This window comes from Georgenia wangjunii, from assembly GCF_036421975.1.
Classification (GTDB): Bacteria; Actinomycetota; Actinomycetes; order Actinomycetales; family Actinomycetaceae; genus Georgenia_A; species Georgenia_A wangjunii.
On sequence record NZ_JAZGON010000001.1, the window covers coordinates 229,528 to 343,980 of the forward strand.

94 protein-coding genes, 4 tRNA genes, 1 pseudogene and 1 riboswitch (2 of these 100 cut by a window edge) are annotated in these 114,453 nt (G+C 73.9%); of the genes and pseudogenes, 39 read left to right on the top strand and 60 right to left on the bottom strand.

The genetic code is table 11. From position 1 onward, the window contains the following. A protein-coding gene (locus V2J63_RS01020) for a zinc-dependent metalloprotease (RefSeq protein WP_331229116.1) crosses the window boundary here: on the bottom strand, positions 1-650 show its 5' portion. 430 nt of this gene lie to the left of the window's left edge; 650 of the gene's 1,080 nt are visible here — the first part of the coding sequence; its start codon is at positions 648-650; its stop codon lies beyond the left edge, outside the window. Positions 651-759: 109 nt separating this feature from the next. Next, positions 760-2,139: a D-alanyl-D-alanine carboxypeptidase/D-alanyl-D-alanine endopeptidase gene (gene dacB / locus V2J63_RS01025; protein WP_331229117.1), complete on the bottom strand. Its 1,380-nt coding sequence runs from the start codon at positions 2,137-2,139 to the stop codon at positions 760-762. 144 nt (positions 2,140-2,283) lie between these two features. Between dacB and V2J63_RS01030 the strand changes: the two are divergent. After that, positions 2,284-2,772: pseudogene (locus tag V2J63_RS01030) on the top strand (inorganic diphosphatase); the annotation flags it as partial. 291 nt (positions 2,773-3,063) lie between these two features. Here the strand turns inward: V2J63_RS01030 and V2J63_RS01035 are convergent. Continuing rightward, entirely contained in the window at positions 3,064-4,509 is a 1,446-nt protein-coding gene (locus tag V2J63_RS01035) for a C40 family peptidase (RefSeq protein ID WP_331229119.1), read from the bottom strand. A 535-nt stretch (positions 4,510-5,044) separates the two neighbouring features. Here V2J63_RS01035 and V2J63_RS01040 point away from each other — a divergent pair. The 3 genes from V2J63_RS01040 (at position 5,045) to V2J63_RS01050 (ending at position 9,269) form a co-directional block, all read left to right on the top strand. After that, positions 5,045-6,382: a bifunctional o-acetylhomoserine/o-acetylserine sulfhydrylase gene (locus tag V2J63_RS01040; protein ID WP_331229120.1), complete on the top strand. Its 1,338-nt coding sequence runs from the start codon at positions 5,045-5,047 to the stop codon at positions 6,380-6,382. Next, a complete protein-coding gene (gene metX, locus V2J63_RS01045; protein WP_434056258.1) occupies positions 6,379-7,602 on the top strand; it encodes a homoserine O-acetyltransferase MetX in 1,224 nt (407 codons plus the stop codon). Before V2J63_RS01040 ends, metX begins: the two co-directional genes overlap by 4 nt. 305 nt (positions 7,603-7,907) lie before the next feature. Beyond that, the gene (locus V2J63_RS01050) at positions 7,908-9,269 is read left to right on the top strand and encodes an alpha/beta hydrolase (protein ID WP_331229121.1); all 1,362 of its coding nucleotides are present in this window, start codon (positions 7,908-7,910) and stop codon (positions 9,267-9,269) included. Here the strand turns inward: V2J63_RS01050 and V2J63_RS01055 are convergent. From V2J63_RS01055 to V2J63_RS01080, 6 genes are all read right to left on the bottom strand, one after another. Next, on the bottom strand, positions 9,229-10,419 hold the full coding sequence (locus V2J63_RS01055) for a restriction system modified-DNA reader domain-containing protein (RefSeq protein WP_331229122.1): 1,191 nt from the start codon (positions 10,417-10,419) through the stop codon (positions 9,229-9,231). The genes V2J63_RS01050 and V2J63_RS01055 overlap by 41 nt on opposite strands. 111 nt (positions 10,420-10,530) lie before the next feature. Next, entirely contained in the window at positions 10,531-13,566 is a 3,036-nt protein-coding gene (locus V2J63_RS01060) for an FAD-binding and (Fe-S)-binding domain-containing protein (protein WP_434056259.1), read from the bottom strand. Positions 13,567-13,633: 67 nt separating this feature from the next. Further along, positions 13,634-16,339: a pyruvate, phosphate dikinase gene (gene ppdK / locus V2J63_RS01065; protein WP_331229123.1), complete on the bottom strand. Its 2,706-nt coding sequence runs from the start codon at positions 16,337-16,339 to the stop codon at positions 13,634-13,636. Positions 16,340-16,542: 203 nt separating this feature from the next. After that, on the bottom strand, positions 16,543-18,069 hold the full coding sequence (locus V2J63_RS01070; RefSeq protein ID WP_331229124.1) for a hypothetical protein: 1,527 nt from the start codon (positions 18,067-18,069) through the stop codon (positions 16,543-16,545). Between the two features lie 268 nt (positions 18,070-18,337). Next, positions 18,338-18,811, bottom strand: a complete 474-nt coding sequence (locus tag V2J63_RS01075) for an RNA polymerase sigma factor (RefSeq protein WP_331229125.1) — start codon at positions 18,809-18,811, stop codon at positions 18,338-18,340. Between the two features lie 214 nt (positions 18,812-19,025). Then, positions 19,026-19,196 carry a CsbD family protein gene (locus tag V2J63_RS01080; protein ID WP_331229126.1) on the bottom strand — a complete coding sequence of 57 codons (171 nt, stop codon included), beginning with the start codon at positions 19,194-19,196 and terminating at the stop codon, positions 19,026-19,028. A 97-nt stretch (positions 19,197-19,293) separates the two neighbouring features. Here V2J63_RS01080 and V2J63_RS01085 point away from each other — a divergent pair, with 97 nt between their 5' ends. Together V2J63_RS01085 and V2J63_RS01090 are read left to right on the top strand one after the other, a co-directional pair. After that, on the top strand, positions 19,294-20,028 hold the full coding sequence (locus tag V2J63_RS01085; RefSeq protein WP_331229127.1) for a glutamine amidotransferase: 735 nt from the start codon (positions 19,294-19,296) through the stop codon (positions 20,026-20,028). A 57-nt stretch (positions 20,029-20,085) separates the two neighbouring features. Beyond that, positions 20,086-20,871, top strand: coding sequence for a TspO-related membrane protein (locus V2J63_RS01090; RefSeq protein ID WP_331229128.1), 786 nt, complete (start codon positions 20,086-20,088; stop codon positions 20,869-20,871). Positions 20,872-20,992: 121 nt separating this feature from the next. On the opposite strand, the gene V2J63_RS01095 is transcribed toward V2J63_RS01090, so the two are convergent. The 9 genes from V2J63_RS01095 to V2J63_RS01135 all read right to left on the bottom strand — a co-directional run bounded on the left by V2J63_RS01095 (position 20,993) and on the right by V2J63_RS01135 (position 30,529). Continuing rightward, on the bottom strand, positions 20,993-23,569 hold the full coding sequence (locus V2J63_RS01095) for an ATP-dependent Clp protease ATP-binding subunit (protein WP_331229129.1): 2,577 nt from the start codon (positions 23,567-23,569) through the stop codon (positions 20,993-20,995). A gap of 110 nt (positions 23,570-23,679) precedes the next feature. Further along, complete coding sequence (locus V2J63_RS01100; protein WP_331229130.1) at positions 23,680-24,216, bottom strand: O-acetyl-ADP-ribose deacetylase; 537 nt, start codon at positions 24,214-24,216, stop codon at positions 23,680-23,682. Positions 24,217-24,379: 163 nt separating this feature from the next. Further along, on the bottom strand, positions 24,380-24,808 hold the full coding sequence (gene dtd, locus V2J63_RS01105; RefSeq protein ID WP_331229131.1) for a D-aminoacyl-tRNA deacylase: 429 nt from the start codon (positions 24,806-24,808) through the stop codon (positions 24,380-24,382). A gap of 148 nt (positions 24,809-24,956) precedes the next feature. Next, the gene (locus V2J63_RS01110) at positions 24,957-25,955 is read right to left on the bottom strand and encodes an asparaginase (RefSeq protein ID WP_434056279.1); all 999 of its coding nucleotides are present in this window, start codon (positions 25,953-25,955) and stop codon (positions 24,957-24,959) included. A gap of 83 nt (positions 25,956-26,038) precedes the next feature. Beyond that, the gene (locus V2J63_RS01115) at positions 26,039-26,368 is read right to left on the bottom strand and encodes a DUF2516 family protein (protein WP_331229132.1); all 330 of its coding nucleotides are present in this window, start codon (positions 26,366-26,368) and stop codon (positions 26,039-26,041) included. A 174-nt stretch (positions 26,369-26,542) separates the two neighbouring features. Beyond that, positions 26,543-27,922 (bottom strand): FUSC family protein, encoded by a 1,380-nt coding sequence (locus tag V2J63_RS01120; protein ID WP_331229133.1) that lies wholly within the window; start codon positions 27,920-27,922, stop codon positions 26,543-26,545. Further along, positions 27,919-29,034 (bottom strand): CAF17-like 4Fe-4S cluster assembly/insertion protein YgfZ, encoded by a 1,116-nt coding sequence (gene ygfZ, locus V2J63_RS01125; protein ID WP_331229134.1) that lies wholly within the window; start codon positions 29,032-29,034, stop codon positions 27,919-27,921. The genes V2J63_RS01120 and ygfZ overlap by 4 nt, the downstream gene beginning before the upstream one ends. After that, positions 29,031-29,627, bottom strand: coding sequence for a heme-binding beta-barrel domain-containing protein (locus V2J63_RS01130; protein ID WP_331229135.1), 597 nt, complete (start codon positions 29,625-29,627; stop codon positions 29,031-29,033). The genes ygfZ and V2J63_RS01130 overlap by 4 nt, the downstream gene beginning before the upstream one ends. Positions 29,628-29,803: 176 nt before the next feature. Beyond that, on the bottom strand, positions 29,804-30,529 hold the full coding sequence (locus V2J63_RS01135; RefSeq protein WP_331229136.1) for a hypothetical protein: 726 nt from the start codon (positions 30,527-30,529) through the stop codon (positions 29,804-29,806). A 158-nt stretch (positions 30,530-30,687) separates the two neighbouring features. On the opposite strand from V2J63_RS01135, the gene V2J63_RS01140 reads away from it, so the two are divergent. Together V2J63_RS01140 and V2J63_RS01145 are read left to right on the top strand one after the other, a co-directional pair. Further along, on the top strand, positions 30,688-31,374 hold the full coding sequence (locus V2J63_RS01140) for a response regulator transcription factor (RefSeq protein ID WP_331229137.1): 687 nt from the start codon (positions 30,688-30,690) through the stop codon (positions 31,372-31,374). Positions 31,375-31,641: 267 nt separating this feature from the next. Next, on the top strand, positions 31,642-32,076 hold the full coding sequence (locus V2J63_RS01145; protein ID WP_331229138.1) for a septum formation family protein: 435 nt from the start codon (positions 31,642-31,644) through the stop codon (positions 32,074-32,076). A gap of 51 nt (positions 32,077-32,127) precedes the next feature. Here V2J63_RS01145 and pstB read toward each other — a convergent pair whose 3' ends face one another. The 8 genes from pstB to V2J63_RS01185 all read right to left on the bottom strand — a co-directional run bounded on the left by pstB (position 32,128) and on the right by V2J63_RS01185 (position 41,523). Next, positions 32,128-32,907: a phosphate ABC transporter ATP-binding protein PstB gene (gene pstB, locus V2J63_RS01150; RefSeq protein ID WP_331229139.1), complete on the bottom strand. Its 780-nt coding sequence runs from the start codon at positions 32,905-32,907 to the stop codon at positions 32,128-32,130. A 51-nt stretch (positions 32,908-32,958) separates the two neighbouring features. Next, positions 32,959-34,005 (bottom strand): phosphate ABC transporter permease PstA, encoded by a 1,047-nt coding sequence (pstA, locus tag V2J63_RS01155; RefSeq protein ID WP_331229140.1) that lies wholly within the window; start codon positions 34,003-34,005, stop codon positions 32,959-32,961. After that, positions 34,005-35,006, bottom strand: coding sequence for a phosphate ABC transporter permease subunit PstC (gene pstC, locus V2J63_RS01160; RefSeq protein WP_434056260.1), 1,002 nt, complete (start codon positions 35,004-35,006; stop codon positions 34,005-34,007). The genes pstA and pstC overlap by 1 nt, the downstream gene beginning before the upstream one ends. An 83-nt stretch (positions 35,007-35,089) precedes the next feature. Continuing rightward, complete coding sequence (gene pstS, locus V2J63_RS01165) at positions 35,090-36,184, bottom strand: phosphate ABC transporter substrate-binding protein PstS (RefSeq protein WP_331229141.1); 1,095 nt, start codon at positions 36,182-36,184, stop codon at positions 35,090-35,092. 386 nt (positions 36,185-36,570) lie between these two features. Continuing rightward, entirely contained in the window at positions 36,571-37,578 is a 1,008-nt protein-coding gene (locus V2J63_RS01170; RefSeq protein WP_331229142.1) for an NUDIX hydrolase, read from the bottom strand. Then, positions 37,575-39,983, bottom strand: a complete 2,409-nt coding sequence (locus V2J63_RS01175) for an RNA degradosome polyphosphate kinase (protein ID WP_331229143.1) — start codon at positions 39,981-39,983, stop codon at positions 37,575-37,577. Before V2J63_RS01175 ends, V2J63_RS01170 begins: the two co-directional genes overlap by 4 nt. Before the next feature lie 47 nt (positions 39,984-40,030). Next, complete coding sequence (gene mshD / locus V2J63_RS01180) at positions 40,031-40,894, bottom strand: mycothiol synthase (protein WP_331229144.1); 864 nt, start codon at positions 40,892-40,894, stop codon at positions 40,031-40,033. Then, the gene (locus tag V2J63_RS01185; protein ID WP_331229145.1) at positions 40,894-41,523 is read right to left on the bottom strand and encodes a hypothetical protein; all 630 of its coding nucleotides are present in this window, start codon (positions 41,521-41,523) and stop codon (positions 40,894-40,896) included. Before V2J63_RS01185 ends, mshD begins: the two co-directional genes overlap by 1 nt. A gap of 151 nt (positions 41,524-41,674) precedes the next feature. On the opposite strand from V2J63_RS01185, the gene V2J63_RS01190 reads away from it, so the two are divergent. Beyond that, positions 41,675-42,070 carry a hypothetical protein gene (locus tag V2J63_RS01190; protein WP_331229146.1) on the top strand — a complete coding sequence of 132 codons (396 nt, stop codon included), beginning with the start codon at positions 41,675-41,677 and terminating at the stop codon, positions 42,068-42,070. 58 nt (positions 42,071-42,128) lie between these two features. Here the strand turns inward: V2J63_RS01190 and V2J63_RS01195 are convergent, their stop codons facing one another. Continuing rightward, positions 42,129-42,758: a hypothetical protein gene (locus V2J63_RS01195; protein WP_331229147.1), complete on the bottom strand. Its 630-nt coding sequence runs from the start codon at positions 42,756-42,758 to the stop codon at positions 42,129-42,131. A gap of 131 nt (positions 42,759-42,889) precedes the next feature. On the opposite strand from V2J63_RS01195, the gene V2J63_RS01200 reads away from it, so the two are divergent. After that, positions 42,890-43,711, top strand: coding sequence for a transglutaminase-like domain-containing protein (locus V2J63_RS01200; protein ID WP_331229148.1), 822 nt, complete (start codon positions 42,890-42,892; stop codon positions 43,709-43,711). 97 nt (positions 43,712-43,808) lie between these two features. Here V2J63_RS01200 and V2J63_RS01205 read toward each other — a convergent pair whose 3' ends face one another. The 5 genes from V2J63_RS01205 to glsA form a co-directional block, all read right to left on the bottom strand. Next, a complete protein-coding gene (locus V2J63_RS01205) occupies positions 43,809-44,087 on the bottom strand; it encodes an adhesin (protein ID WP_331229149.1) in 279 nt (92 codons plus the stop codon). 164 nt (positions 44,088-44,251) lie between these two features. After that, entirely contained in the window at positions 44,252-46,231 is a 1,980-nt protein-coding gene (locus V2J63_RS01210; RefSeq protein ID WP_331229150.1) for a PAS domain S-box protein, read from the bottom strand. Between the two features lie 70 nt (positions 46,232-46,301). Next, complete coding sequence (locus V2J63_RS01215; RefSeq protein WP_331229151.1) at positions 46,302-47,075, bottom strand: response regulator; 774 nt, start codon at positions 47,073-47,075, stop codon at positions 46,302-46,304. A 61-nt stretch (positions 47,076-47,136) separates the two neighbouring features. Then, positions 47,137-47,865 (bottom strand): AIM24 family protein, encoded by a 729-nt coding sequence (locus V2J63_RS01220; RefSeq protein ID WP_331229152.1) that lies wholly within the window; start codon positions 47,863-47,865, stop codon positions 47,137-47,139. Positions 47,866-48,584: 719 nt separating this feature from the next. Beyond that, positions 48,585-49,523 (bottom strand): glutaminase A, encoded by a 939-nt coding sequence (gene glsA / locus V2J63_RS01225; RefSeq protein ID WP_331229153.1) that lies wholly within the window; start codon positions 49,521-49,523, stop codon positions 48,585-48,587. Positions 49,524-49,735: 212 nt separating this feature from the next. On the opposite strand from glsA, the gene V2J63_RS01230 reads away from it, so the two are divergent. Next, positions 49,736-49,808: transfer RNA gene (locus V2J63_RS01230), tRNA-Lys, on the top strand. Positions 49,809-49,870: 62 nt separating this feature from the next. On the opposite strand, the gene V2J63_RS01235 is transcribed toward V2J63_RS01230, so the two are convergent. Both V2J63_RS01235 and V2J63_RS01240 read right to left on the bottom strand, forming a co-directional pair. Next, positions 49,871-50,086 (bottom strand): hypervirulence associated TUDOR domain-containing protein, encoded by a 216-nt coding sequence (locus V2J63_RS01235; RefSeq protein ID WP_331229154.1) that lies wholly within the window; start codon positions 50,084-50,086, stop codon positions 49,871-49,873. Between the two features lie 79 nt (positions 50,087-50,165). Further along, positions 50,166-50,480, bottom strand: a complete 315-nt coding sequence (locus V2J63_RS01240) for a DMT family transporter (protein WP_331229155.1) — start codon at positions 50,478-50,480, stop codon at positions 50,166-50,168. Between the two features lie 10 nt (positions 50,481-50,490). After that, positions 50,491-50,553, bottom strand: a riboswitch (guanidine-III (ykkC-III) riboswitch). A 171-nt stretch (positions 50,554-50,724) separates the two neighbouring features. Between V2J63_RS01240 and V2J63_RS01245 the strand changes: the two genes are divergently transcribed. Continuing rightward, positions 50,725-50,874 (top strand): hypothetical protein, encoded by a 150-nt coding sequence (locus V2J63_RS01245; RefSeq protein WP_331229156.1) that lies wholly within the window; start codon positions 50,725-50,727, stop codon positions 50,872-50,874. A gap of 99 nt (positions 50,875-50,973) precedes the next feature. Here the strand turns inward: V2J63_RS01245 and V2J63_RS01250 are convergent, their stop codons facing one another. Continuing rightward, on the bottom strand, positions 50,974-51,381 hold the full coding sequence (locus V2J63_RS01250; protein ID WP_331229157.1) for a VOC family protein: 408 nt from the start codon (positions 51,379-51,381) through the stop codon (positions 50,974-50,976). A 234-nt stretch (positions 51,382-51,615) separates the two neighbouring features. Continuing rightward, on the bottom strand, positions 51,616-53,181 hold the full coding sequence (locus V2J63_RS01255; protein ID WP_331229158.1) for a DEAD/DEAH box helicase: 1,566 nt from the start codon (positions 53,179-53,181) through the stop codon (positions 51,616-51,618). A gap of 197 nt (positions 53,182-53,378) precedes the next feature. Here V2J63_RS01255 and V2J63_RS01260 point away from each other — a divergent pair, with 197 nt between their 5' ends. Together V2J63_RS01260 and V2J63_RS01265 are read left to right on the top strand one after the other, a co-directional pair. Beyond that, positions 53,379-55,352 carry a DUF2207 domain-containing protein gene (locus V2J63_RS01260; RefSeq protein ID WP_331229159.1) on the top strand — a complete coding sequence of 658 codons (1,974 nt, stop codon included), beginning with the start codon at positions 53,379-53,381 and terminating at the stop codon, positions 55,350-55,352. Positions 55,353-55,495: 143 nt separating this feature from the next. Then, positions 55,496-56,563 carry an NAD(P)/FAD-dependent oxidoreductase gene (locus tag V2J63_RS01265; protein ID WP_331229160.1) on the top strand — a complete coding sequence of 356 codons (1,068 nt, stop codon included), beginning with the start codon at positions 55,496-55,498 and terminating at the stop codon, positions 56,561-56,563. 185 nt (positions 56,564-56,748) lie between these two features. On the opposite strand, the gene V2J63_RS01270 is transcribed toward V2J63_RS01265, so the two are convergent. From V2J63_RS01270 to V2J63_RS01290, 5 genes are all read right to left on the bottom strand, one after another. Next, positions 56,749-57,027, bottom strand: a complete 279-nt coding sequence (locus tag V2J63_RS01270; RefSeq protein WP_331229161.1) for a GlsB/YeaQ/YmgE family stress response membrane protein — start codon at positions 57,025-57,027, stop codon at positions 56,749-56,751. A 239-nt stretch (positions 57,028-57,266) separates the two neighbouring features. Continuing rightward, the gene (locus tag V2J63_RS01275) at positions 57,267-58,058 is read right to left on the bottom strand and encodes an endonuclease/exonuclease/phosphatase family protein (protein WP_331229162.1); all 792 of its coding nucleotides are present in this window, start codon (positions 58,056-58,058) and stop codon (positions 57,267-57,269) included. 3 nt (positions 58,059-58,061) lie between these two features. Continuing rightward, entirely contained in the window at positions 58,062-58,505 is a 444-nt protein-coding gene (gene msrB / locus V2J63_RS01280; RefSeq protein WP_331229163.1) for a peptide-methionine (R)-S-oxide reductase MsrB, read from the bottom strand. A gap of 114 nt (positions 58,506-58,619) precedes the next feature. Continuing rightward, positions 58,620-60,149 (bottom strand): mechanosensitive ion channel family protein, encoded by a 1,530-nt coding sequence (locus V2J63_RS01285; protein WP_331229164.1) that lies wholly within the window; start codon positions 60,147-60,149, stop codon positions 58,620-58,622. Between the two features lie 75 nt (positions 60,150-60,224). Beyond that, positions 60,225-60,746 carry a GNAT family N-acetyltransferase gene (locus tag V2J63_RS01290; protein ID WP_331229165.1) on the bottom strand — a complete coding sequence of 174 codons (522 nt, stop codon included), beginning with the start codon at positions 60,744-60,746 and terminating at the stop codon, positions 60,225-60,227. Between the two features lie 46 nt (positions 60,747-60,792). On the opposite strand from V2J63_RS01290, the gene V2J63_RS01295 reads away from it, so the two are divergent. Both V2J63_RS01295 and surE read left to right on the top strand, forming a co-directional pair. Then, complete coding sequence (locus V2J63_RS01295; RefSeq protein ID WP_331229166.1) at positions 60,793-61,761, top strand: 1-phosphofructokinase family hexose kinase; 969 nt, start codon at positions 60,793-60,795, stop codon at positions 61,759-61,761. Between the two features lies 1 nt (position 61,762). Then, positions 61,763-62,644 (top strand): 5'/3'-nucleotidase SurE, encoded by an 882-nt coding sequence (surE, locus tag V2J63_RS01300; RefSeq protein WP_331229167.1) that lies wholly within the window; start codon positions 61,763-61,765, stop codon positions 62,642-62,644. A 54-nt stretch (positions 62,645-62,698) separates the two neighbouring features. On the opposite strand, the gene V2J63_RS01305 is transcribed toward surE, so the two are convergent. The 4 genes from V2J63_RS01305 to V2J63_RS01320 all read right to left on the bottom strand — a co-directional run bounded on the left by V2J63_RS01305 (position 62,699) and on the right by V2J63_RS01320 (position 64,888). Continuing rightward, on the bottom strand, positions 62,699-63,271 hold the full coding sequence (locus V2J63_RS01305) for a hypothetical protein (RefSeq protein WP_331229168.1): 573 nt from the start codon (positions 63,269-63,271) through the stop codon (positions 62,699-62,701). Continuing rightward, positions 63,268-63,531, bottom strand: a complete 264-nt coding sequence (locus V2J63_RS01310; protein ID WP_331229169.1) for a helix-turn-helix transcriptional regulator — start codon at positions 63,529-63,531, stop codon at positions 63,268-63,270. Before V2J63_RS01310 ends, V2J63_RS01305 begins: the two co-directional genes overlap by 4 nt. Before the next feature lie 86 nt (positions 63,532-63,617). Further along, complete coding sequence (locus tag V2J63_RS01315) at positions 63,618-64,532, bottom strand: cation diffusion facilitator family transporter (RefSeq protein WP_331229170.1); 915 nt, start codon at positions 64,530-64,532, stop codon at positions 63,618-63,620. Then, a complete protein-coding gene (locus V2J63_RS01320) occupies positions 64,529-64,888 on the bottom strand; it encodes a metallopeptidase family protein (protein ID WP_331229171.1) in 360 nt (119 codons plus the stop codon). The genes V2J63_RS01315 and V2J63_RS01320 overlap by 4 nt, the downstream gene beginning before the upstream one ends. A gap of 210 nt (positions 64,889-65,098) precedes the next feature. Here V2J63_RS01320 and V2J63_RS01325 point away from each other — a divergent pair. The 10 genes from V2J63_RS01325 (at position 65,099) to V2J63_RS01370 (ending at position 72,916) form a co-directional block, all read left to right on the top strand. Then, a tRNA-Glu gene (locus V2J63_RS01325) sits at positions 65,099-65,171 on the top strand. A gap of 26 nt (positions 65,172-65,197) precedes the next feature. Then, positions 65,198-65,271 (top strand) — tRNA-Asp (locus tag V2J63_RS01330). Between the two features lie 39 nt (positions 65,272-65,310). After that, positions 65,311-65,383 (top strand) — tRNA-Phe (locus tag V2J63_RS01335). A gap of 345 nt (positions 65,384-65,728) precedes the next feature. Then, positions 65,729-67,084, top strand: coding sequence for an adenylosuccinate lyase (gene purB / locus V2J63_RS01340; RefSeq protein WP_331229172.1), 1,356 nt, complete (start codon positions 65,729-65,731; stop codon positions 67,082-67,084). Further along, positions 67,085-67,630: a GNAT family N-acetyltransferase gene (locus V2J63_RS01345; RefSeq protein WP_331229173.1), complete on the top strand. Its 546-nt coding sequence runs from the start codon at positions 67,085-67,087 to the stop codon at positions 67,628-67,630. Then, positions 67,627-68,472, top strand: a complete 846-nt coding sequence (locus V2J63_RS01350; RefSeq protein WP_331229174.1) for a transporter substrate-binding domain-containing protein — start codon at positions 67,627-67,629, stop codon at positions 68,470-68,472. The genes V2J63_RS01345 and V2J63_RS01350 overlap by 4 nt, the downstream gene beginning before the upstream one ends. Positions 68,473-68,588: 116 nt before the next feature. Beyond that, the gene (locus V2J63_RS01355) at positions 68,589-69,260 is read left to right on the top strand and encodes an amino acid ABC transporter permease (RefSeq protein WP_331229175.1); all 672 of its coding nucleotides are present in this window, start codon (positions 68,589-68,591) and stop codon (positions 69,258-69,260) included. Positions 69,261-69,268: 8 nt separating this feature from the next. Beyond that, complete coding sequence (locus V2J63_RS01360) at positions 69,269-70,093, top strand: amino acid ABC transporter ATP-binding protein (protein WP_491062053.1); 825 nt, start codon at positions 69,269-69,271, stop codon at positions 70,091-70,093. After that, entirely contained in the window at positions 70,074-71,534 is a 1,461-nt protein-coding gene (locus tag V2J63_RS01365) for an MmgE/PrpD family protein (RefSeq protein WP_331229177.1), read from the top strand. Before V2J63_RS01360 ends, V2J63_RS01365 begins: the two co-directional genes overlap by 20 nt. A 41-nt stretch (positions 71,535-71,575) precedes the next feature. Then, positions 71,576-72,916 (top strand): M20/M25/M40 family metallo-hydrolase, encoded by a 1,341-nt coding sequence (locus V2J63_RS01370; RefSeq protein WP_331229178.1) that lies wholly within the window; start codon positions 71,576-71,578, stop codon positions 72,914-72,916. Between the two features lie 112 nt (positions 72,917-73,028). On the opposite strand, the gene V2J63_RS01375 is transcribed toward V2J63_RS01370, so the two are convergent. Both V2J63_RS01375 and V2J63_RS01380 read right to left on the bottom strand, forming a co-directional pair. Further along, positions 73,029-76,553 carry a family 78 glycoside hydrolase catalytic domain gene (locus tag V2J63_RS01375; protein WP_331229179.1) on the bottom strand — a complete coding sequence of 1,175 codons (3,525 nt, stop codon included), beginning with the start codon at positions 76,551-76,553 and terminating at the stop codon, positions 73,029-73,031. A gap of 128 nt (positions 76,554-76,681) precedes the next feature. Further along, a complete protein-coding gene (locus V2J63_RS01380) occupies positions 76,682-78,541 on the bottom strand; it encodes a BNR repeat-containing protein (protein ID WP_331229180.1) in 1,860 nt (619 codons plus the stop codon). Between the two features lie 443 nt (positions 78,542-78,984). Between V2J63_RS01380 and V2J63_RS01385 the strand changes: the two genes are divergently transcribed. The 4 genes from V2J63_RS01385 (at position 78,985) to V2J63_RS01400 (ending at position 84,223) form a co-directional block, all read left to right on the top strand. Further along, positions 78,985-79,842 (top strand): PRC and DUF2382 domain-containing protein, encoded by an 858-nt coding sequence (locus V2J63_RS01385; protein ID WP_331229181.1) that lies wholly within the window; start codon positions 78,985-78,987, stop codon positions 79,840-79,842. A gap of 205 nt (positions 79,843-80,047) precedes the next feature. Beyond that, positions 80,048-80,695 carry a hypothetical protein gene (locus V2J63_RS01390; RefSeq protein ID WP_331229182.1) on the top strand — a complete coding sequence of 216 codons (648 nt, stop codon included), beginning with the start codon at positions 80,048-80,050 and terminating at the stop codon, positions 80,693-80,695. A 70-nt stretch (positions 80,696-80,765) separates the two neighbouring features. Beyond that, positions 80,766-81,647, top strand: coding sequence for an ABC transporter ATP-binding protein (locus tag V2J63_RS01395; protein ID WP_331229183.1), 882 nt, complete (start codon positions 80,766-80,768; stop codon positions 81,645-81,647). Then, complete coding sequence (locus tag V2J63_RS01400; protein ID WP_331229184.1) at positions 81,647-84,223, top strand: ABC transporter permease; 2,577 nt, start codon at positions 81,647-81,649, stop codon at positions 84,221-84,223. The genes V2J63_RS01395 and V2J63_RS01400 overlap by 1 nt, the downstream gene beginning before the upstream one ends. 200 nt (positions 84,224-84,423) lie before the next feature. On the opposite strand, the gene V2J63_RS01405 is transcribed toward V2J63_RS01400, so the two are convergent. Beyond that, on the bottom strand, positions 84,424-88,968 hold the full coding sequence (locus V2J63_RS01405; protein WP_331229185.1) for an ExeM/NucH family extracellular endonuclease: 4,545 nt from the start codon (positions 88,966-88,968) through the stop codon (positions 84,424-84,426). Positions 88,969-89,290: 322 nt separating this feature from the next. Between V2J63_RS01405 and V2J63_RS01410 the strand changes: the two genes are divergently transcribed. Both V2J63_RS01410 and V2J63_RS01415 read left to right on the top strand, forming a co-directional pair. Next, positions 89,291-89,734, top strand: coding sequence for a phage holin family protein (locus tag V2J63_RS01410; protein ID WP_331229186.1), 444 nt, complete (start codon positions 89,291-89,293; stop codon positions 89,732-89,734). Beyond that, a complete protein-coding gene (locus tag V2J63_RS01415) occupies positions 89,731-90,066 on the top strand; it encodes a DUF3618 domain-containing protein (protein WP_331229187.1) in 336 nt (111 codons plus the stop codon). Before V2J63_RS01410 ends, V2J63_RS01415 begins: the two co-directional genes overlap by 4 nt. A 138-nt stretch (positions 90,067-90,204) precedes the next feature. On the opposite strand, the gene V2J63_RS01420 is transcribed toward V2J63_RS01415, so the two are convergent. Then, positions 90,205-90,417 (bottom strand): BldC family transcriptional regulator, encoded by a 213-nt coding sequence (locus V2J63_RS01420; protein ID WP_331229188.1) that lies wholly within the window; start codon positions 90,415-90,417, stop codon positions 90,205-90,207. 308 nt (positions 90,418-90,725) lie between these two features. Between V2J63_RS01420 and V2J63_RS01425 the strand changes: the two genes are divergently transcribed. Beyond that, on the top strand, positions 90,726-90,920 hold the full coding sequence (locus V2J63_RS01425) for a DUF3073 domain-containing protein (protein WP_331229665.1): 195 nt from the start codon (positions 90,726-90,728) through the stop codon (positions 90,918-90,920). A 332-nt stretch (positions 90,921-91,252) separates the two neighbouring features. On the opposite strand, the gene purM is transcribed toward V2J63_RS01425, so the two are convergent. The 6 genes from purM to V2J63_RS01455 form a co-directional block, all read right to left on the bottom strand. After that, entirely contained in the window at positions 91,253-92,371 is a 1,119-nt protein-coding gene (purM, locus tag V2J63_RS01430; protein ID WP_331229189.1) for a phosphoribosylformylglycinamidine cyclo-ligase, read from the bottom strand. Then, positions 92,368-93,921, bottom strand: coding sequence for an amidophosphoribosyltransferase (gene purF, locus V2J63_RS01435; RefSeq protein WP_331229190.1), 1,554 nt, complete (start codon positions 93,919-93,921; stop codon positions 92,368-92,370). The genes purM and purF overlap by 4 nt, the downstream gene beginning before the upstream one ends. A gap of 69 nt (positions 93,922-93,990) precedes the next feature. After that, positions 93,991-95,538, bottom strand: coding sequence for an RNB domain-containing ribonuclease (locus V2J63_RS01440; protein WP_331229191.1), 1,548 nt, complete (start codon positions 95,536-95,538; stop codon positions 93,991-93,993). A 9-nt stretch (positions 95,539-95,547) separates the two neighbouring features. Beyond that, entirely contained in the window at positions 95,548-96,003 is a 456-nt protein-coding gene (locus V2J63_RS01445) for a hypothetical protein (RefSeq protein WP_331229192.1), read from the bottom strand. A gap of 9 nt (positions 96,004-96,012) precedes the next feature. After that, positions 96,013-96,408, bottom strand: a complete 396-nt coding sequence (locus V2J63_RS01450) for a sterol carrier family protein (RefSeq protein ID WP_331229193.1) — start codon at positions 96,406-96,408, stop codon at positions 96,013-96,015. 104 nt (positions 96,409-96,512) lie between these two features. Beyond that, entirely contained in the window at positions 96,513-98,711 is a 2,199-nt protein-coding gene (locus V2J63_RS01455; protein WP_331229194.1) for a 5'-nucleotidase C-terminal domain-containing protein, read from the bottom strand. 188 nt (positions 98,712-98,899) lie between these two features. Here V2J63_RS01455 and V2J63_RS01460 point away from each other — a divergent pair, with 188 nt between their 5' ends. After that, entirely contained in the window at positions 98,900-100,345 is a 1,446-nt protein-coding gene (locus V2J63_RS01460; protein WP_331229195.1) for an MFS transporter, read from the top strand. A gap of 127 nt (positions 100,346-100,472) precedes the next feature. Here V2J63_RS01460 and V2J63_RS01465 read toward each other — a convergent pair whose 3' ends face one another. The 3 genes from V2J63_RS01465 to purL all read right to left on the bottom strand — a co-directional run bounded on the left by V2J63_RS01465 (position 100,473) and on the right by purL (position 104,921). Continuing rightward, on the bottom strand, positions 100,473-101,180 hold the full coding sequence (locus tag V2J63_RS01465) for a copper homeostasis protein CutC (protein ID WP_331229196.1): 708 nt from the start codon (positions 101,178-101,180) through the stop codon (positions 100,473-100,475). Then, positions 101,180-102,517, bottom strand: a complete 1,338-nt coding sequence (gene gdhA / locus V2J63_RS01470) for an NADP-specific glutamate dehydrogenase (protein WP_331229197.1) — start codon at positions 102,515-102,517, stop codon at positions 101,180-101,182. The genes V2J63_RS01465 and gdhA overlap by 1 nt, the downstream gene beginning before the upstream one ends. A 79-nt stretch (positions 102,518-102,596) precedes the next feature. Beyond that, positions 102,597-104,921 (bottom strand): phosphoribosylformylglycinamidine synthase subunit PurL, encoded by a 2,325-nt coding sequence (purL, locus tag V2J63_RS01475; protein ID WP_331229198.1) that lies wholly within the window; start codon positions 104,919-104,921, stop codon positions 102,597-102,599. Between the two features lie 169 nt (positions 104,922-105,090). Between purL and V2J63_RS01480 the strand changes: the two genes are divergently transcribed. Then, positions 105,091-106,137 (top strand): DUF2804 domain-containing protein, encoded by a 1,047-nt coding sequence (locus V2J63_RS01480; protein WP_331229199.1) that lies wholly within the window; start codon positions 105,091-105,093, stop codon positions 106,135-106,137. Here V2J63_RS01480 and V2J63_RS01485 read toward each other — a convergent pair. Together V2J63_RS01485 and V2J63_RS01490 are read right to left on the bottom strand one after the other, a co-directional pair. Continuing rightward, positions 106,124-108,340 (bottom strand): acyl-CoA dehydrogenase family protein, encoded by a 2,217-nt coding sequence (locus V2J63_RS01485; protein WP_331229200.1) that lies wholly within the window; start codon positions 108,338-108,340, stop codon positions 106,124-106,126. The genes V2J63_RS01480 and V2J63_RS01485 overlap by 14 nt on opposite strands. A gap of 2 nt (positions 108,341-108,342) precedes the next feature. Beyond that, positions 108,343-109,128, bottom strand: coding sequence for a TetR/AcrR family transcriptional regulator (locus V2J63_RS01490; RefSeq protein ID WP_331229201.1), 786 nt, complete (start codon positions 109,126-109,128; stop codon positions 108,343-108,345). A gap of 92 nt (positions 109,129-109,220) precedes the next feature. Between V2J63_RS01490 and V2J63_RS01495 the strand changes: the two genes are divergently transcribed. The 4 genes from V2J63_RS01495 to V2J63_RS01510 form a co-directional block, all read left to right on the top strand. Further along, positions 109,221-110,531 (top strand): acetyl-CoA C-acetyltransferase, encoded by a 1,311-nt coding sequence (locus V2J63_RS01495; protein ID WP_331229202.1) that lies wholly within the window; start codon positions 109,221-109,223, stop codon positions 110,529-110,531. Then, positions 110,528-111,892 (top strand): 3-oxoacyl-ACP reductase, encoded by a 1,365-nt coding sequence (locus tag V2J63_RS01500; RefSeq protein WP_331229203.1) that lies wholly within the window; start codon positions 110,528-110,530, stop codon positions 111,890-111,892. Before V2J63_RS01495 ends, V2J63_RS01500 begins: the two co-directional genes overlap by 4 nt. After that, positions 111,892-112,827, top strand: coding sequence for a MaoC/PaaZ C-terminal domain-containing protein (locus V2J63_RS01505; RefSeq protein ID WP_331229204.1), 936 nt, complete (start codon positions 111,892-111,894; stop codon positions 112,825-112,827). Before V2J63_RS01500 ends, V2J63_RS01505 begins: the two co-directional genes overlap by 1 nt. 236 nt (positions 112,828-113,063) lie before the next feature. Then, a protein-coding gene (locus V2J63_RS01510; RefSeq protein ID WP_331229205.1) for an ABC-F family ATP-binding cassette domain-containing protein crosses the window boundary here: on the top strand, positions 113,064-114,453 show its 5' portion. Its footprint extends 278 nt past the window's final position; only the first 1,390 of its 1,668 coding nucleotides appear in the window; it begins with the start codon at positions 113,064-113,066; the stop codon falls past the right edge of the window.

A 114,453-nucleotide genomic window follows, 5' to 3' on the forward strand; every position in this document is an offset into this window, starting at 1 on the left:
TCGGTGATGGCCCGCAGTGCCCGGGTCAGGCGCTCGCGCCCGCCCTCCGGCTCGCTCACGGTCGTGATGAGCGAGCGCATGCGCGAGGACAGGTGGTCCGCGAGCCACGGCGCCGCCGCGAACTGCACGGCATGCGTCTGCTCGTGCAGGCAGACCCACATCCGGAAGTCCATCGCGTCGAGGTTGAGCTCGCGCTCGACGTGCAGGACGTTCGGGGCGACGAGGAGGAGCCGGCCGGCGGGGTCCGCCACCCCGTCCCCGGCCGTGGGGGCGTGCGGCGTGAACGGGTCGTACTGCCCGAGGACCTTCGTCGAGAGCAACGAGAGCATGATGCCGAGCTCCTCGCCCCCGATCCGCGCGGCGCCGGGGAGCGAGGGCTCCGGCAGGAGCCCGTCGGTGAGCGAGGCGAACATCGCGATGTTCGCCTGCGCCCAGCGCGGGCGGTCGACGACGTAGACGGGGCGGCGGGCCGCCTCCTCCGCCGCCGCACCGAGGCCGGTGATCGCCGCGACGTGCCCGGGCGCCTCGGCGGCGGACGAGCGCAGCACAGTGACGAGCGCGCGCAGCTCCGGGCGGGAGGCGCGAGGCCCTGGCGGGGCGAGGGATGCCGCCCGGCGCTCGGCCGCGCGCCAGCTGATGGGTGTGCTCATCCGGACACGGTATCCCCGCGACGGCGCCCGGCTCAGCCGCAGCGGCCGTCCCGGTTCAGCCGCGGCCATCACCGCCCCCGGAGCAACGGCCGTGGACCGCTGCGACCCCCTACCCGCAGCCGCAGGCCGCGAGCGCGTCCGCCCACGCGTCGACCGCTGCGCGCGCGCCCCCCACGCCGCCGAGGGGCACGGCGTCGGCGAGGACGGCGAAGACGAGGAGGCGCCCGTCGGCGTCGAGGACGAGGCCGGTCAGGCTCACGGCGGTGGTGAGCGTGCCGGTCTTCGCACGGAGCACGCCCGCCGCGGGCCCCTCGAGCCGCCCGGCGAGGGTGCCGCCGAGCGCGGCGACGGGGAGGTGCGCGACCGCCCCGCGCAGGTCCGGCAGCTCCGGGTCGAGCGCGGTGGTGACGACGTCGGCGAGGACGGCCGGCGGCACGACGTTCTCGATGAGCAGGCCGGAGGTGTCCTCGAGGTGGACGTCGGCGGTGTCGATGCCGAGCCCTGCCAGACGCTCGAGGACGGCGGCGACCGCGCCCGGGAACGACGGCTCGTGCGCGCCCTCGACGGCGACGAGACGCGCGAGGACCTCGGCGACGGAGTTGTCCGAGACGGACATGGTGTGCCCGACGACCTGGGCGAGGGGCGCCGAGTGCACCTGCGCGAGGACCGCGCCTCCGGTCAGGGCGGCACCCCGCTCCACCTCGCCGTCGACCGTGACGCCCTCCGCCGTGAGCGCCGCCGCGAAGGTCTGCGCGGCCGCGAGCGCCGGGTCGGCGACGAAGCCGCCGGCCGGGTCCTCGCCCGCCTCGACGGCGATCGGCTGGACCGGCATGACGAAGTCGAGGTCGATACCGCCCCAGCCGGGCGCGTGGACCGGGCCGGTGAAGAGGGTGTCGTCGAGGCGGACGCGCGCGCTCGAGGCACCGGCCGCGGCCAGCGCGTCGGCCGTCTCGGCGGCGAGGTCCGCCAGGCCGGCGCGGCCGACGACGGCGTCGGGGTCGCCGGCGCCCGCGGCGAGGAGGATGTCGCCCCCACCGACGAGGACGACCCCGCCGGCGCCGTCGTCGACGACGCTCGTCGTCAGGACGTGGTCCGGCCCGAGCGCGTCGAGCACGGCGACGGCGCCGAGGAGCTTGACGGACGACGCCGGGGTGCGCGGGACGTCACCCTCGACGTCGGCGAGGACCGCGCCGGTGAGGGCGTCCTGGACGACGACGCCGACCGAGGTGCCTGCCCGCGGGTCCGCGAGGAGGTCCGCCGTCAAGGAGGCGACGGCGACCGGGTCGGGCAGCGGGGCGGCGGCGTCGAGAGCACCGACGAGGGGCGCGGCGACGGCGTACGTCGGCGCCGGGAAGGGCGCGGGGTCGGGCACGGGAGGGGCCGTCGTCAGCACGCCCGGGACGACGTCGAGGGCGTCCGCCGCGGCGTACGCACCCCCGAGGGCGACGACGACGGCGCTCGCCACGACGGCGCGCACCAGCCTGCCCATCGCCGCTCCTGCCCCGCCGCCGTCCGCCATGGGCGCAGAACGCCCGTTCGTGGGCCAGACTAGTGCCGGGTCATGCCGTCGCCCCCGCGACGGGGCACGCGCACGCCGTCGGCCCGGGTGCTGACGGTCAACGGGAAGGGAAGCATGGACTTCGACGTCACGATCGAGATCCCCAAGGGTCAGCGGAACAAGTACGAGGTCGATCACGAGACCGGGCGGATCCGCCTGGACCGGATGCTGTTCACCTCGACGCGTTACCCGGACGACTACGGCTTCATCGAGAACACCCTCGGCGAGGACGGCGACCCCCTGGACGCGCTCGTCCTGCTCGAGGAGCCCACCTTCCCGGGCTGCCTCATCCGCTGCCGCGCGCTCGGGATGTTCCGCATGCGCGACGAGGCCGGCGGCGACGACAAGGTGCTGTGCGTCCCCACGGGCGACCAGCGCGCGTCGTGGCGCACGGACATCGAGGACGTGAGCGAGTTCCACCGCCTCGAGATCCAGCACTTCTTCGAGGTCTACAAGGACCTCGAGCCGGGCAAGTCCGTCGAGGGCGCCCACTGGGTCGGCCGCGAGGAGGCGGAGGAGGAGATCCGCCGCTCCTACCAGCGCGCCAAGGACACCGGGTACCACCACGCCGGCGCCAACACCGGCGAGCGCTCCCCCGACGGTGACGAGGGGCACGCCGCCCCGCGCGGCCCGGGCGACGCCGGCCAGCGCTGAGCGTCACTGCCTGAGCAGCACGACCCGGGCAGGACGGCGATCGCGACGGCGACCGCCCGACCCGGCTGACGAGATCGTCATCGCGCACCTCGATCGTCACCAGACGGTCCCGGTGCGCGATGACGATCTTGTCGTTGATGGGTGCGACAGCGCGGGCGCGGCGCGAGAAGCAGCCGCGTCGAGGCCGCGCGCACCGCAGCGTCAGATGCGGCCCCCGAAGGGGAGGACGTTCGGCCAGTACATCGGTACGTGCTCGACGTTCTTGCCCGGCGACGGCGCGTGGACGCGCATCCCGTTCCCGGCGTAGAACGCGACGTGGTAGATGCCTGAGGCGGCGCCGTTGTTCGAGTAGAAGATGAGGTCGCCCGGCTGGAGCTGGTCGACCGGCACCCGCGTCGTCGCGGCGTACTGCGCCTTCGTCGTCCGCGGGATGCTCACACCCGCCCGCGCGAAGGCGGTCTGCGTCAGCCCGGAGCAGTCGTAGCCGTTGGGCCCGGCAGCGCCCCAGACGTACGGCTTGCCCACCTGGGTGCGCGCCCAGGCGAGAGCCTCCTGTGCCGCGTTCGTCACGGGCGCGGGGGCCGGCGCGGGCGCCGGGGCGGGCGCGGGGGCCGGAGCCGGTGCAGGAGCCGGCGCTGGCGCTGGCGCCGGGGCGGGCGCGGGGGCCGGCGCTGGAGCCGGGGCGGGCGCTGGAGCCGGCGCGGGAACCGGAGCCGGGGCCGGCGCCGGTGCGGGTGCTGGTGCGGGCGCCGTGCCTGGCGCCGGCGCGGGGGCGGGTGCGCTCGGGGTGGGACGCGCGGGGGCACCCGGCTCGGGGCTCGTCGTCGCGGCACTCGGCACGGTCGTCGGCGTCGGGCGGGTCGACCGGGATGCGGCCTCCGCCTCGCGCGCGGCGTCGAGCGCGGCCTGCCGGGCGGCCCGGTCCTGACGCTCGCGGCGCTCGGCGTCGAGGGCCTCCTGACGCGCACGCTCGAGCTCGACCGTCGTCTCGCGGTGCCGGGCGAGCTCGCCGATGAGGGCCTCCCGCTGGTCGGTCGAGAGGGCGAGCTGGGTCTGTGCGCTCTCGGCAGCACCCTCGGCGTCGCGCGCGGCGTCGGCGAGCGCCGTCGTCGCGGCCTCCTCGGCGGCGAGAGCGTCGTCGGCACGACGCTCGAGCGTGGCTCCCACCTGCTCGGCGGCCTGGAACCGCTGGAGGGCGTCGTCCGCCTGGCGACCCATCCGGTTGATCGTCGTCGTGCGGTCCATCGCGTCGGCGAACGAGTCGGCGGACAGGAGCGGCTCGATCGGGCCCAGTGCCCCCGGACCGGAACGGTAGGCAGCCGTGGCGATCCGCCCGATCTCCGCCCGCTGGCGCTCCACCTCGGCGAGCGCCGCGTCAGCCTCCGCGCGCGCCGCCTCGGCGGCGACCTCGGCCTCGGCGAGGCCCTCGGTCGCCTCGAGGTACGCCTCGTTGGCCTGGGAGGCACGGACGCTGGCGTCGTCCACCTGGGCGCCGAGGCGCGCGAGGTCGACCTCGAGCGCGGTGATCTGCTGGCGGGTGGAGGCCTCTGCCTGGCGCGACCCGGCGATCTCGTCCTCATCCGGCACGGCGGAGGCGGTGGAGACGAAGGAGCCACCGGTGAGGGCGAGCACGGCCACGAGCACCATGGCGCCGCTCCGCCGAGGACGAACCGTCACGTGTCTCCAACCATCGCGATGAGCAGGACGAGCCACCCGTGCGGCGTCGTGCCGCTGGGACCCGGGTCGACGCTAGCGCTCAACCGCCATTTTGGGAACACTGGTCACTTCAGTCACATGAGTAACACCTGTCGGTCAGTCATGCGCAACCGACGCGGTTGGCCGACATCGGCGCCCCGACTCCGGACGGCATCGGCTCGACCCGTGGCACCTGCCGACCGCCTCGACGCGCACGCTGGCCATGCGACGAGGCGAGACTGTGGTCCCACCCGATGAGACGCGGCTTCTCACGCCGTCGGGCCGTCCCTAGGCTCGCGTCATGACCTGTCGAATGTGCCGCTGAGTCCGCGCACATCGGCATGCCCGGCACCAGGCCCTCGACGGATCGCCCTCCGGCGGCGTCCTCGGACCAGCGGTACCCGCCAGCAGTGCGCATCCCCACCCTCCGCGGGACGGGCGTGGCGCAAGCGGCCCGCTCTCCCGCTCCATCGAACTGGAGCACGCCATGAGCACCGAGAACCCCTGGTCCTTCGAGACCCTGCAGATCCACGCCGGCCAGGCCCCGGACTCCGCGACCGGAGCCCGCGCCCTGCCGATCTACCAGACGACGTCGTTCGTCTTCGCCGACGCCGAGCAGGCGGCGAACCGCTTCTCCCTCGCCGAGATGGGTCCGATCTACACGCGGATCACGAACCCCACCCAGGACGCCGTCGAGACCCGCATCGCGGCCCTCGAGGGGGGCGTCGGCGGCCTCCTCGTCGCCTCCGGCCAGGCGGCCGAGACGCTCGCCATCCTCAACATCGCCGAGGCCGGTGACCACGTCGTGGCCAGCCCGAGCCTCTACGGCGGCACGTACAACCTCCTGCGCCACACGCTGCCGAAGTTCGGCATCACGACGACGTTCGTCACCGACCCCGACGACCCGCAGGCGTGGCGCGACGCGGTCCAGCCCAGCACGAAGCTGTTCTTCGCCGAGACGATCCCCAACCCCAAGCAGGACATCCTCGACATCGCAGCCGTCGCCGCCGTCGCCCACGAGGCCGGCGTGCCGCTCGTCGTCGACAACACCGTCGCGACCCCGTACCTCATCCGCCCGCTCGAGCACGGCGCGGACGTCGTCGTCCACTCCGCGACGAAGTACCTCGGCGGTCACGGCAGCTCCATCGCGGGCGCCATCGTCGACGGCGGGACGTTCGACTGGTCCGCGGACCCCGAGAAGTTCCCGAACTACAACACCCCCGACCCGAGCTACAACGGCCTCGTCTTCAAGGACCTCGGCGCCCCCGCGTTCATCCTCAAGGCGCGCGTCCAGCTCCTGCGCGACATCGGCGCGGCCGTCTCCCCGTTCAACGCCTTCCTCATCGGCCAGGGCATCGAGACGCTGTCGCTGCGGATGGAGCGCCACGTCGCGAACGCCCAGCGCGTCGCCGAGTTCCTCGAGGCGCAGGAGCAGGTCGTCCGTGTCGGGTACGCCGGGCTCCCCTCCTCCCCGTGGCACGAGCGCGCGAAGAAGTACGCCCCCAAGGGTGCGGGCGCGGTCATCACGTTCGAGCTCGCCGGTGGCTACGAGGCCGGGATCGCGTTCGTCGACGCGCTCGAGCTCCACTCGCACGTGGCGAACATCGGGGACGTCCGCTCCCTCGTCATCCACCCCGCCTCGACGACGCACTCCCAGCTCGACGAGGCCGCCCTCACCGGCGCGGGCGTGAGCCCCGGGCTCGTGCGCCTCGCCGTCGGCCTCGAGCACATCGACGACATCCTCGCGGACATCGAGAAGGGCCTGCGTGCGGCCGACGCCGTCGCCTCGGCCGTGACGGCAGTGGCGGGAGACAGCCAGGCGTGACCCAGGACGACGAGACGAGCGTCGCGGCGGCGGGCACGGACAGCCGCCGCCGCGGCCGGTCGCGCCTGCCCACGGAGCCGATCCCGGCATCGGGGGCGTGGCGCGAAGGGGACGAGCCCGGCCGGCGGATCTTCGCCGACCTCGGCGCGCTCACCCTCGAGGCGGGCGGGCGCCTGCCGCACGTGCGGCTGGCCTACCAGACGTGGGGCCGCCTCAACGCGACCCGCGACAACGCCGTCCTCGTCCTCCACGCCCTCACGGGCGACTCCCACGTCACGGGGCCGGCCGGGCCGGGGCACCCGGGCGCCGGCTGGTGGTCCCAGATCGTCGGGCCCGGCCGAGCGATCGACACCGACCGCTGGTTCGTCGTCGCGCCCAACGTCCTCGGTGGCTGCCAGGGCTCGACCGGCCCCTCCTCCGCCGCGCCGGACGGCACCCCGTGGGGGAGCCGCTTCCCGACGATCACGGTGCGCGACCAGGTCGCGGCGGAGATCGAGCTCATGGACCGCCTCGGGCTCGAGCGGTGGGCGCACGTCATCGGCGCCTCCATCGGCGGGCACCGGGTGCTCGAGTGGGCCGTGACGGCGGGCGAGCGCGTGCGCTCGATCGCCGTGCTCGCCTCCGCCGCGCAGACGTCCGCGGACCAGATCGCCTGGGCCCACCCCCAGCTCGCCGCCATCCACCTCGACCCGCGGTTCCGGGGCGGGGACTACTACGACGCGGCCGACGGCGAGGGCCCGCACGCGGGGCTGGCGCTCGCCCGGCAGGTGGCGCACACGACGTACCGGACGTCCGCGGAGCTCGAGACCCGGTTCGGCCGTCTCCCCCAGCACGCCGAGGACCCCATGCTCGGCGGCCGGTTCGCGGTCCAGTCCTACCTCGACCACCACGGGACCAAGCTCGCGCTGCGGTTCGACGCCAACAGCTACGTCCGCCTCACCGAGACGATGCTCACCCACGACCTCGGCCGTGACCGTGGCGGCGTCGAGGCGGCCCTGAGCCAGGTGACGGCGGACGCGCTTGTCCTCGCCGTCGACAGCGACCGGCTCTTCCTGCCCGAGCAGTCCGAGCGGGTCGCCGCCGGGATCCCGGGCGCAGGTCCGGTGCGCTACGTCCGCTCCCCTCACGGGCACGACGGGTTCCTCGTCGAGCACGAGCAGGTGGGCCGCCACCTCGGCCGGTTCCTCGCCCAGGTCGCCAAGGGCAGCCTCGGGCGCTGAGTCGGCGGCGCTCCTGCCCGGCCGGGTCCGGCGCCGATGACGACACCGCCTGCGGCGGCACGGCCTACCGCGGGCGTGCTGCGGCCCTTGCGCGGTGCTGCACGCGACGCCCCGCCTGCCGGAGCGCGTGGCTCGCACGCACGGCTCCCCCGCACGCGCTGCCAGTGCCGGGCCGTGGGCCCGCACGCCTGGCCCGGCACCGCCGTCCGGCTGCTGATCGCCTCTCCCCTCGAGGGGAGCGCGCCACGTCGCGCGGGACGCCGGGCCGTTGTGCGCCGCGGGACGGCGAGCGCGAGGATGGGCGGGTGCCCATCCTTCCCCGGCTCCCCCGTCGGTCCGGCGACGCCGCGCTCCCGCCCACGGACGCCGAGCTCGGTCCGGCAGCGGGCGCCGCCGACGACGGAGCCGCCGACGGCGCCCCGGCTCACGCCGACGACGGTGCCCGCGCCGGTGCCCGGGTCGGGGCCGCGAGCAGGGCTGGGGACGGCGCCGCGGGCGGGGGCCGGCGGGTGGTGAGTGGCGTCGCCCTGGTCGCAGACGTCGACGCCCCAGCCGCGGTGGAGGGCGCGACCGGACCCGACCCCGGCCTCGACCCCGACCCCGCGCCCGTCGTCCCGGAGCTCCCCGAGCCGCCTCCCGCGGACCGCTGGGCCGCGGACGTCCTCGGGGCGGGGTTCGTGGCGCGCACCCTCCCTCTTCACGAGGACGACGAGGGCGACGTCGTCGCCACCCTCGTCCGGCACGTGCCGGCGGAGGACCCCCGCTCCGACCCGGCGCCGACGCCGACGTTCACGGTCCTCTACCTCCACGGCTGGAACGACTACTTCAACCAGCGCGAGCTCGCCCGGGAGTGGTCCGCCCTCGGCGGTGCCTTCTACGGCCTCGACCTGCGCAAGTACGGTCGCAGCCTGCGGGTCCACCACACCCGCGGCTACGTCGACAGCCTGTCGGTCTACGACGAGGACATCCACGCCGCGCTCGCCGTCATCCGGGCGGAGCACGGCGCCGACCAGCCGCTCGTCCTCATGGGCCACTCGACCGGAGGGCTCACCGCGGCGCTGTGGGCGCACCGGCACCCCGGCGCCCTACGGGCGCTCGTCCTCAACTCGCCGTGGCTCGAGCTCCAGGGCTCCTCGCTCATGCGCACGCTCTCCCAGCCCGTCGTCGACCGGCTGGCGCGGTACCAGCCGAAGGCCGTCCTGCCGCTCATCGACCTCGGCCACTACGCACGGACCCTCGCCGGCATGGCGACGGACTCCGACAGCGACGTGCCCCCCGCCGACGCCGACGACCCGTTCGTCGTCGGGTGGGGCCTCGAGCCGGCGTGGCGGCTGCCGTCGGCGTCGGTGCGCCCCGGATGGCTCTCGGCCGTCATGGCGGGGCACCAGCAGGTGGCGGCCGGGCTGAGCATCACGGCGCCGGTGCTCCTCCTCACCTCCGACAAGACCATCATCGGGACGCGGTGGTCCGAGGACATGCGCGCCGCCGACGTCGTGCTCGACGTCGACCTCATGACCCGGCGCGCCCTGCAGCTCGGTGAGGTCGTGACCGTCGTGCGCGTCCCGGGCGCCATCCACGACGTCACGCTCTCGGCGGCACCGGCTCGCGCGCGCGCCTACGCCGAGCTCAGGCGGTGGACCCGCGCCTACGTCGCTCCCGGCGCGTGAGCCGTCCGCCGTCCTCGGGCGACGGCGCGCTCGGAACGGGCTCACGGTCGTGGGCAGGCCCAGCGGCGAGCCGTGCCGAGACCTCGGCCCGGGCCTCGGCGAGGGAAGGCCCCTCGTCCCCGAAGCGCCACACCTCCCAGCCGTCCACGCGGTCGTGGCCGGACACCGCGACGGCCGCCGCCTCCGGGGTCGGGAACGGAGCGCCGCCGGCGAGGATCCGACCGTCGAGCAGGAGGGTGGCCTCGTAACGGGTGCCCGACGCCCCAGCCCAGACGAGACCGGCGGGACCGTCGAGCGCGCCGGCGATCGCGCGCAGCTCGGGCACCGCCCGGGCGAGACCGCTCCCAGCGTCCTCCGCGGTCGGCGTCGCGCGCGCGTCAGCCACGGGGGCGCCCCGACCGTGGGTCTCGGCCGAGGCCGTCGCCGCGCCCGCTGCGGTCGAACCCGCCGGGACGTCATCCGACCCGCGGCGCACAGCCGCCACACCTGTCTCCCGCGCCGTGCCCGCGTGGCTCGTCACGAGGCCCGCCAGCGGCCCTTCCCCGGGGATGGGCTGGGAGAGCTCGGGACGGCGCGCGGCGCGTCCCGGCAGGATGGCGGGGTGCGCGGCCAGGCCGCCCCTGACCTCGGTCACGTCGAGGAACCGGCGCCCGTTCGACATCTGCCGCACGGACATCTCGTGGACGAGCACGCCGGAGCCCGCGAGGCTCCCGAGCGCCGGGCGGATCTCGTCGTCGATCATGGCCGCGACGACGACGAGACGCGGCCCCGGCGTCGGACGGGGCGGCATCGACTCACGGAAGGCGTTCCAGTCACGCCGGAAGGCCGCGACTCCTCGGGGATAGGTCTCGGCGAGGTCGAGCCACCCGCGCTCGGCCGTGCGGCCGGCGCGGCTGAGCGCGGCGACGAGGGACACGGCGTCGAGCCGCTCGGCCACCTCGACCGTGACGACCTGACCGGAGGAGTCCATGGCGGTGAGCCGCGGCCGCGCGTCGTCGTCGTGCCACGTCACCGGGAAGAGCGGCTCCGCGACCACCTCGAGGACCTGCTCGCGGACGGCCTGGAGGACCTCGGGCTCGACCGGCTCGGCGACTGGACGGCCGAACTGGGCCGGGACCAGACGTCCCTCGTCGAGCTCGAACAGTGGCATACGACGTCGACCTACCTGCACTGACGCGGGCGAAAAAAGGGGAGGCCCCATTCTCTCACGTCGCCGGGGCCGGCCCCGGACCGGTGCGGCCTACCGCTCGCCTCGTCCGGCCTACCGCTCGCCCGCGAGGAGCTGCGCGAGGTGCACGCCGTGGCGCCCCGCCAGCTGCTCCGCCTGGGTCCGGCACGAGTATCCGTCCGCGAGGTAGACGCTGCGTGGACCGGCCTCGCGCAGCGCCGGCAGCAGCGCGTTCTCGGCGACCTGGACCGACACGTCGTAGTGGCCCTTCTCCATGCCCCAGTTCCCGGCGAGGCCGCAGCACCCCGCGAGCGCCTTGACCTCGGCCCCGGCCCGGGTGAGGAGCGCGGAGTCCGCCTCCCAGCCCATGACGGAGTGGTGGTGGCAGTGGGGCTGCGCGACGACCTCGACGCCGTCGAGCGCCGGGGGCTGCCACCGCTCCCCCGGGCCCACGGGCGCCGGGGCGGTGAGGAGCTCGGCGAGCGTGTACGTGCCGGCGGCGAGCGCCGCGGCGCGCGGGTCGTCGGGGAAGAGCTCGACGAGGTCCGAGCGCAGCACGGCCGTGCACGACGGCTCCACCCCGACGACTGGGATCCCGTTGACGGCGTACGGCGCGAGGACGGACATCGTGCGCTCGAGCTGGCGCCGGGCGCCGTCGAGCTGGCCCGTCGAGATCCACGAGAGCCCGCAGCACGCCGACTCCTCCGGGACGACGACGGTGTACCCGGCGTCTGTCAGGACGCCCACCATGGCGCGGGCGCCGGCGCCGTCGAGGGTCTCGGAGAACGAGTCGGCCCACAGGAGGACGTAGCGCGGCCCGTCCTCCCCCGGCACGTCTGCATGATCACCAGCGGTGGAAGGGAGCCCGCCCTGTCCCGGCACCTCCGCATGATCACCAGCGGTGGGAGGGAGCCCGCCCTGTCCCCCGCGCTCGTGATCATGCGGAAGTGCCGGTCCTCCGCGCCGGACGGCCGGCTGCTTCTTCGACCACGCCGAGAAGGTCTGCTCGGCGAAGGTGACCATCTCGCGCCGCGGGTCCATGCCGCCGAGGCGCAGCACCGTCCGGGCGAGCGGCCGGGCGCGCAGGACCGTGTTGACGAGGCGGGCGAGACCGGGCACCGAGGTGACGATCCTCGTCCAGCGCGGGAGCCAGCCGAGCGCGTAGTGCGTGAGGGGCCGGATCCGGCCGCGGTACGCGCGGTGGAGCACCTCGGACTTGTACTTCGCGACGTCGACGCCGGCCGGGCAGTCGCTCGAGCACGCCTTGCAGGACAGGCACAGGTCGAGGGAGTCGTGCACCTCCTTCGAGCGGAAGTCGTGGACGAGCGAGCCGTTCGTCAGCTCCTGGAGGATGCGGGCACGACCCCGCGTCACGTCCTTCTCGTCCCCGGTCGCGCGGTAGGAGGGGCACATGAACCCGCCGGAGGCCGACGTGTCCGCGCGGCACTTGCCCACCCCGACGCACCGGTGCACGGCGCGCGTCATGTCCCCGCCGTCCTCGGCGAAGGAGAAGCCGCCGCTGACGATCGGCAGGGGGCGGGCGTGCGGGCGGCGCAGGTCCGCGTCGATGGGGCGCGGGCGCACGAGGACGCCGGGGTTGAGCACGTCGTCGGGGTCGAGCAGGTGCTTGAACGAGGCGAAGAGGTCGAGCGCCGCGGGGCTGTACATCTCCCCGAGGAGCGCCGAGCGCGCGCGGCCGTCACCGTGCTCGCCCGAGAGGGAGCCACCGTAGGAGGCGACGAGCCGGGCCGAGGCGGTGAGGAAGTCCCGCGATGGCCCGATGCCCTCCGGGGTCTCGAGCGGGAGGTCGAGGCGGACGTGGAGGCAGCCGTCGCCGAAGTGGCCGTAGACGAGCCCGTCGATCCCGTGCCCGGCCATGAGCGCCTCGAAGTCACGCAGGTAGGCGCCGAGCTTCTCCGGCGGCACGGCGGCGTCCTCCCAGCCCGGCCAGCCCTGCGCGCCGGAGGGGGTGCGGCCACCGAGGCCCGCGCCGTCGGCCCGGATCCGCCACAGCGCGTCCGCCTGGGCGCCCGCGGGGACCACCTTGGCGGCGTCGGTGCCCGCGTCGCGGGCGAGGGCGCGGGCCCGGCCGAGCGCCTCGTCCGCGTCCGCGCCGCCGACCTCGACGAGCAGCCAGCCGGCGCCGGGCGGGAGCTCGGGCACGGAGGCCGGTCCGTGGTGGCGCCGGACGACGTCGACGAGGCGGGCGTCGATCCCCTCGATCGCGAGCGGGTCGTGCGCGAGGAGCGCGGGCACGGCGTCGGCCGCGCTCGCCATGTCCGGGTAGCCGAGCGCGACGAGCACCGGGGCGCTGGGGACGGGGACGAGGCGCAGGGTGGCGCCGAGCGTCGTCGTCACGGTGCCCTCGGTGCCGACGAGCGCCTTCGCGAGGTCGTGACCGTTCTCGGGCAGGAGGTGCTCGAGGCTGTAGCCGGAGACCTGCCGCCCGAAGCGCCCCAGCTCGGTGCGCACGAGCGCGAGGTTCGCGTCGACGAGCCCTTTGAGGCCTGCGACGGCGTCGAGCGCGCCGGTGCCCGCCCCCGCCGTGAAGGAACGGCCGCGCCCGTCGACGACGTCGAGCTCGACGACGTTGTCCGCCGTGCGCCCGTACGCCACGGCGTGGGGGCCGCACGCGTTGTTACCGATCATCCCGCCGAGCGTGGCCCGGTTCTGGGTGGAGGGGTCGGGCCCGAAGCGCAGGCCGTGCGGGGCCGCGGCCCGCTGGAGGTCGGACATGATGACGCCCGGCTCGACGCGCGCGGTCGCCGCCTCCGGGTCGATGTCGAGGATGCGGTTGACGTGCCGGGAGAAGTCGACGACGACGCCGGGGCCGATCGAGTTGCCCGCCACGGACGTGCCGCCCCCGCGGGACGTGAGCGGTGCGCCGTGCTCGCGGGCGACGTCGAGGGCCGCCCGCGCGTCGTCGACGTCGCGGGGGAAGACGACGACGTCGGGGACGACCCGGTAGTTCGACGCGTCGGTGGAGTACTCCCCGCGCCGGCGGTCGCTGTCGTCCACCTCGCCGTCGACGGCGCGCCGCAGGGCCGCGACGAGCGCCGCCCGGTCCGAGGAGGACGCCGGACGTGCGGGCTGGTCGGCGGGACCGGGGCGGGCAGTCGTGAGCGTCACCCTCCGATCCTGCCACCGCTGGGGGCGTGCGCGCGCAGGTCGCCGCGCCTCGAGCGCCGGGGCGCGCTCAGCGCGCCGCCGTGCGGGCGGCGACGGCGGCGCGGCCCGCCTCGAGCCGGGCGACCGGTACCCGGAACGGGGAGCACGAGACGTAGTCGAGCCCGGCCTCGTGGAAGAACTGGATCGACTCCGGGTCCCCGCCGTGCTCGCCGCACACGCCCATGTGGAGGGACGGCTTCGTCGCCCGGCCACCGGTGACGCCCACCCGGACGAGGGCGCCCACGCCGTCGGCGTCGATCGTCTCGAACGGGGAGATCGTCAGGACGCCGTTGTCGAGGTAGTCGGCGAAGAACGCCGCCTCGACGTCGTCGCGGGAGAACCCCCACGTCGTCTGCGTGAGGTCGTTCGTCCCGAAGGAGAAGAAGTCCGCCTCCTCGGCGATGCGGTGCGCGGTGAGCGCCGCCCGGGGCAGCTCGATCATGCAGCCGATCGGCAGGTCGAGGAGCTCGCCCGCTTCCCTGCCCGCCGCGGCGAGGATCCGCACCGCCTCCTCGCGCACGATCTGGAGCTCCCGGACGGAGCCGACGAGCGGCACCATGATCTCGGGACGCGGGTCGCCGCCGGCCGCCCGGCGCTCGAGGGTCGCCTCGGCGATCGCCCGGATCTGGAGCGCGAACAGCCCGGGCACGACGAGCCCGAGGCGCACGCCCCGCAGCCCGAGCATCGGGTTGGCCTCGTGCATGCGCCGCACCGCCGCGAGGAGGGCGACGTCGTGCTCGCTCGCCCCGCCCCGCTCCTCGTCGAGCGCGACGGCGACGGCGAGCTCGGTGAGGTCGGGCAGGAACTCGTGCAGCGGCGGGTCGATGAGCCGGATGGTCGTGGGGAGGCCGTCCATCGCGGCGAGGACGTCGACGAAGTCGGCGCGCTGGAGCGGCAGGAGGGCCGCGAGCGCGGCCTCGCGCTCGTCGTCGGAGTCGGCGAGGACGATCCGTTCGATGAGCTCGCGGCGCTCGCCGAGGAACATGTGCTCGGTGCGGCACAACCCGATGCCCTCGGCGCCGCGCTCGCGGGCCCGGCGGGCGTCGTCGGCGGTGTCCGCGTTCGCGCGGACGCCGAGCGTGCGGACTCCGTCGGCGTGGGTGAGGACCCGGTGCACCGCCCGGACGAGCTCGCGGGTCTCCTCGTCCGGCGCGGCCGCCAGCCCGGCGTCGAGCCCGTCGGCGATGAACGTCATGACCGGGGAGTCGACGACGGGGACCTCCCCGAGGAAGACCTCCCCGCTCGTCCCGTCGATGGCGATGACGTCCCCGGCGTGCAGCACCCGCCCCGCGACCCGGACCTCTCGGCGGGCGGCGTCGACCTCGAGCGCGTCGGCACCGACGACGGCGCACGTGCCCATGCCGCGGGCGACGACGGCGGCGTGGGAGGTCTTCCCGCCGCGGGCGGTGAGGATCCCCGCGGCGACCATCATCCCGGCGAGGTCGTCGGGGTTCGTCTCGCGCCGGACGAGGACGACGCTCGCGCCGGCAGCCGTCCGCTCGAGCGCCTGCGCGTTGTCGAAGACGGCCTCCCCGACGGCCGCGCCCGGTGAGGCGGCCATCGCCCGCGTGAGGAGCTCCTTGGGTGCCTCGGCGTCGAACTGCGGGAAGAGGAGCTTGGAGAGCTGCTCGCCGGTGACCCGGGTGATCGCCTCGTCCATCGTGATGAGGTGCTCGTCGACGAGCTGGGTCGCCACCCGGAACGCCGCGCCGGCCGTCCGCTTACCCACCCGGGTCTGGAGGAACCACAGCTTGCCGCGCTCGATGGTGAACTCGATGTCGCACAGGTCCCGGTAGTGGGTCTCGAGGCGCCGCATCCCTTGGCGCAGCTCGGTGTAGGAGGCGGGGTCGAGCCGCTCGAGGTCGGCCAGGGTGAGGGTGTTGCGGATCCCGGCGACGACGTCCTCCCCCTGGGCGTTGGACAGGTAGTCGCCGTAGACGCCGGCGTGGCCGGTCGAGGGGTCGCGGGTGAAGCACACGCCCGTGCCCGACGTCTCCCCGAGGTTGCCGAACACCATCGCGACGACGTTGACGGCGGTCCCGAGGTCGTTCGGGATCCGCTCGCGGCGCCGGTAGAGCCGGGCCCGGTCGGTGTCCCACGACCCGAAGACCGCCTCGATCGCCTGGTCGAGCTGCTGGCGCGGGTCCTGCGGGAAGTCCCGCCCGGACTCCTCGCGGACGATGCCCTTGAACGTCTCGACGAGCCCCCGCAGGTCCGTCGCGCTCAGCTCGACGTCCGTGCGTGCCCCCCGCTGGGCCTTGAGGGCGTCGAGGGCACCGGCGAAGAGGTCGCCGTCGATGTCGAGGACGGTCTTGCCGAACATCTGGATGAGCCGGCGGTAGGAGTCCCACGCGAACCTCTCGTCGCCGGAGAAGGCCGACAGACCGTCGACGGAGGCGTCGTTGAGCCCGACGTTGAGGACCGTCTCCATCATCCCCGGCATGGAGAACTTCGCGCCCGAGCGCACGGAGACGAGGAGCGGCTCGCGGGCGTCCCCGAGCCGGCGCCCGAGGGCGTCCTCGATCTCGCGCAGCGCGAGGGTGACCTCGACCCGCAGCTCGGGCGGCACGTGGCCGCTCGCCATGTAGGCGCGGCACGCCTCGGTCGTGATCGTGAAGCCCGGCGGCACCGGCAGCCCGAGCCGGGTCATCTCGGCGAGGTTCGCACCCTTGCCGCCGAGGAGGTCCTTCTGGTCCTTGCCGCCCTCGCTGAAGCGGTAGACGTACGTCGCCATGACAGCCCCCAGCACCCGACGGGCTCGGCGGTGAGCCCGCGACACCCCCCAGCGTAGCGAGCGGGGCCGCCCCGGAACAGGGAAGCGTCGTCCCGGGCGGGCCCTCCACCGGCCCGGGACGACGCTGGTCTTGAGCCCCCGGGCGCAGGTCCCGGCGGCGGTCTCGTGCCGCCGGACGCAGGGCCCGGCGGCGGTCTATCGGCTCAGAAGGCGAGCTCGTGGTCGGCGAGCGCGATGACGATCCACTCCCCGCCGTCGGCGCTGGTCAGCGTGTAGGCCGGGACGAGGAGCGTGGCGCCGCCGTCGGTCGTGTGCGGCATGAGCGTCGCCTCGGCGCCGGCGATCGTCACCTCGGTGACCCGCCACGGGAGCGCGGCACCGGCCGCAGGGGGCGCCTCGGGCGGGTCGCCCCACGTCCACCCCTCGCGCACGGCCGGCATCTCCGCGATGCCGAAGCCGGTGCTCATGGCACCGAACCGCGGGTCGTTGAGGCGTGCGACGGCCTGCGCGGGGCTGACGACGTCGTACTCCCCGAGCTCGACGACGGGCGCGAGCGGCCCGTGGAAGCTGAGGACGTCGCCCTCGACGACGTCGGCGTTCCACGTCAGCCCCGTGCGCATGCCGCCGAGGACCTGGTGGGCGACGACGGACGTCACGGCGGACCCCTCCCACGGGGTCAGCGTCTCGTACTCGGCGGCGGCGTCGTCGAGCCCGAGCTCGGCCAAGACCGCGCGGAGGGCGCCGACGGCGTCCCCCGCCTCAGGCCCGGCGGGCGCGGGCTCCGCCGGCTCCGGCTCGACCGGCAGCGGCTCGGGGACCGGGCCGGCCGGGTCGACCGGGCCCGACGTCGCCGCGCCGTCGGTGCCGGCGGGGGCCGGGTCCACCGGCGGTACCGGCTCGGGGGACCCGGCCGGCGCAGGAGCGACGCCGCCGCCCTCGTCCGGGGGTGCGGCGGGGAGGTCCGGCGCCGCGTCCGGCACGTCCTGGCCGGGGTCCGCCGCGGCGCCCTGCCGCGCGACCCCCTCCTCAAGGGTCTCGAGCTCGCCGTCGGCCGTGCCCGAGCCATCCGAGACGCCCATGTCGAGGTGGGGGTAGAGCGCCGGGTCCGAGAAGCCGACGCCGAGTGAGCCGTCAGCGCTGAGCGTGAGGTTGGGGGCGCTGCCGTCGAGCGGGCCCACCCGCCACATGCCCTGCTCCTCGACGGGCTCCCCCTCGGCACCGAGGACGGCGGCGGCGCGCGCCGCGGTCTCGGCAGTGAAGCCGCCCGCGGCGTCGAGCGCCCACGCGGGCGCCGTGCCGCTGGCGTCCGAGAGCCCGTCCGCGGAGAAGACCGTCCGGCCCCCGAAGGCCGGTGCGATGGCCATGTCCGCGGCCGCGAGCGACTCGGTGGTGCGGGCCTGCTGCTCGAGCGCGCCGGTGCCGGTCGCCGGGGTGCCGATCGCCGGGGCGCTGCCCTCGGCCAGGGTGTCCCCCGGTGTCGTCGCCCGCCCGAGGCCGAACCCGGCGCCGCCGAGGACGAGCGCCCCCGCTGCGACGGCGGCGACCGCCGCCCACGGCCGCCGGCGCGCGGCGCGTCGCTGCGCGAGCTCGTCCCCGTCACCGGCGCGCAGCTCGGACGTGCGGGCCGCGAGGCGCGCGTCGTCGGGCTCGGCGCCGGCGGCCGGGTCGGCGGCCCGCAGGCGGGCCAGCGCCTCGTCCTCGCCACCGGGGCGTGGGGTGGTGCCGTCCATGACGACCTCCTTGCTCGGTGCGCCGCGACGCGACGCGCATGTGCCCTCTCTGTGTCCACGCCGGGCGGGTTCTTGCACGACGGCGGGTCGGACGGCTCACGAGCGCCGAGAACCGCCCGGGTCGAGGCGTGCCCGCCCTGGTCGGGCTCCTGCGCCCCGGCACGCGCCGCGCACATGGCCCGCCACAGGCACGGCGCGTGCCGAGGCGCCCGGCCGTCCGGCTCGGCGGCTCACCCTTGCGCAGCCTCGCCGGCCGGGCGCACGGTCCTCAGGGCGCCCAGGCTGCGCCCAGGCGTGCGCGCGCCCGGGAGAGCGCCGCGTCCGCGCCGCCGCGCGAGATGCCGAGGACGTCGGCCAGCCCGGCGCCGGTCAGTCCCTCCCACGCGTGGAGGACGAGGATCTGGCGGTCGCGCTCGCTCAGCGCCGCGAGCGCGCGGCGGACCTCGTCGTCGGTGACGGCGGCCAGCGCAGGGTCGTCGTCACCGGCCGCGGACTCGGGCACCTCGGCCACGAGGACCGGACGGCGCTTGCGGCGGTGGTTCGCGAGGACGAAGCCGGCCGTGCGGTAGAGCCACGGCAGCTCGGCGCCCTCCGGGACGTCGTCGCGGCGGCGCCACGCGGTGGCGAGGACCTCGGCGGCGAGGTCCTCGGCGTCCTCCGCAGCGGCCCGGCGCACGAAGTAGCGGTACACGGCGGTGGAGTGCTCCCGGTACAGGTCGGAGAACCACCCGTCGTCGCGCACACCGTCTCCTCCCGCTGGATGCGGGGGCCGGCAGACCTCCGCACCGTGCCTGTGTCGCCCGCCACGATGATCTTGCACCGGAAGTGAGAGAGTCCTCGACCGGCACGTCGCGAAGGTGCGACGAGGACGACGACGCGGTCACAGTCGAGGTCCCGACAAGCGAAGGGCCCCGCGGGATCGCTCCCGCGGGGCCCTGCTCGATGTGGTGGCGCCTCTACTTGAAGGCGTCCTTGACGTTCTCGCCTGCCTGCTTGAGGTTCGCGCCGGCCTGGTCCTTGTGCCCATCGGCCTGGAGGTCACGGTCGTCCGTGGCCTCGCCGGTGGTCGACTTGACCTTGCCCTTCGCTTCCTGGGCGGCGTTGCTGATCTTGTCTCCGAGACCCATACAACCTCCAGTGTTCGACTCGCTGATCCCCAGGCGGGATCCCTTTCTTTACACTAAGCGGGCCTTGGTGGAGCCGCATGTTGAGAAGGGACGGCACGTGAGACCGTTCGTCCTGCTCGCCTCCCGCAGCGAGGACGTCGCGGCCGAGGACGAGTACGCCTCGATCCTTCGCCACTCCGGGCTCACCGAGGACCAGCTCGTGCGGGTGCGCATGGAGGCGGGACCGTTCACACCGATGGACCTGGAGAGCTTCTCCGGCATCATCCTCGGCGGCAGCCCGTTCACGGCGTCAGTACCGTCCGCGCACAAGAGCGACGTCCAGCTGCGGGTCGAGACGGCACTGGCGGAGGTGCTCGACGGCGTCCTCGCCGACGACGTCCCGTTCCTCGGGCTCTGCTACGGGATCGGGACGCTCGCCCAGCACGCCGGTGGCGTCGTCGACGGCACGTACGCCGAGGACACGGCCGCCGTGACGATCGAGCTGACCCCCGAGGGTATGAGCGACCCCGTACTCGCCGGGGTCCCGGACCGTTTCGAGGCGTACGTCGGCCACAAGGAGGCCTGCGCGGTCCTGCCCCCGGGCGCCGTCCTGCTCGCCTCCTCCGCGGCCTGCCCCGTCCAGATGCTCCGCCTCGGCACCAACCAGTACGTCACGCAGTTCCACCCGGAGATGGACTGCGACGCGATCAGCACCCGGATCCGCACCTATCGCCACGCCGGGTACTTCCCGGCCGAGGACGTCGAGCGTGTCCTCGCGCGCGTGGCCGCGGCGGACGTGAGCGCCTCCCACGACGTGCTCCGCGGCTTCGTCCGGCACTACGCCCGCGGCTGAGCCCCGCGCGCTCGCGCGAAGATGCTCAACCTGCTGAGGGATGCCAGCATCGACGGCATGGCCACCTCGACGTCATCCGCCCACCGCAGCGACGTCGCACGCCAGGTCGGCGTCCTCGTCAGCGCCGTCCTGGCCATCGGTGGGGCGTTCCTCGGGTCCGGCGCGTTCGTCGGCACGCCGATCGCCGAGGCGGCCGGAGGCGTCCTCTCGGCCGACGCCACGCCGCTGGCGCCCGCGGCCCCGGCGTTCTCCATCTGGTCCGTCATCTACCTCGGGCTCATCGTCCTGTCCGTGTGGCAGGTCCTCCCCGGCCGGCGGACGGACCCACGCCAGCGGGCGACAGGCTGGTGGATCGCCATCTCGATGATCCTCAACGCGATCTGGGTCCTCGCCGTCCAGGCGGAGCTCGTCGGCCTCACCGTCGTCGTCATCCTCGCCCTCCTCGCGGCGCTCTGCCTCGTCATCGTGCGCCTCGGGCGCGAGCGCCCGCGCAACGCGGTCGACGCCGTCGTCGTCGACGGCACGATGGGCCTCTACCTCGGCTGGGTGAGCGTGGCCACGGCGGCCAACATCGCCGCCGTCCTCGCCGACGCGGGCGTGGACCTCCCCGTCGACCCGACCGGCGTCGCCGTCATCACCGTCCTCGCCCTCGTCGGCGCCGCCCTCGCGTGGTGGAGCCGCGGGCGCCTCGCCATCGCGGCCGCTCAGGCGTGGGGCCTGTCATGGATCGTCGCCGGCCGCCTCAACGGCGAGCCGCCCTCGACGCCCGTCGCGATCGCCGCCGTCGCCGCTGCGGTCGTCATCGTCACGACCGCCGCGATCGCCCGGATCCGGCGCCGTTAGGCCGGGCTGGCCCAGCCCCCGGCACCCGGCACCCGGCACCCGGCACCCGGCACAGAAGCAGGAGGGCCCGGCGGCCTCTCGGCTGCCGGGCCCTCCCCCGTGCTGGTGCTGCGCCCGCGGATCAGGCTCCGGGCTGGAGCTGACCGCCTCCGCCGCCGCCGCCACCCGTGGGTGCGGTCGGCATCTGGCGCTGCTCGACGCTCGTCGAGCCGCCCACCGCCACCGGCTCGCGCGGGAGGATCTCGCCCTCGTCGAGGCCGGCGAACGTGAACTCACCGAGCAGGCCCTCGCCCTGGGCGTCGACCAGGATGGTCTGCCCGGCGCGGATGTCGCCGTAGAGGATCTTCTCGGAGAGCTGGTCCTCGATCTCCCGCTGGATCGCCCGGCGCAGCGGCCGCGCGCCGAGGACCGGGTCGTACCCGCGCTCGGCGAGGAGGTTCTTCGCCGCGTCCGTGAGCCGGATCGCCATGCCCTGGTCGCGCATGCGCGAGTCGAGGCGGGCGATCATGAGGTCGACGATCTTGACGATCTCGTCCTGCGAGAGCTGCGGGAAGACGATCGTGTCGTCCACGCGGTTGAGGAACTCGGGGCGGAAGTGCTGCTTGAGCTCCTCGTTGACCTTGTTCTTCATCCGCTCGTAGCTCGTGGACAGGTCCCCACCGGCCTGGAAGCCCGTCATGACGCCCTTGGCGATGTCCCGCGTGCCGAGGTTCGTCGTCATGATGATGACGGTGTTCTTGAAGTCCACCGTGCGTCCCTGGGCGTCCGTGAGGCGGCCGTCCTCAAGGATCTGGAGCAGCGAGTTGAAGATGTCCGCGTGCGCCTTCTCGACCTCGTCGAAGAGGACGACGGAGAACGGACGCCGGCGCACCTTCTCGGTGAGCTGGCCACCCTCCTCGTAGCCCACGTACCCGGGGGGGGAGCCGAAGAGCCGGGAGACGGTGTGCTTCTCGGAGTACTCGCTCATGTCGAGCTGGATGAGTGCGTCCTCGTCACCGAAGAGGAACTCGGCGAGCGCCTTGGCCAGCTCCGTCTTACCGACGCCCGTGGGGCCGGCGAAGATGAAGGAGCCACCGGGACGCTTGGGGTCCTTGAGGCCCGCACGCGTGCGGCGGATCGCCTGGGAGAGCGCCTTGATGGCGGTCTCCTGGCCGACGATGCGCTTGTGGAGCTCGTCCTCCATGTGGAGGAGCTTGGAGGACTCCTCCTCGGTGAGCTTGAAGACCGGAATGCCCGTGGACATCGCCAGCACCTCGGCGATGAGCTCCTCGTCCACCTCGGAGACGGTGTCCATGTCCCCGGCCTTCCAGGACTTCTCCCGGTCGGTGCGGCGGGTGGCGAGCTGCTTCTCGTCGTCGCGCAGCCGCGCGGCCTTCTCGAAGTCCTGGTCGTCGATCGCGGACTCCTTGTCCCGGCGGACCTCGGCGATGCGCTCGTCGAGCTCACGCAGCTCGGGCGGGGCGGTCATGCGGCGGATCCGCAGGCGCGCCCCGGCCTCGTCGATGAGGTCGATGGCCTTGTCCGGGAGGAAACGGTCGTTGACGTAGCGGTCCGCGAGGGTCGCGGCCGCGACGAGGGCGGCGTCGTTGATCGAGACGCGGTGGTGCGCCTCGTACCGGTCACGCAGCCCCTTGAGGATCTCGATCGTGTGCGGCAGGGAGGGCTCGTTGACCTGGATCGGCTGGAAGCGCCGCTCGAGGGCCGCGTCCTTCTCGATGTGCTTGCGGTACTCCTCGAGCGTCGTCGCGCCGATCGTCTGGAGCTCGCCCCGGGCGAGCATCGGCTTGAGGATGCTCGCCGCGTCGATGGCGCCCTCGGCGGCCCCGGCCCCGACGAGCGTGTGGATCTCGTCGATGAACAGGATGATGTCGCCGCGGGTGCGGATCTCCTTGAGGACCTTCTTCAGGCGCTCCTCGAAGTCACCGCGGTAGCGGGAACCGGCCACGAGCGAGCCGAGGTCGAGGGTGTAGAGCTGCTTGTCGCGCAGGGTCTCCGGCACGTCGCCGCGCACGATCCCCTGGGCGAGGCCCTCGACGACGGCGGTCTTGCCGACGCCCGGCTCACCGATGAGGACGGGGTTGTTCTTCGTGCGGCGCGAGAGCACCTGCATGACCCGCTCGATCTCCTTCTCGCGCCCGATGACCGGGTCGAGCTTGCCCTCGCGCGCCGCCTGCGTGAGGTTGCGCCCGAACTGGTCGAGCACGGCGGAGCCGGAGGGCTGGCCCTCGGCGGGGCCTCCGGCCGCGATGGGCTCCTTGCCCTGGTAGCCGGAGAGGAGCTGGATGACCTGCTGGCGCACCCGGTTGAGGTCTGCGCCGAGCTTGTTGAGCACCTGGGCGGCCACGCCCTCGCCCTCGCGGATGAGGCCGAGGAGGATGTGCTCGGTACCGATGTAGTTGTGGCCGAGCTGCAGCGCCTCGCGCAGGGACAGCTCGAGCACCTTCTTGGCGCGCGGGGTGAAGGGGATGTGCCCGCTGGGGGCCTGCTGGCCCTCACCGATGATCTCGGTGACCTGCTGGCGGACGGCCTCCAGGGAGATGCCGAGGGACTCCATGGCCTTGGCGGCCACGCCCTCACCCTCGTGGATCAGTCCGAGCAGGATGTGCTCGGTGCCGATGTAGTTGTGGTTGAGCATCCTCGCCTCTTCCTGGGCGAGGACGACCACGCGTCGGGCACGGTCGGTGAATCTCTCGAACATGTGGAACTCCTCCGCAGGCGGCGCGGCCGGGGAGTCCCGGCCTGGCAGCGTTCATCGATGCTAACGGCGTAGGGGTCACCTGCCCTCCCGTGTTCGCCAGGGGCGTGACGCTACGACGACGGCGCCTGCGGCGCCTGGCGAGCCAGCTCGGTCTCGAACGCCGCGAGGGCGGGGGCGCTGAAGAGGACGAAACGGACGAGCTCGACGCCTGGGCGCGTCCACGTGGTCACCGCTCGGACGGCGATCCGCGCGACGTCGGCCACGTCCCAGCCGAAGATCCCGGCGCTGACGGCGGGGAGGGCGACGGTGCGCGCGCCGACCTCCGTCGCCACGGCCAGAGCGCTCGTGAAGCACGACGCGAGGAGCTCGGGGTCGGTCTCGCCCCGGCGCGCGTTCGGGCCGACCGTGTGGATGACCCAGCGGGCAGGGAGGTCGTATCCGGCCGTGGGGACCGCCTGGCCCACGGGCAGGCCGTCGACGAGCTCGGTCCGCCGCAGCTCCATGCACTCGGCGAGGAGCGCCGAGCCGGCGGCGCGGTGGATGGCACCGTCGACACCGCCCCCGCCGAGGAGGGAGGAGTTCGCGGCATTGACGACGGCGTCGACCCGCTGCTCCGTGATGTCCCCGAGCGTCACCTCGATGCGCATGCGTCGATGATGCCCGACGGCACCCCGCGCCGTCGTCCTCTCTCCACAGGTCCCGGTGCCGCGGACCCGGTCGGCGGCGGCGATCGACGCCAGCCGCCGCCGATGGACCCCGGTCGCCTCCGCCGCCGATCGACGCCGGTCGCGGCAGCCGCCGCCACACGACTCAGTCGACGTCGAGGACGATCGTCACCGGGCCGTCGTTCGTCAGCTCGACCTCCATGTCCGCACCGAACCGTCCCGTCTCGACCTGCACCCCGCGCTCACGCAGGGCGGCGACGACGGCGTCGACGAGCGGCTCGGCCACCGGACCGGGCGCGGCGGCGCTCCACGAGGGTCGCCGGCCCTTCCGGACGTCGGCGTAGAGGGTGAACTGGGAGACGACGAGGACGGGCGCGCCCGCCTCCAGCACCGAGCGCTCGTCGCGAAGGATCCGCAGCTCGGCGATCTTGCGCGCCGTGCGTTCGACCTGCGCGGCGCCGTCGCTGTGGGTGACGCCGACGAGCGCGACGAGGCCGGGGCCCGTCAGCTCCCCGACGACCTCGCCGTCCACCCGGACGGCGGCCCGGCTGGCGCGTTGCAGCACCGTCCTCACGACGCGTCCCCGGCGTAGGTTCGGCTCATGCGTCGCGGCACCGTCGTCACGACGCGTCGCGCGGCGCGGGCCGGGCAGACGAGTCCCCACATCGTCGTCACGGCGCGTCCCGCGAGCGTGGGCCCGGCTGACGCGTCCCGCACCGCCGTCATGACGCGTCCTGCGCCGGGCTGCTCCACGGACGGACCTCGCCGACCGGGTGGCCGTGCCCGAGCACGGGCACCTCGGACCAACCGGCCACCTGGCTGGCAGGCACCCCGGCGAGCCGGAGCGCGGCACCGAGGACGGGCGGGCGGGCGCGGCCCGAGCCGTCGGAGACCTTGAACGCGAGCGCCGCGCCGTCGGGCAGCGCGGCCGCGTAGACCCCCTCGGCGCCGTCCTTCGCGACGAGACCCGGGACCGCCTCCATCGCGAGGGTGACGTCGCGGCCGGTTCCGCCGACGAGGCCCGGGTGGGCGCGCATCGCCGCCGCGACCCGTCCCTCGGGCGAGGCGGGCGGGGCGGTCGCGATGCGGGCGAAGGCCCGCGCGAGCCCCGTGAGGGAGCACGAGAAGAGCGGCGCGCCGCACCCGTCGACGCTCACGACGGCGACCCGCTCGCCGGTGAGGTCCTCGACCGCCGCGCGGACGGCGCGCTGGAGCGGGTGCTCGGGGTCGAGGTAGGTCTCGGTCGGCCACCTGGCCGCCACGCAGGTGGCGAGCATGGCGGCGTGCTTGCCGGAGCAGTTCTGGGTCACGGCGGCCGCGGTGCCGCCGGCTCGCTGCCACGCGAGCGAGGCGGCCGGGCCGAGCGGCAGGTCGGGGGTGTTGCGCAGCGACGCCTCGTCGAGGCCCGCGCCGGCGAGGACGGCCCGTGCGACCTCGACGTGCCGCGGCTCGCCCGAGTGGCTCGCGCACGCGAGGGCGAGCTCGCCGTCCCTGAGGTCGAGGCCGGCGCGGAGCATGCCCACCGCCTGGAGCGGCTTGAGGCTGGAGCGGGCGAAGAAGGTCCCGTCGGGGCGGCCGCGCCTCAGGAGCTCGGTGCCGTCGCCGTCGAGCAGGACGAGGTGCCCGAGGTGGACCGACTCGACGAACCCGCCCCGCACGACCTCGGCGAGGGGCTCGCCCGGGCCCGGCAGGTCGCCACGGTGCGCCGCCGAGGCGGGCACGGTGGCAGCGGCGGGCGCGGTGGCAGCGGCGTGGTCGACGGCCGGGGCGCTGTCCCGCCCAGCCGTTCCCCGCTCGCGAGCGGTCACCAACCGCCCCCGCCGGGCGGCCGCCGACGGCCGTACCCGCCGACAGCAGGCTTGACGTCGGCGAGATAGATCGCGGCCGGGATGATGAAGAAGAACGGCAGGAACCCGCTGAAGAGGCCGATGCCGATCGGCGGCGGGATCGCGATGAAGCCGAGCACCGCGCCCGCACCGAGCAGGATGAGCCAGAAGTTCTTCGTCCGCTTGCCCGCGTAGGTGAAGGCGGCGGCCGGCTGGCGTGCAGCATGGACGAGCGCCCACACCTCGAGCGCGAACGCGCCGAGGGAGATGGCGAGGAAGAGGAAGACCTGCACGTTGCCGATGAGCACCCGCCGAGCCTAACGACTCGCCGCACGCGCGCCCGCCGCCGTCGCGCCGGGGGTCCGGTGCCCGCCCAGCTGCGCGTCGCCGGCGGCGGAGACCCGCGGGTCCGTCCCGGACGTGGGCGGGTTCACCACAGCACCGAGGCGACGACGGACGTGGCGACGACTCGGATGAGTTCTCTACCCCCGCGGGTCCACCGGGGCGGACGGGTCCACCGGGGCGGAAGGGCCCGTCCCGCCAGCGGGTGGGGCCCCAGGTGCAGCGGACGGGGCCTCGCCGCTGCCCGCGGTCACCGGCACGGTCGTTGCGGCCGCCTCCGCCGCGGTCGTCGGCCTCGGCGTCGTCGTCGGCGTCGGCGTCGGCCTCGGCGTCGTCGTCGGCGTCGGCGTCGGCGTCGGTCCAGCGAGGACGGCGGGTGTCGCCGGGACCACGGGGGCCGCGGGGTCGGCCGCAAGCTCACCCGTCGCCTCCGACGCCGAGAGACCGGTCGCCTGGAGCAGGTCGACCGTGAGCGAGCGCAGGAGGATGACGATGGTCTGCAGCCGCCAGCCGCCCACCCGGAAGCTCTCGGGCGCGAGGACGTGCGCGACGGCGGCGAGCTCGGCCCGCGCCGGCTGCGTGTCGCCGTCGGACCGGAGCGCCGCGCCGAGCAGCTCCGCGCCGTGGGCGACACGGTCGAGGTCGTCGGCGATGGCGCGGTCGTAGCCGCCCTCCTCCACCGCGACGAGCCCGCGCCGGGCCACGACGCGGGCGTTGCGCATGGCCCGGTCGGCGAGGAGGCTCGCCCGGTGCAGCCGGTTGAGCTCGGGGAGGAAGGTCCGCGCTCCCGGCGAGAACCGCGCGGCCTGGCGGGCGTTGCGGGCGGCCTCGCTCCAGTCGTCGAGGATCGCCTGTGTCCCGCGCCCCTGCATGAGCGCGTCGCGGACGAGCTCGCGGTCGCCCGTGCGCACGCCCTGCGCGAGCGTGTGGAGCATGGCTCCGAGCTCGGCCATGCTCGCCTGCGCGAGGGACCGCGTGCGCCGTCGGGCGTCGCGCGGCGTGGCGAGCGCGACGACGAGGGCGAACGCCCCGCCGATGAGGGCGTCGACCCAGCGGCCGGCCGGCCCTCCCGTGACCGCCACCGGCAGCGCGACGATGACGATTCCCTGCACGCCCGCCTGGACGGTGAGGAGCTGGCCCCGGTCGACGAACCGGGCGACCGTCGCCGCGATGACGATGACGAGGAACACCTGGAACGCGCCGGTCCCGATGAGGTGCGCGATGAGCTCCCCGAGCCCGACGCCGAGGCTGACACCGACGGCGAGCTCGGCCACCCGCCGCACCTGGCGGTCGGCGCTGAAGCCGAGGCACACCCACGCCGCGACCGGGGCGAAGAACGGGTACTCGTGGCCGAGCCACACGTGTGCGACGGCCCACGCGAGCGCGGCCGCGAGCGCGGCCGTAACGATGGGTAGGAGGCCGACCCGCACCCGGCGAGCCCCCTGCCGGGCGCGGAGGCGGGCGAGCACGAACCAGCGCCGTAGGTCGGCGCGGCCCGCGCTCGCCTGCCCGGGGCTCATGGCCGCCGTTGGCGGCGCAGCTCCTGGCCGGGACGCGTCGCCGGACGGCCGACCGCCTCGCCCTCGGCGGGCACGATGACCTCCTGCGCTGCGGCGACGCCGCCGACGTCGAGCACGGCGTCGGCCGGCAGCGACCGCTTGACGAGCGCGAGGGCCACGGGCCCGATCTCACCGTGCCGCACGACGCTCGTCACCGTCCCCGCAGGCCGTCCGTCGTGGACGACGGCGGTGCCCGGGTCCGGCACGAGGTGGTCCGAGCCGTCGAGGTGGAGCATGACGAGGCGGCGCGGCGGGCGCCCGAGGTTGAACACGCGCGCGACGGTCTCCTGGCCGCGGTAGCAGCCCTTGTCGAGGTGGACCGCGGTGCGCAGCCAGTCGAGCTCGTGCGGGATGGCGCGCTCGTCGACGTCGCGGCCGATCCGGGGCCGCCACGCCTCCACCCGCAGCGCCTCCCACGCCCACGTCCCCGCCAGGCGCATGCCGGTCGCCTCGGCGGCGTCGACGGCGGGGGCGAGCTGGTCGCGGGCGACGAGGGTGAGGGCGCGGTGGAGGTCGCGCCCGGGGTGCTCGTCGTCGGGCGGGCCGTAGCGGGTGCCGCCCGGCGCGGTGCGCGGCCACGGGTCGCGCCACGTGAGGACGTACCCGGGCAGGTCCCCCAGCGACTCCCACGCCGTGCCGCACGTGCCGAGGACCGCGACGTCGGCGAAGGCGTCGGCGACCTCGACGCGGAGCATGAAGCGCATCCGGTCGAGGAAGGCGACGAGCGGCGCCACGCGGTCCCCCTCGGTGATGAGCCAGACGCGCTCGCCGTCGTCCTGGACGGCGGCGGCGTGCTCGATCCTGCCGTTCGGGTCGAGGAGGAGCAGCTCGCGCGGGTCACCGGGAGCGAGGTCGAGCAGGTACTGGCTGCTCAGCGTGTTGAGCCAGCTGATGCGGTCCACGCCGGCAACCGTGACGACGCCGAGCTGGGAGAGGTCGACGACGCCGGCGCCGCGCTCGAGGGCCCGCTGCTCGTGGGCCGGGTCGCCGTAGTGGAGGGCGACGCCCGCGTCCGGCCCGGACCCCTCGACGGCGCCCTTGCGCGACAGGAGCGGGCTGCGAAGGGTGCTCATGCCTGCTCCACGCGGCTGAGCCGGCCCGAGGCGTAGGGCTGGAGCTCGTGGCCGAAAGCCGCGAGGTCCTGCGCCCACATGAGCTCGCCGTGGACGAGGCCGTACATCCGCGTCGCCGCCGCGACCTCGGCCGCGGTCGCCGTGCGCACGACGGCGTCCGTCGCCAGGTCGATCCGCGCGCTGCGGACGGAGCCGAGGTAGACGCTCAGGTGCCCGGACGGGTCGGCGACGAGAACCTCGAGCTCGGTCGGTGCCGGGCCGGGGCCCTCGTGCTCGGGGGCGTCGGCGGGGGCCGCGACGGGCCGCCAGTACGCGGACTCCGAGGCCCAGACGTGCGCGCGGGCGAGGAGCTCGGCGCCGGCGGCGCCCGGCGTCTCCTGCGCGACGGACTCGGAGCGCTCGGCGTCGACCATCCACATCGTGCTCGTGCACCGCAGGTAGGGCCCGCCGTCGTGCTCGAAGGACATCTCGTGGACGAACGGCTGCTCCGGCACGGTCGGGTACGCGAGCATCCCGTAGCCCCGCCACGAACCGACGAGCCAGGACAGGGGGTAGAGCTCGGGGGCGAGGCCCTCCGGGATCGAGAACGTCATGAGCGCACCGCCAGGTGCGAGGTACGGCGGGGTAGCGGCATGCCCTCGATGCTAACGCCCGGGCCTGGGCGGCGCCCGGACGCGGCACCGCGGAGGCGCAGTCGACAGCACGCGTCGGCGCGGGCACGTGAGCGGCGCCGCGGGCGACGGAGCCGGATGGTCCAGCAGATGGTCCCTCAGACGGTCAGCAGACGCCCGAGGATGTAGACGGGTGCACCGGCCAGGAGCAGCGGGAGCATCGCCGCTGCCACGGCCGGGAGGACCCGCTCGGCCGCCGGGAACCGGCCGAAGAGCGTGTGGACCGCCCACGTGAGGACCCCGGCCACGAGCCCGGCGAGCAGCCCGACGAGCGGGCCGACGTCCGTGAGGAGGTAGCCGGTGGCGAGGCCCGCGATGCTGGCGAGCCCGATCGCGGCGGCGGCGACGGTGCGAGGGCCGAGCGGGATCGCGGTGCACGCGGCCCCGACGGCGACGGCCGCCGCGGCGGTGACGACGACGGCGACCGCGAGCCGCGACTCCCCGATCGCCATCCAGCCGGTGGCCGAGGCGACGATGACGGCACCGGTCACGACTCCCGCCACCGACTCCACCAGGCGCGGGCGGCCGTCGCGGCGGAGCATCTGGTGGACGAACGCGGCGATGACGGAGAGGGCGAGCACGACCGCCACGTCCCGCATGCTCGTCGTCAGCTCGACCACGGCGCAGGCGGCGAGCCCGGAGACCGCGATGACCGCGCTCGAGCCGCGGTACGTCGGGAGCCCCACGAGGCGCGGCCAGCCGGCGGCGAAGCCGAGCACCGCCAGCGCGACGACGACGACGAGCAGCGGGTGCGAGAACGCCGCCGCGAGCGCGAGCACCGCGCTGAGCGCGGCGGTCACCACCCCGCGGGTCGAGCTACCCATCACGGCAGCACGCGGTGGGCGGAGAGGTGGTGGGGCACTGCTCGATTCTCGCAGATGCGTCCCGCGCGCGGGGGACGCCCGGCATCTGTCGCGAACAACTCCGCACAGGGTTCCGGCCTGCCACTAGTGTGACCTCCGTCCCGAGGGGAGATCCACCAATGGCAGGACTGCTCATCCTGACCGCCGAGCAGCACGGCCCCGCCGCCGTGCTTCCTGCGCTTGCGCTCCTCGACCACCACGCGCGCCTGGCACCGATGACCGCCTCGGCCCTCGTCGACCTGCCCGACGTCGACGTCATCGTCGTCGACGGGCGGCGCGACCTCGCCGGCGCGCGCACGCTGTGCCGCCTCGCGGTGACGACGGCGACCGGCATCCCGGTCCTCCTCGTGCTCACCGAGGGCGGCCTCACCGCCGTCACGGCCTCGTGGGGCGTGGACGACGTCATCCTCGAGGCGGCGGGACCCGCCGAGACGGCCGCCCGCCTGCGCCTGCTCACCGACCGGGTCGGCGCCGGGGAGCCCCAGGGCGAGCCGGCCCTGGTCGAGGCCGGCGAGCTGTCGATCGACGCCGGCGGGTACACCGCGCGCGTCCGCGGCCGCATCCTCGACCTCACGTACAAGGAGTTCGAGCTCCTCAAGTACCTCGCGCAGCACCCGGGCCGCGTCTTCACCCGCGCCCAGCTCCTCCAGGAGGTCTGGGGCTACGACTACTACGGGGGCACCCGGACCGTCGACGTCCACGTCCGGCGGCTGCGGGCCAAGCTCGGCTCCGAGCACGACCAGCTCATCGGGACGGTCCGCAACGTCGGCTACCGGTTCGAGCTCGGGCCCCGCTCCGGCGCCTGAGGGCGGCGCGCCTCCGCGCGCCGCACATCCGCGCGACGCGCCGGCCCCACCGTTGTAGGGTGGGTGAGCGACGTCGGGTCGTGGAAGCCCCGGGCTCCAACACAAGCCGCCACGAGCGGCCTTCGCGCCGACTGGCGCTTCGCGGCCCGACGTCGTCTCACACTCATCTTTGCGCTGACGTCCGTCGCGCGGGCCGTCCCCGCGCGGGACGCGCTGGCGGGCGTCGCCGCTCGACAGCCCGGCACAGGCCGGGCCGAAGGAACAGCCATGCTCCGCGCCACCCGTACCGGGATCATCCTCGCCGTCAGCGGCCTCACGCTCGGGCTCGCCGCCTGCGCGACCAACAGCGTCATGGAGCTGGAGGTGGGCGACTGCCTCGACAGCGAGGCGCTGAGCGGGCAGGAGATCACCGAGGTCGAGACGATCGAGTGCAGCGAGGACCACGACGCCGAGGTCTTCGCCGAGCTCGCCTTCGACGACGGCGACTACCCGGGCATGGACGCCGTCCAGACGGACGCCGAGGCGCACTGCCGCACCGAGTTCGAGAAGTTCGTCGGGATCGACTACGAGTCCTCGGAGATGTACTTCACGGCGATGTACCCCACGGAGACGAGCTGGGACCAGGCGGACGACCGCACGGCTCTGTGCGTCCTCCTCGCCCCGGAGACCGTCACCGGCTCCCTCGAGGGCGCGGCCTTCTGATCCTCGCGACGGCCTGAGGGGCGGCTGGGCGACGACGCCCAGCCGCGAACCTCACCCGAAGCGGCCTGAGATGTAGTCCTCGGTCGCCTTGTTCTGCGGGGTGGAGAACATCCGCTCGGTCGAGTCCATCTCGATGAGGTTGCCGGGCTTGCCGGTGCCGGCGATGTTGAAGAAGCCCGTCGTGTCCGACACCCGAGCGGCCTGCTGCATGTTGTGGGTGACGATGACGATCGTGTAGTCCTTCTTCAGCTCCGAGATGAGGTCCTCGATCGCGAGCGTCGAGATCGGGTCGAGCGCCGAGCACGGCTCGTCCATGAGCAGGACCTGCGGCTGCACAGCGATGGCCCGCGCGATGCACAGGCGCTGCTGCTGACCACCGGAGATCGACGACCCCGGCCGCTCGAGGCGGTCCTTGACCTCCTCCCAGAGGTTCGCCCCGCGCAGCGAGCTCTCGACGAGGTCCGCGGCGTCGCTCTTGCTCATCCGGCGGTTGTTGAGCCGCACGCCGGCGAGGACGTTGTCGGCGATCGACATGGTCGGGAACGGGTTGGGCCGCTGGAACACCATGCCCACCTGGCGGCGGACCTCCACCGGGTCCACCTGGGGGGCGTAGAGGTCCTGCCCGTCCATGAGGGCCTCGCCCTCGACCCGCGCGCCGGGGATGACCTCGTGCATACGGTTGAGCGTGCGCAGGAACGTCGACTTGCCGCAGCCCGACGGGCCGATGAGGGCGGTCACCGCTCGCGGCTCGATGACCATGTTGACGTCCTCGACCGCGAGGAACTCCCCGTAGTAGACGTTGAGGTGCTTGACGTCGATGCGCTTAGACATGGGTGTTCCTTCGCGGGCTGGCGAGCGGTCCGGGCTGCTGGGCGGGTGCCATCAGTGCATGCCCTTGGGTGAGAAGTACCTGCTCACCAGGCGGGCGACGAGGTTGAGCAGCATGACGATGATGATGAGGGTGAGGGCACCGGCCCAGGCGCGGTCGGCGCTCGCACCGCCCTGGGCGTACTGACGGTAGACGTAGACGGGCAGGGTGGCGATGCGCCCGTCGAAGGCGTCGTAGTTCGTGTTGTTCGTGATGCCCACGGTGATGAGCAGGGGCGCCGTCTCGCCGATGACCCGGGCGATGGCGATCATGACGCCGGTCGTGATGCCCGCGATGGCGGTGCGCAGGACGACCTTGACGATCGTCAGCCACTTCGGCACGCCGAGCGCGTAGGCGGCCTCGCGCAGCTCGTTGGGAACGAGGCGGAGCATCTCCTCGACCGAGCGGACGACGACGGGCGTCATGAGGACGGCGAGCGCGACGCCGCCGATGAGGGCCGACTTGTACGCCGGGCCGAAGAGCGTGAGGAACACCGAGAACGCGAAGAGGCCGGCGACGATCGAGGGGATGCCCGTCATGACGTCGACGAGCACGGTGATGCCTTTGGCCAGCCGGCCACGGCCGTACTCGACGAGGTAGATCGCGGTGAAGATGCCGAGCGGGATCGAGACGAGGCTGGCGATGCCGGTGACGTAGAGCGTGCCGACGATGGCGTGGTACGCCCCACCCTCGGTCATCTGGCCGAAGACGCCGACCATGTCCGTCGTGAGGAAGTCCCACCCGAACCGCAGCGCGCCGTCACCGACGACGGTCCAGATGAGGGAGACGAGCGGCACCATGGCGAGGATGAACGCCAGGCAGACGAGCGTCGTCGCGAGCCGGTCCTTGGCCCAGCGCGGGCCCTCGACCTGCCACGCGACCGCTGTGATCGCGACCGCGTAGACGAGCGCCCCGATGAAGACGACGCCGGCGAGGGTGGGTCCGTCACCGAGGAGCTGGATCGCCGCGGCCACGACGAGCGAGGCGGCGATGGTGGCCCAGGGGACCCACCGGGGCAGGCGGCGCGTGCCCGTGCCGAGCGTGGCGGAGGTCGTGGTCATCAGTTCGCTCCCGAGAACTCGGCGCGGCGGGCGATGATCCAGCGGGCCAGCAGGTTCACGCCGAAGGTGAGGACGAAGAGGATGAGGCCGGAGGCGATGAGGACGTCCACGCCCATCCCGCTCGCCTCGGGGAACTGGCTCGCGATGTTCGCGGCGATCGACTGGTGCTGGCCGGGCTGGAGGAGGAAGAGGTTGATGGCGAACCCGGGCGAGAGCACCATGAGGACGGCCATCGTCTCGCCGAGCGCGCGGCCCATGCCGAGCATCGCGGCGCTGATGATCCCGGAGCGCCCGAACGGCAGCACGGCCTGGCGGATCATCTCCCAGCGGGTGGCGCCCAGCGCGAGCGAGGCCTCCTCGTGCAGGCGCGGCGTCTGGAGGAAGACCTCCCGGATGGTCGCCGTGATGATCGGCAGGATCATGACGGCGAGGACGAGCCCGGCGGTGAGGATGTTCCGCGCGGGCGCCTGGTACTCGCTGAAGAGCGGGACCCACCCGAGGTTCTCCGCGAGCCACTGGAAGAGCGGGTGCAGGAGCGGCTGGAGCCACTGGATGCCCCACAGGCCGAAGATGACCGAGGGGATCGCCGCGAGGAGGTCGACGAGGTAGCCGAGGCCCTGCGCGAGGCGGCGGGGCGCGTAGTGCGAGATGAAGAGGGCGATCGCGATGCTGAGCGGGACGGCCACGAGGAGCGCGATCGCCGAGGAGAGGATCGTGCCGAACAGGAGCGGGGCGACGTACTCCCACAGGTTGCGGTCCTGCATGAAGCCGACCTGGTCGAACGCGTCCCGGGACGCGACGAGCGCCGGCCAGCTACGGATGAGGAGGAAGCCCGCGACCGCGGCGAGGATGCCGAGGATGAGCAGGCCGGCGCCCGTGGAGATGCCGGAGAAGACGCGGTTGCCGAGCCGCCCCGGCGTGCGGCCCGCACGGATCGTCGGCCGGGCCCCTTCGGGGGCTGCGGGTGGTGCCTCTACGGCCACTGGTCCTCCGGGCGTCATGAGGTCGGTGAGGATGACGTGCGTCAGGCGGGCCGGTGCCCCCGGGTGTCCGGGAGCGCCGACCCGCCCGCCAGGCTAACTGGTCAACCGGCGACGGCGATCTGCTCGATGGCCGCCATGACCCGCTCGCGCAGGTCGTCGGAGATGGGGGCCGAGCCAGCGACGTCCGGGGAGGCCGCACGGTCCTGACCCTCGGCGCTCGCGACGTAGGTGAGGTAGGCGGCCACGTTGGCGGCGTCCTCCTCCGTCTCGTAGAGCGAGCACGCGATGGAGTAGGAGATGAGGACGATCGGGTAGGTCCCGGCCTCGGTCGTGTCACGGGCGAGCTCGATCGTCAGGCGCAGGTCGGTCGCGTCGTCGGTCGCCGGGGAGGCGTCGATGATCGCCGCGGCGGCCTCGGGCGAGAACGGGACGAACTCGTCCCCCACGCCCACCGCGACGGTGCCGAGGTCACCGGCGCGCGAGGCGTCGGCGTAACCGATGGCGCCCTCGGCGCCGGAGACGACGTCGATCATGCCGGACGTCTGCGCACCGGACTGGGTGCCGGAGATCGGCCACGTCTCGACCGGGCCGTGCGTCCAGGCGTCGGGCGCCGCGGCGGCGAGGTACTCGGTGAAGTTCTCCGTCGTGCCGGAGTCGTCCGAGCGGTTGACCGGGATGACGGGCAGGTCGGGCAGCTCGACGTCGGGGTTGGACTCGGTGATGGCCGGGTCGTTCCACGTCGTGATGTCGCCGTTGAAGATGCCGGCGATCGCGTCGGGCGTGAGGTTGATGTGCTCGGCGTCGACCGAGGGAAGGTTGTAGATGACGGCGATCGGGCTGATGTACAGCGGCAGCTCGATGACCTCGCCGCCGTAGCAGCGCTCGGTGCCCGCCTCGAGCTCCTCGGCGTCCATCGCGGCGTCCGAGCCGGCGAACAGGACCGTGCCGTTGAGGAACTGCTCGCGGCCCGTGCCGGAGCCGGTGGGGTCGTAGGTGACCGAGACGCCCTCGTTCTGCTCCTGGAACCCGGCGATCCAGCCCTGGACGGCCGCCTCCTGCGAGCTGGCCCCCGATCCCGCGATGGAGCCCGAGAGCTCCTCGCCCCCGGCGGCCGACGTCTCGTCGGAGCCGGTGCTCTCGTTGTCCGCGTCGGCCGCGGACCCACAAGCCGCGAGGGTGAGCGCGAGCGCGCTCATAGCGGCAACTCCCGCCGTGCGGCGGCTGCGTGCAAGCTTCACGTTGTTTCCATCCTGTCGTCGGTGGGCCGGGATCTCACCGGCCGTCGTCGACGTTAGGCAGCCTGGGTGACGTGCGCGGGGGCACCTGGTGAACGCAGGATGAACGGCTGCTGTCGGTTGGATCACATTCCTGTCACCGGCCCGCCCCCCTCGAGATGCTCGGGGTGTCACTCGAGTTCCACCGGAGCGCGTGGGACCAACGCGCTCCGGCACTTCTGCATGACCACGAGCGGGGGGAGGGCAACAGCCGGGCGGCACTTCTGCACGACCACCAACGAGGGTGGGCACCGACGAGGGCGAGGACGACGGCGGCCGGCGCTTCGGGACGTCACGCGGGCCAGGGGTTACGAGGGCGTGGGCCTGTCGCCCGGCTCGCCGGCGGAAGGGGCCCGGTGCTTCTCGAGCGCGACGACCGAGGCGCTGCGCCCGGGGCGCCGGGCGACGTGGACGATGAGCACCTCCGCGGTGCGGAGCCATGGGTCCGACTCCGGCACCATCGCCATGATCCGGTGCGGGGTGCGCGTGGCGATCTCGTCCATGAGTGTCGGCAGAACGGGGCGGTGGGTGCACAGCGCCATCGGCTCCGCCCGCTCGTTGAGCACTCGTTGGATGATCCGGCGGACGTGCTTGGGCTTGTCCTTGTGCGCGTCCTCGGTGAGCTCCGGCACGGGCTCGATCGGGAGGCCGACCGCCTGGGCGTAGGCGTCGACCGTGCGCAGGCACCGCTCCCAGGGGCTGGAGACCACGCGGGCGGTCCCGAAGGCGGCGAGGATCGGGACGAGCGCGCGCGCCTGGGCCTCGCCGACGCCGGTGAGGGGCCGGGTCAGCTCGCCCCCCTTCCACGCGGAGCGCTTGCGGGCCCGGGCGTGCCGGACGACGACGATGGTCCACGTCCGCAGCCGCTCGTCCTCCCACATGTCGATGAGCGCTCCGAGGGGCTCGGCGTCCTGGGAGCGGGTGAGGAGCTTCTTCGCCTCTCGGGCGTCGACCCAGCGGGTCTCGTCGATCTCCGTCGTGGGCGCCCGCTTGACGGCGGCGCGTGCGGTCAGGGCCGTGGCGCCCGGGTCCGCGACGGTCGCCACCCAGTAGTGGCAGTGCTTGCGCCGGCCGTCCGAGAGCCGGTACTTCACGTCGGGCAGCGGGCGGGCGAGGACGACGTCGAGCCCGGTCTCCTCCGCCGTCTCGCGCACGGCGCACTCGGCGAGGGACTCCCCCGGCTCGAGCTTGCCCTTGGGCCAGGACCAGTCGTCGTACCGGGGCCGGTGCACGAGCAGGACCTGCAACCGCTTGCCCTCGACGCGCCACACCAGGGTGCCTGCGGCATGGACCACCTGGGCGGACGACGCCGTCACCGCGAGGCAGCCACTCGGCGGCGGGCACGAGCCATGAGGATCTCCTGCAGGTCGTCGAGCGGGCGGCCCTCGTCGTCGCGGTGGCGCCGCACCCAGTCTCCGTCCGGGCCCAGGTGCCACGACGCCGTCGTCTCCGCCATCGTGAGGTCGAGCAGGGCGATGAGCGACTCCACCTGCCCCCGCTCGACGATGCGGACGAGGACCTCGACGCGCCGGTCGAGGTTGCGGTGCATGAGGTCGGCGCTGCCGATCCACATCTCCGGCTCCTGACCGCCCCCGGCGAAGGCGAAGACGCGGGCGTGCTCGAGGAAGCGGCCGAGGACGGAGCGGACCCGGATGTTCTCGCTCAGGCCCGGCACGCCCGGACGCAGCGCGCAGATCCCGCGGACCACGAGGTCCACCGGCACGCCCGCCTGGCTCGCGCGGTACAGCGCGTCGATGATCGCCTCGTCGACGATGGAGTTCATCTTGAGCTTGATCCACGCGGGCTCGCCGCGGCGGTGGTTCTCCACCTCCCGCTCGATCCGCTCGATGAGGCCGTCGCGCAGCGACCGCGGCGCGACGAGGAGCCGGCGGAAGCGCGAGCGGGGCGCGTACCCCGAGAGCTGGTTGAACAGGCGGGTGAGGTCCTGCCCGACGTCGGGGTCGCACGTGAGCAGACCGAGGTCCTCGTACCCGCGCGCCGTCTTGGGGTTGTAGTTTCCCGTGCCGATGTGGCAGTAGCGGCGCAGGCCGTCGGTCTCCTGGCGCACGACGAGGGAGAGCTTGCAGTGCGTCTTGAGGCCGACCATGCCGTAGACGACGTGCACGCCGGCCTGCTCGAGCTTGCGGGCCCACGTGATGTTGGCCTGCTCGTCGAAGCGCGCCTTGATCTCGACGATGGCGAGCACCTGCTTGCCCGCCTCCGCCGCGTCGATGAGTGCGTCGACGATCGGGGAGTCCCCGGACGTGCGGTAGAGGGTCTGCTTGATGGCGAGGACCTGCGGGTCCGCCGCCGCCTGCGCGAGGAACTGCTGGACCGACGTCGAGAACGAGTCGTACGGGTGGTGCAGGAGCACGTCCCGCTGCCGGATCGCCGCGAAGAAGTCCGTCGGGGTGGCGCTCTCCACCTCGGCGAGGGCCCGCGGTGTCACGGGGACGAACTTCGGGTACTTCAGGCCCGGGCGGTCGAGCGCATGGATGTCGTTGAGCCCGGTGAGGTCGAGCGGGGCGGGTAGCTCGTAGACCTCCGGCTCGGAGACGCCGAGCTCGCGCACGAGGAGGCGGCGCACGTGCGGGCTGATGCCCTCGGCGAGCTCGAGCCGGACCGCCGGGCCGAACCGCCGACGGACGAGCTCCTTCTCGAGAGCCTTGAGGAGGTTCTCGGCGTCGTCCTCCTCCACCTCGACGTCCTCGTTGCGGGTCACCCGGAAGCTGTGGTGCTCGACGATCTCCATGCCGGGGAAGAGGTTGTCGAGGTGCTCGGCGATGATGTCCTCGATCGGCACGAACGACGTGCGTCCCTCCTCCTCGGCCGGGGCGTCCTCCGGTCGGTGCGGGCGGCCCGACGCGTCGACGGCGATGAACCGGGGCAGCAGCGGCGGCACCTTGACCCGCGCGAAGTGCTCCTTGCCGGTCGAGGGGTTGCGCACGACGACGGCGAGGTTGAGCGAGAGCCCCGAGATGTAGGGGAAGGGGTGCGCGGGGTCGACGGCGAGCGGCGTGAGCACCGGGAAGATCTGCTTGCGGAAGAACTTGTGCAGCCGCTGCTGCTCGCTCTCGGCGAGGTCGTCCCACCGCAGGAGGCGCACCCCCTCGGCCGCGAGCGCGGGCTGGACGTCCTCGGCGAAGGTCCGGGCGTGCTCGGCCTGGAGCTCGTGGGCGCGCACGCTGATGGCCTCGAGGACCTGGCGCGGGGAGAGCCCGGACGCCGCCGTGACGGCCAGGCCCGTGGCGATGCGCCGCTTGAGGCCGGCGACGCGCACCATGAAGAACTCGTCGAGGTTCGAGGCGAAGATGGCGAGGAACCAGGCGCGTTCGAGGAGGGGCTGGCTCGTGTCCTGCGCCTGCTCGAGGACGCGCTCGTTGAACGCGAGCCAGCTGAGCTCACGGTCGGCGAAGCGCCCCTCGGGGAGCTCCGCCTCGAGCGGGTCCGTCCGCGGGTCGCCGAGGGTCTCGCTCTGCTCGGCGAGCTCGGACGCGCTCGCGCTCAGCCCCTCGGTCTGCAGGGCCAGGTCGTCGCTCTCATCGACGTCGACGTCGCTGTCGTCGACATCGAGGTCGAGACTCTCGTCGTCCGTGTCCACCGTCTCCATCGCCTCGTCCGTCATCGTCCTGGCACCCTCCGTCGTCGAGCCCGGCTCACGCCGAGCGAACCGTCCGTCAGGGCGGCGCGGCTGACGCGCCGAGGAACCAGGGTCGCTCATGGTGGCAATGGTGGCACTAGGTGGCGACTATGCCAGCACGGAGCCGTCTACCGCCGGTACTGCACGTCCAGCGTCACCCGGTCGAAGCCCGCGCGCTGGTACGTGCGCACGGCGGCGGTGTTGTCCCCGTCGACGTAGAGATCGACCCGGTCCAGGCCGCGCGCGGCGAGCTCGGCGAGGGCGAGCGCCGTGAGCCAGCGCCCGGTACCGCGCCCCTGGGCGGCCGGGTCGACGCCGAGCGCGTAGATCTCGCCCGCCTCCTCACCCGGGACGACCTTGACCCACATCGAGGCGAGAAGGGTGTCCGGCGAACCCGCCTCGTGGGCGAACCACAGGAGCGACGGGTCGAACCACGGCTCATCCATCCGCGCCCGCAGGTCCGCGACGCCGAGGCGGCCCTGCTCGGGGTGGTCGGCGAACGCGCGCGCGTTGAGGCTCACCCACGCCTCCTCGTCGCGGCCCGGCTCGAACGTCCGCACACCGACGCCGGCCGGAGGCTCCGGCGCCGCGGCGGCCACGCCCGCGAGCGGGCGCGCCATCCGCCACAGCTCACGGGTGACCCGCATCCCGGCGGAGCGGGCCAGACCCTGCGCCCCCGGCAGGTCGCCGTGGGCCCAGACGGCGACGTCGTCCGGGAGCGAGTCGAGGAGTGCGCGCCCGGTCCCCAGACGGCGGTGGCCGGGATGGACGACGAGCTCGGCGCTCCCCGCGTCGTCGACCTGGGCGTAGCCGTGCAGGTCCGTGCCGTCCGCGACCCACAGGTGGCGGACCCCCGCGGCCTGCCGACGGACGGCGAGCACCCCCTGCTCGGAGACCGGGGAGACGCCGTCGGCGTCCTCGGCGGTCGCGAGGAGGGCGAGCACCCGGTCCGGGGCGGCGGGGCCGGCGAGGCCCGTGCTGACGTCGGCCATCAGTCCAGCCGCCCGGCCCGCGCCATCTCGGCGGCCTGCTCGAGCTCCTCCGCGGTCGCGAGCAGCGAGCTCGCCCGGCGGGTCACGCGCACGGCGAGGGCGTCGTCGGTGCCCTCGACCCAGTCCGCGTCGAGCGCCGCGCCCGTCGCCACGACGCGGAAGAACGACGCGGCCCGGTCGAGCGCGACGTCGAGGTCGCCGTGGTAGACCCCGGCGAGCACCGCGTCGGCGGTGCGGCGCACCTCCTCCGGCCCGGGCGGTGACGCGACGCCTGCGATGACGCCGGCGACCTCCGCGCGCTGCAGCCCGAGGTTGTACCGCTCCGCGATCGTGCGCGGGTCACGGCGTACCCACTCGCGCAGGAGGTAGAGCCGCCACAGGGCACCGGGCAGGGTCGCGGGCGGGCTCTGCGACCACAGCGCCGCGATCGTGTCGAGGCCCTCGGTGTCGACGAGCGAGACGAGCCGGTCGACGAGGGCGGGATCCTCGGCGCCGTCGCGGCCACGGTGGACGAGCACGGAGGCCGTCGTGTGCGCCGCCTCGGACCGCAGGGCCGGGTCGACGTCGCCGACGATGCGCTCCGCCGTCTGGGCGTCGAGCATCGCGGGGCGTCGGGGCCGTCGTTCCATGGGTCTCCTCCGTCTGTCCTTGTCGAGCACCACGGACCATTGGACCCGATGGAGCGGCCGATGACGACTCGGGCCTCGCCAGCGTGGTGGCCGCGCGGATACGGTGAGGCCCGAGCCGAACCGGGCTCGCCGTCGCCCCCCGGAGGCAACGATGCACGAGCGGTCCGCAGGCAACGCCGACCTACCGATCGAGGCCGCGCGCGAGGCGCTCACCGTGCGCCGCGTCTTCGGCGAGGCGTACGAGTGCGACGGCACGACCGTCATCCCCGTGGCGAAGGTCATCGGTGGCGCCGGCATGGGCTTCGGCAACGGGGCCCTCGGTGGCGGCGAGGCGGCCGGAGCCGAGGCGCTCACGGGCGGGGAGGGGTCTGGCGGTGGCGGCGGCTTCGCCGTGCGCGCTCGGGCCCTCGGCGCGTACGTCGTGCGGGACGGGAAGGTCACCTGGCACCCCGCGCTCGACCTCAACCGCGTCGTCCTCGGCGGTCAGGCCGTCGGAGCGGTCGTCGCCGTCGTCCTCGCGTGGGCGCTGCGCCGGCGCCGTCGCTGAGGGAGCGCCGGGCGGGACGAGCCGGCACCCGGCTCACGCGACTCCCCAACGGCGCTCGTCAGTCGAGGCGACCGGCGCGCGCCGTCTCGGCGACGAGCTCCAGCTCTTCCGCCGTCGCCACGAGCGACCCCGCGCGGCGCGTGACGACGCTCGCGAGCTCGTCGTCGTGCGTGACCCACTCGGGCTCGGGGACGGCGCCCGCGGCGAGGACGCGGAGGAAGGACGCGACGCGCTCGAAGAGCGTGTCGATCGGCCCGGACCTGCCCGCGAAGAGGTCGTCCGCGACGCGGCTCACCTCGTCGGGGTCCGGCACGAGCTCGAGGTCCTCCTCGGCACCCGAGGCCTCGGTCCGCTCCACGCCGTCCCGGAACCGCTCCGCGATCGTCTCCGGGGCGCGCCTGAGCCACTCCCGCACGAGGTAGACCCGCCACAGGGCCCCGGGCAGCGTCGTCGCCGGGCTGCGGGACCACAGCTCGGCGACGCTGTCGAGGCCCTCGCTGTCGACGAGAGCGACGAGCCGGCCGGCGAGCTCGGCGTCCTCCGCGTCCTCCCCGCCGCCGAAGACGACGACGCGCGCCGTCGAGTGCGCGAGCTCGGACGCGACCGCAGGGTCGACGTCCCCCTCGATGAGCTCCGCGCCGGCGGCGTCGAGCACCGCTGGGCGCCTGGGGTGCTGACGGTCGACCATGGCGACAGGCTCCTCCCCGGGTGCTACCGGCCCGGGCGGGCGCGGTAGTCGTTCGTCCAGAGATTGTCGCCCCGTCCGCCGGTTCCCGCAGCCGGTCGGGCACCCCCGGCCGGCGCACGTACCGTTCTCCCATGCGTACCAACGTCTCGGCCACGATCTCGATGACCACGTCGGCCGGCGCGGCCCAGCTCGCGTTCATGGTGGCTGTCGCCCGCGTGCCGGGCCTCGCCGTGCAGGAGGCGCTCACCGTCACCCTCGACGGGGAGCCGCAGCGTGTCGTCGAGCTCGCCGCGGCCCACCACGGCCGCGTGCACGTCGTCGACCTCCCGCCCGCGACGAGGTACGACCAGACCCTCACGCTCACGTACGACGCGGGGGTCGAGGGCGGGCCCGCGGACGACGTCGAGACCCCCCGGACCGAGCTCCTCACCTACCTGCGTCCCAGCCGCTACGCCGAGTCCGACCGGCTGCTCGCGACGGCCCGCAGCGAGTTCAGGGGCCTCACCGGCCGCGAGCTCCTCGCGGCTGTCGCGGGGTGGGTCGGGCAGCACCTCACCTACGTCACGGGGTCGAGCCGGGGCACGGACGGCGCCGTCGAGACGCTCCTCGACCGCCGCGGCGTGTGCCGGGACTACGCGCACCTCGTCATCGCGCTCCTGCGCTCCCTCGACGTGCCGGCACGCCTCGCGGCCGTGTACGCGCCGGGCCTGACGCCGATGGACTTCCACGCGGTCGCCGAGGCGTGGGTGGACGGCGCGTGGCACGTCGTCGACGCCACCCTGCTCGCGCCCCGCTCCTCGCTCGTGCGGATCGCGACGGGCCGTGACGCCGCCGACACCGCGTTCCTGTCCTCCTACGGCGCCCCGATCCGGATGGGCCGCCTCCTCGTCACCGCCGTCGTCGACGGCGACCTCCCCACCGACGACCTCGCGGAGCTCGTCCGGCTCCCCTGAGGCACCGGCGCACCGCCAGGGAGCGGCGGGCGGCACAGCACTGCCCGGGCCCCGTGGTGGCGGCCCGGGCAGCGCGGAAGGCTGTGCGTGCGCCGGTTCAGTCCTGGGCGACGAGGGCGAAGCCGATGCCCTCGGCGCTCTCTGCAGCGTCGAGCGTGTGGTCGGCGAGCACCGGCGACGCGGCGTCCTGGACGAACACGCGGGCGCCCTCGGCGTCGATGACGTCGTCCCCGGCCTCCGGCTCCGGGACGAGCGAGAGCTCGATCTGGTCGCTCTCCTGGGCCAGGGCGATCCGCACCCCGCCCGTCTCGGGCAGCCCGGCCTGTGCGGTGATGCCGACGATGGCCGACTTGGCGGTCTCGGTCAGGGTGAGCATGTGTCTCCCTCGTGGTACTTCCGGCGCGTCCCTCACGGGAGCGTCGCGCCGCTGACGCCTCTACCGTGCCCTCTTGTCCGAGACCGGTGCAAGCCCGTGCCGGCGGGTGCGCAGACTGCGGGGCGCGCGGGCAGGCCTGCGGTCCGTCGTCGCCTGGCCCCGCGTCAGGCCGGCGGCCCCCCCACCGGGAGCGAGACCCCGAAGCGGGTCGCGCCGTCGGCGCGCTCGTACCAGGCGTCGCCGCCGAGGGATCGGGCGACGCGACGGACGATGTAGAGCCCGAGCCCCGTCCCGCGCGTGCTCGCGCCCTTGAGGAACATCTCCTCGAAGAGCCGGTGCGAGAGCGGCTCCGGCACGCCGGGGCCGGCGTCCTCGACGACGACGCGGAGCTCAGCACCCTCGGAGGAGGCCCGCAGCGTGATCGGCTCGGCGCCGTAGCGCGCGGCGTTGGCGAGGTAGTTGACGAGGACCTGCCCGAGCTGGACCACGTCGGTCGTCACCTCGAGCCCGGGCGGGCAGTCGATCGCGACGGCGGTCTCGGCCAGGGCGCCCCCGTGCTGGGCGACGGCCGCCTCGAGGACGGGCCGGAGCGGGACGGTCGTGACGTCGAGGTCGACCCGCCCGGCCTCGAGCCGCGCGGCGAGGAGGAGCTCGTCGAGCATCCGGCGCATCTGGTCGGCGCTCGTCTGGACGGAGACGAGCAGCTCGTCGCGCTCGCCGTCCTCGAGCGCCGCCCAGTGGCGCCCGAGCAGGGTCGCCGCCCCGGCGACGACGGCGAGCGGGCTGCGCAGCTCGTGCGCGGTGATGGCGAGGAGGTTGGCGCGCTCCCGCGCGGCCGCCCCGAGCCGGACGTTCGCCTGGGACAGGTCCTCGTTCGCCTCCGCGAGCTCGTGGGCCGCGTCGGCGAGGTTCTGGGACGCCCGGCGCTGCTTCGTCACGTCGCGCGTGACCTTCGCGAACCCGATCGTCTGGCCGTCTGCGTCACGCAGGGCGGTGATGACGACGTTGGCCCAGAACAGGGTGCCGTCCTTGCGCAGGCGCCACCCCTCCTCCTGGTAGCGGCCGTCCCGGACAGCGGCCTCGAGCTCGTGCTCGGGGTGGCGGGAGTCCTTGGCGTCCTGGGTGTAGAAGAGGCGGAAGTGCTGGCCGAGGACCTCGTCGGCGCGGTACCCCTTGAGGCGTTCGGCACCGAGGTTCCAGCTCGCGATCCGCCCCTCCCGGTCGAGCATGAAGATCGCGTAGTCGGCGACGCTGTCGACGAGCAGGCGGAAGCGCTCCTCGCTCTCGAGGAGGGCACGCTCGGTGGAGCGCTGAGCGCTCACGTCCTGGCTCTGGAGCAGGAGATACAGCGGACGCCGGGCCGAGTCCCGCACGGCGGCGATCGTCGAGGTGACGACCCGGTCGGTGCCGGCGAGGCGGTGCTCGACGTGCGCAACCCCCTCCCGGACGGCCGTGGTGAGCGCGAACCCCACGAGGTCGCGGTCCGCTCCCGGGACGACGTCGAGCAGCGGCACGCCCACGAGCTCCGTCCGTTCCTCCCGCAGCAGGGCCGCGAGCGCGGGGTTGGCCCGGACGATCTGGCCCGTGAGCGTGAGCGTCCCCATCCCGATGGCCGCCTGGTCGAAGACGGCGCGGAACCGCTCGACGTGCTCGGCGAGGATCCACTCGTCCTCCGCGTCGGGCGTCCCGGCCGAGAGCCCGCGCGCGTCCACCGGTGCGCCGGGGCGGGAGGCGCTCGGCGCCGTCGAGGAGAGCGACGCGGCCGTGGGGCTGACGCCCGCTGCGATCTCCAGGAGGGCGGCGACGACGTCCTCGATCGGGGCCGACTTCTCGATGAAGGCCGCCGCGCCGAGGCCGAGCGCGCGGTCCTCGAGGCCCTCCTCGGAGAAGCCGGAGAACATGACGACCTTCGTCCCGGGCGAGACCTCGCGGACCGGGCCGACGGCGTCGAGCCCGCCGAGCCCGGGCATGGAGACGTCGAGGAGCAGCAGATCGGGCTGTTCCTCGCGGGCGATGCGGATGGCGTCCTCGCCCGTGCCGCCCTCGGCGACGACGGTGAACGCGCCGCCGACGCGCAGCCGCGCACGCAGGAGCGCACGCACCTCCGGGGCGTCGTCGACGATGGCGATGCGGTGGGGGGTCACGAGGGAGCACGCTAGCGCGCGGCCACCGCCTCGGCCCGGCCCGGCCGGGTGAGCGACGGCGTCCGGGGGCTCAGTGCGCGCCCGCGCCGGGCGGCGGCGAGGCCACCGCCGGGTCGGGGGCGAGGCGCGCCCAGACGACCTTCCCGCCGTCGTCCGCGGGGAGCACTCCCCAGCCCTGGGCGAGGAGCGAGATGAAGGTCAGGCCGTGCCAGCTCTCGTGGTGGTCCCGGGCCACGGGGTCCGGAGTGCCCGGTGACCGGTCGGCCACCTCGACGCGCAGGGCGTCCTCGGAGAGCGCAAGACGCATGGAGAACGGCGTCGCGGCGTGCTTGACCGCGTTGCTCACGAGCTCGGCGACGACGAGCTCGGCGTCGTAGAGGTTGCCGCGGTAGCCCCAGCGCTCGGCGTGGAAGCGCATGAACGTGCGCGCGGCGGCGATGCTCGCCCGGCGGGCGGGCAGGTCGAGGACGGCGACCTGGCGCTCCGGGCCGCCGAGGTCCTCGAGGAGGTCGACCAGCGCGTCGACGTCCCGCCCCTTGGGCACGTACCCCTCGACCCAGCCGCGGAGCGAGTCGCCGTCCGTGCCGCCGAGCCCGGTGAAGACGGCGACCTTGGCCTCCGGGGCGACGTCCCGCAGGAGAGAGAGCACGTCCTGCCCCTGGAGGCGCGGCAGGCCGACGTCGAGCACGACGATGTCGGGCCGGCACTCTGCGGCGAGCCGGACGGCGCTCTCGCCGTCACCCGCCTCGCCGACCACCTCGAACCCGCCGCGCAGGCGCAGCGTCGTCGCGACGAGGCGGCGCAGCTCCGGCACGTCGTCGACGAGGAGCACTCGAACGGGCATCCGCCGAGACTAGTGGTCGGCATCAGGAACGGGGCAAACCGGGCCCCTCCTGCGGCTGCGATCAGTTGCCGAGGAACCCGCCGAGGCCGCCACCCCGGCTCCCGCCGTCGGCCTGGCCCTTGCCCTCGACGACGGACTCGCTGGGCTGGACGAGGACGTAGCCCTGCCCGCCGAACGCCATCTGGAGGGTCTCACCGCTGCCGCCCCGGACGAGCGACTTGAGACCGCCGGTGTCGATCCGCACGTCCATCGTCACCCCGGCCGTCCACATGACGACGGCCTGCGCGTCCCCGAACGTCGGTGCGCTCGCGACGTCGAGGGCGACGGGGTCGCCCTTCGTCGTGATGGCGACGTACCCGGTGCCGCGCAGCACGACGTTGTAGAGGCCCCCGGTCATGACGCCGCCGCGTGCCTGGATGCGCTGGATGTCCCAGTCGACGGACGCGGAGAAGGCGAGGACGTTGTTGCCGTTGACGGAGATCGAGTCGTTCTCGAGGTACATGATCTGGACCTCGGCGGCGTCGTTGGCGACGAAGAGCTCACCGCTGCCGGTGCACTGCATCATGTCGACGCCCTCGCCCGTCACCGCGGACTTGAGCATCTTCCCCAGTCCGCCCGAGCCCTTGTTCTCGAAGCGGACGTCGCCCTGGTAGGCGACCATCGACCCGGAGCGTGCCCAGACGGGCCCGTACCCCATCTGGATCTTCAGCAGCTTCTTGCCCTGGAGGGAGAACGGGTCCGGGGAGGTGTTCTCCCGGAACTCCTGGAACAGGCTTCCGTGGACCGCCATGGCATTCCCCTTCGTCCGTGACCGAGGCCCGACCGGCTTCCCCTCGAACCTTAACGACGCGGGGCCACGCTGCGTAGGGTTTGGGAGTACGACGAATCGGTCTCGGACGAGAGCTGGTGGAGGTCACGATGGGGTTCCTCGACAAGGCGCGGGCCGCCGCGAACGACCTGGCGGCGAAGGCGGACACGGCACTGGCCGGCTCCGGCCTCGGCGGGCCGGGCGCGTCCGCCGGGGACGCGGACCGGTACTTCCGCGACCTCGGCGTGCTCGCCTACCTCGAGGCGAGCGGTCGCGAGGCGCCTGCGGGGGACCGGGCGCGCCTTCTGACGACGCTGCAGGAGATGGACGCCCGCGGCGGCATCCGCTCGTTCGCGCTCCAGACCTCGCCGCCGCCGGCGCCGGGGCAGGCCGGGGCCGGGGCCCCTCCGCCACCACCGGGCGCGGGCGGGTCGACTCCGCCTCCCCCGCCGCCCGGCGGCCCCTCGACCCCGCCTCCCCCGCCGGCGCCGGGCGGCCCCTCGACCCCGCCTCCCCCGCCGCCGGGCGGCCCCTCTACGCCCCCACCCCCGCCGCCGGGCGGGCCGTCGGAGCCTCCCTCGTCACCGCCAGGCGGCCCGTCGACGCCGCCGCCACCCTCCGAGAGCGGGACCGGGGCACCCTCGCACGCTGCACCACCGCCACCGCCACCCTCGTGGGCACGCGGCGACGGCTGAGGGGTCCTACGCGGGGGCCGACCCGAAGAGGTGCAGGTCGAGCTCGGCGCTGAGGCGCTCCGACGCGACACGGCCGCGCACGCTGGTGCCCTGGTCGTCGAGGGGCGGGCTGACGACCGCCGCGCCCAGCACCCCGGGAGCGGAGAGCACGATGCCACCGGAGACGCCCGACTTTGCGGGGACACCGACGCTGCGCATCCACCGGCCCGAGCCGTCGTACACACCGCACGTGGCCATGACTGACACGACGTCGCGGGCGACCTCCGGCGGGACGACGCGTTCCCCTGACACGGGGTTGACCCCACCGAAGGCCAGGGTGGCGCCCATGACGGCGAGCGCCCGCGCGTCGACCCGCACGGCGCAAGCGCGCGCGTAGACGGCGACGGCGTCGTCCGCGCTGACGTCCAGGGTGCCCTCGGCCCGCATGAGGTGCGCCAGCGCGTGGTTGCGGTCCCCGAGCAGGTGCTCGCTGTGCGCGATGTCCTCGTCGACGTCGAGGTCCTGGGCCGCGAAGGCAGACAGACCCCGGTGGATCCGCTCGTTCCGGGCGTCTGCGTCCTCGCCGTCGACGAGGGCGGCCGTGAGGAGCGCACCGGCGTTGACCATGGGGTTCGGCGGCCGGCCGGTGCCGGCCTCGAGCTTGATGGCGTCGAACCGTTCGCCGGTCGGCTCGATGCCGATACGGCGCAATGCGTCGCCGCCCGTGTCGAGCAGGGCCAGGGCGAAGAGGAACGGCTTGACGGCCGACTGGACGCTGACGGTCACGTCAGCCTGGGCGGTGGCCCGGACGGTGCCGTCCGGCAGCACGAGCGCGAGCCCGCACAGGTCGGCGTCGGCCTCCGCGAGCTGCGGGATGCTCTCGTCCACTGCGCCGTCGCGCTCGGGAAGCACCCGGTCGCGCAGCCCGTCGAGGTCGTAGGTGCGGGGGTCGGAGGAACGATTCACCCCTCCATGCTGCAGTCGGCGGCGTGGCGGCGCCCGGTGGAGCACGCACGACCCCCGGTAGAGCTCGCCCTGGCCCCGCCGCCGGTGCCGGTCGATGTCCGGCCCGCACCGGCGTATGCCGCGCCCGTCCCCGCGTAGCCTTGACCTCGGCGCGCAGCGGCCGCCAGGTCTCCGGAGGCATGCCCCTCGAAGTCCCCGACGCCCGCTGCCCCGGGCCTCTAGCTCAATCGGCAGAGCAGCGGACTTTTAATCCGCGGGTTGTGGGTTCGATCCCCACGGGGCCCACCGCGACCGGTCAGCCCTTGACCGTGTCGCGCCAGTCGTCCCCGGACGTCGTCCAGCCCCGGTCAGTCCTTCCGCTCGAGCGCCGACGGCTTGTGGACGGCGGTCTTGCCGCTCTTGTCGCTCCGGACGAGGTACTGGGGCTCCTCGTCGGAGGCGCGCACCGTCCGCCCCGCCGCTTCCGTGTCCTCGGTGATCGCGCGCTCGACCTCGCCCTCGGCCGTGCTGCCGTGGCTCTTCCAGGACACGTGGTCGCCCTTGCGGAACGTGTCGTCTGCCATCGCAAGCCTCCTCGCCCCGACGCCACGCGGCGGCGGACGGGACAAGTCTCGTCGGCCGGGCTGGGCGGGCAACCGGGAGCTACTCGACGACCTTGAGCCCGACGACGCACCCGACGATCCCGCCGAGGAGGAGAACCTTGACGAGCGACGCAGGCTCCTCGCCGGTCACCATCGCGTAGGTGACGGTGAGGACGGCGCCGATGCCCACCCAGACGGCGTACGCCGTCCCGACGGGCAGCGACCTCATGGCGTAGGCGAGGCCGACCATGCTCAGGGCAAGCGCGACGAGGAACGTGACCGTGGGCGCGGGCCTCGTGAATCCTTCGGACTTCCCGAGGGCGGTGGCCCACACGGCTTCGAGGACGCCGGAGAGGACGAGGACGAACCAGGACATGACGGACTCCTTCGTGGCCGTCTTGTCGCTCGCCGGGTACAGCTCCCTCGTCCGGTGCCCTCATAGGGGTGCGTTCCCAGCCTCTCAAACCTCGCGGGCCCCGGCAACGGCCCTGCCGGTGACCTTCCCCTCCACGCCCCTCCCGCCACTCGCGCCTGGGCACGGGTGGCGGGAGGGGCGTTGCACTCGTACGGTCGTCGCCAGCGCCTCCCACCGCGGGCGGCCGTGAGACCGAGGAGACGACATGGGCTTCCTGCGCAAGGCGATCCGCGGCGGGATCGCGGTCAAGGCAGCACAGATCATCCGGCGCGAGGCCGCGAAGCCGGAGAACCAGCGCAAGGCGAAGGAGCTCTTCGGCAAGGTCACGAACCGGGGGAAGAAGCCCAAGCGCTGACGCGTCCGGCGCGCCGGCGCCGTCGGGTCGCTCGCGCGGCCACCGCGGCCCGGCGCGTCAGGGTGCCCGGGCGAGCCAGGCGGCTCTGGCAGCCGTCGCTCAGGCGGCCTCGATGTTGACCATCCACGCGACGCCGAACTTGTCGCGGCACTGGCCGAACTCGTCCCCCCACATCTGCTTCTCGAGCGGCACGGACACGCTCGCGCCTGCGGAGAGCTCCTCCCAGTAGCGGCGCAGGGTGCTGGCGTCGTCGCCGCTGATGCTGATCGTGATGTTCCCGCCCGGCTCGTACTCCATGCCGGGCGGGACGTCCGAGATCATGAGTGCGAACCCGTCGTCTCCTTCGAGCATCCCGTGCATGATCTTGTCCGCGAAGGGCGCGTCGGGTGAGCCGAGCTCGCCGTAGGTGTTGAGCGCGACGTCGCCACCGAAGATGCGCTGGTAGAACTCGAGCGCCTCGCGGGCCGTCCCGTCGAGGTGGATGTAGGGGTTGAGACGCGAGCTCATGGTTCCTCCTGCGGACGACGTCGGCGACTGACTCGCTGATCGTCGTCGCGTCCCGGGGCGTCGGTCAACGACCGCGGCCACCGCGTGCCCGATCGGGCAGCACGAGCCCGGCCACCGCCTCCGGGCCGCCACCGCGACGAAGCGCGAGGCGCGACGAACCGCGGCGCCCGGAAACGCACGAGACGCCGGCGGCCCTGAGGCCACCGGCGTCTGCGCGTCTAGAGCTGGGGTCGGTCAGACGCCCGCAGGACGACGCCCGCGGGGGCGCTGACGGCGCCCGCCGGACTCCCCGCCCGCGCCACCGCTGGCGGAGGCGGAGCCGCTCGAGGAGCCGCCGGTCGAGGAGGACCACATGACCGTGGACCCGCCCTGGACCGGGCGCCCCTGGCCGCCACCGGAACGGCCACCCTGGCCCCCGCCGGAACGCCCACCAGCGGCGCCACCGGAGCGGCCACCCGCAGCGCCACCACCGGAGCGTCCACCCTGGCCACCGCCGGAACGGCCACCAGCGGCGCCACCGGAACGGCCGCCCTGGCCGCGACCGGCGTTCCCGCGGGAGCGCCCACCCCCGGCGGAGGCGGGCCCACCGGTGCGTGCACCGACCACCTCGGGCTGCGGGGCAGCCGGCATGACGATCGGGGCGATCTCGCCGACGAGGCGCTGGAGCACCTGGTCGCCGGGGCGGACCGACTGCGGCTTCGCGGTGATCTTCGCCTGGCGGGTGAGGGTCCGGACGTCGCCGGCCTCCTCGGGGAGCATGAGCGTGACGACGTCGCCGCCGGAGCCGGCGCGGGCCGTGCGGCCCGAGCGGTGCAGGTACGCCTTGTGCTCGGCGGGCGGGTCGACGTGGACGACGAGCTCGATGTCGTCGACGTGGATGCCGCGGGCGGCGATGTCGGTCGCGACGAGGACGCGGACGGCGCCGGAGGAGAACGCGGCGAGGTTGCGCTCACGCGCCGGCTGGCTGAGGTTGCCGTGCAGGTCGACGGCGGGGACCCCGCCGGCGGTCAGCTGCTTGGCCAGCTTCTTCGCCTGGTGCTTCGTGCGCGTGAAGAGCAGGCGCTTGGACGTGCCCGAGGCGAGGTGGTGGACGACCCGCTTCTTGTCGTCCGCGCTCGCCAGGGCGAGGACGTGGTGCGTCATCGCGGCGACGGGCGACTCGGCGCTGTCGACCGAGTGGCGCAGCGGGTTGCTCAGGTAGCGCTTGACGAGGATGTCCACCCCGTTGTCGAGCGTGGCCGAGAAGAGCATGCGCTGGCCGCGGGTGGGCGTGCGGTCCATGATCCGCTTGACGCCCGGGAGGAAGCCGAGGTCGGCCATGTGGTCGGCCTCGTCGAGGACGGTGATCGCGACCTCGTCGAGGCTGAGGAGCTTCTGGTTGAGGAGGTCCTCGAGGCGGCCGGGGCACGCGATGAGGATGTCGACGCCGGCGCGCAGCGCGGTCACCTGGCGGGACTGGGCGACGCCGCCGAAGATCGTCGTCGTCGTCAGGCCGAGGGCCTTCGCGAGCGGCTCGATCGTGGCGTTGATCTGGTTGGCGAGCTCACGGGTCGGCGCGAGGACGAGGCCGCGGGGGCGGCTGGGCGTGCGGCGCCCGCCGGACGCGGCGAGGCGCGTGACCATGGGCAGCGAGAACGCGAGCGTCTTGCCGGAGCCGGTGCGGCCGCGGCCGAGCACGTCGCGACCCTGCAGGGTGTCCGGCAGCGTGGCGGCCTGGATGGGGAAGGCCTCGGTGAGGCCGGTGGCCGTCAGGTGCTTGAGGACGGGCGCGGGCAGGTCGAACGAGGAGAATGACGTCAAGGGAGGGCCTCTCGGGCTCAGAAAAGGGTCGGAGTTCGCCGCTCAGGACGACCGGCAGCGCGTGCGCTGCACTCGAACTCGACGACGCTGGGCTCGCTAAGACGCGGTGCCCACGCCTCCACTATGCCCCATCCGAGCGGTTCCGGCGGTGTGACGTCCGTGACGGGCCCGACGGCCGACCGGTTAGCGTGCCAGACATGCCCCCACGATCCACCGGCCGGTGGCGCGTCCTCGCCGCGCTCACCCTCGCCCTCCTCGCCGTCGTCACGGCGCCGCTCGCCGCGTCGGCCGACACCGGCGGCGACGTCGTCCGTTCGCTCGACATCGACATCGACGTACGACCCGACGGCACGCTGGAGATCACCGAGACCTACGAGTGGGACTTCGGGTCGCGCGAGGGGCTGGGGCTCACCCGCGAGCTCGCCGCGCGGTTCCTCCACCCGGAGCGGCCGGGCATGGTCCGCGTATACGAGTACGACGACTTCGCGGTGACGAGCCCCTCAGGCGCCCCCGCTGGTGTGTGGCCGCGCGAGGAGGGCTCCTATGTCGCCGTCGACATCGGGGCGCCGGACGGGAGCAGCGACCGCCGCAGCGGCGTGCAGACCTACGCGTTCTCCTACACCGTGCGCGGGGCCCTCAACGCCATCCGCGGCGAGGCCGGCGTACCGGACCAGGACGAGCTGTACTGGAACGTCACCGGCAACGGCTGGGAGGTCGTCCTCGAGGAGGTCACGACGACGGTGACCGGCCCGGTCGACGTCATCGACCATGCCTGCTTCCAGGGGCGGTCGAGCTCGGACGGGTGCACCGCGCTCGAGGTGGGCGGCCCGCAGGTGACCGCCCGGTCCGACCGCCTCGAGCCGGGCGAGGAGCTCACCGTCATGGCGGCCTTCCCGGCCGGCACGTTCGGCGAGATCGCCCCGATCCTCGAGGTCGCGGACCCCAAGACCGAGTCCGAGCTCGCCGCCGAGCGCCGCCTCGAGACCATCGACGGCGTGACCGGTCCCCCGGCCCGGTTCCTCACCGAGAACATCGCCTGGCTCGCCCCGCTCGCGCTCCTCGGCCCGGTCGGGTGGGCCTTCCTGCGCATCCGGCGCCACCGCGACCTCCACTACGTCGGCCTCACACCCGGGACGCTGCCCGGGCCGGGTACCCCGCCGCCCGTGGCGCAGCTCGCCGGCACCCCCACCGTCGCGGTCCGCTTCGCCCCGCCGGACGGCCTCCGCCCCGCCGAGGTCGCCCTGCTCCGGGACAAGCGCACGACGGCGCAGGCGGTCGCGGTGACGATCGTCGACCTCGCCGCAAGGGGCTACCTCCGCATCGAGGAGAACGAGGCCACGGGGTTGTTCGGCCGGACCCAGGACTGGACGTTCTTCGAGCAGCCCGGGGGCGCGGACCGCAACCACCTGCGCCGCTACGAACGGCGCCTGCTCGAGGCCCTGTTCCGGGGCCGCACCCGGGTGACGCTCTCGGACCTGCGCAACACGTTCGCGTCGACCATGGCGTCGACGCAGAGCTACGTCCGGGACGAGGTCGACGCCCGTGAGCTCTTCGTCGAGAAGCGGAGCGTGTTCAACGTCCGCACGCTGCTCACATGGGCCGTCGTCGTCGTGGTCCTCGTGGCGATCGTCAACCTCGACGTCGTCCTCACGCTCGTGCCCGGCTCCCTGGCGCTGCTCGCACTCGCCGCGCTCGGGCTCCTCGGCGCCTTCGGCGTCGCCCGTCTGGCCACGAGCCGTGCCGTCATCCAGCGCACCGCGCGCGGCCGGGCGCTCTTCGAGCAGGTCCGCGGGTTCGAGCTCTACCTCGAGACCGCCGAGGCCGAACAGCTCCGCTGGGAGGAGGGTGAGGACATCTTCTCGCGGTACCTGCCCTACGCGATGGTCTTCGGCGTGGCCGAGCGGTGGGCCGAGATCTTCGAGCGCCTGGAGGAGGAGGGCCGCACGGTCCGCCGGCCCACGTGGTACTCCAGCAGGAACGGGCTCGTCGACGTGCGGATGTACCGCCACCTCGGCTCGGCCATGTCGAGCTTCACGAGCACGACGAGCTCCGCGCTCAGCTCGACGCCCGGGTCCTCCGGGGGGTCGGGGTCCCGCCGCAGCGGTGGTGGCCGCGGAGGCGGCGGACGCTCCGGGGGCGGTGGTGGCGGAGGCGGCGGGCGCGGCCGCTGAGGACGACCCGGCCCGCAGCGACGCCGGCTCACGACGGCAGGGCCACGCCCGCAGGCGCCGGTGCGCGCGCCGCACCGGCACCTGCCGGTGCCAGGGCAGCGCCCGCGGTTGCCGGTGCCGTCGCCGCGACCGAGGGTTAGCCCATGCCTCCCGCCGAGCCCGCCCCGCGACGCCCCGCCACTGCCCCCACGGACGCCCCGAGCCCCGTCCCGGGCTCGGGCAGCGATGCCGGCAGCACCGCGCTGGAGGACGGCGCGCGGGTGGACGTCGTCGTCGTCGGGGGTGGACCGGCGGGGCTCTCTGCCGCGCTCATCCTCGGGCGCGCCCGCCGGTCCGTCCTTGTTGTCGACTCCGGCGAGCCGCGCAACGCGCCCTCGCCCTCCATGCACGGCTACCTCACCCGGGACGGCGCAGACCCCGCCGAGCTCCGGGCCGCGGGGCGCCGCGAGGCGCAGTCGTACGGGGCGCAGATCCTCGACGCAGAGGTGGCGGAGGTGCGCCGCGAGGGGGAAGACCTCGTCGTCCGGATGACGGACGACCGCTCCGTGCCGGCCCGCCGGGTCATCGTCGCGACCGGCCTGCGGGACCACCTCCCGGCCATCGACGGCGTCGCGGAGCGCTGGGGCCGCGACGTCCTCCACTGCCCGTACTGCCACGGGTACGAGGTGCGCGACGAGGCGCTCGGCAGCATCGCGGAGGACCCCGAGGGCGCCGTCCACCAGGCGCTCCTCCTGCGGCAGTGGAGCGACGACGTCGTCCTCTTCCTCAACTCCGTGGCACCGGACGAGCTCGGGCCCCCCGAGCGGGAGCTCCTCGCCGCCCGCGGCGTCCGCGTCATCACCGGCCCGGTCCGCGCCGTGCAGGTCACCGAGGACCACGTCAGCGGCGTGGAGCTGGCCGACGGTGAGGTGATCCCCCGGTCCGCCGTCTTCGTCGCACCGCAGTTCCGCGTCAACGACGCTCTCCTGCGTCCCCTCGGCGTGGAGATGGAGGACACCGATCTCGGCCGGGGCGTCGTCGTCGACGACGAGGGGCGGACGAGCGCCGAAGGGGTGTGGGCCGTCGGCAACCTCGCGGACCTCGCGGCGCAGGTCATCGGTGCCACCGACTCCGGGGCGCGCGCCGCGATCGGGATCAACGGGGAGCTGTGCCAGGAGGACGCCGAGCGGGCGCTCGCCCGGGCACGTGCGAAGAAGCAGCCGAACGCCTGAGCCCGGCACGGCCGCCACCTCGCACGGCACGTACGCCCGCGACCTCGGAACGATCCCCTGCCCGGCGCGGCTCCCACCTCCAGCGGCGCCCGTCGAGTGGCGGCCGGGACCTCTGACCACGCCGGTCCGGGTACGACGAAGGCCGCCACCGGTGCCGGTGGCGGCCTTCGCACAGGAACGGAGGGTCAGCGACCCACGCGCTTGTTCCCGCCCTTGTTCGTGATGCCCAGGTAGATGCTGATGAACAGGATCGCCATGACGATCGAGATCGCCCAGCGGATCCAGTCGATGCCGTCGGTGTCGTCGACGCCGATCAGCCCGGCGATCCAGGTTCCGACGAGTGCGCCGAGCGCACCGAGGATGATCGTCCAGAGGATGCCGAGGTTCTGGTCGCCCTTCATGAAGAGTCGAGCGAGGGCGCCGATGATGGCGCCCGCGATGATGATGCCGATGATCTCGCCCATGGGCGGGGTCCTCCCTTTCGGAGTGGCCGCGGTTGCGGCACCTTTCGTGGTCGTCCGAGCGTGGCACGGCCGGGAGGCGCGCGCACGCCGAAAGATCATCCACATCTTGGGCGAGGCGCCTGGCCGTGCCCTCGACACGCCCCGTGCTCCGGGTCGGCCACCCGCAGGGAGCGTGTCGGGGAGCAGGGCCGACGGGCCACCTGTCCCCCCACCGCGCACGCGAGAACGCGCCGGCGGGCTCAGCCCAGGTGCAGCCCGACGGCGAGGGCCAGGTGGTCGGAGATGGCGAGTCGGCGCACCTCGGCGGGCCCCGCCGCGCGCACGCCCGGGCCGCCGAGGACGTGATCGATCTGACGCCGGGGGCGCCGGGCGGTGAAGGTGTCGGCGACGGCGAGGCGACTCATCCCCGTCGCGGCCTCGGCGTCCGGCCCCGTGAGGTTGAGGTCGCCGAGGAGCACGTGCGGGCCGGGCAGCGTGCGCAGCGCCCAGGCGCTCTCGGCGAGCTGGCGCCGCGCCGTCGGGACGTCGACGGACAGGTGCGTGACCGCCACGGAGAGGGGGCCGGCCGGCGTCGCGAGCACGGCCGCGAGGCACACGCGCGCCGGGTCGACGCGCACGTAGCGGCCCGCGACGCCCCACCCTGCGCCGGTGCGTCGCGGGACGCGCATGGGTCCGGGGCGCAGCGGGCGCACGTGCCACGACGTGACGGGGTACCGGCTGAGCAGCGCGACGCCGTAGCCGGAGCCGTCCGGCACGTGCGCCGGGCGGGGGCGGCGCCGCAGCCCGCGCTCGTTGCCGGCGAACTCCGCCGCGAAGCGCGCCCACGGCATGCCGAGCGCCTCGGCGACGACGCGGGTCTGGTCGACCCGCGAGCTCCGGGCCTGCCCCTTGTCGACCTCCTGCAGCGCGACGACGTCCGCCTCGAGCCCGGCGAGGGCCGCGGCGAGCGAGGCGGCGTCGGGGGCATGCGCGTCTCGGTCGGCGGACCGCCCGTGCTGGAGGTTGAGGGTGAGCACCCGCAGGGCGCTCACGGCTCAGCGCTCGTCGAAGGTGAGCGAGATCGAGTTCATGCAGTAGCGGTCGCCCGTCGGCGTCTGCGGCGCGTCGTCGAAGAGGTGGCCGAGGTGGGACTCGCAGCGGGCGCAGAGCACCTCGGTGCGGAGCATGCCGAGCGTGCGGTCCTCGCGCAGGACGACGGCGTCGGAGTCCTGGGGGGCGAAGAAGCTCGGCCACCCGCAGTGGGCGTCGAACTTCGTCGCGGAGCGGAACAGCTCGGCCCCGCACGCGCGGCAGCGGTAGACCCCCTCGCGCTCCTCGTGGAGGAGCTCACCGGTGCCCGGCCGCTCCGTGCCGGCCTGACGCAGCACGTGGTACTCCTCCGGGGAGAGCTCGGCGCGCCACTGCGCGTCCGTCTTCGTCACCTTCTGGGCCTGCGTCTCACCGGAGGTGGGGGCGTCTGTCGCGTCGTGTGCAGTCATGCCTCCATGGTGCGCCTTCCCGCGCCGGGCGTCATGTCCGCAGCCGCCGGGGCGGCGACCGGCCGGCGGGACCCGTCTACCGGGCTGCGTGCCCGGCCGGGCGCGGCAGGACAGCTAGCGCCCGCGCTCGTCCTCGTCCGGCGCCTCGACGTCCGTCTCGCGGGCGCGGGCCCGCTGGGCGTTCTGCTCGCGCTCGGCGATGACGTCCTCGCCCGGGCCGGCGAACATCTTCGCCCGGTCGATGCCCTCGACGCTCGTGAAGAAGCGGGCGTCATGCTCGATGTCCGGGCCGCCGCCGCGCGTGTGCAGGGACGTGCGGACCGGTGGGCCCGAGCGCTTCCCGCTCCGAGCCGGCTCCGTCCGTTCCGCGCCCGTCGCACCCTCCCGCCCGGCGTCGACCTTCCCGCCGTCGCCCTTCGCGGCTGCCCCGTCGCGGGCCTCCCGGTCGACCGTGCCGCCCTTCCTGGTCCGACGGTCCGTCCCGTCCACGGCCGCACCGGCGCGGCCGGTGCCCGGCCGGCGGTCACCGGTCGTGCGCTCGTCGTCCGACGGCGTCGCCGCCTCCGTCTCGACGCGGGTGCGCGGCAGGGCGTACGGCGCCTCGCGCTGCACCCAGTCGACAAGCCCCTCGCGGACGTAGCACCGCAGGTCGAACAGCACGCCTGCGTTCTCCGCGCTGACGACGGCGCGGGCACGCACCCAGCCGCCGGTGGCCTCGGTGAGCTGCAGGCCACCCGAGCGCCGGTCCCACATGTCGGTGGCCTCGAGGAGGCGGGTGAACTCCGCGCGCAGGTCCGCCACCGGGACCCGCCAGTCGAGGTCGAGCTCCACGGTGCCGAGGATCTCCGCCGCACGCCGCGTCCAGTTCTCGAACGGCGTGCTGGTGAAGTACGTCGACGGCATGATGAGCCGCCGGTCGTCCCAGAGGTGCACGACGACGTACGTGAGCGTGATCTCCTCGACCCGGCCGAACTCGCCCTCGATGACGACGACGTCGTCCACCCGCATGGCGTCCGTGAACGCGAGCTGCATCCCGGCGAAGACGTTGGCGAGCGCCGTCTGCGCCGCGAGGCCCGCCACGATCGAGATGACACCGGCCGAGGCGAGGACGCTCGCCCCGACGGCCCGGGCACCCGGGAAGGTCATGAGGATCGCCGCGAGACCGCACACCCACAGCACCGCGACGACGACCCGCCGGATCATCTGCGCCTGCGTCTGTACCCGCCGCGCGTGCCGGCTCGCCGACCGGTCGATCCCGTAGCGCTGGTCGACGGCGTCCTCCGCGACGAAGACGATCGACGTCGCGAGCCACGTCGCGGCGAGGATGAGGACGATGATCAGCCCGTGCTGCGTGAGCGAGCGCCACGACGGCTCGATCTCGCCGGGCGCGACGGGCGTGGCGATGACGAAGCCCACCCACGCGCCGATGACGGCGGCCGTGAAGCGGAACGGGCGGCGGCAGCGCTCCGTCACACGCGCGGCGACCGGGTGCCGCCGTCCGAGGCGGCGCACGGCGAGCCCGACGAGCCAGGAGATGACGAGGGCGACGACCATGCCGATGGCCGCGCCGACGACCGGCCCGAGGAACGACCCGACCGCCCGCCCGGCGTCGTCGACGATGGTGGTCTCGCTCGGCTCGTCCATGCCTGCCACCCTACGATCCGCACCCGGTCCGAGGAACGGCAGGCACGACCCTGCCGGCGCTGCGGCGGGCACGCGTCAGGGCAGGAGCTGCTTGCCGAAGAAGTGGTCGGTGTACGGGTTGTTCTCGTACCGCTCGACCGGCTGGTAGCCCTCGGCGACGTACAGCCCGCACGCCTCGACGAGCCGCTCGCTCACGGCGACGAGGACCCTGCGGGCACCGAGCGCGCGCGCCCGGTTCTCGAGGGAGGTGAGGAGGAACCGCCCGAGGCCCTGCCCGCGGACGTCGGGCTTGAGCCACATGCGCTTGATCTCGACGACGCCGGGGCTCATGAGGCGCACCGCGCCGAAGCCGACCACCTCCCCGGTGCCGACCTCGCTCACGAGCATGAAGTCACCGTTGGGGGGCGTGACCTCGTCGGCGTCGACCTCCATGGCGAGCGCGGGGTCGAACCCGGTGTCGAGGCGCTCGTCGAGCTCGGCGACGTACGCCGCCATCGCCCGGGCGGCGGCGTTGCTCCCGGCTTGCCCCTCGAGGATGCGCACGGCCCCCGACCGGTGCCGTCCGCTCGTCCCCGTCTGGCGCGCTGCAGCCTCCATCGCCCCATAGTGCACCGCCGAGCCGGTCCTCGCCTAGGCTCCCGTCATGGAGCACTCCGGCGCCACCGGCCGCACGCGGCCACGCATCTGCGTCCTCACGCCCACCCCGCTGCTCATGGTCGAGGTCGAACCGCCCCACGACGTCGGTGACGCCCCGGCCACGGGCGCGGACATCCACCTCCATCCCGGCGGCCAGGGACTGTGGGTGGCCCGGATGGCCGTCTCGCTGGGGGCCGACGTCACCGTGTGCGGGCCGTTCGGCGGCGAGGTCGGGGCCGTGCTGGCCACGATGATGGCCGCGGAGAGCCTGACGGTCCGCTCGGTCACCTACGGCGCGGGCAACGGCGCCTACCTCCACGACCGGCGCGGCGGTGACCGGGAGACGCTCGCCCACATGGCACCGCCGTCCCTCACCCGCCACGAGCTCGACGACCTCTACGGCACCGTCCTCGTCGAGGCGCTCGAGTCCGACGTCCTCGTCGTCACGGGCGCCGAGCCGGAGCGCGTCGTACCGGCCAGCTTCTTCTCGCGGATAGTCCGTGACGTGCGCAGCGTGGGCAAGCCCGTCGTCGCCGACCTCTCCGGCGCTGCGGCGCGCGCGGCAGCCAGGGAGGGGCCTACCGTGCTCAAGATGAGCCACGAGGAGGTGTGCGCGGCGGGGCTGGCCCCGGACGACTCGATCGCGTCGCTCCGCGCCGCCGCCGAGGCGCTCGTCGCCGACGGCGTCGAGGCGATGGTCCTCTCCCGGGCGGGGGCGCCCGCCCTCCTCGTCCGCGCCGGCTCGGCCCGCCTCGTCGTCGGGCCCGTCGTCACCCCGCTCGACCACCGCGGTGCGGGGGACTCGATGACCGCCGGCATCGCCGTCGCGCTCGGGCGTGGCGCGGACGTCACCGACGCCGTCCGCCTCGGCGCCGCGGCCGGGGCCCTCAACGTCACCCGGCGCGGGCTCGGGACGGGGCGTCGCGAGCAGATCGAGCGTTTCGCGAACCGCATCGAGGTACAGGAGATCGAGTGACGTGCGCGTACTCATCACGAACGACGACGGCATCGACTCCCCCGGGCTGACGGTGCTCGCCAACGTGGCGCTCGCCGCCGGGTGCGAGGTGCTCGTCGCCGCTCCCCACCGCCAGTACTCCGGCGCGAGCGCGGCCCTGACGTCCCAGGAGGTGGACGGGCGGCTCGTCCTCGTCGACCGCCGCCCGCCGGGTGTCCCGGACCACGTCCGGTGCTTCGGTGTCAAGGCCGCGCCCGCCCTCATCGCCTTCGTCGCCTGCTACGGCGCGTTCGGCGAGCGCCCGGACCTCGTCCTCTCCGGCGTCAACCTCGGGGCCAACACCGGCCGCGCCACCCTCCACTCCGGCACGGTGGGCGCCGCGCTCTCCGCGGCGACCCAGGGGGTGCGGGCGATGGCCGTCTCGATCGCCTCCGGCAAGCCGCAGCACTGGCGCACCGCCGAGCTCGTCACCGCCCGCGCGTTCGAGTGGCTCGTGGACCAGCCCGAGGACGACGAGCGGGTGCTCAACATCAACGTGCCCGACATCCCCCCCGAGCAGCTCCGCGGACTGCGGTCGGCCAGGCTCGCGAGCTTCGGCGCCGTCCAGGCGCGGGTCCGGGAGAAGGGCAAGAACTACGTCATGCTCACGTACTCCGGCGTCAACGACCGGGACGAGCCGGGCTCGGACCACGACCTGCTCAGCCGGGGCTGGGCCACCGCGACCTTGCTGACGGCTCCCTACGACGACCCCCAGGGCACCGAGCTGCCGCACTTCACCCATGCCGGTGATGCCGGCGAGGTCGCCGTCGACGTCAGCGCCGGGACGGTCATGAGCACGGGCGACGACCGCCCGAGCGGCGAGATCGTCGACGAGGAGCCGGCCGGCGAGGACTCCCCGGAGTAGGCGCCACGCCCCCGGGCCGGTGCTGCGACCCCACCGCCGGGCGGGCGTCCTCCCTCAGTCCTCGAAGTCGTCGACCTCGTCCTCGAGCGGCTCCGTTGCGCGCGCTCGCTTGCGCGAGCCCCGTACCGAGAGCACCGCGGCGACGAGCCCGCCGCCGATGGCGCCGATGAGCCCGCCCCTGACCATCGACGCCCCGACGCCGTCGCTCCCGCCCGCCCCGAGGTCGATGTCCGGCACCGGGATGACGCCGTGCCCGGCCATGACCGTGTAGAGCATCGCCGCGCCGACGAGCACGATGCCACCGAACGTGACCACCGCGACCGTCACCTTCGTCCGCCGGTCCGCCAGGTCCGCCATGGCGGAGATGTCGACGTCGCGGCGTGAGGCGTACCACATGGCGACCCACGTGGGCGTCGCCATGACGAGGAGGAGGACCACCGGGAGGAGGACCTGGCCGAGGAGCGCCGCGACGAGGGCGGCGGCGAGGCTGACGTAGATCCCGATCGTGTTCCCGAACGTGCTCGCCTCCATGAAGACCGCGCGCTCGCGCTCGTCCCCGTAGGTGGGGCTGTCAGCACCCATGAGCCGGTCTGCCGCGCGGTCGAGCGCGCCCTTCGTGTTCTTCATCGTCCTGTCCCCTCTGCCGCGTCTGCCGTGCCCGTACCGTCCGCCCCGCCGAAGAGCTCCTCCACCGTCGCCCCGAGCGCGCGCGCGATGCGCAGCGCGAGGAAGACGGACGGCGCGTAGTCGCCCTGCTCGATCGCGATGACGGTCTGCCTGCTCACGCCCGCCGTCGCGGCGAGCTCCGCCTGGGTGACCTTCTGCGCCCGACGCCGCAGGCGGATGGGGCTCTGTGCCGCCGCTGTCGTGGCCTGTCGAGGAACCATGGTGCCGATGTTAGTGATCCTTGACATCAAACGTCAAGGAGCTTTGACATCTAGCGTCAAGGCGCCTTGACACCGCCCGGCGCGGCTCAGCGGTGGAGGCGTCGCTCGTCGCCCTCGTGCTCGGCCGGTTCGAGCTGGAGGGTCGAGTGGGTGACGTCGAAGTGTCCGCGCAGGCAGCCCTGGAGCGCATCGAGCACCTCGCAGAAGCGCTCCGGCGCGAGCACCGAGTCCTCGACGACCACGTGGGCGCTGACGACCGGCACGCCGGACGTGATGGTCCAGGCGTGGAAGTCGTGGACGGCTACGACGCCGGGCACCGCGGCCATGTGCTCGCGCACCGTCTCCACGGCCATGTCCTGCGGGGCCGCCTCGAGCAGGACGCGACCGACGTCGCGCAGGAGCATCGCGGCGCGCGGGACGATGAGGACGCCGATGGCGATCGAGGCGACGGCGTCGGCCGTGTGCCACCCGGTCAGGAGGATGACGACGCCCGCGACGATGACGGCGACCGAGCCGATGAGGTCGCCGAGCACCTCGAGGTAGGCGCCCCGCACGTTGAGGCTCGCGTCCCGTCCGGGCAGGAGGAGGCGCAGGCAGACGAGGTTCGCGAGAAGGCCGACGGCGGCCACGGCGAGCATGGCAGGCGCCTCGACGTCGGCGGGCCGGCCAAGGCGCCCGACCCCCTCGATGATGACGACGGCCCCGACGACGGCGAGGATGACGCCGTTGACGAGCGCCGCGAGGATCTCCGCTCGCTGCCAACCGAAGGTCCAGCGACCGCGTGCGGGCCGGGCGGCGAGCCACGTCGCGCCGAGCGCGATGGCGAGGGCTGCCGAGTCGGAGAGCATGTGCCCGGCGTCGGCGAGCAGCGCCAGCGAACCGGTGAGGAGCCCCCCGACCAGCTCGACGACCATGACGCCGGCGGTGATGACAAGCGCGGCGACGAGCCGCGAGCGGTGCACGGCCCCGGCGGTGCCGTGGTGCCCGTGCGTGGCGCTCATGCCCAGCCGAGCTCGTGCAGACGGTCGTCGTCGATGCCGAAGTGATGGGCGATCTCGTGGACGACCGTGATCGCGACCTCCTCGGCGACGTCCTGCGCGTCCTCGCACATCCGCAGCGTCGGGCCCCGGAAGATCGTGATCCGGTCAGGGAGGGAGCCGGCCGCCCACCACGAGTCGCGCTCGGTGAGCGGGGTGCCCTCGTACAGCCCGAGGAGGTCCGGGTCCCCCGCGTCCGCGGGGGGCTCGTCCTCGACGAGGATGACGACGTTGTCCATCTGCGCGGTCAGCTCGGGCGGGACGAGGTCGAGCCCGTCGCTCACCGCCTCGTCGAAGTCCCGCGCGGACATCTCCACCATGCGCCCATCCTCCCCCACCCCGACGGCGGCCCTGGCCCCCTGTCCACGCGCGGCGGGCGGCCGGTCCGACGGCCCCGCGAGACCACCACGGAGGCCGCTCGGAGCCGGACGTGTCGTAGGGCACACGGAGCGACTTTGCCCCGGAGGCCTTCTTGCCCATATGCTTACCGAGGTCTTGGGGCGCCTCGGCGTCACGGGCGTCCTGTACGGGCCCCCATCGTCTAGCGGCCTAGGACCCCGCCCTTTCACGGCGGTAGCACGGGTTCGAATCCCGTTGGGGGTACGAACAGCAGCACGGCTTCACTACGAGGCCCCGTAGCGCAGTTGGTTAGCGCGCCGCCCTGTCACGGCGGAGGTCGCGGGTTCAAGTCCCGTCGGGGTCGCGACGAAGGCCCGGTCATCTGACCGGGCCTTCGCTGCCAGGCTCTGTAGCTCAGTTGGTAGAGCGTTCGACTGAAAATCGAAAGGTCACCGGATCGACGCCGGTCGGAGCCACTCCCAGGAACGCCGCAGGCCACAGGCTTGCGGCGTTCTTCCTTGTCCAGCCGCTGCCGGCCGCAGGCCGAGGCGCCGCCGCCCCGCAGCCCCTGCCACGGGTCCAGCCACCGCCTCCTGCGCCTGCCCGCCCGGCGACGGCCGGCCCAGGCCGAGGCGACCACGAGACTGCCGTCTCACATGGCGAGCGAACCCGCTCCGCGGAATACCGAGGGCAGGAGCCGCCGTTACGCTCCACGAGCCCGGTCGGAGCCCCCGCGTGCCCAGCACGCGGACGGCGCGCTCGCCCACGTCGTAGCAGCCGCAGAGCCGGCCCACGCCCCGCACGCAGCAGAGAGGTCCCCCATGCCTTCGCACGTCGTCGACATGCGCACGATCGGCAACAGCTTCGGCACGCCGGAGATGCGGGCGGTGTGGGACGAGCGCAACCGGCTCCAGAAGCAGCTCGACGTCGAGGGTGCCCTCGCCCGCGCCGAGGCGGCGCTCGGGATCATCCCCGCCGCCGCGGCCGAGTCGATCAGCCACGCCGCCACGGCCGAGACCCTCGACATCGACGCGCTCGCCGCGGAGGGGGCGCGCACCATGCACTCCCTCAACGCCACCGTGAGCGCGCTCCAGCAGGCCGCCGGCGAGGACGGCGAGTGGGTCCACTACGGGGTGACCACCCAGGACGTCGTCGACACGGGCACCATCCTGCAGGTCCGTGAGGGGCTCGACCTCATCCAGCGCGACACGCTCGCCGTGGCCCGCGCCCTCAAGACGCTCGCCGTCGAGCACCGCGACACCCCCATGACCGCGCGCACCCACGCCGTCCAGGCGCTCCCGACGACGTTCGGCTTCAAGGTCGCCGTCTGGCTCGACGAGTTCATCCGCCACACCGAGCGGCTCGGCGCCGTCCGGGAACGGGTGCTCACGGGCAACATCAACGGTGCCGTCGGCACGTACGCCGCCTTCGGCGAGCAGGGTCCTGAGGTGGAGCGCGCGACGCTCGACCTCCTCGGCCTCGCCTCCCCCAACATCTCCTGGCAGTCGGCGCGCGACCGCTTCTCCGAGTACGCCGCCGTCCTCACGCTCGTCTCCGGCAGCCTCGGCAAGATCGCCAACGAGCTGACCAACCTCATGCGCACGGAGATCGGCGAGGTCGAGGAGCCCTTCGCGGCGGGCAAGATCGGCTCGACGACGATGCCCCACAAGCGCAACCCCGCCCTCCTCGAGGGCGTCGCCGCGCTGACGAACCCCATGAAGCACGCCATGGGCCTCACGTTCGACTCCATGCACACGATCCACGAGCGCGACGCGATGAGCTGGCGCGCGGAGTGGATCTCCCTGCCCGAGCTCCACCTCTACCTCTCGGCCCAGCTCGCGACGATGGCGCGGATCCTGCCCGGCCTCGTCGTCAACACCGGCGCGATGGCTCGCAACCTCCACCTCCAGGGCGGCCTGCTCCTGTCGGAGAAGGTCATGTTCGAGATCGGCCGGGTGCTGGGCAAGCAGACCGCCCACCACATCGTCTACGAGGCGTCGATGACCGCCGTCGAGACGGGCCGGCCCCTCCTCGACGTCCTGCGCGAGGACGAGCGCCTCGCCGGCAGGGTCGGCGCCGAGGAGATCGCGAACTGGCTCGACCCGCTGCAGTACCTCGGTGCCGCCCCGGTAACCGTGGACCGGGTCGTCGCCGCTGCCGAGCAGGCGGGCATCTGAGTGGGCCGCCCCTCCGTCCGCACCGCCACGGTGCGCGACCTCGACGCCTACGCCGCGCTCGTCTCGGGCGCGTACGCGGACATCCGTGAGCTCGGGATCAACTTCGCCGCCGCGCACGCCGACCGCAACCAGATCGAGCAGCACCTGAGCGACAACGTCGCCTACGTCCTCGAGGACGACGGCGAGCTCCTCGCCACCGTCTCCGTGCGCTACCCGTGGGGCCCCAACCCCGGCCCGTACGGCCTGCCGCACCTCGGCTGGATCGCGACCGCGCCCGCCCACAAGCGGCAGGGGCACGCCCAGCACCTCATCGACCACGTCGAGCGCGACGTCATGCGCGAGCAGGTGCACGCTCCCGCCGTCAGCCTGGGCACCGCGGAGCACCACCCGTGGCTCACCGCCATGTACGCCCGCCTCGGCTACGTCGAGTCGGGGCGCACCGACCTCGGCCACGGCCACATCACCGTCTACCTCACGAAGGTGCTCGACGCAGCCGCGTACGAGCGTTTCCAGCACCGCACCGCTAGCCCGAAGGACCCCTCATGAAGCGCACCACCCTGCTCACCGCCGTCACGGCGGCCGCCCTCGCCACCGTCCTGGCCGGGTGCTCGGGCTCCTCCCCCGAGACCGAGGAGACGGCCGCCGGCGCCACCGCCACCGCCGACGAGGGCCGCGTGCTCCGCGTCGGCTCGACCGGCCAGAGCTACCCCAACAGCTACCAGGAGGACGGCGAGCTCATCGGGTTCGACGTCGAGGTCATCGAGACCGCCGCCGCGAACCTCGGGTGGGAGGTCGAGTGGACCAACACCGACTTCGCCGGCCTCATGGGCCAGCTCGAGGCGGGCCGTCTCGACACCGTCGCCAACGCCGTGGCCATCACGGCCGAGCGCGCGGAGGTCTACGACTTCACCGACCCCTACGCGTACTACGGCGCGCAGATCGTCACGAACGAGGCCAACGCGGACATCAACACGCTCGACGACGTCGCCGGCCTCACCATCGCCGGGGTCCTCGGCTCGAACAACGTCATCAACCTCGAGAGCTGGGCCGCCGAGACCGGCACCGAGATCGAGGTCCGCACGTACGAGACCCGCGACGGCGCGATGCAGGACATCATCAACAACCGCGTCGAGGGCTACATCAACTCCCGCCCGATCCTCCTCGCCGAGATCGAGCGCACCGATGCCCCGGTGAAGATGGTCGGCGAGCCGATCGCCTGGGAGGGCGTCGGCTTCCCGTTCAGCCCCGAGGGCGAGGGTGCCGAGCTGCTCGCCGCGATCAACGAGCAGGTCACCGTCATGCGCGGGGACGGCACGCTGACCGAGCTGTCCGAGAAGTACTTCGGCGAGGACATCACGGCCGAGCCGGCCGAGCTGGCCGCCCAGTAGGCGCGGGGGCGCCCGTCCGCCACGGGCGGGCGGGCGCACCCGAGGTGTGACGGATGATGGATGGACGAGCGGCGCCGAGCGGGGCCGCGCGCGGAACGTACGAGAAGGGGTGAGCGGTGAACGTCGACATGACGTACATGCTCGAGGTCCTGCCACAGGTCCTCGCCTACCTGCCGATCACCCTCGTCCTGGCCGTCGTGTCGATGGCTTTCGCGCTCGTCATCGCACTCTTCCTGGCGATCCTGCGGTTCACGAGGATCCCGGTGCTCAACCAGATGGCGATGGCGTACATCTCGCTCTTCCGAGGGATCCCGACCCTCGTCCAGCTCTTCATCATCTACTACGGGCTCCCGCAGGTCTTCCCCGTCATGTCGACGATGGACGCGATGACGGCGGCCATCATCGGGTTCAGCCTCAAGAACGCCGCCTACCTGGCGGAGATCTTCCGGGCGGCGCTGACGTCGGTGGACCGCGGGCAGTACGAGGCCGGCCTCGCGGTCGGCATGACGAAGGCGCAGATCTACCGCCGGTTCATCCTCCCGCAGGCCGCGTACAACGCCCTGCCGGCGACGGGCAACATCTTCATCTCCCTCATCAAGGAGACGTCGCTCGCCTTCACCCTCGGGCTCACGGAGATGTTCGCCGAGGCGAAGATCATCGCCTCCGCCTCCTTCCGCTTCTTCGAGACCTACCTCGTCGTCGGCCTCATCTACTGGGCCCTCGTCGTCGTCTACTCCTGGCTGCAGCAGCGCCTGGAGACGTTCCTCGGCCGGGCCTACCGGAGGTGAGCCGCATGATGATCGACGTCCGCGGGCTGCGGAAGAGCTTCGGCACCAACCTCGTCCTCGACGGGGTCGACCTCCAGGTCGAGGAGGGCGAGGTCGTCGCCGTCATCGGCCCCTCGGGCTCGGGCAAGTCCACGCTCCTGCGCTGCCTCAACCTCCTCGAGGAGCCCGACGGCGGCACGATCACGATCAACGACGTCACCGTCAACCCGCCCAGGTTCAGCGCCAAGCAGGCCTACGCCCTGCGCCAGCAGACGGCGATGGTGTTCCAGAACTACAACCTGTTCCGGAACAAGACGGCGCTGCGCAACGTCACCGAGGCGCTCGTCGTCGGGAAGAAGATGTCCCGCGCCGAGGCCGACGTCCAGGGCCGCCGCCTCCTCACCCGCGTGGGCCTGAGCGAGGAGACCATCCAGCAGTACCCCGTCACCCTCTCCGGCGGGCAGCAGCAGCGGGTCTCCATCGCCCGCGCGCTCGCGGTGCGGCCCAAGGCGATCCTCCTCGACGAGCCGACGTCGGCCCTCGACCCCGAGCTCGTCAACGAGGTCCTCGCCGTCATCCGCACGCTGGCGCTCGAGCACACGACGATGGTCATCGTCACCCACGAGATGAGCTTCGCGGCCGAGGTGGCGGACAAGGTCGTCTTCATGGACGAGGGCGTCGTCGTCGAGGCGGGCAGCCCGGAGCAGGTCCTCGCCAACCCCCGCCAGGACCGCACCCGGCGCTTCCTCCGCGAGATCGGCTCCGGCTCCGAGCGGCGGCCCCGGCCCGAACCACCCGCCGACGACGACGACGGCGACGACTCCACGCGCGCCCTTGAGATCCCCCTCGGCTGACTGGCGGGCGCTGACCGCCACCGTCCTCGGCGCCCGTCCGCTCGACGACCCGCGCGTCGCGCCTGCCGCGCAGGCGGCGGTCGAGGACTTCCTCGCGTCCTCGCTCATGGCCCGTCATGACCCCGCGGTCACCCGGCTGCTCGACCATGCCCGCGCCCAGGGAGTGCCGGCCCGGCCGCGCACCGTCGTCGGTCACGGTGACGGCGCGTCCGCAGCCCTCGCCGCGCTCGTCGGAGGGTTCCAGGCGCACCTGCTCGACGTCGACGACACCCACGCCCACGTCCGGGGGCACCCCTCGGCGGTGCTCCTGCCGGCGCTGCTCGCCGTGGCCGAGGACGGCACGGACGGCCGGCGCCTCCTCGCGGCGTACGCCGTCGGCGTCGAGGTCATGGCGCGGCTCGGCCGGCTCCTCGGGCCGGCGCACTACGAGGCCGGCTGGCACACGACCGGCACCGCCGGCCCGCTCGCCGGGGCGTTCGCGTGCAGCCACCTCCTCGGCCTCGACGTCGAGCAGACCGCCACGGCGGTCAGCCTCGCCGCCTCGCAAGCAGGCGGCATCCGCGCCCAGTTCGGCACGCAGGCCAAGCCCCTCCAGGCGGGCCTCGCCTCCCAGTCCGCCGTCCAGGCGACCGGCCTCGCCCGCGCCGGGGTCGAGGCCAACCCGGACTTCCTCGAACCGAGCACGGGGTTCCTCGCCGCCCACGGCGTGGGCGACGACCTCGCCGAGCTCACCGACGGCTGGGGCACGTCGTGGCGCGTCGTCGACCCCGGCCTGTGGATGAAGCGGTACCCGTTCTGCTCCGCCGCCATGTCCGCCTCCGACGCCGCCGCCGAGGTCGCGGCCGCGCTCGCCCGCCAGGTGACGGACAGCGGCGCGCCCGCGCCCGATGGACCGGCCGGCGGCACCCCCGCGAACGGCGCTCCGACCGCGATCGACCGCGGTGCGGGCATCGAGCGCGTCGCCGTGCGCGTGCGCCCCGGCGCGGACACCGCGCTGCGCCACACCCGGCCCCGGACCGGGGAGGAGGGGCGGTTCAGCGCCGAGTACGTCGTCGCCCTCCACCTCGCGGGCTACGAGCCCACCCTCGAGCACTTCACGCCTGCCCCGCCCGCCCCCGAGGTCGCGCGCCTCGTCGAGCGCACCACCCGCGAGCACGTCCCCGCGGGTCCCGAGGACGCCGCCCTCCGCGCCGGGGAGCGGAGCTTCTGGGCCGAGGTCGTCGTCACCCTCGCCGGCGGGCGCGAGGTGCGCGCCGCCGTCGAGCACCCCCTCGGCAGCCCGCGCAACCCCCTCGGCGGTGGCGCGCGTCGTGCCAAGCTCGTCGACGCCACGGGCAGCGAGGTCGCCGCTGCCGCCGTGCGCGCCGCCGTGGCGGCGCTGCCGACCGGGACGGTAGGTAGCCTCGTGGGGACGGTGCGTGACGCCGTCGCCCCCGGCTGATGACCTCAGACCAGACCCGCCCGACACCAGGAGAGCCGCACATGACCCCCGTGAGCCAGGACGCCATCACCCTCATCGAGGACGAGGCGGTCCGCTTCACCCAAGAGCTCATCCGGATCGACTCGACGAACTACGGGGACGGCACGGGCCCGGGTGAGCGCGCGGCCGCGGACTACGTCGTCGGCCTGCTCGAGGAGGTCGGGCTCGAGCCGGTCCTCATCGAGAGCGAGCCCGGCCGGGCCAACGTCATCGTCCGGCTCGAGGGCGCCGACCCCGAGCGTCCCGGCCTCGTCGTCCACGGCCACCTCGACGTCGTGCCCGCGAACGCCGAGGACTGGTCCGTCGACCCGTTCTCGGGCGAGATCCGCGACGGCATGATCTGGGGCCGCGGCGCCGTGGACATGAAGGACATGGACGCCATGGTCCTGGCGAACATCCGCCACCTCGTGCGCACCGGCACGAAGCCCCCGCGCGACATCGTCTTCGCGTTCTTCGCGGACGAGGAGGCGGGCGGCACGTGGGGGGCGCAGTGGCTCGTCACCCACCACCCGGAGCTCTTCGCCGGCTGCACCGAGGCGATCAGCGAGGTCGGTGGCTACTCCATCACCGTGCCGGACAAGGACACCGGGGAGCCGGTGCGCGCCTACCTCCTCCAGACCGCCGAGAAGGGCTTCGCGTGGATCCGCATCCGCGCGACCGGGCGCGCGGGGCACGGGTCGGTCCCCAACGACGAGAACGCCATCGTCCGCCTCGCCCGCGCGATCGACCGGATCGACGCCCACGAGTGGCCGCGCGAGTTCGTCGGGTCCGTGACCAAGCTCTTCGACGGGGTCACCGCCCTCACGGGGATCGCGCGCGACGACGAGCACATCGAGGAGTTCCTCCCGCTCATGGGCGGCGCGCGGGGCTTCGTCTCCGGCACGCTGCAGGACAGCGCGAACCTCACGATGCTGAGCGCCGGCTACAAGAACAACGTCATCCCGCAGTCCGCGGAGGCGGCCATCGACTGCCGCTTCCTCCCGGGCCACCAGGACCTCATGCTCGACACGATCCGCGAGCTCGCCGGGGAGCACGTCGAGCTCATCGTCGACAAGCTCGGCATCGCGCTCGACGCCCCCACGGAGACGGCGTTCGTCGAGAAGATGCGCGCGGCGATCCTCTCCGAGGACCCGGGCGCCCACCTCCTGCCGTACTGCCTCTCGGCCGGGACGGACAACAAGGCGCTCCGGCGCCTCGACATCGACGGCTACGGCTTCGCGCCGCTGCGCCTGCCGGCGGACCTCGACTTCTCGCCGCTCTTCCACGGCATCGACGAGCGCGTACCGGTCGACGGCGTGAAGTTCGGCGCACGGGTCCTGCGGCACCTCATCGAGACCTGCTGACGCCGGCCTCGCCACGCGGCGAGGTGGGACGGGGGCGTGCGCTGCGGCGCACGCCCCCGTCTCACTGCCTACCCGCCGTCCCGCGACCTGCCCGCGGGTGCGCGGTACGCGCTCACCCGCAGGCCCGGGCCGCGTGCGGCGCGGTCACCGCGGTGGCCGTCTCGCCCGTGCCCGTCGTCGCCGTGACCTCGCCCGCCGGCACGGACCCGAGCCGGGAGCTGAACGCGACCGACATCGACCGCTCCGGGGCCACCGTGACCGTCCGTGCGCCGTACGCGCCGGCGACGACGACGTCGGCGGGCTCGTCGGTGGCGTTCGCGACCCGGACCGTCTGGACGACCCGCCCGACGACGCAGCGCGTGTCCGCCTCGACCGTCAGCACCGTGCCGTCGACGACGTCGAACGTCGTCACCCCGGACCCGACCTCGAAGAGGGCGCGACCGTCCTCGACGCCGAGCGAGCGGACGCCGGGCCGGTCGACCGGCCCGTACGTCTCGTCCCCGCTCACCGGGATGGCGACCCGGGCCGTGACGTTGACGGGGATGTCGACCGTGAGGCGCATGCCGCCCTCGCGCCGCTCCCAGTCCACCCCGACCGGCCCGCGCTGGGTCGGCACGGTCCCCGCGGCGTGCTCGAGCGCCGAGTCCGGCGGCACGATGTCGACGACCGCCGCGCCGGGCGCCGCGGTCCGCACACCCAGGAGCGTCTGCTGGACGTCGACGAGCGCCTGCGCGCCCCAGCCGTGCGAGGCGCTGTTGGCTGAGCCGGACAGCTCCCACGACTCCCACGTGAAGGTCCCGCCCTGGGCGAGGATGTTCGCCCAGCCGTAGTCCTCGGCGTCGGTGAGGCGCGCGAGGACGGCGTCGTCGTCGCCCGCGTCGCTGAGGGCCTGGAGCAGCCAGTGGGCCGTCATCGGCCCCTGCCGCATCCCCATCCCGGCGATGTGCTCGGCGAGCGCCGGCAGATCCTCGGCGGGCGCGACGCCGTGCGCGATCGCGTAGGACGTCGAGTGCTGGCCCGCGTGGGTGCTCTGCCTGCCGTCGGCGGCGAGGCCGTCGACGTACACGCCGTCGAGGCGGCGCAGACGCTCGTTCATCGTGGCCGCCAGCGCGTCACCCGCCGCGCCGTAGCCCGCCGCCTCCTCGGTCTCGCCGAGCGCCTCGGCCATGCGTGCGACATCACGGAGGACGTCGACGCCCTGGGCGTTGATCGTCGTGCGCGCGGCGGCCGCCATGTCGTAGCCGAAGCGCCCGTGCTCCGGCCAGTCGACGATGCCGTACTGGTAGGCACCGCTCCCGCCGGTGAGCTGCGTGACGAGCCCGGCGGTCGGCCCCTCGGCGGGGATGTGCCGCAGGACGTAGTCCGCCGTCTGGCGCATGTACGGGTACGCCTCGGCGAGGAGCGCGCGGTCCCCCGTCTCGGTGTAGTAGCGCCACACGCCGTCGACGAACATGAGGGCGTAGTCGGGGATGTCCCGCTTGCCGTCACCGTTGGGGTAGACGGCGTTGTAGCGGCCGAGGTCGGCGCCTGAGCTCCAGAACCGGTCGGCGGAGTTGAGGAACTCCCGGATGCCCTGCTGGGTGTGGGCCCGCTCCCCGAACGCGCCCATCGTCGCGTAGGAGATGTCGACGAAGTCGCCGAGGAACTGGCCCTTCTCGCGGGTGGGGGTGTCGACGAACGCCTCCTGGACCGAGTAGAGCGCCGAGCGGACCATGAGGTCCCACACCTCGTCGAGGGTCTCGTCCGAGCTCGCGAACGTCGCGTGCTCGCGCTCCGGCATCTCGGTGTGGACGACGACGGCGGAGACGTCCTCGAGCGCGATGTCCTCCCCGGCGTCGGGGATCTCGAGGTAGCGGAACCCGAGGTGGGTGAAGGCGCGGAACTCCTGCGCGCCGTCCACCTGGGTGTACGGGAACGTCATGGTCGTGCCCTGCGTCGCGACGCCGGACGTGCTCACCCGCCCGTTGTCGGCGAGCTCGTAGCTGGCGCGCATGGGGACGACGCGCCCCTCGACGCCCTCGTCGAACTGGACGACCGGCCGGGCCGGGATGACGACCCCGAAGTCGGCGACGACGGTGCCGTCGTCGGCGACGAGGAGCTCGGCGGCGGGCACCTCGGTCTCCTCCATCCGCGTCAGCTGCCCCGTCAGCGCCGTGAAGGGGGCCGTCGGGTGCGTCCCGATGACGACGGCGTCGTCCCAGCCGGCGTCGTCGAAGCCGGTCGTCTCCCAGCCCTCGATGACGCGGGTGGCGTCGAGGTGCTCGATCCACTCGCCCTCACCGTTGCGGCGCCCCGCCTGGAGGTAGGGCCCCTCGGCGACCTTCCACGACCCGTCGCTGACGACGACCTGCTCGGTCCCGTCGGCGTACTCGACCTCGATCCGCACGAGGAGGCCCGGCTCGACCGCCGGGCGGCCCTGACCGGAGCCGTACCAGTGGAGGAGGGCGCCGACGGCGACGGTGTCCCTGCCGTCGAGGAGGTCGGTGACGTCTGTCGTCTGGTAGTAGTGCTCGCCCGGGTAGGCGAAGGACTGGCCCCGGTCGGCGCGCTCGCCGTCGATCCACAGCTCGTAGGTGTGGCTGCCCGCGACGTACGCGCGGGCGCGCACGACGTCGGCCGAGGCGAGGTCGACCTCGGTGCGGGCGAGCGTCCACTCGTCGGGCTGGCGGGCGGTGGAGACGTTCTCCCACGCGTCGAGCGTGCCGGAGAAGTCGTCCGTGAGGAGGGTGGTGCCGTCCGGTGCCTCGACGCGGACGTCGTCGAACTCCCCCACCTCGTTCGACGCCTCACGGAAGCCGACGGTGCCCGCGGCGAAGCGGGTGTCCGTCCGCTCGTCGACGAGCACGTCGTCGACGAAGGTGCGGATGAGCGACCCCTCGACCTCGATCCGGAGCCGGTAGTCCTGCCCGTTGGCGACGGTGAGCGGGACCGTCGCCAACGCGGTGAAGCTGCCGTCGACGAGCACGTGCGGCCGCAGCCCGGAGCCGGCGGTCAGCTGCCACATGTAACCGTTGCGGCGGTCGGGGCTGCGGAACATGACGCCCGCTCCGCGGGTCGTCGGGCGGACGGTCACCTCGTAGGTGTAGTCGGTCCAGTCGCGGCCGGTGCGGGCGAGCGTGACGTCGCCCCCGGTGACGCGGGCCCGGCCGGCAGTGACGCTCATCGGCCCGGGGCCGCCCGGCGCGCGGCGGATCCACTGCGCGGGCGCCCATGCCTCGTCCGGGAGGCCCGTGTCGAAGGCGCCCGTGGCCAGCGGAGAGGCCTGGTCCGTCCTGTCCCACGTCCGCACCGACCACTCGTACGTCGTGCCCGGCGCGAGGTCGGGGCCGTCGTAGCCGACGAACGCCTGCTCGGCGGAGGCGACCTTGCCGCTGTCCCAGACAGCCTCGTCGGCCCCCGCCTCGCGGACCTCTATCCGGTAGGCGGTCTGGACCTCGTCGAGGTCCTCGTCCTGAGGGAGCCACGCGAAGAACGGGTCCCCCTCGACGCCGCGCGGGTGCTCGCGGCTGTTGACGGTGAGGCCCGTGGGGGCGTCGGGCGCGTGCTCCTCGTCGGCGGCCGCGCCGGGTACGACGCTCGCGCTCAGCGCGAGCGTCGCTGCGGCCGCCACGCTCACGCGGCGGGTTCTCGTGCTCATGTCACTCCTCCGGGTCGTGGATAACAGGACGGAACTGCGTCGTCGTGCGGTGGCGACCACCGCGAGGTTGCCCGCCCCGCGGGGACGCGCCGTGAGCGCTCCCCCGCGGGTGGCCCGCCGAGGCGGCGTCAGCTGCAGGCGTGGGCGGCGTGGCCGGCCGTCACCGACGTGGCCCCGGCGCCCGTGCCGGTCGTCGCCGTGACCTCCCCCTCGGGCACGGAGCCGAGGCGGGAGCTGAAGGCGACGGAGGCCGCGCGGCCCGGCGCCACGGTCATCGTCCGCGTGCCGTAGGCGCCGGAGACGACGACCTCGACCGGCTCGTCGGCGGAGCTTGCCACCCGCACCGCCTGGACGGCTCTGCCGACGACGCACCGGGTCGCGGCCTCCACCGCGAGCACGGGCGGCTCCTCGATGGGCTCCTGGCCCGTCTCGGTGCGGACGTGGTTGACGCACTCGAGCTCACCGGTGAAGTCGAAGCTCTCCCAGCCGCCGTCCCGGCACGCGTCCTCGGTGCCGAGGACGACGACCTCGAGCGGCTGCGCCCCGGGCCACGTCGCGCGCGAGCGGTCCTGGTTCTCCCCGAGGCTCTCCCAGCGCAGGAGGTAGCGCAGGTCCTCGTCAGGGTCCGGAAGGAGCCGGCGGGCGTGGAACGAGCCGGCCGCGCCGGAGTCGTCGTTGAGGTTGACCTGCATGTCGGTCCCGCCCTCGTTGGTGACGGGGTGGACGTAGTCGGACCGCACCTCGTTCACGCTGGCGGGCTCGGTCGCCGGCGTCGCGATCTCCTCGATCGGCTCGAGCGTCTCGCCGTCGATGATGAAGGTGCGGGACTCGCCGCGGCACGTGACGTCGAGCCGGAGGTTGCCGTCCGGGAGCACGAGGGGCTGCCAGTAGACCTCGACCTGGAAGACGAGCGTGCCGGGCTGGGAGAAGTCCCAGGCGCCGGTCCAGTCGCTCAGCTGGACGTTCTGCCAGCCCGAGGCCGAGTCGTCCGGCCGTGCGACGTAGACCTGGGTGTTCCCCTCCTCGTCGTACTTGTGGTAGGCGACGACGGGCGCGCCGTCGGCGTCGAAACCGACCTGGGCGTTGTTGTTGATCATGCCGCCCTCGGGCGGGACCGGGTCGACGACGTCGCTCGTGCCGAGCGTGATCGGCAGCGTGACCGCTTCCCCGGCGCTCGTCTCCCAGGAGACGAGGTCCGCGCTGCGCGCGTAGGAGACGGTGTGGGTGGACGAGGCGATCGGGGTGTCCCGCCAGACCCAGACCATGTGGTAGTTCCCGTCGGGCCCGAGCCGGGGCTTGGCCGCGTACGCGTTCCGCTGGCCCTCGCCGGAGAGGAGCGGGCTGTCGATGAGCCCGCCCCACGTCCGGGTCGCGGCGTCGTAGGCGTTGTAGAGGTCGATGCCGTTGCCGCTCCCGCCGTCGCGGTACCGGTAGACGAGGGTGCCGTCCTCGAGCTCGAGGAAGACGGGGTAGGTGACGCTGCGCTCGCGGTCGGCACCAACCATCGTGGGGACGGCCTCGAGCGTCGTGACGTCGCCCGGGGTCGTCGTACGCCAGTACCGCAGCGGCACGTTGTGCATGTTTCCGCTGACGTGGAGGTTGCCGGTGCGGTCGGTGGCCAGCGTGATGTAGTTGTGGCTGTCCCATCCGACCTGGGAACCCACGCGGTGGTGGGTCCACTCGTCGCTGCCGAGCGTGCGGTGCGCGACGGTGAGCTGACGGTCGGCGTCGTAGTAGCCGACGTACTGGTCCTCGCCGTCGGTGAGGAGCGCCTGGCCGACGTAGTGCCCGGCCCACGTGGGGCCGACCTCGACGGTGTCGAGGACCGCCTCGGGCTCCCCCGCCGCGGTGCCACCGTCCTCGACGGTGCCGCACTGGAGCGGGCCCGGATCAGCAGCGGCGGCGGTCGCGGGCAGCGCGGCGAGCGGGGCGCAGAGCAGGCCGGCGACGGCGAGCGCGGCCAACCTCGTCTGGGTTCGACTGGACATGGGTCCTCCGGGGCAGGCCCGGCCGCAGGCCCTGGTGAGCGTCGGCGCCCACGCGGGACATCGGTGTCCGGGCGTAGTGAATCGGTCAAATGCGACGTCTCCGACCCTAGGGGCGACCGCCGCGCGAATCAAGGGATCGCCCGGACGCGCTCCGCTGCACTAGACCTTTGTCGAGGCGCGCTCGTGAGCCACGGGTGAGCGGAGACGCCTTGTTGATCGCGCTCACGAAAGCCGCGCGTCATCTGCCTCGGCAGGGCCCCCCTCCGAATGCGCGCCGTGACCGGCGACCGTAGCCTGGCACGCCTCCGGGCTACCCCTTCCCGCACGTCGTAGCACCGGATGAGAACTCACATGGAAGACCCACCCGAGGCCCGCGGACCCGCGGGACAGCGGTGGCACATAGTGCGGCACCCATGCCGCGGCATCCATCGGAGGAGTATCCAATGATCAGCACGGACCAGGTCAACACCCTGCTCAACAACGGCGGGACCGTCGTCGGGAACGACGGATCCAAGATCGGCAAGGTCGAGCAGGTCTACCTCGACGACCAGACCGGCAACCCCGAGTGGGTGACCGTCAAGACCGGCCTCTTCGGCAGCGCCGAGACGTTCATCCCCCTCTCCCAGGGCAACGTGTCCGGCGACGAGATCCGCGTCCCGTTCACCAAGGACACCGTCAAGGACGCCCCGCGTGTCAGCGACGCCGAGGGCCACCTGTCACCGGAGGAGGAGGCCGAGCTGTACCGCTACTACGGCATGGACTACTCCGGGGCTGCCTCGGACACGGGCGGCGACTACTCCCGCACCACCGGGGACGCGGACCTCGCCACCGGGGACGTCACGGGCCGGCAGGGCGCGGGCTACGACGCCGACGCGCGCGGCACCGTGGGGCACGACACCTCGGGCCCGACCACCGACGACGCGATGACGCGCTCCGAGGAGCAGCTGCACGTCGGCACGGAGCGGGTGGAGGCCGGGCGAGCCCGCCTGCGCAAGTACATCGTCACCGAGAACGTCACCCGTACCGTGCCCGTCCAGCGCGAGGAGGTGCGGCTCGAGCGCGAGCCCATCACGGACGCCAACCGCGGGGACGCCCTCTCCGGCCCGGACCTGAGCGAGGAGGAGCACGAGGTCGTCCTCTCCGAGGAGCGCGTCGTCGTCGACAAGGAGACCGTGCCGGTGGAGCGCGTCCGCCTGGACAAGGACGTCGTCACCGACAACGAGCAGGTCGACGAGACCGTGCGCAAGGAGGAGATCGAGACGGACACCTCCGCCGTCGACAACGACCGCAGGACCCTCTGACCGAGGGCGCCCTCGACCCGGACGGCCGCCCGACGGCGCCGTCCACGCCGTGATGGGCCTGGGGCAGTGCCGGCCGGAAGCGGGGCCAGACCACAACTCGCGCCGTGATGGGCCTGGCGCGCTGCTGCACGGCAGCGCGCCAGGCCCGCCACTCGCCTCGCAGTGATACCAGAGCAACGACGCTCCCACGGAAGGACCCACCACCATGAGCACCAGCTACGGGCAGGACCGGCCCACCGACGACCGGCCCGAGCGCCCCGACGCGACCTCGCCCGACGACGTCGCGCACGACCGCGAGAGCGTCGTCGAGCGCGAGAAGGAGGAGTACGGCGGAGTCAAGATCGGGTCGGCTTTCTTCGGCTGGCTCACCGCCACCGGCACCGCCGTCCTCCTGACCGCCCTCGTCGCCGCCGCGGGAACCGCCGTCGGGGTAGCCACGGACACCGACATCGCCGAGGCGGCCAGCGAGGCGACGCAGGACCCAGGAACCGTCGGCCTCATCGGTGGCATCGCCCTGCTCGTCATCATGTTCGCGGCCTACTTCTGCGGAGGTTACGTCGCCGGCCGGATGGCCCGTTTCAACGGGGCGAAGCAGGGCGTCGCCGTGTGGGTCTGGGCGATCGTCATCGCGATCATCGTCGCCGTCCTCGGTCTCGTCGCCGGCGACAGGTTCAACGTCCTCGCCCAGCTCAACAGCTTCCCCCGCATCCCCGTCAACGAGGGTGACCTCACCACCGGCGGGATCGTCGCGGCGATCGCCCTCGCCCTCATCAGCCTGGCCGGGGCCGTCCTCGGCGGAGTGACCGGCATGCGCTACCACCGCAAGGTGGATCGAGCCGGTCTCGGACGCTAGCTCCGCGTGCACTCGTGCTCAGGCACGGCGCCCCGGGCGCCCGACCGGGGCGTGATGGACAATCGGCGGCATGGGACGTCACGCGCTGCCGATGCCCGGACCTACCCCCGCTCCCGGCACACCCGGTGACCGAGCAGCCGGCACGGCGCCGACGGCGCGAAGCAGGCCGCCGGCCACCGGCACCGGCACCGGCACCGCCACCGGAGCGGACGCCATCGCCTCCGCCCGAGGGCTCGTCAAGGTCTACGGCGCCGGGGACACAGCGGTGCGTGCCCTCGACGGCGTGGACGTCGACTTCGGGCGTCGCCAGCTCACCGCGATCATGGGTCCGTCCGGGTCGGGCAAGTCGACCCTCATGCACTGCATGGCGGGCCTCGACTCCCCCACGTCGGGCCGCGTCGTCGTCGACGGGACCGACATCTCGCGGATGAGCCAGCGCCAGCTCACCAAGCTGCGCCGCACCCGCATCGGGTTCGTCTTCCAGTCCTACAACCTCGTCCCCACGCTGACGGCCGCCGAGAACATCACGCTGCCCCTCGACATCGCCCGCACCCCCGTCGACCGCGAGCGCCTCGAGTCGGTCGTGCGGGCCGTCGGGCTCGAGGACCGCCTCACCCACCGGCCTACCGAGCTCTCCGGCGGGCAGCAGCAGCGGGTCGCCGCGGCACGGGCGCTCATCGCCCGGCCTGCCGTCGTCTTCGCCGACGAGCCCACGGGGAACCTCGACTCCCGGTCCGCCGCGGAGGTCCTCTCCTTCCTGCGCCGCAGCGTCGACGAGCTCGGCCAGTCCGTCGTCATGGTCACGCACGAGCCGACGGCGGCCGCGTACGCCCACCGCGTCCTCTTCCTCGCCGACGGGCGGCTCGAGGCGGAGCTCCTCGACCCGGACGCCGGCACCATCCTCGAGACGCTCGGCGAGCTCACCGACGCGCGCGAGCAGCGGCACCGCTGATGCTGCGCGTCGCGCTGCGCGAGATCCGGGCGCACCTCGTCCGGTTCGCGCTCTCCGTCCTCGCGGTGCTCCTCGGCGTCGCCTTCGTCACGGGCACGTTCTCCCTGCGCGCGATGCTCGCCGACACGTTCGACTCCATCGTCGAGTCCTCCTCCCAGGGGGACGTCTACGTGCGCGGCGTCGAACGGGCCGACGACGGCGGCGGTGGTGGCGCGCCGGCAGGGCCGCTCGCCGAGCCGCGGGCGCCCGTGCCCGTCGACCTCGCCGAGGACGTCGCCCGGGTCGACGGCGTCACCCACGCCCTGCCGGACTTCTTCGGCACGGTCGTCCTTCTCGGCGCCGACGGCCAGGCCGTCGTCAACGGCCAGGCCCCGAGCTTCGGCGGCGCCCTCCAGACCGAGGACGACCCGGGCGCCGACCTCCTCGCGGGACGTGCGCCGGTGGGCGCGGACGAGGTCGCGCTCGAGACGACCGCCCTCGAGACGTCCGGGCTCGCCGTCGGGATGCGCACGTCCGTCGTCATGGGCGCGGACGAGCTGCGCGAGGTGACCGTCGTCGGGGAGGTGACCTACGGCAACCCCATGGTCGGGACGATCCTCGTCCTCGTCGACCCCGCGACGGCCGAGGCGGCCTTCGCCCCCGACGGCACCGTCCCCTCCATCGCCGTCTACGCCGCCGACGACGCGACGCCCGCGGACATCGACGCGCTCGCCGAGCGGGTGGCCGAGGCGACGGCGGGCACGCCGGACGTCGAGGTGCTCACCGGCGAGGAGGTCCGGGCCGAGGCCCGCGAGGCGATCCAGCGGATCATCGGCTTCCTCGGCACCTTCCTCCTCGTGTTCGCGTTCATCTCGCTCTTCGTCGGCGCGTTCATCATCGCCAACACCTTCGCCATGTCCGTGCGCCAGCGGCAGCGCGAGTTCGCGCTCCTGCGCGCCGTCGGGGCCTCCCCCGGGCAGGTCGTCGCCAGTGTCATCGGCCAGGCCGCCGTCGTCGGGCTCGTGGGCTCGGCGGCCGGGGTAGGGGCGGGGATCGGGCTCGTGGCGGTCCTGCGCGCCGTCCTCGACCGCCTCGGCATGACGCTGTCGGGCCAGGTCACGGTCTCCGCGCGCGAGCTCGGGCTCGCCATGCTCGTCGGCACCGTCGTGTCGATGGTGGCTGCGGCGGTCCCGGCCCGCCGGGCGGCGACGACCCCGCCGGTGGAGGCCATGCGCGACGACGTCGTCGTGACGGAGCGCTCGCTGCGCGCGCGGGCCGTGCTCGGCGTCCTCCTCCTCGCGGGCGGCGCGTACGCCGTCCACCGGTCGACGAGCGGAGCGACCGAGGCCCCGGGGACGTGGCTCGGCGCGGGCGCCGGCGCGGTCCTCCTGGGCGCGCTCGCCGTCGCGCCGGTCATCGGGCGCGCGGCGCTCGGGGCGCTCGCCGTCCCTGCCGTCGTCACCCTGCGGCCGATGGGCCGTCTCGCGCGCGGCAACGTCACGCGCAACCCCCGCCGGACGGCGAGCACGGCCGGTGCGCTCATGATCGGGATGGCGCTCGTGAGCGCGTGCGCCGTCCTCGCGGCGTCCGCGACCGCGTCCACGACGTCGATCGTCGCGACCGAGTCCCGCGCCGACCTCACCGTGCAGTCCGCGACGTTCGCCGTCCCGCCGCAGGCGGCCGCCGATCTCGCCGTTCTCGAGGAGGCGGGGCGCGCGGACGCCACCGTCGTCGGGCAGGCGGCGCTCGGGGGATCGGCCGACGACGCCGCCGCCGTGCGCGTCCTCGGCATCCCCGCGAGCGCCTTCGGCGAGACGATCGAGGTGCACGTCGTCGCCGGCTCGCTGGAGGGACTGGCCGACGGCGAGGTCGCCGTCCAGCGCACGACCGCCGAGGAGGAGGGCTGGGACGTCGGCACGACGCTCACCCTCGCGACCGGGGACGGGGACGTGCCGGTCCGGGTCGGCGCGGTCGTCGAGTCCCAGATCCTCACCTCCCCGGTCATCCTCGACCGCGACCTCTTCGACCGGGCGGTGCCCGCGGCGGCGGCGACGGTCGTCGCCGTCTTCGTCGACGCGGCCGACGGCGTGAGTCAGGCCGATCTGCGGGACGCGGTCGACGCCGTCGTCGCCCCCTACGTCGTCCTCACCGCCCAGGACGCGGAAGAGCTGACGAGCTCGCTCGCCGACCAGGTTGACCAGGCGATGGTCATCCTCTACGCCCTCCTCGGGCTCTCGGTCGTCATCGCCGTCCTGGGGATCGTCAACACCCTCGCGCTGGCCGTCATCGAGCGGACCCGCGAGATCGGGCTCATGCGCGCCGTCGGCCTCGGGCGGCTCCAGCTGGCCGTGACGATCACCATCGAGTCGGTCCTCACGGCCGTGTTCGGGACGCTGCTCGGCGTCGTCATCGGCGTCGCGCTCGCCTCGGCGCTGCCCAACGTGTACGCCGACCAGGGGCTGCGCGAGCTCGCCGTCCCGTGGGCGCTCCTCGGCGTGGTCGTCCTGCTCTCCGGCGTGGTCGGCGTCATCGCTGCCCTGTGGCCGGCCGTCCGCGCCACCCGCCTGCCGGTGCTCGAGGCCGTCGCGACCGACTGACGACCCGCGCCCGGACGCACGTCTCCCGCGCTCTCGCCTCGGCCGCACCTCCCGAGCCAGGGCGCGATCGTCGTCGCGAGGCGGGGCTCGTGCGACCCGACCCGGCCCAGCCCAGCCCGGCCCGGCGCGGCGCGGCGCGGCGCGGACAGCGAAGGCCCCCGGTCAGCCGTGGCTGACCGGGGGCCCGTGACCGCAAGCGTCTACGCGCGGGGCGTCACCGCCCGGCGGCTCACCGCGACCGCGCCGCCGAGGAGCATCAGCATGAGCGCGAGGCCGAGCACCCCGAGGTCAGCACCGGTGCTCGGCAGGCCCGGACCGCCGGGCGGGGTGGTCGGCTGGCCGGGCTGCGTCGGCGTCGGCGTCGGCTGGCCCGGGCCGTCGTCGCCCGTGATCGTCACGGGGAACTGGACGAGCGTGCCCGTCGGCTCGGCGATGAGGTACACGACGTACTCCCCGCTCAGGTCCTCGTTGAGGGTCATCGTCACGCTCGCCGCACCGTCGACGACGGCGGACCCGGTGATCGCCTCGATCTCCTCGTCCCCGTCCCCGACGAAGCCGGCCGGCAGGAGGTAGACCTGCAGCGAGGTGTTGGCCGGGCTGCCGAGCGAGGTGAGGTCGAGGTCGCTCACCTCGAACGAGACGGTCTCACCGGCGACGAGGTCGGTGGGCAGGGGGTCGACGACCGTCGCGTGCTTCGCGTAGCGCGGCGAGACCGGCGAGCTCTCCTCGAAGAAGGCGATCCACGCGTCGCGGTCGATGAGACCGGAGTTGCGCACGTCGCTCGCCTCGGTGAAGACCCCGAAGTTGTCACCGCCCTGCGCGAGGAAGGAGAACGTCCCGACCCGGTACTCGCCCGTGGGGTCGAGCGGGAGCCCGTCCACCGTGACGGAGGTGATCCGCTCGCCGCGCGGGGCGTCCGGGTCGTACGTGTAGGAGACGTTCTCCGACAGGCCCAGCTTGAGGAACGTCCGCGAGGCTCCCTCCGGCTGCCACTGCTGCTCGAGCATCTCGACGAGCTGCTCGCCGGTCAGCGTGAGGGTCCACAGCTCGTTGAGGAAGGGCAGCACCGCGTTCGCCTCCGCGAACGTCACCTCTCCGTCCTCCTCCTGCCCGGACGCCTCGTAGAAGAGGTCCGCGCGCAGGCCGCCCGGGTTGACGACGCCGATGGTGGCGCCGCCCCGCTCCTCGCTCGAGAGCCGGTTGACGAGCGCGTCGGCGACGAGGTTGCCGAGCGTCGACTCGCTGCTCCGGTCGTCGCGGCGCGGGGAACCGTCCTCGGCGACCGTGTACGCCGTCGTGATGTCCGCCGTGATCTCGCCGATGACGACGCTGCCGAGCTCGTCCGCCTCGGCGAGGGCCTCGTCGAGGATGACCTTGGCCTCGGCCACGCGGGGGTACGTCGCGACGAGCTCTTCCCACGGCGTCTGCGTCACGGGGACGTTGCGGGCGCTGTAGTCCGCGACGTCACCCGTCTCGGCGTCCACGGTGAGGACCACCTGGGAGACGTACGAGCCATAGCTCTCGCCCTGGATGACCGGGCGGAACTGGCCCGCCTCGCCCGTGACCGGGCCGTCCCATGCGTAGACCTTGTGGGTGTGGCCGTTGAAGATCGCGTCCACCTGCGGGCTCGTCTCGGTGACGATCCGTGCGAACACGCCGCCCTCGGCGATCTCGTCCTCGATCGTCGTCGCATCGGTGAAGCCGGCGCCCTCGTGGTACGCGGCGAGGATGACGTCCGCCTCCCCGTTCGCGGGGTCCCCGTCGCTCAGCTGTGCGGCGACGCGGTTGACGGCGGCCACGGGGTCACCGAAGTCGAGGCCTGCCACACCGGCAGGGCTCACGAGCGTCGGCGTCTCCTCGGTGACGGCGCCGATGACGGCGACGTCGAGGCCCTGGACCTCGAAGGTCGCGTACTCCGGCAGCGCCGGGGTCTCGGTGCCCTCCTCGTAGACGTTGGCCCCGAGGTAGGAGAAGTCCGCCCAGTCGTCGACCTGGCCGGTGAGGTTGTCGAAGCCGCCGTCGAACTCGTGGTTGCCCACGGCCGAGGTGGCGAGGTCGAGCGCGTTGAGGAGCTCGATCGTGGGCCGGTCCTCGGCGAGCGAGGACGGGAACAGCGAGGCCCCGATGTTGTCGCCCGAGGAGAAGAACAGCGTGCTGGCGTCCCCGTGCTCCGCGCGGAGCTCCTCGATCGTGCCGGCGAAGGACAGCGTCGCGTTGAGGACCTCCCCCGTCGGCTCACCGTCGTCGTCCTCGACCTCGACGTAGTCGAAGAGCCGGCCGTGGAAGTCGTTGATGGCGAGGAAGCTGAGGTCGACGAGGCCGTCGAGCTCGAGGCCGACGAGGAGCGGGTCGTGGTCGCTCGAGCGGTAGGGGCTCTCGTCGTACAGGTCGGTGACGTTGTAGTTGTACCGGCTGTACTCGAGCCCGAGCGCCTCGTAGGCGTTGATGTTCCAGATGTCCGCGCCGGTCACGTGGTCGAGTGCCGGGTCGTGGACGAGGACGTGGTCGAGCGAGCCGACGAGGCCCGAGAAGGAGTACGTGCTCTCACCCGTCAGCTCCTGGCCGACGTTCGTGTAGCCCGCCTCGTCGAGGACCATCATCGGGTCCTCCATCGTGTAGGCGTTGAAGTCACCGAGGAGCAGGACGACGTCCGTGCCGAGCTCGGCGATGAGGTCGTCGGCGAAGTCGACGAGCGCCTCGGCCTGCTCGACCCGGTCGGCGTTCCACGAGCCCTGGCCGTCGCCCTGGTCGACGTTGCCGCCCGTGGCGCCCGAGGGCGAGCCCTTCGACTTGAAGTGGTTGGCGATGGCGATGAAGGTGTCCGCGCCCTCGACCGGCTCGCCGTCGTCGCCGACGAGGGCGAACTCCTGGGCGACCGGCTCACGGGCGTTCGAGAACGCCTCGTCCCCGATGAGGATCTCCGACTCCCCGACGGGGGCGACGGCGGAGGGGCGGTAGATGAAGGCGTTGCGGATGACGTCCTCGTCGGCCGGGACGGCCTCCGGGGAGGCGACGTACGCCCACGTGCCCTCGCCGGCCTCGGCGTTGAGGGCGTCGACGAGACCCGCGAGCGCGGCGTCGCGGTCCTCGTCCTCGGTGAAGGTGCGCGAGTTCTCGATCTCGAGGAGCCCGACCACGTCGGCGTCGAGCGCGAGGATGGCCGCGACGATCTTCGCGGTCTGCCGGGCGAGGTTCTCCTCGTCGTAGGCGCCGCGGACGTCGCAGAAGTCGGTGGTCGTCGGGTTGCCCTCACGGTCGGCGAAGAACTCGCAGCCCGCCTCGTCCGCGCCGAGGCTCGTGAAGTAGTTGAGGACGTTGAAGCTGGCGACCTGGACGTCGCCGCCGACGGCCTCGGGCGCCGCCGTGCGGGTGTTCTCGAACGTCACGGGCGCCGCGTCGTTGTCGCCGGTCACCTGCGTGGTCGGCTGGAAGTTCCACTGGAACCGGTAGTCGAGGATGACCGGGTCCGTGAACGTGACCGCAGCGCCTACCCGGACCGGGTTGTCCAGGCTGAGGTAGGGGACTGCCGTCTCGTGGTTGTCCTGGTCGAAGTTCGTGTAGTCCCAGCTCGACCCGTCGTCGAGGGTGACGGCGCGGGCCGCGTTGTCCGCGATGACGGCGTCGGCGTCGGCGGTGCCGGGACGGGCGACGTCGGTCGGCTGGCGCAGCGGCTCCTCACCGGTGGCGAGGCCGACGCTCCCGTAGCGGTTGGTCGGGTAGGTGTCCGTCACCGTGTACGCGCCCTGCGGAGCGATGAGCATGCCCTCGTAGACCTCGCGCTCGGCGTCGGTCTCCGGGAAGACGATCTCGGCCGGGACGACGTCCTCGACCACCTCGTCGAGGACCTCCCACGTGACGTCGACGACCTCGGTGAGGCCGTTGAACTCCTCGACCTCGCCCGTCACCTCGACGTAGTCGCCGACGGCGACGGCGTCAGCGAGGTCCGGGCCGTAGACGAAGACGCCGTGCGAGGCGTCGTGGCCCTCGAGGTCCGCGCCCGTGCCGGGCGTCTGGATGTACGCGCCGTCGAGGTTCCCGTCCGGGTAGACCGCCGTGACGACACCGGTCGTGATGACGGCGGAGCCGGCCAGCGGTGAGGCTTCCCCGGTGCCCTGGATCTCAGCGATGGTCACCTCGACCGGGTCCCCCGGACCCTCGGGAGGCGTGTTGAGCGTGCCGAAGGAGCTCGGCGCCGGGCCGGTCCACACGCCGTCGATGCGCTGGAGCGACTCGCCGACGGGGTCGCTGCCCGACTGGAGGACACCGATGTCGGTGCTGTCGACCGCGTCGGCCGGCCCGCCGATCCCGGTGAACTCCCCCTCGTAGGAGAGGAACTCCACGAGGGCGCCGTCGGCGTCGACGAGCGCGACGCCGTCGGGGGCGCCGTTCTGCAGCCCCGCGATCTCCACCGTGACGACGCCCGCGGCGGGCACCGTCCCGTCCAGCGTCCCCGTCGGGGTGTACGGAGCCCCGTTGTTGCCGTTGTACGGGACGACCGTCCAACCGGTGAGGTCCGTGCCGACGGGGGCCTGGACCTCGACGGCCTCGCCGACGTCAGCTCCCTGGTTGTCGTAGTGGATCTCGCTGATGAAGACCGGGCCGTCCGCCAGGAGGAACGGAGTGGATATCGGGCCGGCTGCGGCCGGCGCGAGGCCGACAACCGGGGACAGCAGGAGCGCGCCGGCGGCCGCTGCCGCGACGCCACCCCTCCTGCTCGTGCGGGCACTGCGGGAAGTACGGCTCACTACCACTCCTGTCGTCGACCAACTGCGGGCTCCGACGCGCACGCCAGTGTGCGCGATCGCCATGTGCGGGCAACCCGATTGTCAGGGCTGCGACCAGGATGAGTCAACGTCTCATGTGACGAGACATGAAACGTTCACCACGGCGCCACCCGGGCGCCACCAGGTGTCGTCATCGATCACCACGGGCACCTGCGGGGCGCCCGGGCCCGACCCGACGGCGGACCGAGGTGCACCAGGAGCGCCCGCCCGCAATCATGGGGCCACGGGCAGACCGCCCCCGGGCGCACACCGTGCGCCCCGTGCACGGAGGAGAGGTATCGCGGTGGACGATCCCGCACAGCACGCAACCGGAGCAACAGCCATGCCGGGCACCCCGGGAAAGTCGGGGCCGACGGTCGGTGAGCTCGTCGCCCGGCTCTCCGACCAGTTCTCCCGCCTCGTGCGCGACGAGCTCAAGCTCGCGCAGACCGAGATCGCCGCGAAGGGCAAGCAGCTCGGCGTCGGGGTCGGCATCTTCGCCGCCGCGGCCCTCTTCGGCTTCTTCGGGCTCGCCGTCCTCATCGCGGCCGCGGTCCTCGGACTCGCCGAGGCCGTTCCGGCCTGGCTCTCCGCCATCATCGTCGGCGTCGTCCTTCTCATCATCGCCGCGATCGCGGCCCTGCTGGGGAAGAAGCGCCTGGAGGCGGGGGCTCCCCCCACCCCGGACGCGGCGAAGAAGAACGTCAAGCGCGACATCGACGCGGTGAAGAAGGGGATCCAGTCATGAGCGACGACGCCAAGGACGCGAAGGACACGCGCAGCGCCACCCAGATCGAGTCCGACCTGGCACGCACGCGCGCCGAGCTCACGAGCACCGTCAACGAGCTGAGCGAGATGCTCGACCCGCGCAAGCAGGTGGAGAACGCGAAGAACAGCGTGCGCGAGGCAGTCGACCGCACGAGCGCGTCCGCCCGCCAGACCGTGGAGGACCTGCGCGTCCAGGCGAAGAACTTCCTCGAGGACGTCAAGGGCGGGGACCCGAAGTCGGTCGGCTTCCTCGGTGCCGGCGTGGCGGTCGCCCTCACCGCGCTCGTCGTCCGCGTCAAGCGCGGGCGCTAGTTACGCCGCGCGAGGCGCCGACGGCAGGCCCGCAGACGGCAGTGCGCAGTCGCCAGTGTGCTGGCGGCAGTGCGCTGCCGGGCGAGGGCGCTGCCGGCACACCCGCTGCGCCACCGCGGCGGGTGTGCCCCGTCGGGCCTACGAGGTGCCGGCGCTCGACTGCGTGAGCCCGTGCGCCGTGAGCAGGACATCAACCTCGCTGCGCAGGTAGCGCCGATGCCCGCCGAGGGTTCGCACGACGGACAGCTTCCCGGCGTTGGCCCACCGGGTCACCGTCTTCGGGTCCACCCGGAACCGCATCGCCACCTCACCCGGTGTGAGCAGCGTCTCTTCGTCCTGCCAGTCGTCCATGTCGTCCCCATCCCGGTGGCCGAGGCCACCGATACATCGCGTGGATGCGTTGACTTCCGCGGGTCCTTCTCAGGCTAACGAGCGCGGTTTGGGCGAAATGTGGACCTTGGTCCCAGGCGGGCGCGCTGCGCCGTGGGCGCTCGCCGACGCGCGGCGGTCAGGGGCTGCAGGTCCGCTGACCGGTCCCGGATGGTCGTTCTGCCCGGCGACCATGTACGGTGGCCACACGACACATACATGACCACATACACGGGGCCGCACCGGACATCGGTGCCTGCCCCGCTTCTACGTTGGAGGGGGTCGACGCCATGGGGCGCGGCCGTCAAAAGGCCAAGCAGACGAAGGTCGCTCGCCGGCTGAAGTACTACAGCCCGGAGACCGACTACCGAGCTCTCGAACGAGAGCTCACGTCAAGCGAGCGCGACGCACAGCGTCGCGCAGAGTTAGAGATTCCCCCCGCCGTGGACGAGGACGACTGGGGCGTCGAGCCGAGCGCTCGTTGACCCCTCGGCAGGTCCCGCCCAGCCCTGTGCTGGACGAGCCTGCTGACGTCCGTGGTCCGCAGGCCGCGCGGCTCGTCGGTGCGCCCCGGCGCATGCACCGGAGCTCCGGCGCACGGCGAGCTGCACGGCCCTCCGGCGACCCCGCCGGGCGGCGCCTCGCCCGTGCACCTCGGCGCGCCCGCCCCGAGGCCCGGCGCCCGCACGCGTCCCCCCTGCGGCCCAGCCCCGTCCACGCCACCCGCTGAGGCGGGGCTGGCCGGGCCGGCGGGCCGCCCGCGAGCCGGTCCGCTCTCGGGCCGGTCCGCCCTCCCGGGGGGGGACGTACGTCGGGGTCAGGCGGTGCGGTAGGTGCCGTGCATGCGCACCGCGCCGCCGCGCACGCCCTTAGTGCCGGTGACGAGGGCGCCGTCGTCGTCCGCGCGCGGGGCGCGGACCTCGCCCAGCGTCCAGGCGCGGATACCGGCACCCGCGCAGCGGCGCACCGCCTCCTCGACGGAGCCGCTCGCGACGACGGCGATCATGCCGACGCCGAGGTTGAGGGTCTGCTCGAGGTCGTCCCACGGCACGGGACCGAGCCGCCGCACGAGGTCGAAGATGGGAGGCACCGTCCACGAGCCGCGCTCGACGTCCGCGACGAGCCCGGGGGGCAGGACGCGGGCGAGGTTGGCGGCGAGGCCCCCGCCCGTCACGTGGCTGAGGGCGTGGAGGTCCACCTCGTCCGCGCGGGCCAGGTCGAGGCAGGCGCGCGTGTACAGGCGGGTCGGGGTGAGGAGCTCCTCCCCCAGGGTGCGACCGAGCTCGGGCACCGAGCGCTCGAGGCCCCAGCCGGAGACCTCGAGCACGCGACGCACGAGCGAGTAACCGTTGGAGTGCAGGCCCGAGGACGCCATGGCGATGAGGACGTCGCCCTCGCGCACGCGGTCCGGCCCGAGCACGTCCGCCGCCTCGACGACACCCGTGGCGGCGCCGGCGACGTCGTACTCGTCCGGGCCGAGCAGGCCGGGGTGCTCAGCGGTCTCGCCGCCGACGAGGGACGTCCCGGTGAGGACGCACGCCTCCGCGATCCCGCGCACGATGGCGGCGATCCGCTCCGGCACGAGCCGGCCGCACGCGATGTAGTCCGTCATGACGAGGGGCTCGGCGCCGACCACGACGATGTCGTCGACGACCATGCCGACGAGGTCGTGCCCGATCGTGTCGTGGATGCCGAGCGCCTGGGCGATGGCGACCTTCGTGCCGACGCCGTCCGTCGACGTCGCGAGCAGCGGGCGCGTGAACCGCAGGAGCGCCGAGGCGTCGTACATCCCGGCGAAGCCGCCCACGCCCCCGACGACGGCGGAGGAGTGCGTCGCGCGGACCGCCTCCTTCATGAGCTCGACGGCGACGTCCCCGGCCTCCGTGTCGACCCCGGCGGAGGCGTAGGTCACCGGTCCCCGTACGTCGGCGCTCATACCGCTCCCGCTCCTGTGCTCGTCAGTGGCCCCGGTCCGGGGGCCGCGGTCCGGCGAGCCCGCGGGCTAGGGCTCCCGGCGGTGTCGCAGCCCGACGCCGACGTCCCGTCGCGGACCTCGATCGGGTAGGCACCCGTGAAGCACGCGGTGCACAGGCGCTCCGCGGGGATCGTCGTCGCCGCGATCATGCCCTCGGTGGAGATGTAGCCGAGCGAGTTGGCGCCGAGGGAGTCCCGGATCTCGTTCGTCGTGAGCCCGTTGGCGATGAGCTCGGCGCGCGTGGCGAAGTCGATCCCGAAGAAGCAGGGCCACTTCACGGGCGGGGAGGAGATGCGCACGTGCACCTCCGCCGCGCCGGCCTCGCGCAGCATCCGCACGAGCGCCCGCTGGGTGTTCCCGCGCACGATCGAGTCGTCGACGACGACGAGGCGCTTGCCGGCGATGACCTCGCGCAGCGGGTTGAGCTTGAGCCGGATGCCGAGCTGGCGGATCGTGTCCGTCGGCTGGATGAACGTGCGGCCGACGTACGTGTTCTTGACGAGCCCCTGGGCGAACGGGATGCCGGACTCCTGGGCGTAGCCGATCGCCGCCGGCGTGCCGGACTCCGGGGTGGGGATGACGAGGTCCGCCTCGACGGGGTGCTCGCGGGCGAGCACCCGGCCCATCTCGGTGCGGGAGGCGTTGACGGAGCGTCCCGCGATGTTCGTGTCCGGGCGAGCGAGGTAGACGTACTCGAAGACGCACCCGCGCGGCGTCGCCTCCGCAAAACGCTGGGAGCGCAGTCCGTCCTCGTCGATGACGATGAGCTCGCCCGGCTCGATCTCGCGGATGAAGGTCGCACCGACGATGTCGAGGGCCGCCGTCTCCGAGGCCACGGCCCAGCCGCGCTCGAGGCGGCCGAGGACGAGTGGCCGGAAGCCGTGGGGGTCGCGCGCCGCGTAGAGCGTGTGCTCGTCCATGAACGCGAGGGAGAAGGCACCCTCGAGCATGGGCAGGACGTTCATCGCGGTGCTCTCGAGGGTGCCCGTGGGCTCGGCGTCCTCACCGACCATCCCCGCGAGGAGGGCGGTGACGACGGCGGTGTCCGTCGAGCTGCCGCGCCCGAGCTCGCCGCGCAGGTCGGTGCCGTAACGCTCGTGCACGAGGGCCATGAGCTCGCGGGTGTTCGTGAGGTTGCCGTTGTGCCCGACGGCGACGGTGCCCGACGCCGTGGGGCCGAGCGTGGGCTGGGCGTTCTCCCACGCGCTGGCGCCGGTCGTGGAGTACCGCACGTGCCCGATGGCGATGTGGCCGGTGAGCGCGGACAGGGCGCGGTCGTCGAAGACCTGCGAGACGAGGCCCATGTCCTTGTAGACGAGGATCTGCTCACCGTTGCTGGCGGCGATGCCCGCCGACTCCTGGCCACGGTGCTGGAGTGCGTAGATGCCGAAGTACGTCAGCCGGGCGACGTCCTCGCCGGGGGCCCAGACACCGAAGACGCCGCACTCGTCCTGCGGCCCCTTCTCTCCGGGCAAGAGGTCGTGGGTCAGCCGTCCGTCTCCGCGTGCCACCTGCCTATGGTCCCACACACCCGCCCGACCGCCGCCTCGGGTCTCAGGGCCGGACGCTCCGGTGTGCGCTCAGGCCCGCACGAGCTCGAAGTCGATGCGCCGCCGGACGACGTCGACCTCGACGAGGCGCACCCGGACCCTCTCCCCCAGGGGCAGGTCACGCCCGCGCACGCGTCCCTCGACGGGAGGTGCCGTCAGCATGACGGTCCCCCGCCCGAGGCCGTCCGCGCTGCCGTTGCCGTTCCCGTCGGCACCGCCGCTGCGGCCCGGTGCGCCGTCGGACGCCGCGCCGCCGTCCGCCCGGCCGTGGTCCTCGACCTCGATGACGACGGCCTCGAACATCTCGCCGACCGACCCCTCGAGCACGAGCGCCTCGACGGTGTCGACGGCCCCGTTCTCGAAGCGGCTCGCCCGCTGCGTCGTGCGCGCCATCGTGCGGGGAAGGCCGGGCAGCGCCTCGAGGACCCACTCGGGCACGGCCGTCCCCGCGCACGCCGCGAGGCACACCTCGAGGCCGTAGCGGTCGACGAGGCGGCGCAGCGGGGCGGTGACGTGGGCGTACTCGGCGGCGATGGCCGCGTGCCGGGTGCCGGACTGCTGCTCGTCCTCGATGCCGGCGCCGAAGGCGTGGTAGTCCGCACCGCGGAAGAGCGACGTCGCCTCGTTGAGGAACGCGGCGTGCGCCGGGACGGCGGCGTCGAGCGCGCGGATGAGCTCCCCGTAGGACCGGCCGCCGGGCCAGTCGATCCCGAGGGCCTCGGCAGTACGGCGCAGGCGGGCCACGTCCCGCGGGTCGGCGTCGGGCAGGGTCCGCAGGACGCCCGTGCCGTACTCACGCATGATCGCCGCTGCGGCGATGCCGGTGAGGAGGGAGATCTGGGCGTTCCAGCCCTCTACCGGCAGGGTGGCGCGCAGCTCGAGCTCGTAGCCGCCGTTCGCGGGGATGACCGACTGCTCGGGGATGTCGAGGGACATCCCGCCGCGCTCGCTCTCCTTCCGCTGCCGGGCGGTGCCGACCTCGCGGAGCAGGTCCGGCAGCTCTGCCGGCACGGCCGGATCGGCGCCCCCGTCGAGGACCGCCTGGACCTGCGCGTACGTGAGCTGGGCGCGGCTGCGGACGAGCGCCCGGCTCACCGAGGCGTCGCGGATCGCACCGTCGGCGTCGAGCACGATGCGCCACAGGCAGGCGGGGCGGACCTCGTCCGGGAGCAGGCTCGCGGCACCGGCGCTGAGGACCTCGGGATGGAGCGGGACCGACCCGGTGGGGCCGTACACGGTCACGCCACGTTCGTGGACGCTCCGGTCCAGGGCGCCGCCGGGGACGACGAAGGAGGCGACGTCGGCGATCGCGTAGTGGACGACGAACCCGCCGTCGTCGGCGCGGGCGAGGTGGACGGCCTGGTCGAGGTCCCGCGAGCCGGGCGGGTCGATGGTGACGACGGCGAGGTCCGTCCGGTCCGCGTGCGCCGGGGGTGGGCCGGCGGCCGCGTGCTCCGCCTCGGCGAGGGCGGCCGACGAGAAGGTGAGCGGGATCTCCAGCTCCGCGAGCAGCTCGTCCAGCGCCTGCCGGACGCGGTCGGGCGGGGCGGCAGCGAGTCTGACGTGTCGGGGGGCCACGGCCCGAGACTACGGGCGGAGCGCGTCCCGGGCAGGACGACGGCGCACCGAGCGCCGCTCGGCGAGGACGGCCGCGAGGGCACCGAGGAGCGCACCGAGGCTGCCGAGGGCGATGAAGAGGAGGAGGAAGAGGGTTCCGGTACCGAGGTCCGAGCCCCCGCCGGGGAGCAGCGCGAGGACGAGCGAGGCGAGGGCCCCGAGCAGGACGCCGACGAAGGCGAACCGCCCGTAGCGCGGCGCGCGGCGCAGCGTGGCCGGGTCGATGAGGGTGCGGTCCTCCGCCGGCGCGGCGGCGGGAGCGGGCGCGGTGGCCGCGTCACCCTCGGCCGGCGCAGCCGTGTGAGCAGGGGCCGCGGCGCTCGTCGGCTGGTCGCCGGACGTGGGGACGGGCCCGGCCGTCGTCTCGGGTGCGTCCGTGGGCGTCGTGGCGCCGACGTCGGGGCGCGCGTCGTCGTGGGTGCTCACCGACCGAACCTACCTCGTGACCAGCGGCAGGACGCCGGTGAGGTCGGCACGGGCGCCGGAGGCGGTCACCCGCCCGTTCCCCATCGCGGCGGCCCAGCTGAGCCGTCCGGTCGCGAGCGCGAGCCAGGTCTGCGGGTCCGTCTCGACGACGTTGGGCGGCGTCCCCCGCGTGTGCCGTGGCCCCACGATCGCCTGCACGGCGCCGTGCGGCGGGACCCGCACCTCGACCGAGCGGCCCGGGGAGCTGGCGGCCAGCTCCTCGAGGGTGAAGCGCACCGCGGTGCGCACGACGGCCACGGGGACGTCGGCGCCGGTGGGCCCGGCCGCACTCTCGGCGGCCTCGGCCGCGAGCCATGTCCGCACCGCCGCCATGCCCTCGAGGGGGTCCACCCGTCTGCGCGCCATGCACCCACGGTAACCAGCCGCCCCGGATGCCACTGCGCTGAGGACCTGTCAGGCCAGACCTGCGGGATCCTCAGCACAGCTGGACGGCTCCGCGACCCGCTCCCCTACTCCGCGAGGGCGTCCCAGCGCCGGACCGCCGCGACGAGGAGGGCACCGATGAGCGCCATGACGAGGGCGGCGAGGAGCGGGGCGTGGGTGGCGGCACCCGTCGAGGGCAGCGCACCGCCGTCATCCGGCGTCGTCGCCACCGGGGCGGGCACCGTCGTCGTCGGCTCGGGCGTCGGGGAGGGCACGGCCGTCTCCTGCGGCCCGACGAGCACGTCGACCCACACGTAGTAGCCGTTGACGTCGTCGTAGGCCTTGAGCTGCATGGGCTCGGGCTCGATGAGGCCCGCGAGCTCCGGGACCGTCACGCGGACCTGCGCGCGGCCCCCCTCGTCGGTCCCGTCCACCGGCGACGCGTCCACGGCGGCGGTCCCGACCTCGACGTCGCCGAGCACGAGCCGTAGCTCGGCGGGCTTCGGCTCGGACGTGCTGAAGGCGAGCGAGGAGAGGTCGACGGCGACCTCGTCCCCCGGCGCGTAGACGGCGTTCGGGTCGGAGACCCAGCTGACCCCGATGGCGCGCTGGACGTGGTCGGGGGCGACGGGCGTGCCGGCCTCGGCGGCCTCGGCGAGGTAGTCGACGAACGCCTGGAGGTCGACCCGGCCCGAGTCGGCGACGCCCGTCCCCTCCGCGAAGGTCGAGAAGTTGTCACCGCCGGAGGCGAGGAACGAGTTCGTCGTCACGGTGTACGTCGCCTCCGGGTCGAGGACCTCCCCGTCCAGGTAGGCGTGGGTGATGCGCTCGCCGCGCCCGGCCTGGGGGTCGTACAGGTACGTGAGACCGGAGGAGACGCCCAGCTTGAGGAAGGGGCGGCTCGCACCCTCGGGCTGCCACTGCTCCTCGAGGATGCTCATGACCTGCGCGCCGGTGAGCTCCATCGTCACGAGCGTGTTGGCGAACGGCTGGACGGTCGCCGCCTCCTCGTACGTCACCGCGCCGTCGACGTTCGTCTCGCTCCCGGCCTCCCCCGCGAAGGCGAGGTCGGCGCGGATGCCGCCAGGGTTCATGATCGCGAGGTCGGCGCCGAGGTCGGCCGTCGCCCACAGCTGGACGTCGGCGATGAGGTTGCCGAGGGTCGACTCCCCGCCCCGGTTCTCGCTGCCGTCGCCCTGCCGGGCCCGGTTGAGGTCCCCGGAGATCTCCCCGAGGACGACGGCGCCGAGCACCTCGGCCTCCGCCTCGGCGGCCGCGACGATGTCCGCCACCTCGCCCTCGTCGAGCGGGACGTCGCCGGTGAGGTCGACGAGCTCGGTCGTGACGCCGGTGACGGCGTCCGCGTCGGGGTCGTACGTGAGGGAGATCCTGCCGAGCAGCTCCCCGAAGGAGCCGGCCTGGACGACGGCGAGGTCACCGCCGTCGCGCTCGAGGACGTGGGCGTACGCGGTGTGGGTGTGCCCGGAGAAGATGACGTCGATGTCCGCCGAGGCCTGCGTGACGAGCTCGCCGAAGGGGCTGTCGTCGGTGGCGTCCGCGAGCTCGCCCCCGCTCGCGCCGTCGTGCGCGAGGACGACGACGACGTCCGCCTCGCCGTTGCCGTCGTCGCCGTCGGAGAGCTGGGCGGCGACAGCGTTCGCGCTCTCGCTCATGCCGGCGAAGTCGAGGCCCTCGATGCCGGCCGGGGTGACGAGCGAGGGGACGGTCGGCGTGACGACGCCGACGAGGCCGACGCTCACCCCGCTCGGCGTCTCGACGACGACGTAGTCCTCGTAGTCGCTCGCGCCGGAGACGTTGGCGGCGAGGTAGGGGAAGAGGTCGGGGTCGCCCGCGATGCGCGCGTTGAGCGCGTCCTGGCCCTGGTCGAGCTCGTGGTTGCCGACGGCGGAGGCATCGAGGCCCATCGCCTTGAGCACGTCGAGGGTCGGCTGGTCGTTCGCGACCATCGACGTGAACGTCGAGGCACCGATGTTGTCGCCGGCGGAGACGAAGACCGTGTCCTCGTTCTCCGCCCGGGCCGCGGCGACCGCCCCCGCGAGCGCGACGGCGCCGGCCTGCGTGACGACCCCGTCGTCGTCGAGGGTGCGCGAGATGCGGCCGTGGAAGTCGTTGATGCCGAGGACGTCGACGGTGACGGTGCCGTCGTCGCCGACGACCGCGGCAGCGGGCAGGGCGCCGAGGCCGGCGGTAAGGAGACCGGCGGCGCCGAGCGCCGCTACCGGCCGGCGCAGCGCCCCGCGGGGGCGGAGGTGGGCATCGGGCATGGGACTTCCTCAGGACGGGCGAGCACGACAGCGTGACCTTGCTCACCATATCGGCGCCCGGTACCCGCGGTCGAGGGCCGGGCGGTGCCACGGCCCCTGCGGGCACCGCCGGCTGTCGTGAGGGGCACCACCTCCGGGTCGGGCGGGCACGCGTCGCCGGTCGGGGGCGCACCTGCTAGGACTGTGCGGTGACATCCCCCTCCCGCGGCGCGGACGCGCGCGACGACCGGTGGCCGGCGTTCGCGGTCTGCCTCGGTGCCGGGTTCATGGCCCTGCTCGACGTCTCCATCGTCAACGTCGCGCTGCCCTCGATCGAGTCCTCGCTCGCGGCGAGCCCGAGCGACCTGCAGTGGATCGTCGCCGGTTACACCCTCGCGTTCGGCCTCGTCCTCGTCCCGGCGGGCAGGCTCGGCGACGCGATCGGACGGCGACGGATGTTCCTCATCGGCCTCGCCGGCTTCGTCCTCGCCTCTGCGGCGTGCGGGCTCGTGACGTCCGCGTCCGCGCTCGCCGTCGTGCGGCTCGTCCAGGGCGTCGCGGCCGGCATCCTCAACCCCCAGGTGGTCGGGCTCATCCAGCAGCTCTTCCAGGGTCCCGAGCGCGGGCGGGCGTTCGGGATGTTCGGTGCCGTCGTCGGGATCTCCACCGCCACGGGACCCCTGATCGGCGGGGTGCTGCTCGCCGCCTTCGGCGAGGAGCAGGGCTGGCGCGCGGTGTTCCTCGTCAACGTCCCGATCGGCCTCGTCCTCCTCCCGCTGGCGTGGAAGCTGCTGCCCCGGACCGCCCGCGTCCCCGGCCCGCTGCGCCTCGACGTCATCGGCCTCGCCACCCTCGGCGTGGGGACGATCTGCCTCATGCTGCCGTTCGTCGTCGCGTCGGAGGGCGGCGGGCTGTCGTCCGCCCCCTGGTGGCTCGTGGGCGTGGCCGTCGTCGTCCTCGCGACGTTCGTGTGGTGGGAGCGGCGCTTCGAACGGCGTGGCGGGCGCCCGGTCGTCACGGCCGCGCTCGCACGCACCCGCTCCTTCACGTTCGGCGCCGGCATCGGTGGCGCCTACTTCGCCGGGTTCACGAGCATCTTCCTCATCGTGACCCTCTACCTCCAGAACGGGCTCGGCCTCTCACCGCTCCAGGCCGGCCTCGTCCAGACGCCGTTCGCGCTCGGCGGCGCCGTCGGAGCCATCGCCGGCGGGCGGCTCGTCACGCGGTACGGACGTTGGCTAGTCGTCGCCGGCATCGTCACGGTCATCGTGGGCCTCGTCGCCACGGACGTCGCCGCGACGGTCGTCGACCCGGAGCTCCTGCCGTGGGTCGTGGCCGCGTGCCTGTCCGTCGCCGGCGTGGGCAACGGCTTCGTCATCTCCCCGAACCAGACGCTCGCGCTCGCGGACGTGCCGGTCGCCCAGGGCGGCACCGCCGGGGCGACCATCCAGACGGTCCAGCGGATCGGCACCTCGATCGGCGTCGCCGTGACGACCGCCGTCTTCTTCACGACGCTCGCGGCGACCGGGCCGAGCGTGGAGGGGTACGGCGAGGCGCTCGCCGTCGGGCTGCGCGTGACGATCGGGCTCGTCACCCTCGCGCTCCTCGTCGCACTCGTCGACGCGCTGCGTCGCCAACGGGTCACGCCGCGGTGAGACCGCACCCTCCTGGGTGAGACCGCACCGTCCAGCAGGCCCCGGGACCCACAAGGGTGCGGTCTCACGGCAGGGCCTCGGCGGCGGCGTGCGCGCACCTCAGCGGTGCGCCAGCGAGCAGGAGGCGTCAGCCGGCCGCCGCGACCGCCGCCGCCACGAGCGCCGGGTCCGTGATGTCGTAGGCGGCCGGGCCCCCGCCGGGACCGGCCGCGCCGGCGGCGTCCGTGCTCGCGCGCGCCGAGAGGTGGACCGCGTCGACGCCGAGGGCGGCGAGCGCAGGGACGTCCTCGGGGCGCACGCCACCACCGGCCATGACCTGGACCCGCCCGGCGGCCCGTTCGACCAGGGCGGCGAGGGGCGCGGCACCGTCGATCGCGCGCCCGGCGCCCCCCGAGGTGAGCACCCGGGCGATACCGAGCCCGGCGACCTCGTCGAGGGCGGCGGCGGGGTCGGGGAGGACGTCGAGGCAGCGGTGCAGTGTGACCTCGCGCCCCTCGGCGGCACGGACGAGGGCCTTGAGGGCGTGCCGGTCGAGCCGCCCGTCCGCCGTGAGCGCGCCGACGACGACGCCGCGCACCCCGACGTCCACGAGCGCCTCGATGTCCCGGACCATGACCGAGACCTCCGTGGCGGTGAACGCGAAGCCCCCGGCACGGGGGCGGACGAGCGCGTGCACGTCGATGCCCGCGCCGACGACCGCCTCGGCGAGGCCGATGCTCGGCGTGAGGCCGCCGAGGCCGAGCGCGCTGCACAGCTCGACGCGCGCCGCCCCGCCGTCGCGCGCCACCCGGGCGCCGTCGACGTCCTGGACAGCGATCTCGACGGCGATGGCCATCAGATGACGCCGAGGGCCAGCATGGCGTCGGCGACCTTGATGAAACCGGCGACGTTCGCGCCGAGGACGTAGTCCCCGGGGCGGCCGTACTCGTCCGCGGTGGCGGCGCAGCGGTCGTGCACGCCCGTCATGATGTCCGCGAGGCGCGACTCCGTGTAGGCGAAGTCCCACGAGTCGCGGCTGGCGTTCTGCTGCATCTCGAGCGCGGAGGTCGCCACACCGCCGGCGTTCGCGGCCTTGCCGGGGCCGAAGAGCACCCCGTTCTCCTGGAACAGGCGCACGGCCTCGGGCGTCGTCGGCATGTTCGCGCCCTCGGCGACGGCGCGCACGCCGTTGCTCAGGAGCGAGCGCGCGTCGTCGGCCGTCAGCTCGTTCTGCGTCGCGCACGGCAGTGCGACGGTCGCCGGCACGTCCCAGATGGAGCCGTCGGTGACGAGGCTGGCCTTGGCGCGCCGGTCGACGTAGTCCTTGGCGCGACCGCGCTCGTTGAGCTTGACCTCCTTGAGGAGGTCGAGGTCGACGCCCGCCTCGTCGACGACGTAGCCCGAGGAGTCGGAGAAGGCCACGACCTTGGCCCCGAGCTGCTGCGCCTTCTCGATGGCGTAGATCGCGACGTTCCCGGACCCGGAGACGACGACGCGCTGGCCGTCGAGCTGCTCCCCTCGGGTGCGCAGCATCTGCTCGGTGAAGAGCACGGCGCCGTACCCGGTGGCCTCGGTGCGGACGAGCGAGCCACCCCACGAGACGCCCTTGCCCGTGAGCACGCCGGACTCGTACCGGTTGGTGATCCGCTTGTACTGACCGAAGAGGTAGCCGATCTCGCGCCCACCCACGCCGATGTCACCCGCCGGGACGTCGGTGTACTCGCCGAGGTGACGGTAGAGCTCGGTCATGAACGCCTGGCAGAAGCGCATGACCTCGCCGCTGCTGCGCCCGCGGGGGTCGAAGTCCGAGCCGCCCTTGCCACCACCGATCGGCATCCCGGAGAGCGAGTTCTTGAAGATCTGCTCGAAGCCGAGGAACTTGACGATGCCGAGGTAGACGGACGGGTGGAAGCGCAGGCCGCCCTTGTACGGGCCGAGCGCGGAGTTGAACTCGACCCGGAACCCGCGGTTGATCTGCACCTGGCCGGCGTCGTCCACCCAAGGGACGCGGAAGATGATCTGGCGCTCCGGCTCGCAGATCCGCTCGAGCACCGCGGCGTCGACGTAGTCGGGGTTCTTGCGCAGGACCGGTCCGAGCGACTCGAAGACCTCCTGGACGGCCTGGTGGAACTCGGCCTCGCCGGGGTTGCGTCGCAGGACCTCGGAGTAGGCCTGCTCGAGCTGGGTCTCCACGATGTGGGGCTCCTTCAGTGATAGGACGACAGGGATGGGGGCGTGCGGACGGACCTCGGCGTCCGGGCCACGCCCGCAGTCAGCCGAAGTGGCGGGGCAGGGTCGCTGCCGACGTCTCGGCGAGCTCGGTGAGGGTGAGGGTGAAGGTGCCGGCGACGTCGAGCGCCGGGACCCCGTCGACCGGCTCGGGGCCGGCGTCGTTGGTCACGCCGATCCGCAGGTAGGGGAACTGCCGCGCGGTGCAGAGGTCGACGAGGCGGACCTCCTCGCTGCGCGGCACGGCGACGAGCGCACGCGCGCCCGACTCGGCGAACAGCGCCGTCGCGAGGTCGACGCCGTCGCGCTCGCACAGCGCGCCGAGGTCGACGTCCGCGCCCGTGCCGAAGCGCAGGCACGCGTCGATGAGGGAGATCGCGAGCCCACCGGTGGACAGGTCGTGCGCGGCCTCGACGAGGTCGTCGCGCGAGGCGTTGACGAGGATCTCCGCGAGGCGCCGCTCGGCGTCGAGATCGACGGCCGGCGGCATCCCGCCGAGGTGGCCGTGGACGACGTCGGCCCACGCGGAGCCCGAGAGCTCGGTGCGCGTCGTGCCGAGGAGGTAGATGGCGAGCCCGGGCCGGGTCCAGCCGGACGGCGTCGCCCGGGCCACGTCGTCGAGCACGCCGAGGACGCCGACGACGGGCGTGGGGTTGATCGAGGAGTCGATCTGGCCCGGCTCGCCCGTGCCGTTGTAAAGGGAGACGTTGCCGCCCGTGACGGGCACGCCGAGCTCGGCGCAGGCGTCGGCGAGACCGGTGATGGCCTGGACGAGCTGCCACATGGCGTCCGGGTCCTCCGGCGAGCCGAAGTTGAGGCAGTCCGTCACGGCGAGGGGGCGCGCGCCGACGCAGCCGACGTTGCGGTAGGCCTCGGCGAGCGCCTGCCGCGCCCCGGTGTACGGGTCGAGCTTGGTGAAGCGGCCGTTCGCGTCGGTGCTGAGGGCGACACCGAGGCCGCTGGACTCGTCGACTCGGATGACGCCGGCGTCGTCGGGCTGCGCCAGCGCGGTGTTGCCCTGGACGTAGCGGTCGTACTGGTCCGTCACCCACGACTTGCTCGCGAGGTTGGGCGAGGCGACGAGCGTGAGGACCTGCTCGCGCAGCGCCTCGCCGCCTGCCGGGCGCGGGAGGTGCTCGGCCCCGTTGGCCGGGTCGTTGAGCGCGTCCTGCCACGCGGGGCGGGCGTAGGGGCGCTCGTAGACAGGCCCCTCGTGGGCGACGGTGCGCGGGTCGACGTCGACGATGCGCTCGCCGTGGTGGTCGATGATGAGCCGGCCGGTGCCGGTGACCTCGCCGATGACGGACGTCTCGACGTCCCACCTGCCGGTGATGGCGAGGAACTCCTCGAGCTTGTCCGGCGCGACGACCGCCATCATCCGCTCCTGCGACTCGGACATGAGGATCTCACCGGCGTTGAGCTCCTCGCGCAGGAGCACCTTGTCGAGCTCGACGTACATGCCGCCGTCGCCGTTGGAGGCGAGCTCGGAGGTGGCGCACGAGATGCCGGCGGCGCCGAGGTCCTGGATACCCTCGACCACCCGGGCCGCGTAGAGCTCGAGGCAGCACTCGATGAGGACCTTCTCCATGAAGGGGTCGCCCACCTGGACGCTGGGACGCTTCGTGGGCACCCCGCCGTCGAAGGTCTCGCTCGCGAGGATCGACGCGCCGCCGATGCCGTCGCCGCCCGTTCGTGCGCCGAAGAGGACCACCTTGTTGCCGACGCCGGAGGCGTTGGCGAGGTGGATGTCGTCGTGGCGCAGGACGCCGACGCACAGCGCGTTGACGAGCGGGTTGCCCTGGTAGGACGGGTCGAAGTCGAGCTCGCCGCCGATGTTCGGCAGGCCGAGGCAGTTGCCGTAGCCGGCGACCCCGGCGACGACGCCGTGGACCACCCGCGCCGTGTCCGGGTGGTCGACCGCGCCGAAGCGGAGCTGGTCCATGACGGCGACCGGCCGCGCGCCCATGGAGATGATGTCCCGCACGATCCCGCCGACGCCCGTCGCGGCGCCCTGGTAGGGCTCGACGAAGCTCGGGTGGTTGTGGGACTCGACCTTGAACGTCACCGCCCACCCGTCGCCGATGTCGACGACGCCGGCGTTCTCCCCGATCCCGACGAGGAGGTGCTCGCGCATGGCGGGCGTCGTCTTCTCGCCGAACTGGCTCAGGTGCACCTTGGAGGACTTGTACGAGCAGTGCTCGGACCACATGACCGAGTACATGGCGAGCTCGGCGGCGGTGGGCCGGCGGCCGAGGATCTCGACGATGCGGGCGTACTCGTCGTCCTTGAGCCCGAGCGAGGCGTACGGGAGCTCCACATCGGGGGTCGCCGCCGCCCGCGCGACCGTGTCGAGGTGGGCGTCGGTCATGGCTGCTCCTGGCGTACGTGGTGGGGCGCGTGCGGGTGCCAGGCTACCGGCGCGCATGCCGGGCGTGCGTCCGGGGTCCAGCAGCGCCCCCCGTCCGCGGCCGTGGCTCGCCCAGGGCCGCGCCGCGGTTCGCCTGTAGCCACCCGCCGGCCGGTGGCAGAGTTGGGCCATGGACGAGGGCCGCCGCGCCCCGCAGCGCGAGATCACCGAGCGCGTCGACCTCTGTCTGCCGTCCGGAGAGCTCAACCCGGCGGCCGTGGGCTGGACCCGCGCCGCGCTCCACCGCGCCAACCTGCGCCGCGGCAACGCGCGCGGCCTGCCCGCGACGTGGTCGCGGACGAAGACGTGGGAGCACTGCGTCCTCATGAACGACCGGCACGTCGTCACGGTCATCGCCTCCGCGCTCAACTTCGCCGGTGTCCACGAGGTGTGGGTGCTCGACCGCCGCACGGGCGAGGAGGTCTCCGCCTCCGTGACGGTGCCGCTCGCCCGGGACACCCACATGCCGGCCGTCGTCGGGACGGGGCCGGTGCGCGCGCACGGGACCGGCCTGACGATCGCCGTCGACCCGGCGCCGACGCTCGCGAGCCCCGACGCGCTGTGGCTGCGCGCCCGCACCGACCGCATCCACCTCGACGTCCTCGTGGCGCCCCCGGCCGGGACAGAGAGCCTCGGCGTCGTCGTCCCGTGGAGCGAGCGGCTCTTCCAGTACTCCCTCACGACGGCGGCCCTCCCCGTCTCCGGCGCGCTCACCGTCGACGGCGTCCGGCACGAGCTCGGGGAGGGGACGTGGGCCGTCCTCGACCACGGCCGGGGTCGGTGGCCCTACTCGGTCCTGTGGAACCGCGGGGCCGGCTCCGGTCTCGTCGACGGCGTCCGCACCGGGCTGCAGCTCGGCGGCAGGTGGACCGATGGCACCGGCGCCAGCGAGAGCGCGCTCTCCCTCGACGGACGCCTCCACCGCATCGCGGAGGACCTCTCCTGGGCGTACGACGCCACCGACGTCGGCGCTCCGTGGTTCGTCACCGGCGAGCGCGCCGACGTCCGGCTCACCCCGTTCCGCACCCGGACCGCCGCGGTGAGCCTCGGGATGCTCTCGGCCAGGACGGACCGCGCCTTCGGCACGTGGACCGGCTGGCTCCGCGACGACGGCGGCACGAAGCGTCGCGTCGACGGGCTCGTCGGCTGGGCCGAGCTGGTCGTCAACCGGTGGTGACCGGCCGGACGTGCTTCTCGGGGACGGGCTCGCCACCGCTCGCCCGGCGCCGGCGCACGTGGTCGCGGGCCTCCTGCTGGCGCTGCTCCTCCGCCCCGCCGCCGATCGGCGCGCGGACGTGGTCCGGGCTGTAGCCGAAGGCGTCGACGAGGTCGAGCGCGTGCGGGCGCAGCCGCACGAGCAGCCGGTTGACGTAGCTTGTCACGGCGCGGGCGCGCTGGGCCGTGATCCGGCCGTTGACGAGGTACCAGGCGAGGTTGCGCTCGATCGTCGTCAGGCCGTAGAGGTCACGGACGGTGGTGAGGACCTCCCGCGTGCGGGCGTCCCGGACCCGGGCCAGCGCGGCGGTGAGGGCCTCCCACTGGAGCAGCTCGGCGTGGGCGCGGGCCGCCCCGATGAGCTCGTGCTGGTGGGCGTTGAAGACTGCGGCCGCCGTGGCGGGCGGCGCGTCCTTGACGCCGCGTAGCGCGCCGGCGATCTCCTCGATCATCGTCTCGACGCGGTCCTCGAGGAGCTCGCGCTGGGTGTCGGCCGAGCGCAGGTGCCCGGCGGAGCGCGCCATCGAGCCGGAGTCCCGCACGGACTGCGCGGCGCGGCGCAGCGGCGTGCGGTGCAGCGTCATGTCCGCCGCGCGTGCCGCGACGAACCGGGCGGCGCCGGCCACGTCGATCTTCGCCATCCCCTTGCCGTAGTCGGTGAGGAGGCGCTTGCCCACGAGCTGGAGCAGGACGTTGTTGTCCCCCTCGAACGTGGCGTAGACGTCGAAGTCCGCGCGCAGCCCGACGAGGCGGTTCTCGGCCATGTACCCGGCACCGCCGCACGCCTCGCGGGCCTGCTGCAGCGCGTCGAGCGCGAGCCACGTCGTCATCGGCTTCATCGCGGCGGCGAGGGTCTCGAGGTCCTGGCGCGAGGCGTCGTCGTCGTGGGCGCCGGAGAAGATGTCGTGGAACCGCTGGAGGAGCTCGTCCTGGGCGAAGGCCGCGGCGTACGTGCGCGCGAGGAGCGGCAGGAGCCGGCGCTGGTGCTGCTGGTAGTCGAGGAGCACCACCTCCTCGTCCCCGCCCGTCGCCGAGAACTGCCGCCGCTGCGAGCCGTACCGCACGGCGACGGTGAGCGCGACCTTGCTCGCGCCGACCGCGGCGCCGCCGAGCGAGACGCGGCCCTGGACGAGGGTGCCGAGCATGGTGAAGAACCGGCGACCGGGGCTGGCGATGGGCGAGCTGTACGTCCCGTCCGGGGCGACGTCGCCGTAGCGGTTGAGGAGGTTCGTGCGCGGGACGCGGACGTCGGTGAACCACAGCCGGCCGTTGTCGATGCCGTTGAGGCCACCCTTGACGCCGTCGTCGGAGCCGTGGATGCCCGGGAGGAAGGTCAGCGTGCCGTCGGGTCCCTCCTCGCGCAGCGGGACGTAGAAGGCGTGGACCCCGTGGTTGACGCCGCCCGTGACGAGCTGGGCGAAGACGACGGCGGCGACGCCGTGCACCGCGGCGTTGCCGATGTACTCCTTGCGCGCGGCCGTGAACGGGGTGCTGAGGACGAACTCCTCCGTCGCGGGGTCGTACGTGGCGGTCGTGCCGATCGATGCGACGTCCGAGCCGTGCCCCGTCTCGGTCATCGCGAAGCAGCCGGGCACGCCGAGGCGCATGATGCCGGGCAGGAGCCGCTCGTGGTGGTCGGCGGTGCCGAGGTGCTGGACAGCGGAGCCGAAGAGTCCCCACTGCACGCCGGCCTTGATCTGGAGCGAGGGGTCGCCGAGGAAGAGCTCCTCGAAGCCAGCGAGGTTGCCGCCCGGGTCGCTGCGCCCTCCCTGGGCCTCCGGGAAGCCGCGCAGGACGTCGCCGCGCTCGACGAGGAGGTGGAGCTGGTCGAAGACGCGTGCGCGCTGCTCGTCGACGCCGAGGCCCGGGACGTGGTGGAAGTCCGGGTCGAGCGCGAGGTCGCGCGCGGCGCGGCGCTGCTCCCACCACCGGCCGTCGAGGAGGCGGCCGAGCTCGTCGACGTCGATGCGCTCCGCGTCGGGCACCGTCGTGCGGGTCGAGCCCGGGCTCGGCGGCGTGCCCGCACTCTCCGGGCTCGCCGTCGCCGCACCGGGCGTCGCGACGCGGGCGGCGCCCGCGCCGTCACCAGGCGCCGCGGCGTCGGTGGGGCTGGGCGGGGTGGGCGTCGCTCCCGTGGGGACGGGTCGGGTGGGGACAGCGGTCATGATCACTCCGGTCGCTTCGTCGCGGTCAACAGGTCGTCGGGGGCGGTGCCGGGTGCGGCACCGTGGGCGGCTGCGCGGCGGGCGACGCCGGCGGCCCCGTCCCACAGCCACTCGGTGATGTGCGCGGCAAGGACGTCGCGGTCCATGGCGCCGATGGTGCGGTCCACGGGGTGGCCCACCTCGGGGCCGGCGGGGCCGGCGGGACGGTCGCGGTGCGCGAACCAGCGCTCGGCGGTGCCGCGCACGAGCCCCACCATGCCCGAGGCCCACAGGAGCGCGAGGGCGCGGCTCTCGGCGTCCCGGTCCGCGGCGCTCTCGCCGCCGTTCGCCCGCAGCCGCAGGACGGGCAGGAGGGACTCGGCGACGAGGGCGTCGATGTCGGCGACGAAGCCGCGCAGCGCGCCCGCCTCGCTCTCCGCCTCCGGGCGCGTGATGAAGTCGTAGACGTGGAAGGACGAGCCGACCATCTCGAGGTAGACGGAGACCATCGCGCCGAGCCGCACCCGCGGGCTGCGCGCGGAGCGTCCCGCCTCCTCGAGCGCCTCGCGCAGGCCGTCGAGGACGGCCTCGCCGACGGCGGCCTGGAGCCCGGCCTTGTCGGTGAAGTAGCGGTAGAGGATCGACTTCGACGTCCCGATCTCGGCGGCGAGCTCGTCCATCGACAGGTCGGGCCCACGGTGGTGGACCGCGCGGCGCGCGGCGCGGACGAGCTCGGCCCGGCGGGACGTGCGGTGGGAGTCCCATCGCGTGGCCCGGCCGTCCGCAGACGCATCGCTTGTGGTCGACATCACGAAACCGAGAGTATCAAGTACCGTGGGTACCGCAAGCATCCGTGGGACCTCCGTCCCGCGCCGCACCGACCGACCCGGAGGACAACGACGTGACCCCGACAGCTCCATCCCCCCGACGGGCCGCCGTCGTCGGGGCCAACCGCATCCCGTTCGCCAAGGCGGGTGGCGCGTACGCCGCGGCGTCGAACAAGGACATGCTCACCGCGGCGCTCGAGGGCCTCGTCGCCCGCTTCGGCCTCGCGGGCGAGCGGCTCGACGAGGTCGCCGCCGGCGCCGTCCTCAAGCACCCCAAGGACTTCAACCTCACCCGTGAGGTGGTCCTCGGTTCCTCGCTCGACCCGCACACCCCCGCCTACGACGTCCAGCGCGCGTGCGCCACCGGCCTCGAGGCGATCGTCGGCGTCGCGAACAAGATCGCGCTCGGCCAGGCCGAGGTGGGCGTCGGTGGCGGTGTCGACTCCACCTCGGACGCCCCCATCGTCGTCTCCGACCGGCTCCGCGGCGCCCTCCTGCGCGCCTCGCGTGCCCGCTCCCTGCCCGAGCGCCTCAAGGCGTTCTCCGCGGTCCGTCCCGCGGACCTCGCGCCCGTCGCGCCGGACGTGGCGGAGCCCCGGACCGGGCTGAGCATGGGTGAGCACCAGGCCATCACGGCGGCCCGGTGGGGCATCAGCCGCGAGGCGCAGGACGAGCTCGCGCTCGCCTCGCACCAGCGCCTCGCCGCCGCGTACGAGCGCGGCTTCTTCGACGACCTCCTCACGCCGTACCGCCGGCTCACCCGCGACCAGTCGCTGCGCGCCGACACCTCGCTGGAGAAGCTCGGCGGCCTCAAGCCCGTCTTCGGCAAGAGCGGCGAGACGCCCACGATGACGGCGGGCAACTCCACGCCCCTGTCCGACGGCGCGTCGACGGTCCTGCTCGCCAGCCCCGACTGGGCCGCCGAGCGGGGCCTGCCGGTGCTCGCGCACGTCGTCGACGCCCAGAGCGCGGCGGTCGACTTCGTCCGCGGCCAGGAGGGGCTCCTCATGGGCGGCTGCTACGCCGTTCCCCGGCTCCTGGCCCGCCACGGCCTCGGCCTGGGCGACTTCGAGCTCGTCGAGGTCCACGAGGCGTTCGCCTCCACCGTCCTCGCCACCCTCGCCGCCTGGGCGGACCCCGACTTCTGCCGGGAGCGCCTCGGCCGGTCCGAGCCCCTCGGGGATGTGGACCGCGAGCGCCTCAACGTCACCGGCTCCTCCCTCGCGGCAGGTCACCCCTTCGCAGCGACCGGCGGCCGGATCGTCGGCACGATGGCCAAGCTCCTCGCCGAGCGCAAGGCCGAGACCGGGGCGCCCGCGCGCGGGCTCATCACCGTCTGCGCGGCCGGCGGCCAGGCCACCGCGATGATCCTGGAGGCAGCGTGACCGACACCTACCTCGACCTCGTGCGCGGTGGCGCACCCCGGTCGATCGCCAAGAAGCTCGGCCTGCCGCAGCCCGTGGGGCTGCGCCGCACGGACGCGTCCGCGCCGGACGAGCCGCTCGTCGTGGGTCCCGTCCTCGTCCTGGGCGACGCCGCCTCCCGGGCCGCGGCCGACGACGTGGCCCACGGCCTCCTCGAGTGGGACCTCGACGTCCGCCGCGACCCCCACCTCCCGGACCACCAGCGGTGGGGGGCGGTCCTCCTCGTCCTCACGGAGATCGAGGCGCCCGGGCAGCTCGGCGACCCCGCTCTCGGGCTCGGCGAGGTGCTGCGCCGCCTCGCACCCTCGGGCCGGGTCGTCACGCTCTCCCGGGCACCGCAGGCCGATGACGCCCCCACGCTGGCGGCCGTGCGCCGTGGCATCGACGGTTTCCTCCGGTCGGTGGCGAAGGAGCTGCGCGCCGGCGCCACGGGGAACGGGCTCGTCCTCGGCGACGGGGTGCCGGTGACGGCGCCCTCGGTGCGCGGGGGCCTACGCTTCCTGCTCTCGGCCCGCTCGGCCTTCGTCAGCGGCCAGCTCCTCCGGGTCGACTCCGCGGCGGGGCACGAGCCGGCCGACTGGGTGCGCCCGCTCACGGGCCAGGTCGCGGTCGTCACCGGCGCCGCCCGCGGCATCGGTGCGGCGATCGCCCGCGTCCTCGCCCGTGACGGCGCCCGCGTCGTCGGCATCGACGTCCCGGCGGCTGGTGACGCGCTGAGCGAGGTGATGAACGAGGTGCGGGGCAGCGCCCTCCAGCTCGACATCACCGCCTCCGACGCCGCCGAGCGGATCCTCGCGCACACCCGCCAGCGGTACGGCTCGATCGACGTCGTCGTCCACAACGCCGGCATCCTGCGGGACAAGCTCCTCGCCAACATGACGACGGACCGCTGGAACGACCTCCTCGCGGTCAACCTCCTCGCCCCCCTGCGGATGAACGACACGTTCACCCGGCCCGGGACGCTCGGCCCGGCGCCACGGATCCTCGCGCTGGCGTCGACGTCGGGCATCGCGGGCAACCGCGGGCAGACGAACTACGCGGCGGCCAAGGCCGGGATCATCGGCATGGTCCAGGCGCTCGCCCCGCGCATGACCGAGCTCGGCGGGACGGCGAACGCCGTCGCACCTGGTTTCATCGAGACGGACATGACCGCACGCATCCCGACGGTCGCGCGGCAGATCGCGCGCCGGGCGAACTCCCTCCAGCAGGGCGGGCAACCGGTCGACGTGGCGGAGACCATCGCGTTCCTCGCCTCGCCGCAGGCGGGGGGCATCAACGGGCAGACGCTGCGCGTGTGCGGCCAGAACATCGTGGGCCAGTGATGGGCCCCGACCACCCGGCGGCCCGCGAGGAGCGCCTCGACGAGATGCCGTCGCTCGCGCGCCTGTACTCGAAGGCGCTCGGCCGGTCCGCCTCGCTCGTGCTCGCCTCCCGGCGCCCGGCCGGCGGCGCCGTGCCGGACGTTGCGTACGTCGTCGAGGGCGTCCGGGCGGACCCGGCCGGCCTCGCCGCCTACGAGGAGCTGCTCGGTGAGCCGGGAACCGACGTGCTCCCGCCCGGGTACGTCCACGTCCTCGCGTTCCCCCTCGCCATGGCGCTCATGGTGCGCCCGGACTTCCCGCTGCCCGTCCTCGGGCTCGTCCACGTCGAGAACCGCGTGGTCCAGCGGCGCGCGCTCCACCTCGAGGACGTCCTCACCGTCCGCGCCTGGGCGGAGCCGCTGCGCCCCCACCGGCGCGGGACGCAGGTGGACCTCGTCGTCGACGTGAGCGTCGGCACCGAGCGCGTCTGGCAGGGCACGTCGACCTACCTCGCCAAGCACCCCTCGCGTGATCAGGCAGGAGCGCCGCCCGCCCCCGACACCACCTCCGCCGCACCCCTCTCGCGTGATCATGCAGAAGTGCCGCGAGCGCAGGCCGGGCCGACGGCGGTGTGGCGGCTGGGCTCGGACACCGGCAAGCGCTACGCCAGCGTCTCGGGCGACCGGAACCCCATCCACGTCTCGCGCCTCGGAGCGAGGGCGTTCGGCTTCCCGCGGCCGATCGCCCACGGCATGTACACCGCGGCGCGCGCGCTCGCGACCATCGGGCGTGCTCGCGGCGAGGCCTTCACGTGGGAGGTGAGCTTCGCCAAGCCGGTGCTCCTGCCCTCACGCGTCGCCCTCGACGTCACCGAGACCGGCGGCGGCCACGCGTTCACCGCCACCCGGCACGGGCGCGACACGGTCCACCTCACCGGGAGCGTGCGGCCGCTCTGAACGGTCCGCCCGGGCTTGGTCGAGCGGACGGGAGGCCGGCGGGCCCCGTCCGCCCGACCGTTGTCCACAGCATTTCTCCACAGCCCTGTGCACATACTCACACCACCGCCGATCCGCCTGTGGACAGGGCCGGCGGCGCCCACGCACGCGTCCAGCGCCGGGTTGCCGATCCGCCTGTGGACAACTCCACGCAGCCGTGGATCCGCGCCGTTCCCCACCCGGCATAGCCTGGGTCCATGCCAGCAACCATGCACGTCGTCGGCTACGGCGCCTCGCGCGGAGCCCGCCAGCTCTTCGCGGACCTCACGCTGACGATCGCGCCCGGGGACGTGTGGGGGCTCGTCGGTGCCAACGGCGCCGGGAAGTCCACGCTCCTCACCGCTCTGGCCGGGCTCGCGACGACGGCGGAGACCGAGGGACGCGTGACGCTGGCGCCGCCGCAGGCGACGGTCGGCTACCTCGCGCAGGAGCCCGAGCGGCGGCCTGGCGAGACGGTCCTGGAGTTCCTCGAGCGCCGCACGGGCGTGACGGAGGCGAGCGCCGCCATGGACGCCGCGGCGGACGCGCTCGCCGAGCGCCCCGAGCACGCGACGACCGCCGACGCCTACACCGCCGCACTCGAGCGGTGGATGGCCCTGGGCGGCCCGGACCTCGACGACCGGGCGGGCGCCGTCGCGGCCGACGTCGGCCTCGGCACCGACCTCGACGCCCCCATGACGACGCTGTCCGGCGGGGAGGCGGCCCGCGCCTCGCTCGCCGCCCTCCTCCTCTCGCGCTACGACGTCCTGCTCCTCGACGAGCCGACGAACGACCTCGACCTCGCCGGCCTCGACCGCCTCGAGCGCTTCGTCACGGGCTCGCGCGCGCCGGTCGTCGTCGTCAGCCACGACCGCGAGTTCCTCTCGCGCACCGTCACCGGCATCGTCGAGCTCGACCTCGCGCAGCAGCAGGTGAGCGTCTACGACGGCGGGTACGAGGCGTTCCTCGCCGAGCGGGAGGTGGCCCGGCGACACGCGCGCGAGGCGTACGAGGAGTACGCGGACCGCCGTGGCCAGCTCCTCGACCGGGTCCAGACCCAGAAGACCTGGGTGAACAAGGGCGTCCGCACGGCCCGGAAGAAGTCCGCCGACGGCGACAAGCACATCAAGGCCCGCGCCCTGGCCCGGACCGAGAAGCAGGCCGGGAAGATCGCGGCGTCGCACCGCGCGATCGAGCGGCTCGACGAGGTCGAGGAGCCGCGCAAGGAGTGGGCGCTGGCGATGTCCATCGCGGCGGCGCCGCGCAGCGGCTCGGTCGTCGCCGTCCTCGACGCGGCGGTGGTGCGCCGTGGCTCGGGTGCAGACGCGTTCACGCTCGGCCCGCTCAGCCTCCAGGTCGACTACGGCGACCGGGTCGTCATCACGGGCGCGAACGGCTCGGGCAAGTCCACGCTCCTCGCCCTCCTGCTCGGGCGCCTGCGCCCGGACGAGGGCCGCGCCTCCCTCGGCGCGAGCGTCGCCCTCGGCGAGGTCGACCAGGCCCGCGCGCTCTTCGACGGCCCCCAGCCGCTCGCGGCGACGTTCGCGGCGCTCGTGCCCGAGTGGACCGACGCGGAGGTCCGCACGCTGCTCGCCAAGTTCGGGCTCG

What these genes read in the sequence shown, in the direction of transcription:
- V2J63_RS01270 (WP_331229161.1), bottom strand. Translation starts at nt 57,027, where the DNA reads ATGGGCGAGATCATCGGCATCATCATCGCGGGCGCCATCATCGGCGCC.
- V2J63_RS01490 (WP_331229201.1), bottom strand. Translation starts at nt 109,128, where the DNA reads ATGTCGACCACAAGCGATGCGTCTGCGGACGGCCGGGCCACGCGATGG.
- V2J63_RS01455 (WP_331229194.1), bottom strand. Translation starts at nt 98,711, where the DNA reads ATGCCCGATGCCCACCTCCGCCCCCGCGGGGCGCTGCGCCGGCCGGTA.
- V2J63_RS01485 (WP_331229200.1), bottom strand. Translation starts at nt 108,340, where the DNA reads ATGACCGCTGTCCCCACCCGACCCGTCCCCACGGGAGCGACGCCCACC.
- pstS (WP_331229141.1), bottom strand. Translation starts at nt 36,184, where the DNA reads ATGAGCGCGCTCGCGCTCACCCTCGCGGCTTGTGGGTCCGCGGCCGAC.
- V2J63_RS01080 (WP_331229126.1), bottom strand. Translation starts at nt 19,196, where the DNA reads ATGGGTCTCGGAGACAAGATCAGCAACGCCGCCCAGGAAGCGAAGGGC.
- V2J63_RS01260 (WP_331229159.1), top strand. Translation starts at nt 53,379, where the DNA reads ATGCCCCCACGATCCACCGGCCGGTGGCGCGTCCTCGCCGCGCTCACC.
- V2J63_RS01420 (WP_331229188.1), bottom strand. Translation starts at nt 90,417, where the DNA reads ATGGACGACTGGCAGGACGAAGAGACGCTGCTCACACCGGGTGAGGTG.
- V2J63_RS01175 (WP_331229143.1), bottom strand. Translation starts at nt 39,983, where the DNA reads ATGAGCGACCCTGGTTCCTCGGCGCGTCAGCCGCGCCGCCCTGACGGA.
- V2J63_RS01310 (WP_331229169.1), bottom strand. Translation starts at nt 63,531, where the DNA reads ATGGTTCCTCGACAGGCCACGACAGCGGCGGCACAGAGCCCCATCCGC.
- V2J63_RS01385 (WP_331229181.1), top strand. Translation starts at nt 78,985, where the DNA reads ATGATCAGCACGGACCAGGTCAACACCCTGCTCAACAACGGCGGGACC.
- V2J63_RS01290 (WP_331229165.1), bottom strand. Translation starts at nt 60,746, where the DNA reads ATGGAGGCTGCAGCGCGCCAGACGGGGACGAGCGGACGGCACCGGTCG.
- V2J63_RS01195 (WP_331229147.1), bottom strand. Translation starts at nt 42,758, where the DNA reads ATGGTCGACCGTCAGCACCCCAGGCGCCCAGCGGTGCTCGACGCCGCC.
- V2J63_RS01135 (WP_331229136.1), bottom strand. Translation starts at nt 30,529, where the DNA reads ATGGGTAGCTCGACCCGCGGGGTGGTGACCGCCGCGCTCAGCGCGGTG.
- V2J63_RS01425 (WP_331229665.1), top strand. Translation starts at nt 90,726, where the DNA reads ATGGGGCGCGGCCGTCAAAAGGCCAAGCAGACGAAGGTCGCTCGCCGG.
- purB (WP_331229172.1), top strand. Translation starts at nt 65,729, where the DNA reads ATGCCTTCGCACGTCGTCGACATGCGCACGATCGGCAACAGCTTCGGC.
- V2J63_RS01295 (WP_331229166.1), top strand. Translation starts at nt 60,793, where the DNA reads ATGGAGCACTCCGGCGCCACCGGCCGCACGCGGCCACGCATCTGCGTC.
- V2J63_RS01305 (WP_331229168.1), bottom strand. Translation starts at nt 63,271, where the DNA reads ATGAAGAACACGAAGGGCGCGCTCGACCGCGCGGCAGACCGGCTCATG.
- V2J63_RS01505 (WP_331229204.1), top strand. Translation starts at nt 111,892, where the DNA reads ATGGGCCCCGACCACCCGGCGGCCCGCGAGGAGCGCCTCGACGAGATG.
- V2J63_RS01145 (WP_331229138.1), top strand. Translation starts at nt 31,642, where the DNA reads ATGCTCCGCGCCACCCGTACCGGGATCATCCTCGCCGTCAGCGGCCTC.
- ygfZ (WP_331229134.1), bottom strand. Translation starts at nt 29,034, where the DNA reads ATGAGCACCCTTCGCAGCCCGCTCCTGTCGCGCAAGGGCGCCGTCGAG.
- V2J63_RS01215 (WP_331229151.1), bottom strand. Translation starts at nt 47,075, where the DNA reads ATGCCCGTTCGAGTGCTCCTCGTCGACGACGTGCCGGAGCTGCGCCGC.
- V2J63_RS01380 (WP_331229180.1), bottom strand. Translation starts at nt 78,541, where the DNA reads ATGTCCAGTCGAACCCAGACGAGGTTGGCCGCGCTCGCCGTCGCCGGC.
- V2J63_RS01035 (WP_331229119.1), bottom strand. Translation starts at nt 4,509, where the DNA reads ATGGTGCTCGTGGCCGTGCTCGCCCTCACCGGTGGCTCCTTCGTCTCC.
- pstA (WP_331229140.1), bottom strand. Translation starts at nt 34,005, where the DNA reads ATGACCACGACCTCCGCCACGCTCGGCACGGGCACGCGCCGCCTGCCC.
- V2J63_RS01040 (WP_331229120.1), top strand. Translation starts at nt 5,045, where the DNA reads ATGAGCACCGAGAACCCCTGGTCCTTCGAGACCCTGCAGATCCACGCC.
- V2J63_RS01245 (WP_331229156.1), top strand. Translation starts at nt 50,725, where the DNA reads ATGGGCTTCCTGCGCAAGGCGATCCGCGGCGGGATCGCGGTCAAGGCA.
- V2J63_RS01395 (WP_331229183.1), top strand. Translation starts at nt 80,766, where the DNA reads ATGGGACGTCACGCGCTGCCGATGCCCGGACCTACCCCCGCTCCCGGC.
- V2J63_RS01265 (WP_331229160.1), top strand. Translation starts at nt 55,496, where the DNA reads ATGCCTCCCGCCGAGCCCGCCCCGCGACGCCCCGCCACTGCCCCCACG.
- V2J63_RS01240 (WP_331229155.1), bottom strand. Translation starts at nt 50,480, where the DNA reads ATGTCCTGGTTCGTCCTCGTCCTCTCCGGCGTCCTCGAAGCCGTGTGG.
- ppdK (WP_331229123.1), bottom strand. Translation starts at nt 16,339, where the DNA reads ATGGCGACGTACGTCTACCGCTTCAGCGAGGGCGGCAAGGACCAGAAG.
- V2J63_RS01400 (WP_331229184.1), top strand. Translation starts at nt 81,647, where the DNA reads ATGCTGCGCGTCGCGCTGCGCGAGATCCGGGCGCACCTCGTCCGGTTC.
- V2J63_RS01450 (WP_331229193.1), bottom strand. Translation starts at nt 96,408, where the DNA reads ATGGCGCGCAGACGGGTGGACCCCCTCGAGGGCATGGCGGCGGTGCGG.
- V2J63_RS01220 (WP_331229152.1), bottom strand. Translation starts at nt 47,865, where the DNA reads ATGGCGGTCCACGGAAGCCTGTTCCAGGAGTTCCGGGAGAACACCTCC.
- V2J63_RS01185 (WP_331229145.1), bottom strand. Translation starts at nt 41,523, where the DNA reads ATGGAACGACGGCCCCGACGCCCCGCGATGCTCGACGCCCAGACGGCG.
- V2J63_RS01120 (WP_331229133.1), bottom strand. Translation starts at nt 27,922, where the DNA reads ATGAGCCCCGGGCAGGCGAGCGCGGGCCGCGCCGACCTACGGCGCTGG.
- V2J63_RS01415 (WP_331229187.1), top strand. Translation starts at nt 89,731, where the DNA reads ATGAGCGACGACGCCAAGGACGCGAAGGACACGCGCAGCGCCACCCAG.
- V2J63_RS01315 (WP_331229170.1), bottom strand. Translation starts at nt 64,532, where the DNA reads ATGAGCGCCACGCACGGGCACCACGGCACCGCCGGGGCCGTGCACCGC.
- V2J63_RS01090 (WP_331229128.1), top strand. Translation starts at nt 20,086, where the DNA reads ATGGCCACCTCGACGTCATCCGCCCACCGCAGCGACGTCGCACGCCAG.
- V2J63_RS01100 (WP_331229130.1), bottom strand. Translation starts at nt 24,216, where the DNA reads ATGCGCATCGAGGTGACGCTCGGGGACATCACGGAGCAGCGGGTCGAC.
- V2J63_RS01390 (WP_331229182.1), top strand. Translation starts at nt 80,048, where the DNA reads ATGAGCACCAGCTACGGGCAGGACCGGCCCACCGACGACCGGCCCGAG.
- V2J63_RS01480 (WP_331229199.1), top strand. Translation starts at nt 105,091, where the DNA reads ATGGACGAGGGCCGCCGCGCCCCGCAGCGCGAGATCACCGAGCGCGTC.
- pstB (WP_331229139.1), bottom strand. Translation starts at nt 32,907, where the DNA reads ATGTCTAAGCGCATCGACGTCAAGCACCTCAACGTCTACTACGGGGAG.
- purL (WP_331229198.1), bottom strand. Translation starts at nt 104,921, where the DNA reads ATGACCGACGCCCACCTCGACACGGTCGCGCGGGCGGCGGCGACCCCC.
- msrB (WP_331229163.1), bottom strand. Translation starts at nt 58,505, where the DNA reads ATGACTGCACACGACGCGACAGACGCCCCCACCTCCGGTGAGACGCAG.
- V2J63_RS01285 (WP_331229164.1), bottom strand. Translation starts at nt 60,149, where the DNA reads ATGGACGAGCCGAGCGAGACCACCATCGTCGACGACGCCGGGCGGGCG.
- V2J63_RS01465 (WP_331229196.1), bottom strand. Translation starts at nt 101,180, where the DNA reads ATGGCCATCGCCGTCGAGATCGCTGTCCAGGACGTCGACGGCGCCCGG.
- purM (WP_331229189.1), bottom strand. Translation starts at nt 92,371, where the DNA reads ATGAGCGCCGACGTACGGGGACCGGTGACCTACGCCTCCGCCGGGGTC.
- V2J63_RS01070 (WP_331229124.1), bottom strand. Translation starts at nt 18,069, where the DNA reads ATGGACGGCACCACCCCACGCCCCGGTGGCGAGGACGAGGCGCTGGCC.
- V2J63_RS01235 (WP_331229154.1), bottom strand. Translation starts at nt 50,086, where the DNA reads ATGGCAGACGACACGTTCCGCAAGGGCGACCACGTGTCCTGGAAGAGC.
- pstC (WP_434056260.1), bottom strand. Translation starts at nt 35,006, where the DNA reads ATGACGCCCGGAGGACCAGTGGCCGTAGAGGCACCACCCGCAGCCCCC.
- dacB (WP_331229117.1), bottom strand. Translation starts at nt 2,139, where the DNA reads ATGGGCAGGCTGGTGCGCGCCGTCGTGGCGAGCGCCGTCGTCGTCGCC.
- V2J63_RS01190 (WP_331229146.1), top strand. Translation starts at nt 41,675, where the DNA reads ATGCACGAGCGGTCCGCAGGCAACGCCGACCTACCGATCGAGGCCGCG.
- V2J63_RS01250 (WP_331229157.1), bottom strand. Translation starts at nt 51,381, where the DNA reads ATGAGCTCGCGTCTCAACCCCTACATCCACCTCGACGGGACGGCCCGC.
- V2J63_RS01370 (WP_331229178.1), top strand. Translation starts at nt 71,576, where the DNA reads ATGACCCCCGTGAGCCAGGACGCCATCACCCTCATCGAGGACGAGGCG.
- V2J63_RS01055 (WP_331229122.1), bottom strand. Translation starts at nt 10,419, where the DNA reads ATGCCACTGTTCGAGCTCGACGAGGGACGTCTGGTCCCGGCCCAGTTC.
- mshD (WP_331229144.1), bottom strand. Translation starts at nt 40,894, where the DNA reads ATGGCCGACGTCAGCACGGGCCTCGCCGGCCCCGCCGCCCCGGACCGG.
- V2J63_RS01360 (WP_491062053.1), top strand. Translation starts at nt 69,269, where the DNA reads ATGATCGACGTCCGCGGGCTGCGGAAGAGCTTCGGCACCAACCTCGTC.
- V2J63_RS01140 (WP_331229137.1), top strand. Translation starts at nt 30,688, where the DNA reads ATGGCAGGACTGCTCATCCTGACCGCCGAGCAGCACGGCCCCGCCGCC.
- V2J63_RS01130 (WP_331229135.1), bottom strand. Translation starts at nt 29,627, where the DNA reads ATGACGTTCTCGATCCCGGAGGGCCTCGCCCCCGAGCTCTACCCCCTG.
- V2J63_RS01095 (WP_331229129.1), bottom strand. Translation starts at nt 23,569, where the DNA reads ATGTTCGAGAGATTCACCGACCGTGCCCGACGCGTGGTCGTCCTCGCC.
- V2J63_RS01375 (WP_331229179.1), bottom strand. Translation starts at nt 76,553, where the DNA reads ATGAGCACGAGAACCCGCCGCGTGAGCGTGGCGGCCGCAGCGACGCTC.
- V2J63_RS01200 (WP_331229148.1), top strand. Translation starts at nt 42,890, where the DNA reads ATGCGTACCAACGTCTCGGCCACGATCTCGATGACCACGTCGGCCGGC.
- V2J63_RS01350 (WP_331229174.1), top strand. Translation starts at nt 67,627, where the DNA reads ATGAAGCGCACCACCCTGCTCACCGCCGTCACGGCGGCCGCCCTCGCC.
- V2J63_RS01205 (WP_331229149.1), bottom strand. Translation starts at nt 44,087, where the DNA reads ATGCTCACCCTGACCGAGACCGCCAAGTCGGCCATCGTCGGCATCACC.
- V2J63_RS01320 (WP_331229171.1), bottom strand. Translation starts at nt 64,888, where the DNA reads ATGGTGGAGATGTCCGCGCGGGACTTCGACGAGGCGGTGAGCGACGGG.